Source organism: Brevundimonas sp. GW822-FHT03E11, assembly GCF_058801445.1.
In genome coordinates, this window is sequence record NZ_JBXANG010000005.1 from 1 (window position 1) to 112366 (window position 112366).

Below are 112366 nucleotides of genomic sequence, written 5' to 3' on the forward strand. Positions count from 1 at the left end.
CATCCTGCTCATCTCCGCGCCTGCGGCGCGGAGGGGTTTTCGCACGTCCAGACACTTGAAAAAGGACATGGAAGGGCGCCGCCCTCGCGCAGGCCAGGGTAAAGCGGCTTCGCCGCCGGCCCGGCCGGTCTCCCCGACCTTCCGCGCAGGCGAAGGGCGTCATGCCAATCATCACGGTCAGGCTTGTGCAGGTCGGGCGATCCCCCTCCGGCCGGTCCGCCCTGGCCCTTGCTACCCCGGTCTCGCCGACGGGCAGGGTTTCAGGCGCGCGGTTCGCGTGCCTGCAACCCTTGCCCAAAGGAGGCAGAGACATGACTGCTCAATCCACCCAAACCGCCCCGACCGAAGCGACCGCGCCGCAGCATGGCGCGGAGGTGATCGTGCCGCTGAACCGGCTCAAGGCCTCGCCGAAGAATGCGAGGAAGACCCCGCACAGCCCGGCGACCATCGAGGCCTTCGCGGCCTCCATCAAGGCCAAGGGAGTGTTGCAGCCGCCTGTGGTCGAGGTCGAGCGGGACGGGGAGGGCGTTCCGACCGGGAACTACCTCGTGACCATCGGCGAGGGCCGCCGTCAGGGGCTGCGGCTGTTGGCCAAGCGCAAGGCGATCAAGCGGACCCATCCGGTGCGCTGCATCGTGGACGCCGAGAACGACGCCCACGAGATCAGTCTCGACGAGAACATGACGCGCGAGGCCATGCATCCCGCCGACCAGTTCGAGGCCTTCCAGCGGCTCGCCGAAGAGAGGGGTTACGGCGCCGAGGAGATCGGCGCCCGGTTCGGGGTGTCGGCCCATGTCGTGCGTCAGCGGCTGCGGCTGGGCGCGGCGGCGCCTGAATTGATGGCGGCCTATCGGGCCGGGGCGCTGGCCTTGGACCAGCTGATGGCCTTCTGCGTCAGCGAGGATCAGAACCGGCAGCGGCAGGTGTTCGAGCAGTTGGGCGAGTATCGTCCCGTCCACGCCATTCGCCGGGCCATGACCGAGGCCAAGGTGGCGGTGGGCGACCGGCGCGTCCGCTTCGTCGGCGTCGAGGCCTATGAGGCGGCGGGCGGGGGAATCCTCCGGGATTTGTTCACTGAGGATGGTGGGGGCTGGCTGGAGGACGTGGTCCTGCTCGACCGGCTCGTCGGCGAGAAGCTGACCGGTTTGGCTGACGAAGCGCGCGGGCGGGAGGGCTGGAAGTGGGCCGAAGCGGCTCTGGAGTATCCCGACCTGTCCGCGTTCGGTCGCGTCTATCCGGTCGCGGTCGAACGGTCGGAGGCTGACGCCGCCGAGATCGCGGCCCTGTCCGAGGAGTACGACGGCATCGTTTCGGAGGCCGGTGACGACGGCCTGTCCCCCGAGGCCGACGCGCGGCTGGAGGAGATCGACAAGGCCTTGCAGGCCTTCGGTCCCGACTTCGCCTACGCCCCCGAGGCCAGGGCGCGCGCCGGGGTCATGGTGATGCTCGGCCACGACGGCCTCGCCCGCTTCGAACGCGGTCTGGTCCGGGCCGAGGACGTGCCCGCCGATCCGCCGTCGCCGTGGTCGGAGGAAGAGGCGGCGGACGACGGTGCGGACGGTGGGGCGCAGGCAGGCGCGGACGCGCCCGACGAGGGCGGAGCGGCGTTGTCGGACCGGCTGCTGATCGACCTGACGGCCCACAGGACCATGGGGCTGCGTGACGCGGTGCAGGCCGATGTCAACGCGGCGCTCGCGACCGTGGTCCACGCCCTCGTCCTGCAGGTCTTCTATCCGGGCTACGGCGTCTGGACGCCCCTGCAGCTTCGGCTGACGACCACGGGGCTGGAGCGGCTGGCGCCGGGGGTGGACGACGGTCCCGCCGGTCGGCGGGTCCGCGACCGGTGCGAGGCGTGGGGCGCGCGTCTGCCCGAGCGCCCCCAAGACCTCTGGGGTGTCGTGGCCGCGCTGGCCCCGTCGGACCAGTTGGACCTGATGGCCTGTTGCGCCGGGGTCGGTCTCTACGCCGTGCGCGATCCGCACGACCGCAGGCCCGGCGCCTTGGCGCAGGCCGAGACGCTGGCCACGGCGGTCGGACTGGACATGACCGGCACATGGTCGGCGACGGCGGCCAGCTACTTCACCCGTGTCGCCAAACCCAAGGTGCTGGAGGCGGTGACGGAGGCGGCAGGCGCCCAAGAGGCCGGGCGGATCGCCGGGTTCAAGAAGGCGGACATGGCCGAGGCCGCCGAGCGGCTGGTCGAGGGCAAGGGGTGGTTGCCCGCGCCGCTGCGGACGGTGTCGGACGCGGCGGAGCCGGAAGAGCCGGGCGCCGAAGCGCCAAGTGATGACGACGCCTATTCGTTCGCCGCAGAATAGAACCGTCCGGGACGAAAACTCGCCGCGCGCCCTTTGGGGGCGCGCGGCTTTTTCGTTTCGCGAACACGGAAACAGATTTCAGAGGCTCACCCCGGGTCAATCTGACCGGGGGTCCGGGAGTCATGGGCGTCGTTCGACCCGGATGCTGGGCCACGGGTCATGTTTCGGGGGACATTCGTGGGGTGGCCGGAGGGACGAAAATGTCCCGGCCCCCTAGACCTGAATGACCTGGCATCTTACCCGTCGATTGCTGGAATTCCTCGGTCATCGACCGCATCTTCCTGCCACGGGCGCGGTGTCCGAGCGGAATACACAATGAGTGACGAAGAGGAAGAGGCCAAGGTGATCCGGCTGTCGGATCGTCGGGGCAAGCCCGAAACCGACAAGGTGCTGCGGCAGAAGTGGAAGTCTAGTCTCGACGGCGGCTTCACCGTCGTGCCGTCGGTCCTGTTGCAGACCCTTCCGGCCCTGGGCATCCGCGCATCTGAGCTCGCCGCGCTCGTCTGCTTGATCGACGCTTGGTGGAAGCCGAATGACATGCCTTGGCCCTCTAAGGCCAGGCTGGCCAGCCTGCTCGGGGTTTCCGACAAGACCATCCAGCGCGCGATCCGGCGGCTTGAGGCGCGGGGCCTGATCGTATCAGAGGCGCGCCATCGGTCGCACGGCGGCCAGACGTCAAACCGATACGATATGACGCCGCTCGTGGCCCGTCTGGAAGCGATCACCAAGGATTTGAAGGACGCCGAGGCCGAGGCGGAGAAGGCTCGCGGCATCGCCGTGCACAAGAGCGCCCCCCGGCGCCTCAAGCGCCCGAGCGGGAAGGCAAGCTAAAATGACGACCACCCCCACGCGCCGGAAAGCTGCCCGCGAAGAGATCGGGCGGGCCATGCAATCCCGGACGCATGCGTATGTGCTTCACTACGCCTGTGAAGGCTTCGAAACGCCGCAACGCCGGATTACCGCCATCGCGGCGCGTAATCTCGGCACCGGCGTGACGCAGAGCTTCGAACTGGACACCGCCCTGCGTCGGGCGGGCTGTGACCCGGCGCAGGCCACGGCGGCGGATCTCGACAGGGCTGAAAAAGCCGTCCTCGACGGCTTCTACGACTTCGTGGCGCACAATTTGAATGGCACCTACTGGCTGCACTGGAACATGCGCAACGCTACCTTCGGCTTCCTCGCGCTCGAGAACCGTCATCGCCTTCTCGGGGGCCGACCTCTAACCATCCCCGACGCGCAGCGAGTCGACCTCGCTGCACGTATGGTCGACCTTTATGGCGACGGCTACGCCGCAATCGACAACCGGCTCCGGTCCGTGGCGTCGCGGAACGGCCTGGCGATGAACCATCTGATCGACGGCGCGGACCAGGCCGCGGCGCTCGAAAGCCGTGACTTCGCGGCCGTGGATCGGTCCCTGCTGAACCGGGTCGATCTCATGTATGCGATCGCCACCAAGGCCAATGAGGGCACCCTGAAAACCCACGCGGGCACCTTCGACGGCTTGGGCGGCCTTTCCGGCGCGATCGCATGGATGAAGGAGCACCCGGTCGTCGCGGCATGCGCCGCCGCTGCGCCCGTGTTCGGCGCCGTGCTCGGGGCCGTAAAGCTGTGGGGCTTGTTCGGCGGGCACGCGTGACGGCGGCCGCGTTCGAGTTCCGCAAGGAATGGCAACGGCCGAGTCGAGCAGGTGCCCATAGTGGCGGCTACATGAACAGCCGGAACGGATAGGACCGAGGTTCAAGGGTCGGCATTCGGACCACGACCTTCGCCAACGTCTGGGCGAAGTTGAGGGTCACCGGGAGTCGGTCATACGGACCGTCGTTGTTCCAATCCATTTTCGTGAGCCCTAAGGTCTGGCGGCATAGGTCGTCCATCGATCCGTTGCCCGCGTACCGCACCAGCATCAGGGGCTCCGGGATTCCTTTGCCTTCCTTGAAGTAGTCTCGATCATTGGCGACCACTGGCAGGTTGCCCTGGGTCCAGAGCAGCGTCTCATAGGCACCCAGTTGCAGCGCCGTACCACGATGGACCGGATAACCGTGCGGCTTTCGCGGCTCGGGAATATGCATGCCGCGCCAGCCGCTGCTCTGCTGAACATGCACAAGGTCGATCGCGTCCGTGCGCGGGAGCGCATCGAAACAGCCCTCAACCTCTTCGGATTTAAACTCGGTGTTCTTGTGGACGACGATTCGACTCGGGGATTGGCCCGCGTGCTTGCGTTGATAAATCAGAAGGCTTCGGGAAATGACCTTCAGCATCTGATCGCGGCGCAGGAACGGGTTCTTGCCGAACATCCGCACGTCATTGGCTTCATAGGCGACGAACTCCATACCGGACCCCTCCGCGTCGAAAACCTGGCTGCAGCAGATTGCGTAGCGTGATGCTGGCCCCGCATCCGACCGCATGGCGTAGTCGATGCCGATAAAGGCGGTTCCCGGCTCGACATCGGCCAGAACCCAAGGCGTGCCGCCGGCCTTGGTGTACAGGGCCACGCCGAGGCGCCAAGCGACACTGCACCGGCAATAGTAGCCCAAAGCGCCTTCGTCCCGCACGATCTGGATGCAGATGCCTTCCGATGCAGCGATCGCCTTGAGGTGGTGCCGGAGGTCGAAGTCTTCGCCGTCGGTGCTCCGGAATCCGTCCGACCAGCGTCGATCGACATGGATCAAGACGATATCGAACTCTGTCCGGACGTTGCGCAGCGCAAAAAGGGCCCGGGTGATCGCGTCGGCCAGCACTTGGTGCGGACGCGGCGAGGCTGCCATCTGCCTTTGCAAGTCCTCCGGAAGTTCGATGGCGGTTGGCCCAACCGCCTTGGCGAGGCTGACGCCGAATAGCTTCGAGAAGCCAGGATAGTCCGGGAGATAGGCCTTCCGTTCTTTCGGCCGATGCGGTTGCTCCAACTCCTGCATCAACCGGTTCAAACGATCTACGCCCCCTGCCGGTGCGATCATCGCGATCCGGATGGGGTTAGCCACGCCCGACAGCCTGTCACGGCTGTATGGGCCAAACCGGGAAAGACCCAGCAGCGGATGCAGGTCTGTATTTCGATCGGACGCTCCGCCAAACCGTAGAGCGGGTTCAGGAAACTGAGTGTGACCCGGAAGCTTGTAGGCGACGGTCATTGCGGAGCCCTCCCGCTGAAACCGGTTGTCCGGGCTATCTCGAAGTCAGCGTCCGCACCGTCGGAAATCCCGAACGCGCGGAGGCGAAGTGAGTCCGAAGTGCCTGCGATCAGTTCAATCCAGCCGTCCAGCATGCTGTTTGCGTGCTTATTGCGTCGCTGCGCCCGGCGCTCTCGCACCCAATCTTTCGCTTTCGCAACCATGGCTTCGGCCGTGCCGTCCTCAAGCTCCAGGATGACGCGCGGCTCCAGAAGGAGCCAAAGGCTGTCGAGCTTCCAGTCCAGCCTGATTTCGCAGGCCTCGCTCCATGGAACGGTCGTCCCTGGAACGACACCGGTCAGGGTTTCAACGCAGGCGACCGTCCTGTTGAACGGTGCCGTACCGACTCCGGCTGCGGGTCGCAGCAGGATGCGGCGGCCCCGGCGGTCGATCGCAAGAGTCTCGCGATGGCCAAGCGACCGAACAAGGGCGTCTCGAATAAGCGTCCGCTCGCCACTCTCATATCGGAGGCGCGCGGGAGAAATGGCATAGGTCTCGAGGCTGGTGACATCGCGATCAGCGAGGGCCGCACGAAGGTCAACATCCCTGCCGAAGGCCAGTACACCAGCGCGGACACGATTGACGTCGAGATCGACGCCGGCCTCCTTGACGGCCGCAACGACCTCCGACACGCCGCCGATGGTGCAGACCACCAGTCGGCAAGACGTGGGCCATGAGACGATAGGGAGCGCGTTGGTCCGGACCACTGGAAACTTCGTGCCGACGACGCGCAACGGCGCTTTGCCAAGCCGTGGCCGGTCGGCTTCGCCGATGGCGTCGACCTTGCCGGTGGTCGTCGGGAGGAACCGCACCAGGTCCGACATCAACTCGTCGAACGTTTCGACCTCGACGAAGAAAGCTTCGATCCCGGCGTCCGTAGCCGCCTTCATTAGCATGGTGACGCCCTCAAACGGCGTTTCAGTGGATCGCTTGAACCAGAACAGGCCGCCCGGGAACCCCGCGCCTCCATTTATGGCGTCAGTCAGAGCCGCGATGATCGAGGCGTCGCGGCCGCTGTAGCCGACCAGGGCCAGGCCGTTGCTTTGGCAAGCCGCAACGAAGGCCTGCCGCATGGCGGCGTCTTGGTCTCGAAGTTCTTCGGTGGTGTTTTTGAGGCGATCAGAATGGAAGTCGCCGTGAAGCTTGCCGAGTACCGGCCAGCGGTTTTCCTGCATGGCGCGCTGCAGTTTTGAGGGCTCGCCCAGATCGGCCACCGTCAGCCTGCCGGTGCTTCCGTAGATTTTGGCGGCGCTGTCCTCGACCAGCTTGTCGAAGTTGGTTGTCCAGACCGTGCGAGTAAGGTTCTCGCGCATCAGCAGGGCGAGCGCCCGATGACCAAACGAAGGCTTCGCCTCTTCGATGATTCCGTCCAGATACTGTCGGCGGTCGCGCGCAGATGGATAGGCGGCCTCGAAATAGGCGGAGTACTCGTCCTCAGCGCCCGCTGACGGGAATGATCCCAGGCTGTCGAAGTGTTCCTGTATCTTCCTCTGGACCACCACATCGCTGAGATCGGTGATCGCGGAGAGCGCGAGCTTCTTCTGCGAGCAATAGAGCTTGTGCTTGAGATCCCAGATGACGTCCCAAGCCGTTTTGACGCCAGCCGTACGAGAGGCGCCCGCGCCAAGCAGCCACATGACCTGGGTGGCCCGCATCTGAAAAAGCCGCATGAACCGTGCGACGTCCATCGTCGGCACGGCTGAGATGGAAGCGGACGCTTGGCCATCCGGCCGACTCGCTTCACTAACTGTCGATAACGCCACGACGCTCCCTTCCTAGGTCCGTCGCGCGACAAGCTTGCCCCCAACAGCCCTGCGCGGCTTCGTACGCTACTCGACACCAGATGTTGGGGCAAGTGGGTGTTAACCAATCCACATCTTGGGTGTTTTATACCGCCGGTTGAGAGGTCGGTGGGCGGACACTTGCCGTCTGGCGTGCGTTCGGAGAGACTCGACCCATGAAGAGAAGCCTCGATCATTTGCCGGCGCGGAAGCAGGCGGAGCTGCGCCGCGTGGTCGAGGTGATTCAGGAATCGTTCGCGGAGGCCGTCGCGACGCGGCGCGCCGAACGGCTGAAGAACGGCAGGATCCTCAAGATCATCCTGTACGGATCATACGCGCGCGGCGACTGGGTCCACGATCCGGTCGGGCGGTACTTTTCCGACTTCGACCTGCTGGTCGTCGTCGATCATGAAGACCTGACGGATGGCGAATTCTGGCATGACGCCGAGAACCGCACGATGCCGGGGGAGGGCGAAATCCGAACGCCGGTGAGCATCATCGTTCACAGCCTCGACGACGTGAACGAACAACTCGATCGCGGTCGCTACTTCTTCGCCGACATCGTTCGGGATGGCGTGGTCCTCTACGACACCCCGGGCGCCAAGCTGCACAAGCCGGCGGATCTCAAGGCTCAGGTCGCGTTGGCCGAGGCGGAAGATTTCTTCGCCGAGTGGATGGCGAGCTCAAAGGAGTTTCAAGCCGGTGCTCGATTTTACGCTGATCGCGAGAACAGCAAGCTCGCGGCGTTCAGTCTCCATCAAGCTAGCGAGCACCTCTATCACTGCATCCTGCTGGTGGTGACGCTCTACAGCGGCAAGGCCCACAATTTGGCCTTCCTGCGAAAGAAGGCCGAAGCGATCGATGTGCGCCTATCCGAGGCTTGGCCGCGCGAGACCAAGTTCGAGCGCCGCTGTTTCGAACTGCTGCGCGAGGCCTATGTGAAGGCTCGCTATTCCAAGCACTACAAGATCAGCAGCGAAGAATTGGCCTGGCTGACGGAACGCGTCGAGGTGCTGCGAGGCCTGGTCAGGACCGTGTGCGAAGAACGGCTCGTTCAGTTGCGGCAAGAGGCCGGAACGGACGAAGCGTGATCCGACGGTTTACGCCGTGATCGACAACCGGCCGGCCTATCTCCTTGAGGATCCCAACTACGCGGTCATTCCGGCGCTGCCCATCGGTCTGGAACTCGGCACAGTACCGGACTGGGTCAAGCTCAGCATGCTTCACCTTGGCGGCGTCCAGCCGATCACGGGCGAGATGATGGAAGCCGCCGGCTTCGTCCTCGAGGACCGACCCTCGGACGGAGAAATCGAACTTTATCGCCGAAAGGGCACACGGTTTCAGATGGTCTCGGTGGTGACCAGCATCGCCGCCTTCCGCGAAATCGACGGCGTCATGATGGGGGTGCCGTATGCGATCTCACTGGTCCCGGCGAACAAGCGCGGGACGGTCCTGTCGAATGTCGATGTAGAGTACGTCCGACAGATCGATCTGAATGCAGTGCTCCAGCAGCAGGAGCCTTGCTACGTCGATTTCAATCCGTTCACGGGTCACTGGGGCGGTTGGGGCAACATCACCGTGTTTCTGGGTGATCAGCCGCGGAACGCGTTCCCGGACGGGCTCGGTCTGGTGACGGACATGTACTACCTTCAACTCAGCTTCGATCCCGAGACCGTGGGTGTGGTCAACATGGGCATGGGGGAGGGCAAACCCTTCCGCAAATATCACCGGCACCGGACCAGGCTGATGTTCTCGCCGTTCGAGACGTTCCGAGCACGTCGCGTCTGGGGCGCTGAATCCCCGATCGAACTCTTCCTCCTGCAGGGGCTGCTGCGGGAGAACCTGACGCCGATCCTGCAGATGCTGCTTTTCGACGACGGCTCGGCCTATCCGTCCCTCTACGATCTTTGGGCCCAGGATCTGAGTGATCTCCCAGGGCTGATCACCGAAGCCGATATGTTCTTTCCCGAGCAGCGATTGGCGGTCTTCTGCGACTCGACCCGCCATCACCGTGGCGGCAAGGCCGCCCGGAAAGATGAGGCGATCAGCCAGCGCTTGGAGGCGGCTGGCATGCGGTCGGTCCGCGTGCCCGGGGCTCTCATCGTTCGCGACCTGAAGGCGGCTGTCGAATTGGTGCTGCAGGCCCTTCAGTGACCTGGTCAGAGCGGCGGCGGACGCTGGTGCAAAGGTGTTGGTCTGGAGGTCGCTCGCCGTTAGGCATGTTGTCATGACCCCCGGGCCCGAGAGTGTTTGATGATCCCCAGTCCAGCGCCGATCACGACCACACGACGAAAGCAGGTTGTCGCGACGACCACTCTGCTGAACCGGCTTCGGGGTTCCGAAAGCCTTGATGAGTTCGTCTATAATTTCGGTGAGGATACGCGGGAGTTCAAACAGGTCGAGGCGGCTATCAAGCCCTTGCGCCTCGAGCTTCACGCACTGCTAAATCAACAGGACGTGCACGTCGGTATCGAGATCATCGATCCTCTGATTTTCAGGCTGATCCGCGGCGGATCTGTCGATCCGGTCGGCGATGCCGTGGCTGAACTGAACCAGCAGTCATTCCATGAACCCGGGTTCGTTCTTTACCCGCTCCACGGCTATGGCGTGATGCGGCGGTTTCGACTCGGGGCACCCGAGATCGAAGATGTCGCCTTCGCGGCGTTGGGCATCGCCGTAGTGCCGCAAACCCAGTCGATCCAAAAGACCGTCGAGTTCGTTGAGCGAGCGGCCTCGGCTCTTGGGATCTCATCGCCCATTCCGACCCACGCGCTTCTTCAGGAACACGCCAATCCGCGGCTCAAGTGGTTATCCGAGAATCCACTCATGATGATCCGCGTGCGGTCGTATGCGGTTGGGGCCTACGAGAACCAATCCGAATATATGCGCAAGCTCGGGCTCGGCGCCGCGCTCGTCATGCTGCTTTCGGTTCTGATCGATCCGCAGTCCAGCGGGCGATACAGCAGCTCGCGCTCCAGCGGGGAGACGCTGGATATCAGGCACTACCTCGTCTTCGAGAATGCCGGCGGGGGGCGTGATCTGTCGTACCGTCGCGTTCCGATGAACCTCTCTGCGACCGGGTTAGCGCAACTCTCTGACCTGAACGTGGATCTGCAGCTCGAGGCAATGGCCGCCTCCCAAGCTGTGAAGGACAGGGTAGAGGCTGCCGTGACGGCTTTGGGAGATTTCCATCGAGCCAATGTTGGGCCCGCGCGGCCCAAGACAGCTCGGACCCGTTTTGCTGCCAAGGTCAGCGATTCCGTCTATTGGTTCCGACGATCCTTTACCGGCAGTGGAACGGATCACGAGGCGATCGTCAGTTTGGCTGTCTCGTTCGAGTCACTGCTGATCGACAGCTACGCCGGAGGCGTGACGGCCCGTATTGTGGATCGGGCAGCTCACATCCTGACTGCAGAGGGGCAGCCGGACCCTGTGGTCGAGATTGTGCGGAAATTGTTCAGCGCCCGGGGGGACGTGGTTCATTCCGGCTCCACGTCATCAAAGCTTGATCTGCCCTTGGCGCGCAAAGCCTATGCGGTCTGCCTTGTGCACCTGCTTGAGCGGCTCGGGCAGGTACAGGAGAATACGACGACGGCGGTCGGAGACCTTCTCGGTGAAGTCAGACCGGTCAGACCAAAGCTGTGGGAACGGCTTGCCAAGGCTTGGCGCGCATTCAGCTATGGCTGATGAGCACGGAGCGGACCCGTCCACAGATTATGGAACATAACGAGAACTTCTAGCTTGTCTCAATCGGCTGCCGCTCATAGAGCGGACCCGGGTCGGTTGGCTGGTTGGAGCGGACCGTGATGATACAGGGTGGGCGGCGAAGGTCGCGAGAAGACATGGCTCCCGAGATCGGGCGACGCTTGGTGGTGCGGTGCGATAGTCCGCTCTGTGATCATGCGGTCTTGATGGATCTGCGTCCGGTCTTCGGCGCGCCGCGATACTGGCCGGCGAGTGGGCCGTCGTATCGGTTCCGATGCCGGTGCGGGCATCGGGTGGCGTGCGTCTCCTATACCGACAATGCGGATCAGGCCGAGGGACCGATTTCGCCGGCCGCGCTCAAGCTCTGGTTCTAGGATGCACAGACCGTTTGGGCCGCCGGCTCCGCCGCGTCTCGTGACGATGCAGGCCGCGCGGCGGCATGGGCTGCTGTTGCGCATCGCCTGCGAGCCTTGCGGCAGGACCGAGGCGATCGAGGGAGCCGCCTTGCCCGTGATCCCGCGCGCTGTCGCCGTGGGTGAGCTGTGGTTCGCTGGGCGCTTCCGGTGTGCGACCTGCCGGCGGCCGGCATCCAGGCTTGAACTGATCGAACGGGGGCAGGTGCAGAAGACGCTGGAGCGATGGGGCCTTGGCGAACCCTTCGTGGCTGAAAGGCTGCGTCGACATTGGGGACATGATCCCTACGACCGGCGTGACTGGCCCGCGTGGTTCAGGCGTGGGTGACCAGCCGTCTCCCGTGCAGCAGGCAAGCCTTGCGCGGCCTCTCAATGGCCTGATCTGACCGAAGCCCGTCCGGCTTCCGCAACCGGTCGTTCGGCTTTCTTCCCCGGCCTGCCGGCCTTCCTCGCGAGGCAAGAAAGCCGCTCTCCCGGTCCTCCGCCGCGCTGCGGGGTCTCGCTGTGCTCGTCCTGCGGGCCGTCCGGCCTCCGGTCCGCCGATCGCCATCGAGGCCGCGGCAGGCGTGGCCCGACATCAACAAGGAGAGACTTCCATGGCCACCATCGGCACCTTCACCCAGCAAGCGGACGGCAGCTACAGCGGTTCGATCAAGACCCTGACCCTCAACGTCAAGACGGCCCAACTGCGAGCCAACGAGAAGACCGACGACAAGGCCCCCGACTTCCGCATCTTCTCCGGCCAGACCGAGTTCGGCGCGGCCTGGAAGAAGACGAGCCAGCAGAACCGCGAGTACCTGTCGGTCAAGCTCGACGATCCCAGCTTCCCGGCGCCGATCTACGCCTCGCTGGTCGAGGTTGAGGGCGGACACAGCCTGATCTGGTCCCGCTAACCGAGCCGCGGCGGCGCTGCTTCAGCGCCGCCGCTGAGCTTTTGAACGGCCTCACGCCTGCGGCAACTATCTGTCGAGGCGTGCGAACTTCAGCTCTTCCGCAACTACAGCCAGGTCGATGTGCTCAACCTCGCAAGCCCCTAAGATATCATCCCAACCCCACCCTTCACCTATCGCGTGAACGCGAATGGCATGCTGTGGTCCAAAGTCGTTGGTGTCGATTTCATCGAGCCAACCGAGGCCATAATTATCGAGGGATTGGATAAGCCCTCGCAGCAACGCCTCATCAAGTCGGAGGGCAGCCAACGCATCCGACACCGCCAAGCGGACGTGGCCGTCTCGAACTTTGGCGGCGCTATGCCCCTTCATTTTGTGCGCTCGCTTTACGACCTCGCCGATGAAGCGCCGGATTTCGAGCGGTGCATTGCGGTATTTATGGATGTAGGCATTAAGCTCGGCGACGGGCTCTTGCAGTTCGGTCGTGTTAAGATTCCAACCCAGCGCTGCGTTCAGCCGTTCCAGATCGGTCACGAAAGTCGGTTCATCGACTTCAGTCCAATCCTTCATCTCAGCCAGCATCGCCCTAGCAGGATCAGAAAACCTGCGTTCGTGATCTGCTTTTATGTTTTTAAGTTTCGCGACGGGGAATGCGGCAACATCGTCCGTTTCGATGTGATGCGGGTAACAGAGCAGCATGAGATTGGGGAAGGCGCGTCGCTCCTCGTCGCTCATCGCCGGATTGAACCTTTCGCCGCCTGAAGCCGCGGCTTCGATGTGGCAGATTTGGCCGATGAAGCGCCCGTCAACGTCCATCATGAGCTTCGAGCACCCTGGGAAGGCGCATAGATTTCCCGACTTGAGGAACAGTTCGCGCAGTGTGTCTTTGACCGGCGATAGACGCTTGGCGGTGATCTGTGTGGTCGCTTGAGGCATGCGGACTCTATGCCGCGCCATGGGCTGCAAACCAAGCCAGAACGCCTAGGCTGGGGGCGCCCTTCAGGGCGGCGGGCGAGCGGCCGGCTTCGGTCGCCGAGGGGAGGGCGGGCAGCACCGCAGGCCTACGGGGCGAGGTGGGTGACGGTCTAGGGCAGGATAGGCTTTGCGCCGGCAATGTCTGACAGACCCGCTCTCCCATGGACCGCCTCACCCTCCGCGTTTCGCCCGATCTGATCCGCCGGTTCGACGCCGCCGCGGCCGATCAAGGCGGACGCTCGCGGCTTCTCCGGAGGCTCATGGACGGCGTCGCTCAGGCGGCCCTGCCAGCGCCGGAGGACGCGCCGCCGACGGCGGGGTCGGGCAAGCTGACCCTGCGTCTGGGCGAAGCGGACCTGCGTCTCCTGGAGCTAGAGGCGGCGGCGAGGGGCCTGTCGCGAACCCAGTGGAGCGTGGCGCTCATCCGTCGCCGCTTGCATGATCGGCCGCAGTTCAGCCGGCCCGAGGCTCTGGCCCTGATCGAGGTGCGCCGCGAGCTCAGGCGGATCGGCGTGAACATCAACCAGATCGCCCGTGCGCTGAACACCGCCGTGATGGACGGTGCGGTGCTGGATCTGGAACTGGCTCAACTCGGCGCCTTTCAGGCCGAAATCTCGGCCTGGGTCGAGGCGCTCGGCGAGGCCTTCGAAGGCAATCTCGCCTACTGGGCGCCGGCGTCGTGACCGATTTCCGGTCATCGCGCGGATTCGAGGAGGTGCTGCGTCCGCCCGTCGAAATCCGGCGCGCCCGGATCACGACCGCCGTGCTGCGTCCGTCTCGCGGGGACGGCGGCGATCCGTCCGTCCGATTCGCGCGGGTGGCGCGCCGCGTACCCGAGGTGATGGTGAAGATCACCGGACGGACCCGGGACGGCGCTCATCTGAAGGCGCACCTGGACTACATCAGCCGCAACGGCGCCCTCGCGCTGGAGGGGCCCGATGGAGAGCGGCTGGACGGCCGTGGGCAAGTGCGGGAGCTGGCGCGCGACTGGGCCGAGGAGTTCGCGCTTGAGCCGGGGCGCAGGCGTGACGCCTCGATCACCCTCTCGATCGTGCTGAGCATGCCGGCCGGGACTGACGCCGTCCGCCTGGAGGACGCGGCGAGGGCCTTTGCAGCCGGGACGTTCGGCGAGCGCTTTCCCTATGTCTTCACCTTGCATGATGAAGGCCGCCATCCGCACGTCCATCTGGCGGTGCGAAGATTGGGGCGGGACGGCGAGCGGTTGAATCCCCGCAAGGCGGACCTGCAGGTTTGGCGGGAAGACTTCGCGCGCGCCCTTCGCGACCGGTCGATCGAGGCCGAGGCCACGCCGCGCCGGACGCGCGGCGTGACCCGCAAGGCCGAGCGCATCTCGGTGCGCAAGATGCGCGAGCGGTTCGTGGCGGGGCAGGGGCCGCTGCCCGAAGTGCTCGCCGCCGCCTATCGGGCCGCACTCACGGCGGGCGGCGGCGAAGCGCCCTGGCTGGACGCTATCCGGACGCGTGAGTGGGCCATCCGGCGAGTCTTGGTGGCTGAGGCGATGCGTCTGTCGCGATCGGAGCGGGCAGAGGATCGCGCTCTCGCCGCTCTGGTGGAGCGGTTCGTTCGGGACCGGCCAGCGCCGATGACGCGCGATCAGGCGCTACGGAAGAGAGGCGAGGCGCAACGCGATCCCGGCCGAACTCGTGAACGATAGGCGCCGGCCTTGACGCCCCGTTGGTCGCGTTTGCGAAGTGTCAGAAGTTATCCTATATTTCTGACACTGAGGTCATCATGCAAGTTCTCGCCGATCAGATCATGGAGCGGGCTTCGATGCTGCCGGAAGGCGCGCCGATCGCCGCCAAGGCATTGCTGCATCTGGGCAGCCGCGCGGCGGTGGACCAGGCTTTGTCTCGGCTGGTTCGTCGGGGGCGACTTTTGCGCGCCGGGCGCGGCGTGTACATGCGTCCGCTCGAAAGCCGGTTCGGCGCCCGCACGCCCTCGATCGAAAAGGTTGTGCGCGCCGTGAGCGAACAGCGCGGCGAGGTCGTCGCCTCCAATGGCGCGGCGGCGGCCAACGCCCTGGGCCTGACCACCCAGGTGCCGATCCGCATGGTCTATCTGACCAACGGGAAGAGCCGCACCTTCAGCGTCGGCAAGCAGACGGTGGAGTTCCAGCACGCGCCCGCATGGCAGCTGCTGCTGGCCGATCGTCCCGCCGGCGAGGCGGTTCGCGCCCTGGCGTGGCTGGGGCCGGAGAAGGCCGGAAAGGCGCTCGAAACCCTGAAGCGCAAGCTTGGGCCTTCGGCGTTCGGGGAGTTGGTGTCCGTCGGGCCGCGTCTGCCGACCTGGCTGGCGCGGTCGGTGAGCCAGGCGGCGCATGTCTGACGTCTTCCTGCAGCTGTCCGCCGAGGAGCGGATCGAGGCGCTCGCGACCGCGGCGGCCGAGTCCGGCCGTCCTGCGCATCTGCTGGAGAAGGACGTCTGGGTGGTGTGGGCGCTTCGGGCCCTGTTCGAGGCGCCCCTGGGCGAGGCGCTGGTGTTCAAGGGCGGCACGTCCCTGTCCAAGGCCTATGACGTCATCCAGCGCTTCTCCGAAGACATCGACCTGACCTATGACATCCGTCGCCTCCTTCCGGACCTGGCCGACGCGCCCGAAGACCCCGTGCCGGCGACCCGCGCCGAGGAGCGGCGTTGGTCGCGCGACGTTCAGCGGCTGTTGCCGCTCTGGGTCGAGGGCGAGGTTCGGCCGATGCTCGAGGCGCGGCTGGCCGCCGACGGCGTCGCCGCCGAGGTGCGGATCGAGGGGGCTAAGGCCTTCGTGGACTACGCCCCGACCAGCACCGGGACGGGCTATGTTTCTCCCAGCGTGATGCTCGAGTTCGGGGCCCGCGCGACCGGTGAACCGAGCGCGCCCCGTCCGGTGGTCTGCGATGCGGCCGCTCATCTGCCGGGGGTGGCGTTCCCGACCGCCACGCTGCGGGTGATGGCCGCCGAACGAACCTTCTGGGAGAAGGCCACGGCGACCCATGTCTATTGCGTCCAGGGCCGTCTGCGCGGGGATCGCTTCTCGCGTCACTGGCACGATCTGGCCCGTCTGGACGCCGCCGGTTTCGCGGGGACGGCGATCACCGATCGCGCGGTCGCCGAGGCGGTCGCGCGGCACAAGGCGATGTTCTTCCGCGAGACCGCCGACGGCGCGGAGATCGACTACGGTCGGGCTGTCGCCGGCGGTCTTCAGTTGAAGCCGGAAGGCGCGTCCCTGGAGGCCTTGGGCGAGGACTATCGCCGGATGGTCGAGGATGGTCTGCTGGAGGCGGACGCCGAACCGTTCGAGGCCTTGATGGAGACCTGTGCGGATCTCGCCCGGCGCGCCAACGCCGCGGCGGCGTGACGATGACCTACGCCGCCATCGAGCAGGAGGCGATCCTGCTCAAGGCCGTCTGGGACATGATCGATGACATGGTCAATTTCGAGATCTTCCAGTATCCGGTGACGTCCCGGCCGACCAATCTGGTGTTCGAGTCCGGCTCGCACAAACGGGTCTTCGCGATCCTTCTGGCGGACTTTCTGGCCCAGCCGAAACCCTCGGCCCTGCCATTCGCCTTCGCGCCGTCGGGCCAAGCTCCGCGCGAAACCGACCGGACCTATCTCTTCTATCTCGAGGCCATCGGCCGCCAGCCGCAACTCGGTCCCGACGCCTCGGGGCTGGCGGCGGCGGCCTCGGCCTTCGCCGACTGGCTGAACGCCGAATGCTACTGTCCGGCCGTCTGGCTTTCCGAACTGGATCTGTCCCTGGACCTGCGTGTCTCACGGATCTGGCTGCTCAAGGTGGTCGGGGACGCCAACAAGCACAACTTTTCACGGCTGGGCGCGCGGGTGAAACAGATCCGCAAAATGCTCGCCCGGCACGGCCATGATGTCGATGAGGGCACGGTTTATCGCACCCTTCCGGACTTCCAGCACTGGTTCTACAGGGACGTCTTCTCCTATCACGCCAGCACCATCGCGGAGTTCCTGGACCAGATCCGGCGGGCCCTGTTCGACTATCTCTCGCCGGAATACGCCCGGGCGTGGCGGCGCGGCGATCGGTTCGACGGCGACTACAGCTTTGACGTTCCGGCGGAGATCCGCGACCCCCTGGCGCTCGGCATGTACTGGGACCTGATGAACCTGAAGCGCGGCGGCCTGGCGTTTCCCGCCTTCACGGTCTCGCCCTACTTGAAGAACCAGTTCTAGACAGGGCGCCTCTAACGCTGCCGGTCGCGTCCGCGCGCCGGTTCCCGTTCCGTCGGGCGGGAGCGGCCCGCGCGCGCCCAGGCGGCCTCGAGCAGGCGCGTCTGGATCGCGGCGTCAGGAATCAGGCGCGCCACCACGATGGCCGCCTTCGCCAAACGCTCGCCGAGCGCGTCGTGGCCCCTGGAGGCTTCGGCGTCTCGCCGGGGCGACGGACGGTCGAGGCCGGCGGCCTGACGATCCCGCTCTCGCGGTCGATGGCCTTGCACCTCCATCCCCAAAGCCTGGGCCTGGATCCAGACCTCGCGCCGAAAGGCCGGATCGCCGGAAACTCGAACCCGGTCCCAGCCGCGGTGGCGCGCGATCTTGAGCATGTCGACGACAGCGTCCGGATAGGCTTGGCTGGAGACGAGCGAGCCGCCGCGGTCGCGGAACATCGGTTCGGCCGCGCGATGATCGCGGAAGAAGCGCTCCGGCCGACCGCGCAGGTCGCGCTCGACCAGATAGCGGTCGAGCACCGCCTCGGGCACATCGCCCTTGGCGGTCGAACGCCGCGACCCCGTCGGGCCCGATGCGGGGCCGAGGCGGTTGGACGGGGCGGCGTCGGGCGTCTTCATGGCTCGTGCTCCAGCCCGGCCGTATCGACGACGCGATCCAGCCAGGCGCCGACGGCGCTCTCATCCGCGCCAGGCGGAGGGGGCGGCAGGCCCTCGGCGGCGAAGGCCCGGGCGATGACGTCGAAATCCATCGGATCCTCGTCCTGAACGGGGGGCAAAGAGGGCGTGGCGACCGAAGCGAGGGCCGGGGCGGGTCGCAGCCGGCGTTGGAAAATGCGTTCCCGGAAGTAGGCGATCTTCCGTCCCCGAACCGGCGGCAGGCCGGCTTTCAGCACGATCAGGGCCGTCTGCGGGAGCTGCATCAGCTCCTGGGGCAGCATCAGCGCCCGGCGCTGGTCCGACACCGTTGTGCTACGGCGGCCCTGGCTCAGTCCCGTCGGCCGGCTGCGGCTGCGGCCGTCCGTCGTATAGGCGCCCAGCCGATCACTGAGCTCCTGGGCGATCTTGAGCTCCTTGGGCGCGAAGACGATCTCCACCCCGCAGTTGGTCATCACCTCCTCGGCCACGTCCGGACCGTAGATGGCCCTCAGCTGGGACGGGCTCTGAAGCACGGCTAGCAGCCGCAGACCGTAGCCGGCGACCCAGGCGAAGGCGTGGGCCAGGACCGGCGCGGGCCCAAGACGGGCGAATTCGTCGAGCACGATCAGGGCGGGCCGGTCGGCGGGGCCGGGCAGGGCGCGGCTGTTCAGGTCGACCAACTGCTGGAAGAGCAGCGCATAGAGCGGCTGGATCCTCAGCATGTTATCCGGCGTGGCGCCCAGATATCTCGAGAAGGTCTGTTCGAAACTCCGGGTCCGCACCCGGATCGAGGCGGTCGCGTCAGGGGTGCGGCGCGGTCTGATCGACCCCGGATGAGGGAGGGGGCGGGCCAGGAACTTCTGTGATGAAGCCCGGCGTTTCACCGTCGATCGCCGCCGACACTCTCGCGTCCCCTGGCTCTCGATCGGCGGCTATCGATCCCGGAACCCGCCGCGCTTGATCCTATACCGCTTCCACGCACTTCGCGAGCAGCCTTGACCGGATGACCTTGAGGGGAAAAACACCCAGATGCCCAAGTACGCGCCCCTCGCCACATTCCTTCGCCGGCAAAAGCAGACGACTGTGACGCTGACGTTTCGGGACATCGAACGGATCGTCGGCGCCCTTCTCCCGAAAGCCGCAACCGCCGACGGCTGGTGGCGCGAGGGCCCGTCGGGGCCGTCGGCGCCTCAGCACATTGCCTTGGCAGAGGCAGGGTTCGTCGCTGAGCCGCAGGTACGCGGCGAAGTCGTGCGTTTCGTGGGGTCGCCTCAAAGTCGCGTCGTGCTGACGGATGTCGAGCCGAATCCGAAAGTGCTCGGTGATCGTACGGCTCCGGGTGACGCAGGAGACGACCGGCTTGCGTCAATGAGGGTCGGCGGGGCCCTGAAGCGCCGGCGCGTCTGACGGAGCTGCCGTCGGCGCCGGCTGGACCGGTTCCGCCGGAGCTTGATCGGACTTCATCTTGTCGCAACAACTCATGGCGGCATTGGCCGCCATCTCCGTGCAGCACTCGTCAGCTTGAGCGGCCAGGGCCGCTCCCGCGCTCAGAGCCAGGATCGCGCCGGCTGCGGCCAGCAGGTTGGAAACTCTCATTCGTTCCTTCCTAATCAACCATAAACCTGACCGAGCCAGTAGTCGTATGACCATTCAGACGCTCTGCGGCCCAAACCGCGGTATAGGTTCCTGAGGCGAGGCGCGGAAGCGCGGCGCTGGCTGTGGCTGCGGGCGGAACCAAACGACCGTTGACGACCACCGGGCCTGGCCTTCAGCGGTGAGGGTCACCGTCTTCAGCATCATGGGATGGACCATCGGGGCGTCGTTCACCCGGGTGACTTCCACCCGCTCGTAGTGTCCGAAGCGGATCGGCTCGAAACTGTATCTGAGCGGCACTAAACACTCGGACGTCTCGGACAGGAGGTGTCTCAGGTCGGGATGAAGCAGCTGCGGCTTTGTGTGATCTTGAAAAATCGAGGGGAAGATTTCCAAGGCGCGTAAGTGACAGTAGGGGCGTCCCTTCCAAGGAGTTTGAGTTGACCCGTTTCAAGATCGCATCACTCGCCGCGACCGTCGCGGCGCTTTCCCTGGTCGCCGGTCAGGCGGACGCGCACGCGCGTCTCGTGAGCGCCACGCCGGCCGCCGGCGCCGCGGTCGCGGCGCCGCGCACCATCAGTCTGACCTTCAGCGAGCGCGTGGCTCCGGCCTTCTCGGGGTTCGACCTCGTCAACGCCGCGGGCGCGACCATTCGTGTCCAGACGCGGGTGTCCGAGGACGGCAAGACGATCTCGGGCGCTCCGGCGAGGCCGTTGGCGGCCGGGGCCTATGTGGTCAACTGGCGGGTGGCGTCTCCGGACGGGCACCGGATGACGGGGTCCACCAACTTCTCGGTCCGCTGATCAGATGGAGACAACGGTCGTCCTGCTGAGGCTGGGGCAGTACATCGGCGCCGTCCTGCTGTTTGGCGTCCCCCTGTTCTTCGCGTTCAGGATGCCCATGTCGGACGCGGCCGCCGAAAGGTGGCCGCGAACGAAGCTGCTGGTCGCCGCCGTGGCGACCGTCCTGGCTGCTCTCGCCAACCTCGTGGTCCAAACCGCCGTGATGGCGGGATCGCTGACCGAGGCGCTGAAGCCGGAGTCGCTGTCCTACGTGGCATTCGGCACGGGCCTGGGCGTCGGCTTCCTGGTTCGCGCGGCGATGGCCCTTTTGGCCGCCGTTCTGCTGATCAGTCTGAAACCGGGACGCGGCGGCTGGATCGTGCTGACCGTCGTCGGCGCTGTGGTCAGCGCCAGCCTGGCCTGGACCGGTCACGGCGCGGCGACGGAAGGCGTGGGCCGCTGGCCGCATCTGATCGCCGATGTCGTTCACGCGCTCGCCGCCGGACTCTGGCTCGGCAGTCTGGTCGCGTTGTTCCTGATGCTGCGGACCCGCCACGGGCACGCGGCGGGCGCGCCGGTGACTCACGCCGCCCTGGAGGGGTTCGCCGGTCTGGGAACGCTCGCCGTCGTCCTGCTGACGATCACGGGTCTGGTGAACAGCGCCTATCTGATCGGGTTCAGCCGGCTCGGGAGCCTGTTGACGACGCCCTACGGCGTTCTTCTGATCCTGAAACTCGTCCTGTTCGCCGGCATGCTGGCCCTAGCGGCCTCGAACCGCTTTGTCCTGACCCCGCATCTCGGATCGGCGCTCGAAGACGATCACGCCCGTCCGCTCGCCTTGCGCCGCCTGCGGCGCAGCCTGGCGCTGGAGACCGTGCTGGCGGCCCTGCTGCTTCTGATCGTGGCGATCATGGGCACCCAGGCGCCCCCCGCCGCCATGATGTGAACCTCGCCGAGCTTTTGTGAAGGATCGGCCTGCAGCGCGGGAACGGGAGACTTGGCCGCGGGGGAGGTCGATCGCGACCCCGACTGCGGACGATTGAACCAGGCCTGGGTCGGTCGGTCGAAGGCGTAGCGGAAGACGGCGGCGCCGCCGAAAGCCGCGGCCAGGCCGACCGCCCAGGCGGTCCATTGCACTGACGGACTCCAACTCCGCCAATCGACGGCGTCGAGCACGCCGAACCACACGATCCGGATCACTTCGTTGGTCAGGAAGATCGCGAACGCCATCAAAGCGAGGTGCTCGACCAGCCTGGACGGGCTCCGAACCGGCAAGGCCCCGGTGGCGAAGATGATGACGGTCAGGAGGCCGAGGGTCGCCAGATTATGGGGTCCCAGAGCCTGCAGACCCGCCACAGCGACCACGGCGGAACCGCCCAGACCGGCGGCCAGACGGGGCGGGCAATAGACCTGCCGGGCGAACAGAGCCACGGCGACGCCGAGGGCGAACAGCGGAAAGGCCCGCAGGAAGCCGAGGCGCAACGGCATCTCGTAGATCGGCAACCCGAAGGCGGCGTGGGCGGACAGGTTGGCGGCGAGCAGCCCGCCCACCCCAAGAGCGAGGATCAGCCATGGGGACAGGCCGCGCGCCGCGCGAGCGAGGAAGGGCAGGCTGACGTAACAGCCCAGGAGCGCCGAGAGCGTCCAGGTCGGCGCGTTCCATCCCTCTCCGCCCGGCACCCCATAGGCCTGCACCAGAAAGAACTGGGCGGGAAACCGGGACCAGTCGAACCATTCCGGGTGGCTGGGTGTTTGGCCCAGGATCGCCGCCGTCAGCACCAGCCCCGCCAGGGCGAGGCTGACGGTCATGTGGGCCGGAACCACCCTGAGAAATCGCTGACGGTAGAAGACGGAAAGTGGAATTCGCCGGTTCGCGAGCCGCTCGCCGTAGACGCGGGCGAGAACGTAGCCGGAGTCGATGATGAAGAAGTCGGTCAGCAGATAGCCGCGGTCGAAGACCGGATGGAAGAGCGGCAAGGGGATCGGAGCGGCCTCGCGGAAGTGATAGAGGACGATCATCGCCCCCACGACGAAACGCAGAAGGTCGAGCCAGCCGCCGCGCGCGATCGGCGGCGGGCATCGGGGCTCATGGGATGCTGGATCTTCCGTCATCCGGCCATCATCCCTCACAGGTGCCAAGGAAGGCTTGCCCGACACGGTGAACGAGGCCTTGCACGCCGGTGCAGTCATGGCCGTCCAAGCGAGGCTCCCGCGAGCCCCGTCTGCGTACATTAGGCGTGGAACGGCGGTTAAGGGAGGGCAGGGATCGGGCAAGCCCGCATGTTCTTGCGCCCGTCCTCAGCGGGTCGGTCAGGACCGAGGCGAGCGGCGTCGGGGTTTTCCGAGGTAGGCCCAGGCGCCGACGCCTCCCAGGCCCGCCATTGCGACGCCGCAGAGCGCCGTCACCGCGCCATAGAGCCAGCCGCCAACCGAACTGGCGTGCAGGGGGTAGAAGGCGTTATAGACCCGAACGCCGGTCGGCAGGGCGTCGGCGTTCGAGGTCGCCACCACCCGGCTGTTGGCCGGATCGAAGAAACGGGTCGGCTCAGCGGTCGCCGGGGCCTAGGGCTCCGGCTGGGTGAGGGCGGCAGGATCGCGCGCGGCGCGACGCCCGTCGAAACGACGTCGGATCCAGTTTCTGCCGGGCTTCTCGACGAGCAGATGCAGCGCGGCCGCCATCAGGGCCGTGGCGATGAACAATCCGATCAGTTCGACCGGCGTGATGCGGAAGGTGCTGTCGACGCCGCGCAGTTCGGCCACGACGCCCTTCCAGGCCACGATCACCGGCATGTGCACCAGATAGAGGGCGAAGGACGCTTCTCCGGCGAAGACAAGGCCCGGGGCGGCGAGGGGGCCCTCGCAATCCGCCCGCGCGAGCAGGGACCAAGTCAGAATCACGGGGGCGGCGAGGGCGACGATGATGCGATCGTCCAGTGATAGCTGCATCGCGCCCAGCAGCAGGCCGGTCGTGGACAGGGCGGCCGCGGCGGCCACGGGCGGGCTCCAGCGCCAGCGATGGCCCAGCCCGTAAAGCGCCATGCCGACCAGGAATTCCGGGGCGATCCGGAGAATGCCGAGCGAGTCCTCGGCTCGCGGAAGAACCTTGCCGAACGCCTGGACGTAGAAGGCGTCGAGGACGACGAACGCCGCGGCCCCGATCCCCAGCAGCACCCAGGGCCGCGTCCGCAGACGCAGGGCCAGCCAGGCGTAGGCGGGGAACAATAGGTAGGCGAACCACTCGGCAGACAACGACCAGCTCGGGCCGCTCCAGTTCACCTCTCCGTTGGTAGGAAACCACGATTGGATGAGAAACAGCGTCTGGAAGAAGCCCAGCACCCCATAGCCCTCGGCGTTGAACCGAACGCCTGCGGCGGTCGCGCCCAGGACCATTATCAAGGCGCCCGTCAGAACCGCGATGTGCAGGGGATAAAGCCGCGCCAGCCTGGCGACGATGAAACGCCGGTAATTGAAACCGCCGCTCGCGAAGGCTGGACCGTAGACGTGCGCCAGAATGAAGCCCGACAGCATGAAGAAGGCGTCCACCGCCAGCCGGCTTCGCTCGATGATCGGGCTGAAGCCCAGGGCCGGATCCCATTGGAGCTGATAGTGGAACAGCACCACCCCCAAGGCGAGGAACGCGCGCAGACTGGTCAGGGCCCTGAGATCGGCGGGATAGCCGTCTCGGGTCGGCGGTACGGATGTCATTCGCGATGGCCCCCCAAGGGCGGCGGATCAGCACCGCCGCCATATTGAGATACGCATCGGGCGGGAACATCCCTCATGCGCGACGCCAGACGGTGCCGGCCGGTCATACGGGACGTCCAAGTCTGGCTCGCGGCTCGGCATGCCCTCAGCCGGTTTGCCAGCCTGGACCGCTGCGGCTCTGGGTGAGGGCCGGCCCCCGAGACGTGAAGCGTCCATGTCCCTCAGCCGAACGAGAGGATGTCCAGGCCGACCGCCGGGCCTGGCGACCGGACGCCGAGAGTCGGTCCCCGGCTAGCGGGAAGCGCGGCCCAGAAGTTCGATCAGTTCGGTCGCCTTGGCCTTGCGGTCGGCGAGATCGTCACCCGCGATCGCGCCCATGACGCAGTGATCCATGTGGTCCTTCAAGACCTCGCTCTCGACGCGCGACAGCGCCGCCCGAACGGCCTGGAGCTGGGTCAGGACGTCGATGCAGTAGCGGTCCTCCTCGACCATTCTGGAAAGGCCACGCACCTGCCCCTCTATGCGGCTCAGGCGGTTCAACACCTTCGGCTTGATATCGGTCTGCATCCTGTTCCTCGTTCCGACCGTTCGATCCTACCTCACCGTCACACCTTGCGCGATACCCCCCGTGGGGTATATTTGGCAGTGAGGTCGTCCGAGGAGCCGTCATGGCTACGTCATCCCATTCCCATCCCGCCGGTCACGGCTGCTGTTCGAACAAGACGCCTCGGGACGCCGCGCAGGCGATCGATCCGGTTTGCGGCATGACCGTCGATCCGGCGACCACGGCGCATCGGGCCACCCACGAGGGGGAGGAGTATGTCTTCTGTTCGGCGGGCTGCCGGACCAAATTCGTGGACGATCCGGATCGCTATCTCGGCGAGCGGCCCGAACCGGCTCCCGTCACGCCCGGTGCGATCTACACCTGTCCGATGCATCCCGAGGTGCGCCAGGAGGGACCTGGCTCCTGTCCGATCTGCGGCATGGCGCTGGAGCCGGAGACCGTCACCGCCGAGGCTCCGGTCAATCACGAACTGATCGACTTCACCCGTCGCCTGTGGATCGGCGCGGTTCTGACGCTGCCGGTCTTCGCGCTTGAAATGGGCGGCCATCTGACCGGGCTGGCGATGCGGATACCCGGACAGACCTCCAACTGGATCCAGTTCGCCCTGGCGACGCCGGTCGTGCTGTGGTCCGGCTGGCCGTTCTTCCAGAGGGGCTGGGCATCCATCCGCAATCGCAGCCTCAACATGTTCACCCTGATCGCCATCGGCGTTGGTGCGGCCTGGATCTACAGCGTGGTCGCGGTTCTGGCGCCGCATCTGTTCCCGGCGGCGGTCCGGCGGATGGACGGCAGCGCGCCGGTCTATTTCGAGGCGGCGGCCATCATCACCGTCCTGGTGATGGTCGGCCAGATCCTGGAGCTTCGGGCGCGCGAACAGACGTCGGGGGCCATCAGGGCCCTGCTGGACCTCGCCCCGAAGACCGCGCGGCGCGTCCGCGACGACGGCGGCGACGAGGACGTCACCCTCGATCAGGTCGCTGTGGGAGACCGGCTGCGCGTCCGTCCCGGCGAGAAGGTGGCGGTCGACGGAGAGATCCTGGACGGCCGGGTCACCCTCGACGAGTCCCTCGTCACGGGTGAATCCATGCCGGTGACCAAGGACGTCGGCGACAAGGTCGTCGCCGGGTCGCTCAACAAGACCGGCTCGTTCGTCATGCGAGCCGACAAGGTGGGCGCCGACACCCTCCTGGCGCAGATCGTCCAGATGGTGGCGCAGGCCCAACGCAGCCGCGCGCCGATCCAGCGGCTGGCCGACAAGGTGTCGGGCTGGTTCGTTCCGGCCGTGATCGGGATCGCCGTTCTCGCCGCGATCGTCTGGGGCCTGGCCGGCCCCGAACCGCGGCTGTCCTACGCCCTCGTCGCAGCGGTCTCCGTGCTGATCATCGCCTGTCCGTGCGCCCTGGGCTTGGCCACGCCGATCTCCATCATGGTCGGGGTGGGGCGCGGCGCTCACGCCGGGGTGCTCATCAAGAACGCCGAGGCGCTGGAGCGCTTCGAGAAGGTGGACACCCTGGTGCTCGACAAAACCGGCACCCTGACGGAGGGGCGCCCCTCGGTGACGGCCGTCCGGCCAGCCGATGGGTTCGACGAGGCCGAGCTTCTGAGACTTTCCGCCAGTCTTGAGCGGAGCAGCGAGCATCCGCTGGCGGACGCCGTCGTTCGGGCGGCGAGCGACCAAAATCTGGTTCTGTCCGAGGCGTCGGACTTCGACAGCCCCGTCGGGCGCGGCGTCACCGGGGTCGTCGACGGCCGCCGCGTGGCGCTCGGCAACAGCCGTTATCTGGCCGAGATCGGCGTCGACGTCGGGCCTCTGGAAGCCGGGGCCGATACGCTTCGCCAAGACGGCGCGACCGCCATCTTCGTCGCCGTGGACGGGGCTGCGGGCGGCGTGCTGGGCATCGCCGATCCAGTCAAGGCGACGACCGCCGAGGCCATCCGCGATCTGAAGGCGTCGGGGCTGCGTCTGGTGATGATGACCGGCGACAACCGCACAACGGCCGAGGCGGTGGCGCGCCAGCTCGGCATAGACGACGTTCAGGCCGAGGTTCTGCCCCAGGACAAGGCGGCGGTCGTCGAGCGGCTGAGAGCGGAGGGTCGGATCGTCGCCATGGCCGGAGACGGTGTGAACGACGCCCCGGCCCTGGCCGCCGCCGACGTGGGGGTGGCCATGGGCGCCGGCTCGGACGTCGCGATCGAGAGCGCCGGGGTCACCCTTCTCGGCGGCGATCTCCAGGGCCTCGTCCGGGCGCGCAAACTGTCCCGTGCGGTGATGAGCAACATCCGCCAGAACCTGGTCTTCGCCTTCGGTTACAACACCCTCGGCATTCCGATCGCGGCGGGACTGCTCTACCCGGTCTTCGGCCTTCTGTTGTCGCCGGCCCTGGCGGCGTTGGCGATGGCCCTGTCCTCCGTCAGTGTTATCGCCAACGCGCTGCGGCTCCGGGCCGTCCGACTCTGATGGATGTCCCCTGGCCAGAAAGCCGTCGCAGACGAGAGCCGCGGGGGGCGCCAATACGCATTCCGGCGACCGATCCCTCGCCTGATCCAACGGCGTTCGGGAATATTTAATCACGGCGGAACCGTGGCGCCGGGGCTGGATTACGCTGGACGATGTCCGGCGTGGGCAGTCGGGGCAAGGGACCAAACTCGCACCCGCCGCAGCGTTGTCGGACGCATCGTTCGTCTGGCCGTCCGGCGATCCGCCGGCGACCCCCTCAAGCGGAGACGCCCTATGCTCATCCCGACTTTCACCCGCACGTCTCTCCTGGTCGCCGGCTGTTCCGCTCTCGTTCTGGCGGCCTGCAGCCCGTCGGCGGAACCGCCGGCGAACACGGAGGCCGAAGCCTCGGCTCAGACGCAGGAGCCGATGGCCATGGCGCAGACTCCGTTCTCCGCCGCCGAGGCCAAGATGCACGAGGCCATGATGTCCGCCATGGGCGCGGATGCGGGCGAGACATGGGCCCGCAAGATGATCCCTCACCACCAGGGCGCGCTGGACATGTCCGAGATCGTGCTGAGGGACACACAGGACGCGGATATCCGTCGCATGGCCCAGAAGACCATCGAGATGCAGCCCGGCGACATCGCCGAGCTGCGGCGCTGGCTTGAAACGAACGTGGGCGCCGCCGCCGGCGCGGCGGCTCCAGGCGGAAGCGCGGAAAATCCATACGCGACGGCCGAGGCCGAGATGAAGGACGCCATGATGGCCGCGACCGGGGCCGACACGGACCAGACCTGGGCTCGCAAGATGATCGCGCATCACCAGGGCGCCCTCGACATGGCCCAGGTGGTGTTGCGCGAAAGTCAGGACGCCGACATCCGGCGCATGGCGCAGATAACGATCGAGATGCAGACCGCCGACATCGCCGAGTTGCGCGCCTGGCTGGACTCCCATCCGGCCGGCGCTGCCTGATTGGCGATCGGAATGTGATTGAAGAGCGTTGTCGCGAAAGGACCGATCCATGGAAAAGATGAAGACGATGGACTCAAAGATGAAGACGATGGACTCGATGAAGGGGAGCTACCGTTCCTTCGGCGTCGAGCTCATCGTGGATTTCATCATCATGTACCTGGTGATGTACACGATGATCGCGTCCCTCAATCACTTCTATTTCAACCTCAACAACGTCTACATGACGCTGATGATGGTGTCGCCGATGGCCATCCTCATGCTGATCTTTATGCGATCGATGTATCCGTCGAAACGGACCAACCTTCTGATCGGCGGAGCCGCCGCCCTGGTGTTCGCGGTGAGCTTTTACGGCATGCGGACCCAGGCGGCGGTGGGCGACACCGAGTTCTTGAAATCGATGATCCCGCACCATTCCGGCGCCATCCTGATGTGTCAGCAGGCCTCGCTGACGGATCCGGAAGTGCTGGGTCTGTGCGAGGAGATCGTCAGCTCCCAGGAGAGGGAGATCGCCCAGATGAAAGCCATCCTGGCGAGGCGCTGATCCAGCGCTAGGCGACGGGAGTTTCCGGCCCGGTCGGCTCTGCGGCAGCGTGTCGCGAGGGCCGACCGGGTCGCCTGCGTAAAACCATATAGATCGTCGCCTCGCCGAGGCACGGTTCTGACTTTGAGGAGTATCTTATGAAGCTGGATCGTCGACTGCTGCTGCGCGGCGCCGTCGCGGGCGGCGGTCTCGCCGCCTTGCAGGGCCTGATGCCCGCCTGGGCGCAGACGGGCTCGCCGGGGCTGCGGTCGGACCTGCCTACCCTGACTGGGCCGAATATCGATCTGACCATCGGTCAGACGCCCTTCACCGTGAACGGGCGCACCGCGACGGCCACGACCATCAACGGCGTGCTGCCGGCGCCGGTGTTGCGGCTGCGCGAAGGCCAGAACGTCCGTCTGGCGGTGACGAACACCCTGGACGAAGACACCTCGATCCACTGGCATGGGATTCTTCTACCCTTCCAGATGGACGGGGTGCCCGGGATCAGCTTCCCAGGCATCAAGCCGCGCGAGACCTTCGTCTACGAGTTTCCGATCAGGCAGTCCGGCACCTTCTGGTATCACAGCCACTCCGGCCTGCAGGAGGCGCTCGGCCACTACGGGCCGATCGTCATCGATCCGGCCGGCGCCGATCCGGTCGCCTACGACCGCGAGCATGTGCTGGTCCTGTCGGACTGGAGTTTCATGCATCCGCACGAAATCCTCGACAAGCTGAAGAAGAGCCCCGGCTACTTCAACCGGCAGCGCACGACCCTGGCGGGCCTCTTCTCCGGCGAGGACCGCATGAGCCTGGAGGAACGGCGCATGTGGGGCCAGATGCGGATGGACCCGCGCGACATCCTCGACGTGAATGGGACGACCTACACCTATCTGATCAATGGACACGGCCCGCAGGAGAACTGGACCGGCCTGTTCCGACCCGGCGAACGGGTGCGGCTGCGCATCATCAACGCCTCGGCCATGTCGATCTTCAACGTCCGCATCCCCGGCCTGTCGATGACCGTGGTCCAGGCCGACGGCGAGAACGTGCGCCCGGTCGAGACCGATGAGTTCCAGATTTCGGTGGCGGAGACCTACGACGTCATCGTCCGGCCGACGGAAGATCGTGCCTACACAATCGTGTCCGAGGCGATCGACCGCTCAGGCATGGGCCGGGCGACCCTGGCGCCGCGTCTGGGCATGACGGCCGAGGTCCCGCCGCTTCGGGAGGTTCCTAATCTGACCATGCGCGACATGGGCATGGGCGGAATGGATCACGGTTCGATGGACGGCATGTCCGGAATGGATCATGGCGCGATGACCGGCATGGATCATGGAGCCTCGACGCAAGGCGGGGCTCCGATGGGAGACATGGGCGGCATGTCCATGAGCGGAATGAACATGCGCGACCCTGAAAACGCTCCGCCAGACATGGCGGTTGGCGTCGGCGTAGACGCCATCGCCATGGATCCGGCCAATCGCCTGGGTGAACGGCCGATGGGGCTGGAAGACGTCCCGCACCGGGTGCTGGTCTATACCGACTTGGTGTCGCTAGTCCCCAACAGGGACCAGCGCCCCCCGTCGCGCACGATGGAAATCCACCTGACCGGTAATATGGAGCGGTTCATGTGGGGCTTCGACGGCCGCAAGTTCAGTGAGTTGGTCGAGCCCATCCGTTTCGAGCGCAATGAGCGAGTGCGGGTGACCCTCGTCAACGACACCATGATGGCTCACCCAATCCACCTGCATGGCCACTTCTTTGAGTTGGTCACGGGCGGACCGGCCGGGCATCAGCCGCTCAAGCATACCGTCAACGTCGCCCCCGGCGGCAAGGTGACCTTCGATCTAACCGCCGACGCACCGGGCGACTGGGCCTTCCACTGCCACATGCTGATGCACATGCACGCGGGCATGTTCAACGTCGTCACCGTCCGCCCGATGTCAGGAGCCTCGTCATGATCCGTCGGTCCGTGGGTCTCGTCCCTCTGCTCCTCGCGGCCTCGGCCGGCCCGGTGTTCGCCCAGAGCCACGCCGGGCACGGCGCGGCGGCTAACGCCGTCCAGACCGCCGTCCAGCTGCCCGCCGGTTGCGTCCGGCGCGGCGCGCCGACGGCGGATCCGTCCCGCGTCGGAACGCCCGGGGCGCCGGTCTGCCCGACCGGCGCCGTGCCCGAGCGCGCGCCGGCGTCGGCGGATCCCCACGCCGGGCACGACATGTCGACGATGGGCCAGACCGCGCCCGCGCCGGCCATGCCGGCGGGACATGACATGTCGACCATGCAGAGCGGCCAACAGCCGGCCGCCGCCGGTCAGCCGGATCCCCACGCCGGGCACGACATGTCGACGATGCGGCAGACCGCGCCCGCGCCGGCCACGCCGGCGGGCCACGACATGTCGACCATGCAGAGCGGCCAGCGGCCGGCCGCCGCCGGTCAGCCGGATCCCCACGCCGGACATGACATGTCGACGATGGGCCAGACCGCGCCGGCGCCGGCCATGCCGGCGGGACATGACATGTCGACCATGCAGAGCGGCCAACAGCCGGCCACCGCCGCTCAGCCGGATCCCCACGCCGGGCACGACATGTCGACGATGCGGCAGACCGCGCCCGCGTCGGCCATGCCGGCGGGACATGACATGTCGACCATGGGGCAGATGCCCCCGGGTCATGACATGTCGGCCATGGCGATGCCGCCCGACGTGCCGACCAGCGCGGACAACCCGGGACGCCCTCCGGAAATGCCCCTTCCGCCCGGGGCGACCAGCGGCCCCGCTCACGCCGCCGATACCCTGTTCGATCCCGCGGAGATGGCGGCGGCCCGCGAACAGCTTCGCGTCGAGAATGGCGACGTGCGGACCACCGCAGTGATCATTGACCAGCTCGAAGCGAGTTTCGGAGACGGCGAAGAAGGCTACGCGCTGGACGCGCAGGGCTGGACCGGCGGCGACATCAACCGCTTCTGGTGGAAGTCGGAAGTCGAGGGCGACTTCGACGGCGAGGTCGAGGAAGCCGAGATCCAGGCCCTTTACAGCCGGGCGTTCCGGCCCTTCTTCGACTTCCAGACGGGTCTGCGACAGACCTACCGTCCGGAGGGCGATCGAACCGATCTGGTCGTGGGCGTTCAGGGCCTCGCGCCCTACTGGTTCGAGGTCGATGCGGCGGCCTTCCTCTCCAACAAGGGTGAACTCACGGCGAGGGCGGAGGCCGAATACGATCAGCGGATCACCAACCGCTGGATCGTGCAGCCTCGCGCTGAAGTCGTGCTGTCGGCCGAGGACATCCCCGAGCTCCGGATTGGATCCGGCCTGACGTCGCTCCAGATCGGGGCTCGGCTGCGGTACGAATTCCACAAGGAGTTCGCCCCCTATGTCGGCCTGGAATGGACCAAGAGCTTCGGGAATACGGCGGACTTCCTCGAAGCCGATGGGCGAAGCTCGGAAGACACGCGCCTCGTCGTCGGCATCCGGACGTGGTTCTAGCGAAGGTCGGCGGCGGCGGGCCTCGTCTGATCCTTGGCCCCGATAGGCGGTCGCGGATCGTCGCCGAGGCGCGGCGTCCCCGGTCTCGGCGGCTGGAAAGGACGGGGAGGTCTCGGTGAGGCCGCGGCCCCTCTCGGCCGTGGTCATCGACCTCGACGACACCCTACTCTCGGCCTACCGCCGGCCGGATCTGGCCTGGCGGAGCGTCTGCTTGACGATGCAAGCCGAGTTGGGCGGCCTCGCCCCGGATGTCGCGGCGCAGGCGCTGACGCGGGCCGGGCAGGCGTTCTGGCGCGACCCGCGGTGTCATGAGTTGGGTCGCGCCGACCCACAACACGCGCGGCGCCTCATCGCGACAGTGGCCTTCGAGACCCTGCTTCGGGAAGGCCATCCCGCACCGGCTTCCGAAACGGTCTCGAGCCTCGCCGACGCCTTCAGCCGGCGGCGGGACGAAGAGATGCGGCTCGAGGCGGGGGCTGAGGCCCTGCTGCTCGACTTGCGCGACGCGGGCTATCGCCTCGCGCTTCTCACCAACGGCGCCGGACCGTTGCAGCGCGCCAAGATCGAACGGTTCGGTCTCGAACCGTATTTCGATCACATTCAGATCGAGGGCGAAGTCGGCGTGGGAAAGCCCTTTCCCGACGCGTTCAGGCGTGCGTTCGCCGCCCTGGCCGTCGAGGCCCCCGAGGTCTGCGTGATCGGCGACAGCCTCGAATGGGACATCCGTCCGGCCAAGGCTCTGGGCTGTCGGACCGTGCTGTATGATCCGGAACGGGCCCTTGAGGCCGAACCCCGTCACGGGGACGCCGACGTGGTGGTCGGGACCTTGACGGGCCTGGCGCGTTGTCTGCCTGCGCTTCACACTCAGCGTGAATGAAGGGTTCGGCGTGCGGGATACCGCCGCGTCGCTTTTAAGCCGCCCGCGATCGAGGTGCGCCAGATCGACGATCCGATCGCGCAAGAAAAGCGCCGCGCGGCGAGCCGCGCGGCGTTCCCCACCTCGGTTTCGGCCCCTCAGGAGGCGGGAGGCCGCCTCCTCAGTGAACCATGAAACGGACAACGCCGTTCATCTGATGGCCGTCGGCGCCCTTCGCGGTCCAGGCGGCGGCGTAGGAGCCGGGCGCGAGGGCCGGAAGCGGCGCGCTGACCGTGACCGCGGGGGCGGTCTCCGCTGACACGGCCACATCGACCGCCTGGTTCGACGGTCCGCCGGTCAGACGAAGGGACGTCAGGACCATGGCGTGCGGGAAAGTCGCCGAGAAGGTGGTCGGGGCGGAGGACAGCATGGCGTTGTCCGCCGGAGTGGTCGCCACGCCATTGGCCGGCGCCTGCATGGCGGCGTGGTCCTGCGCCGACATGCCGGCATGCGACTGGCTCTGGGCCTGGGCGGCCGACAGAGGAGCCAGGGCCGCGAGGGCGGCGAGAGGGGCGAGTATTGAACGGTTCATCGAAAACTCCTGGACTTCAAGCGAACTACTGTTTGGGCGGCATGGTCATGCCGTCCATCTTCGACATGTCATGGCCGGCCATCGGATCGGCAGGCGGCGGTGTCGGCTCTGGCGCGGGCGCGGGCCGGGGGGCCGGGCGGGGCGCCGATGCCTTGGGAGGCGCGGCCGGGGTTGATGCGGCAGGGGCGGGCGTGGCGGCCTGCGGCGGCGTCGACTCGGGGGTTGCGGCCGGCACGGCTTCCATCGGAGCCATCGCTGAAGCGTCCGGCGTCGGCTCGGCGTCCACCGGTTGAGGCTCGGCGGCGGGCTGGCAGGCGCCCAGGGTGACCGCCGCGGCCGCGGCGAGGATCGGCAATCTCATGTGGCAAGCTCCTGATAAGAGGGCGACGGTCAGGTATTTCCATCGACGCCTTCATACTGGTTTACGCGGGCGAGCGCCGCAGCCCTCGCCGTCCGGCCTTCATCCGCGTCATTTCGGAGCCGGCGGGACGTCGCCCGCGCCGCCCAGGACATCGAACAGCTTGCGACGGGCGCGCGCCACGCGCGTCTCCACCGTCTTGACGGTCACGCCGAGAATTTCGGCCGCTTCCGCCTGGCTGCGCCCCTCGATCGCGGTGAGCAGCAGCGGGGCCTTGAGATGCGGCGGCAAAAGGCTGATCGCCTCGTTCAGACGGGCGAGTCGGTCGCCGGCCTCCATCCGTTCATCCGCCGGCTCGTCGCCGTTCGCCACGGCCAAGGCTTCCGGCGATGCCAGATCGACGTCGCCCCGGATCAGGCGTCGGACGAACCGGCGGCGGCTCCAGTCCCGGCATTTGTTGAGCGCTATGGTCCGGATCCAGGCTTCGAAGGGCCGGGTCGGGTCATAGCGGCGGATGTTGATCCACGCCGCCGCATAGGTCTCCTGCAACAGATCCCACGCATCCTGTTCGTCGCCGACATAGCGCCGGACGAAGCGGAACAGGGCCGTCTTGGTCTGCTGCATCAGCGCGCCGAAGGCCGCCCGATCGCCGCCGGCGGCGCGCGCTGACAGGTTCGCTGGACTCTCCACCCGGAACGCTAGCCTTCGTCGGGCGCGAGAGCCGCCACGATGCGGTCGTCGAAGACCTCGGCCTGGGCAGGGGTCAGCACCGACCGCATCTCGAAGACGTGGGCTATCGTCTCCTTCTGAAGGGCGCCCATGGCGACGTGGAAATGGTCGACCGCGGCCTGAACCGGGGGACCGTCGCCGTCGCTCTGTTCGATCGCGCGCGCCAGCTCGAGGTTGGCCGCGCGGACATCGGCTTCGAGCGCGGGCCGACGCGCTGCGAACCGGGCCTCGACCGCCTCGATGCGCGTCAACTGGTCAGGCGACAGCTTGAGATCGTGGTGCACGATGTCGTGCAGGGACGGCGGCTCGCGCCGGCTCAGCACCCAGCTGGCGCTGATCCAGGTGCCCGCGCCGCTGGCGACGGCCGCCAGCACGGCCGTCAGGACGATCGCGCGCCAGCCGCGCATCACCGCCCGGTTTCCAGTCTCACCAGAGGCGACAGGCCCGCATCGACCGTGAAGATGGCCATCTCTCCCGGCGGGCTCGGCGCGGCGGCCGCGCCGACGCCGCCCGCCGTCAGACCGGTGGCGAGGGCCACGGCGACCGCGCCGAGACGGACCTGCGTGGCCAGTCTTTCGCCGCGAAGCGTCTCGACCCGGCTCCAGACCAGCGGTTCGAGCCCGTCGAGCGACCGGCCGATGGGCGTCATCGCGGACTCGGCCAGAATGTCATCCAGTTTAAGCGACATCGAACACTCTCCTTGCGCCCCTACATCCTACTACGGCCAAGACCGTGACATCCCTCGGGCGAGGGGGCGGACCTCGCGCTGCGTAGATAGCAGAAGGGACAGGAGTGGAGAGGGTTTATGACATCACGCGGATTTTTCCCGGCATTGGGACTCGCGCTCGCCTTGTCGGTGAGCGCGCCCGCGATCGCGCACGAGGATCATGACGCCCCGGCGGTTCGCGGCCAGAGCGCCGCATCGACCGCCGAGGGGCCGCAATCGGACATGACGGCCATGCCCGGCATGGCGGCCGACATGGACCACGGGGCCATGATGGCGGACGAGGGTCCGAAACCCATGCCGCAGCGCCTGTACCGCTGGCTCGGCGCCATGCACCCGGCCGCGGTGCATTTTCCGATCGCCCTGTTCCTCGTCGCCGCCCTCCTCGAGATCGCCGCCCTGACCCTCCGGCGTCCGGTCCTGACCCAGGGCACGCGCGTCATCATCGCCTTGGCGGCCATCTCCGCGGTCGGCGCAGTGGCATTGGGCTGGTTCGCCATGGGGATGCCGGGACGGGACGACGCGACCCACGCCTCTCACAGATGGCTCGGCACTTCGATCGCCGCGCTGGGCCTCCTCAGCTGGTGGGCGAAGGAGCACTGGGTCCGCCGGCCGGGGCCCGGGCGCGAGAGAGTCTACATCGGCCTGTTGACGCTCACCGCCGTCGCCGTCGTGATCAACGGCCTCTTGGGCGGCATGCTGACCCACGGCGTGAGACATCTGATGTTCTGAAGGCCGCGCCGTCGTTCAACCTTCTCGTTTTTTCACCCACGCCCGTCCGACACACCTTTCGCGGCCGGCAAACAGGAGCCTCGCCCACGATGTTTCGTTCAACCTTCGCCGGACTGGCGGTCGCCGCTCTCCTCGCCACCGCCTCGCAGGCCCAGACCGCGGACGAACAACAGGTCCGCGCCGTGGTCACCGCCTACAAGACCGCCATCGAGCGGATGGATGTGTCGCAGACGCCGGCCCTGTTCTGGTCCGACTCCGAAATCTTCGAGAACGGCGGCGTGGAGGGATCGTTCGCCTACTATCTGGAGCACCATCTGGGTCCTGAGTTCGCCGATCTCGCTGGGTTCGACTTCCGCGACCACGACATGAAGATCGAGGTCGATGGCGATACGGCCTTCGTAAGCGAGACCTACACCTACCACATCACCTTCAAGGACGGCGCGCGAGCTCCCATAGAACGCCGCGGCGCCGCGACCAGCGTCCTGCGCAAGCGAGGTGACGAGTGGAGGTTCGACATCTATCATTCCTCGGCGCGGCCTTTCCGTCCGGCGGCCTGAGCGCGACCGCGACGGTCAGCGCCGTTTGCACATCGTTTTCTTGAGGTCTCATGGGGTCCCAGTCCATTCCACTCGCACGCCGCAGTCTCATCGCCATGGGAACGGGCGCCCTGGCGGTCGCGGCCTGCGCCCCGGTCGGTCGCGCGTCGAACGAGCTCGCCGTCTACAAGACGCCGACCTGCGCCTGTTGCACGGCCTGGGTGGATCACATGCGCGCCGCGGGCTTCGAGGCGCGGATCAGCGAGCTTCCCAGTCTCCGCTCGATCCGCAGCACCCAAGGCGTGCCCGAAGCCCTCGCGTCCTGTCACACCGCCCTGATCGGGGGCTATGTTCTGGAGGGCCATGTGCCGGCCGAGGACGTGAGACGGCTTCTGGCCGAGCGTCCCAAGGCCGTGGGCCTGGCGGTTCCGGCGATGCCCCTGGGGTCGCCGGGCATGGAGACGCCGGACGGCCAGCGCGAGCCCTATGAGACCCTGCTGATCCTCGAGGGCGGCGGCACACGCGTCTTCGCGCGTCACGGCTAGTCGGGTTCGTTCCATGAAGGTTCTCAGGCTGTCGACCCAGCTTCACAAATGGGTCGCCCTCGTGGTGGGGCTGCAGGTTCTGTTCTGGGTCGGCGGCGGTCTGGTCATGACCGTCATTCCGATCGAGACGGTGCGTAGCGAACATCGCGCGGCCGAACTCAAGCCGGCTCTGCTTGAGGTTGGAGCTCTTCCGACCCTCGCCGTCGTGGCCCGTCGCGCGGGCGTGGCCCCTGTCGAGGCGGAGCTGCGCACGACGCCGCGCGGACCCGCCTGGACTTTGAAACCGGCGGACGGAGAGCCCGTCGTCGTGTCCGCCGTCACGGGCCTTCCGTTCGGGCCGATGTCCGCTGGCGAGGCCTCGGCGTTCGCCCGGACGGGCTACAAGGGCGAGGCGAAGGTGTCCGACGCCGTGCTGCTGGCCACGGCGCCTCAGGAAACCGGCCGGACAGGACCGCTCTGGAGGGTCGATTTCGCCGACCGCGAACGGACGACCTTCTATCTGTCGCCGGCCACCGGAGAGGTCGTGACGCGCCGCTCGGGCGTCTGGCGGTTCTATGACTTCTTCTGGCGGCTCCACATCATGGACTGGAAGACCGGCGAGAACTTCAACCATCCGCTGATCATCATCACGACCTTCCTCACCCTGAGCATCGTGATCACCGGGATCATCCTGCTATGGATCCGCCTAGCGCGTGATCTGAAGGCTTTCCGGGCGTCTCGGCGGACGGGCGGTTCGAGTTGATGCGGGTTGCGGCCGGGCGCGGGCGGGTGGTCAGGTCAGGCGGTGAGAGATTTCGGTCAGGCCTCGCAGGTCGGAGCCGAAGCGCGCGATCGATCCCCGGTGCCGGTCCAACTCCCCATAGGGCAGATATCGGACGTCCAGGTCCGAGATCCGGCTGAAAGCCGGCCGCTGGAGCTGGGCCCGGACATCGCCTTCCCGGCTGTCCGGCGCCACCAGAAAGAGACCGGCGGACGTGTGGAGTTCACGCGAGAGCGCCAGATCCAGCATGCGCACCACGCCGGAATAGATGGTGGTGGAGTGCTCGACTTCGAAGGCCGCCGCCACGCGATCCGCCGCGGCGTCGAGCCAGAGGACGTCGATCAGACGGATCGACTCGGCGCCCGCGCCGTTCGCCAGCGCCGTCGGAAGTTGATCAAGACAGCCCTCGCCCAGACGCGCGCCGTCATGGAGCCGGCTCCGGTCGTTGGCGGCGATCCAGACCCGATAGCCGAGCGCGCGTCCCAGATCACGAAGCCAAGCCTGGATCTCCGTGTGCGTGCGATCCGTCTCGCGCTGCTGCGCCGTCGCCTTCTCGAACTTCACCGCTTCCGCGCGGGCCTGGGCGAGCCGTTCCTCCCACTCCTGGCGCGAAAGCGCGTCACCGTCGGGGGGCGGCGCCGGATACCGCCCGGAGCCGACATCGAACAGGAATCCCGCGAGGGCGCCCAGATCGTTCGACAGAAGGTCACGATATCGGGCGTTCAGCGCCAGGAGGCCTTCCCGCATGGCCAGATAATGTTCCCAGCTGCCGAGCTTCACCTTCGAGCCGGTGATCGCGTTGTAACCGTTGACGATGGCGGTGTTGAACGGGGGCGCATGCGTGGGGTGCAGGAAATAGATCAGGTTGGCGACGGCCGGCCCGAGGCCCTTGATCTTGAGTTGATCGATCGTGCGGATGCCGGAGAGAATCTCGTCGGCTGTGGAACAGCCGCTGCAATGATGCAGCAGGCGGCCGAAGGCGCGCTGGTTCGCCGGGTTCTCGTAGATGTCGGGGATCCTCAACTTGGGCTTCCACAGAAAGGCGTGGTCGGCGCCCTTGAAGATCTGTCGCTGCTCGGCGACGGAATGGACGATGGTCTCCAGGGACGAGCCGCGATAGGCGACACCGAAGCGGCCCGTCTCGATCTCCTCGACCACCTGGCCGATGCCCCGGCGGATCGACCGGAAATTCTTCAGCCGTTCATCCCACAGGAACCAGGTTTGGTAGGTCGCCGAGGGGTCTTCACGCCATTGCGCGATGAGGTCTCGATGTCTGTCCGGCACGCCATCCCTCAGTTCCTGGATCTTTCCATCCCAGCGTAAGCGGATATGCGCTGAAGCGCCACCGGCGCGACTCTTCTGCGGTCAGTTGTGCTCCTGAGGAGCAGCTATGCCGGCCATTCTTGACGATCGCGACCGAACTGATCGGCGCGCCGTCCGGTGCGGTCGCGTCTCGACTTGAAAGCCTGGAGGCGCCCATCTCGGGCACCATGTGCTTTAAGTCCGCGTCCTTCTGTCCGCCTCACCGTGGCCGGCCTCATCGGCTTCTAGGCGCACCCAACACTAGTATACGCTGGCCCAAGCTCACTACGATCTAGATAACGAGGAATCTTGATGTGTCCGGAGGACAGCGGGAGTGAGGCGGAGCCATGTACATCCGGACGTGATCGTCGAGCGGCGTCGTCGGCGGCCGAACGAGCCGGGTAGGGCCGTGGGGACGAAGTTTGAGTTCTAAAAACGTCGGACTTCCAGTTCAGGCTTGCTCGCCCTGAAGCGTGGAAATGATCGGACACGGTCCGCTGTCGCTCGCCGCGCAGGCGCTCGCCAGTCGGCGCAACGCCGCTCTTGCCGCCTCGAGATCGGCGATGGTTCGATCCAAGGCCTCCAGCCTCTCGGCCGCCAGCATACGGGCGCGTGTGCGATCCTCACCGGCGTCGAGCGACAACAGCTCTTTGATCTGGTCGAGGGTGAAGCCGGCCGTCTGTGCGGAGCGGATGAACCTCAGCCGGCGTACATCCTCTTCGCCGTAGCGGCGAACGCCTGACCCCGCGCCGTCGCGCGACCAGCGGTCGGGCGTCGGAAGCAGACCGCGACGTTGGTAGAAGCGAACCGTCTCTACCCCGACGCCGCCGTCTCGCGCCAGTCCGGCGATCGTTCGAACACTCATGCTTGACTCCGTATCATGGTACGGAACTTAAGACGTGCGGCTCGGATTTGAAGATCAAGGAGACTGGCATGGCCAAGACCGCTGTCATCTATCGTATGGTCATGCCTGACCACACCTGTCCCTGGGGGCTGAAGGCCCGCCATCTGCTCAGGAGCCGGGGCTACAAGGTCGAAGACCATTGGCTGACCACGCGCGAGCAGACCGACGCCTTCAAGGCGGAACATGGGGTGAAGACCACGCCCCAGGTCTTCATCGACGGGCAGCGCATCGGCGGCCACGACGATCTGCGCCGCTTTCTGGGACTGAAGGTGCGCGACCCCGAGGCGACGACCTACACGCCGGTTCTGGTCGTTTTCCTGACCACCGCCGTCATGGCCGCGATGCTGAGCCTGACGGTCTATGGCACGCCCCTGACCGTCCGCTCGGGCGAGTGGTTCATCGCGCTGTCCATGATGGCGCTGGCGATGCTGAAGCTTCAGAACATCGAGAGCTTCTCGTCCATGTTCCTGAACTACGATCTTCTGGCCAAGCGGTGGGTGCCTTACGGCAAGGTCTATCCATTCGCCGAGTTCGGAGCGGGCGCCTTGATGGTCGCTGGCGTCCTGACCTGGCTGTCCGCGCCGGTCGCCCTGTTCATCGGAGGCATCGGCGCGGCCTCGGTGATCAAGGCCGTCTATATCGACAAGCGCGAGTTGAAATGCGCTTGCGTCGGGGGTGACAGCAATGTGCCGCTCGGCTTCCTGTCCCTGACCGAGAACCTGATGATGATCGCTATGGCGGTTTGGATGCTCGTCATGGGGTACGGCCGAGCCGCGTCGGCAATGGGGATGTAAGCGCTCGCCGGGGCGCTGGCTGCGCCGCCGGCGGAAAGTCGAATCATCTAGCCCGCCGGGTCCCGGCAAACCGGGGCCCGGTCAGCGCGATCCTGTCGGGGCTCGACGACAGCCCGGCGCAGGTAGGGTGGCGCGAGATCGAAGCGGCGACTTGGCAAGGCGTGCTAGGATAGGGTAGGGGGCTATCCTATGCACATAGCGAACTCCGAGGCTTTGACCAAAAGGGTCAAGCGGATCTCCGGTCAGGTCGGCGCGATCGAGCGGGCCTTGAGCGAAGGCGACGACTGCGCCTCGCTGCTCCACCTGATCGCGGCGACGCGCGGAGCCATCAACGGCCTCCTCGACGAGGTCATCGAGGAACACCTGCGGGAACACGTCGCCAGGCCGGGCCTGTCCGACGCCGAGCGCAAGCAGGCGGCGGACGATGTGATCGAAGCCATCCGCCGCTATTCCAAGTAGGACGACCATGACGACCCCAAGCGACCTCGACGCCTTCGCCCACGACCATGTCTTCTTGGGCGCCGGGCACGACGACAACGCCCGCCGGACGATGTGGGTCGTCGTCCTCACCGCCGTGACGATGCTGGGTGAAATCGCCGCCGGCTATTGGACCGGTTCGATGGCGCTTCTGGCCGACGGCTTCCACATGGCCACCCATGCCGGCGCGCTCGGCGTCGCGGCTGCGGCCTATGCCTACGCCAAGCGTCACGCCAGCAACCGTCGTTTCACTTTCGGGACCGGCAAGGTCGGAGACCTGGCCGGCTTCGCGTCCGCCCTGGTGCTGGGCCTGGTCGCGCTCGGCATCGGCGTCGAGTCCATCCGCCGGCTGTTCGAACCGTCCTCGGTCGCCTTCACCGAGGCGACGATCATCGCCGTGGTCGGCCTGGCCGTAAATGTGGTCAGCGCCCTTCTGCTGTCAGGTGGACATGGACATGGACATGGACATGGACACGGGCACGGGCACGGGCACGGGCACGGTCATGGGCACGGTCATGGGCACGGGCATCATCATGCCCATGACCACCACGATCACGATCATGAGCACGCGCACCATGACCACGAGACCGCTCTCGGGGCGATTCGCAGTCAGGACAACAATCTGCGCTCAGCCTATGTCCACGTCCTGGCCGACGCCCTGACGTCCGTGCTCGCCATTGCTGCTCTGCTGGCCGGTCGCTTCCTAGGCTGGACCTGGCTTGATCCGATGATGGGCATCGTCGGGGCGATCGTGATCGGACGCTGGTCCTGGGAGCTTATGCGAGACACCGGAGCCATCCTGCTCGACACGACCGACGATCACGTCGCGGAGGAGGTTCGGGAGCTGGTGGAAGGCCCCGGCGACGCCCGTATCGTCGATCTGCACGTTTGGCGGATCGGGCCGGAAGCGCACGCGGCCATCGTCTCGACTGTGGGGAGCGTTCCCGCGGCAACCATCCGAGCGCGCTTGAAGCCCGTCCACGAAATCCAGCACCTCACCGTCGAGACACGGTAGGTGGTCAATCGAAGCCCGTTTGAGGCGAACAGCCAAAACTCTAGCGTCCTGCTGGGTTAGAGGGGCCAGACTTCGCTAGGGTGGTCCGCCATGCTACTGAGGGCTGGCAGATGCACGCGATAGATTCGATTGCTGATCGAGATTTTCGATTGTCAATACATCTCGAAAGATGGCGCGATCACGCGTTTTTTACATTGGGTTATTTGTCTAATGTTTTCATCGGCCTTGCGATTAGTCGGGTTGCCAGTCGGTGCCGTGTGTGGCGTGATCCGAATTGCTTATTCCAAACAGATGCTTAGACAAGCGCGAGCAATCGAGTGGGAGTGAGAGGCGGCGGGCATGCGGGTGCGACCTCTGGCGAAGGTGGGGGTTGCTGACAGGGCGACATTGGCGCTCCGGCTCGGCCAATGCGATCCTGTAGGACTACGGCGCTAGATTTGCAGGACGTATGCTCAGCCTATGCTCTTGAGTTGCGCCAGTTGTTGGCGCTCGATCCGCACTTGCCCACCCGTGCCCCGGTCGAAATCGCTGCGATCGGGACATCCGCCTCAAGCACTTCCGCCGCGTCGCAACCCGCTTCGACAAGCTGGCAAGAGACATCCTCGCCGCCGTCCTGCTGACCTCGACCCGCCTCTGGCTCAGGGCTTATGAGTCCAGAACCTAGGCGAACGGAGCGTCGACGGTCGTTTTTATCGACCGTCGACGCCGGCTTTGTAACAACTGCGCGACAGCGCCCGAAAAAAGGAGGGCATCCTCCCGGTGCGGGTGATTTCAGAGATCGCGGGCTTGCTGCCTTGTGAAGGCGCGTGCCAGTCTCTGTGGCCATGGGGGTTTCAGAAGACACAGCGCGTTGGCTTGCGCGAAGCGTGATGCCGCATGAGCCTGCGCTGCGCGCATGGTTGCGCCGGGCGGCATCGCCAGCCGACGTTGATGATATCGTGCAGGAAACCTACGCGAAACTGATCGGTGTCGCGGATGTCGGATCCATCCTTAACGTGCGCGCTTATCTTTTTCGCACGGCCCGGTCTGCTGCAGTCGATCGCTTAAGACGGAAGAGCGTGGTGCCGCTCGACGCCGTCGCAGATATTGACAGACTTCAGGTGGCGGCAGATGCGGTGACGCCAGAAGACGAAGTCGCGGGCCGAAACGAACTTCGGCTTCTCGCGAAAATGATTGACCGCCTTCCCGATAAGACACGCCGCATCTTCATTCTCAGTCGGGTCCAAGGACGCTCTCAAAAAGAGATTGCGCGGGAGACGGGATTCCCGGAAAGCACCGTCGAAAAGCACATAGCCAAGGCCTTTGTCCTCTTGATGGCCGCATACGCCGATGGAGGATATGATGCTCCAGATGCGTCTAGGTTGCGAAACGTGCGGATCGGACGAAGGGCGGATGGCAGAGACGGAAACGGCTGAAGAGATCGATCGCCGCGCCGCCCTGTGGGCCGCGCGGCTTGATCGTGGGCCGTTTTCACCGGCGCATCAGCGAGAATTCGACGCCTGGGCGGGAGAGGACCCACGTCGCCTGGGCGCGTTCGCCCGCGCCCGCGCCATAGCGGTTCATACCAGACAAGCGGCGGCCTTGGCAGGCGGACCCGTCGCCGAACAACCGATGGTCGCGCGACGCTCTCTGCTGGCGGCGGGCGTCGCTGTGGCGATGTTGAGCGGAACGGGTCTGGCCGCCGCCTACTGGCGGCGGTCTCAACGTCTCGACACGCAGCGCGGCGAGATTCGCTCGGTAACGCTGGATGACGGCAGCGTCGTCACGCTCAACACCCTGTCGCAGGTCAGCGTCCGCTATACGCGATCTGTGCGGGAAGTCGTCCTCATGTACGGCGAAGCCCTGTTCGAGGTGGCCGTCGATCCCGTGCGGCCGTTCGTCATGCGGGCTGCGGGCGCGGTGCTGACCACCTATGACGGCGCATTCCTGCTGAAGCGGCTGAATCAGGCGCCGCTCGAGATCGTCGCCTTGGCGGGATCGGTCCATATGCGGGTCGGGCGGGACAGGGCGCACATCCTGACCGCCAACCAGCTGATCAGCCTGGCCGGCGGCGAAGCGACCAGCCCTCGTTTCGTCGATGCGCCCCAAACCGGGCGGCTTCTCGCCTGGCGTGACGGAAAGATCGAGTTCCACAACGACAGCCTCGAACAGGCGGCCGCCGAGTTCGCGCGTTTCAGCGACGTTCCGATCCTGCTGGCGGATCGGAACGTGGCCGAAATGAAGATCACCGGCCTGTTCGAAGCGAACGATCCTGCGGCCTTCGCCCGGGCGGCGGCGCGCAGTCTGAACCTCCGCGCGGAAATCAGCTCGACCCGGATTCAGCTTCTTCACGGTTAAATATTTTCCGGACGCTGGAGGATTTCTGTTCCATGAACCGTCTTGTCTATGTCCGGTGCGCCGGGGGAACATAGACAGACGGATCGGGGGATCTCATGGTGTCGTGGAAGAGTTGGCTGGCGGCGGGCGTCGCCGGCGGGGTGCTTGTCGTGGCCGCCCATGGGGCCGCTGCTCAGGTGAGGCAGTTCAATGTGGCGGCCCAGCCGCTCGCTCAAGCCATTCCTGACTTGGCGCGTCAGGCGGGCGTGACGATTTCAGCGCCCACCGGCCACCTCACGGGCCGCGTCGGACCCGCCGTCTCGGGGCAGATGGACGTCGAAGACGCGCTCAGCCGCCTGCTTGACGGCACCGACCTCTACGTCGCCTCGCATGAGGGATCGACCATCATCCTGCAAAAGCGAACGCCCGGCGACGGACGCGCAGCCGAGGTCGAAGAGGTCGTGGTCGTCGGTAGCCGGATCAGGGGGACACGCATAAACGAAGCCCTGCCGGTCACCGTCGTCGACCAGTCTGATCTGGATGCGATCGGCGCCGCAGACGGCGACGATCTTTACCGCTCCATCGCACAGATGGGCGACGTCGGTTTCAATGAGGCGGACAGCGACAACGGCGGGATCAACAATGCGCGGGGCGATGTGGCTTCGATCGATCTGCGTTCGATCGGCACGGGCAATACGCTGGTACTGCTGAACGGCCGGCGATTGGTGCCTCACCCCGGTACGCAGATTGAAGGCTATGTGCCAGTTCAGACGGTCAACACCAACGCCATCCCGACATTCGGCCTGCGTCGGGTCGAGGTTCTCGCGGACGGCGCTGCGGCGCTTTACGGCACCGACGCGGTGGCCGGCGTCGTCAACAACGTCCTGCGCGACAACTTCGAAGGCTTCACGGTCCAGGCCGCCATGGGGCACGACGAAGGGGGAATGGAGGAATATTCCTTCGATTTTCACGCTGGCAGGGACTTCAACAACGGCAAGACCAACGTCTCAATCATGGGCGGCTACCTGACCCGGGATCCGCTCTACATCTGGGAACGCGACTATGCGACGGTCGCGGGACGGGTGGCCGCCTTCAACGGCCGCGCCTCTGGCCTCGACTATGGGACCTACAGCACGATCACGGCCTGGGCTGAGGGCATCAAGCTGGATCCGACGACCTACAAGAACGCGGGAACCACCACGCGCGTCAACGGAACGACCCTGACATCTACCGCCGGCACCTTCCACGTTCAGCCCAGCACCAACGCCGGCTGCATCACCGGCGCCTATACGACGGGGACCTGTTTCGACAACTCAACCCTGTCGACGACGAGCGAGGACAACAATCTCCGATATGATCTGGACTCTATGCGGACCATCAGTTCGGCGGTGGACCGCGCCAATCTGTTCACCTTCATCAACCACGAGTTCGATAATGGCGTCGAGTTCTTCGGAGAGCTGAGCTACTACTGGGGCGAGACTTGGTCGCAGCGCCAGCAGGACACGCCGCTGGACACGCAGCGCGTCCTCATGTCGCCGACCGCCTACTGGAATCCTTTCGGCGCCACGGGCGTGACGGCCCGGCTGAGCGGATTGTCCGGGGTGCCGACGACCGGTTCAGCGATCCAGATTCAGGACTACCGTTTCGCCGATCTCGGCTATCGGGAGGTCGAGGTCGAGAACGTCACCACCCGATATTTGGGCGGTCTGCGCGGCGAACGCTTCGGCTTCGATTGGGAAAGCGCCTTGCTCTACAGCAAGGCCGAAACGACCGACGAAATGGACGGGGTCAGCATGACCTTGCTCCAGCACGCGATCAATAGGACGACGCCTGACGCCTATAATCCCTTTGTGGGCGGCGACCTGACCAGTCCCCAGAACGGTGCGACGGGTTTGAATAACCAGGAGACGATCGACAGTTTCATGGTCAAGGTCTACCGCTATGCCGAGACCGAGCTCATGCAGTGGGACTTCAAGGTCTCCAAGGGCGACTTCTATCCGGTCCCGGCTGGACATGTGGGCCTGGCGGCGGGGGTCGAGGCGCGTCGCGAAACCTTCGCTGAAGATCGCGACCCGCGTCTGGACGGAACCATCACCTTTACGGACCTGGCAGGCGTCGTATCCCAGAGCGACGTGATGGGCGTGTCCTACACCCCGGACAGCTCGGGCGCCCGCAACGTCTACTCGGCCTTCCTCGAACTGGCCGTACCGGTCGTCTCGCCCGAGATGAACATCCCGCTGGTGCAGTCGATCGACCTCCAGATTGCGGGTCGCGTGGAGAACTACACCCTGTTCGGGACGGTCGGGGCCCCGAAGATCGCGCTGGCCTATCGCCCGACGCCTTGGCTGATGTTCCGCAGCGCCTGGTCGGAAGGCTTCCGGGCGCCGAACCTGCTGCAACTCCACCAGCCGGATTTCGAACGCTCCAACAGCCGGCGCGATTACGCCGCCTGTGCGGTGCAACTCGCTATCGGCGCAATCCCGACGCTGACGACCAGCAACGACTACTGCACCAGCGAAGATCGGATCGAAAAACGGTCGGGGAACACGGACCTCAAGGCGGAGACCTCCGAGAACCTCAGCCTGGGCCTGGTGTTCGAACCCGAACTCTGGTCCGACCGGTTCGGCGACCTGACGCTGACCGTCGATTACTGGAAGATCCGGCAGGAGGATCTGGTCGGAATTTTCGGCGGTACGAACCAACTGATCAGGGACTACTACCTGCGTCAGATGGGTAGTTCGAACCCCAATGTGGTTCGCGATACGCCCAACGCCCAGCAGATCGCCGATGCGGCCGCAGCGGGCCTCGCGCCCGTCGGCGACCTCTTGTACATCACCGACGAGTACATGAACCTGCAGCCGCGCGAGTCTGAAGGCCTCGATTTCCGCCTCTTCTACACGCTGCGCGACACCCCGGTCGGCGACTGGCGGCTCAGCCTCAACGCCAGCCAGAAGCTGAAACTGTATCAGGAGGCCAGCGAACAGCATCAGATCCTGCTGGACGCCCTGGCCGACGGCACGATCGCGGGCGTGACGGTCGGCGGCGTGGAAGACCTGATCGGACAGAACGGCCGGCCGGAATGGAAGTTCACCGCGTCCCTGACGTGGGACCTGGGACAGTGGACCTCAGGCTGGTACACCAGCTACGTCTCCGACTTCGTCGACACCAGCGCCACCTATGTGGATACCGACGACTATTGGGTGGTGGACGAGTGGCTGACCCACAACCTCTATGTCCAATACGAATTCGACAAGGGCGGCCCGCTGGACGGCGCCCGGGTCCGGATCGGCGCGCGCAATCTGTTCGACGAGGACCCGCCGCTGGCCGACGACCGGTTCGGCTACAACGGCAGCGTCCATTCCAACCGCGGCCGCTGGTGGTACGCCAGCATCCGCAAGTCCTTCTAATGGCGACGCCCGGGCGAGGCTGAGGCCTCGTCCGGGCCTCTCTGGAAATCGACATGTCCTCCCTTGCGCCTTCGGCGGGCTTGGCCCGACCGGTGCGGATCGTCACGCGCCTATGGTTCGCCACGCCGCTGTGGCGACGGATCCTGCTGGGTCTGGGGCTGGGCGTGCTCGCGGGCCTGGTGCTCGGAGAACGCGCCGAGGATCTGAAATGGATCGGCGACCTCTTCGTTCGGCTGATCCGCATGTTGGTGACCCCGCTGGTGTTCGTGACCGTCGCCGCCGGCGTGTCGGCCATGTCCGACCCGGCGCGTCTCGGAGCGGTCGGTCTCAAGACCATGGTTCTCTACTTCGGCTTGATGCTGGTGGGCGCCGCCGTCGGTCTGGGCCTGGGCGCGCTGATCCAGCCGGGCGCCGACGTCGATCTAGCGGGCGTCGCGCCCGCGCCTCTGGCCGACGCACAGGATCTCGCCGCCGTCCTCGCCGACATTGTGCCTTTGAACCCTATCGCGGCCATGGCCGAGGGCGACATTCTCGCCGTCATCTTCTTCGCCTTGTTGATCGGCGCCGCCCTGTTGGTGACGGGCGAGGACGGACGCCCCTTGCAGAAAGTTCTGGAGTCCGGATCGGCCGTGCTTCTGCGCGTCGTCCAGTTCGTAATGGAGCTGGCGCCGTTCGGCGTCTTCGCCCTCATCGCCTGGGTGATGGGAACCAGCGGGCCGTCGGCCTTCGTCAGCGTCCTGCGGCTGTCTTGCTGTGTTGTTGTCGGCGCGGCGTTTCAGACCTTCATCGTTCACGGCGCCGTACTGCGTCTTCTGGCGCGAACGCCGGTTCTGCCCTTCTATCGCGACATCGTAGACGCGGTGGCGGTGGCCTTTTCGACCTCGTCCAGCGCCGCGACCCTGCCTGTGGCGCTGCGGGTGGCCCAGAGAAATCTCGGCGTCAGCCCGGCGATCGCCTCGACGGTCTTGCCGCTCGGAGTGACCCTGAGCATGGACGGCGCCGCCCTCTACGTCGGCCTCTTGGCCGCCTTTTCCGCCCAGGTTTTCGGCGTGGCCCTGGGGCCAGCCGACTATCTCGCCATAATGGCGGTCACCGCCATGGTGGCCCTGGGCGCCGCGCCCGTGCCTTCGGCCTCCCTGTTTCTGCTGGCGGCAGTGCTTTCAGTCATCGGTCTGGGGCCGGAGCAGACGGCCTTGATCGTCGGCTTCATCCTGCCCTTCGATCGGCCCCTGGACATGATCCGCACCGTGCCGAACTGCACCAGCGACCTGGCCGTCGCCGTCGCCGTCGCGCGGATGGAGGGCGAACTGAATTTCACAGCCTACAAGGAGAGACCGCTCGAATGACCCGTCCTCAACGCCATCTCTCGGCGCTCCTCGCCGCCCTTCTGGCCGCGGCGCCGGCCGTCCAGGCGCAGGAGCAGCCGCAAGCCCCGCTGAACTCTGATGCAGTTCACCACACGGCGATATCGAACGCCGTCGTCCGGCAGGGCTCGGCCACGGCTGAACAGCGGCTCGGCGAGCGGGTCGTGTTTCGCAGCATGGACGAGCCGCGAACCGAACTGGTCGGCTATCTGTTCCGGCCCGAGGGACCAACGCCCGAATCCGGCGCGCCGGCGGTCGTCCTGCTGCACGGCAGGGGCGGGGTCTATTCGTCCCTGGCCGACGGGGTCTATGAGGCGCGGAACCTGACGCTGCGACTCAAATTCTGGGCCGCGTACTGGACCGACCGGGGGTACTACGCCCTTGTCGTCGACAGTTTCGGGCCGCGAGGCTATCCGACCGGTTTCGCGGCCGGGACCTACAGTTCGCGACCGCCAGAGATCAACGAAGTGACGATCCGCCCCCTGGACGCCTATGGCGCGCTGCGGTTCCTGCGCAGCCTGGAGGGGGTGGCGGATGACCGGATCGGCCTGATGGGCTTCTCCAACGGCGCCAGCACTGTCCTTTCGGCCTTGGCTGACGACAAGCCCGGCGACATGCGGCGGATAGGCTTCCGGGCGGGGCTTGCCCTCTATCCGGGCTGCGGCCTCCAGGGACGGTTCCGGCGGGAGTACAAGGCCTATGCGCCGGTCGAGGTCTTCATGGGAACGGCCGACCAGGAGGTGTCGCCCGAAAGCTGCCGGACCCTGGTTGATCGCGCCCAAGCGGCGGGCGCTTCAGTGAACCTGACCCTCTATCCGGATGCGGCCCACGGATTCGACGATCCCAGCCGCAGCCGCCAGGCGGTCGCCGCCAACGCAGCCGCGACTGAGGATCTTCGCGGCCGCGTCGATCGCTTCTTCGAAGTTCAGCTGGCGCCCCGCTGACTCCAGATCCAGGCGGGCAGGGGCGTCGGCGTCCGGCCGACGCCCCTTTCAGAGTCAGGAGCCCGCCGCTGTCGCCGGGCCGTAGAACAGGGCGTTGAACAACAGCCGCACCGAGGCCCGGGCCTGCGCGCGATTGATTACGTCCGGCCCCAGGATGATCAGCCGACCCTGCCCCATAGGCGCATCGACCACGGCGGCGGCGCCGGCCAGTTTCTCGGGCCCTATGGCCCAGCCGCTCGACACCACAGGGGTCGCTGGGTAACGGGCGGCGATCCGGGCGCCGTCGCGCACGGTGAAGGCCGCGTTCTCGTCGAAGAAGACATCCAGTCGCGCCGGCAGGCCGTAGGCCAGGGGCTCGGCCGGATCGACGTCCATCGCCAGCAAGGCGCCGGGGATGAAGAAGTCGGTGGAGGGCAGGGGCCTGTCCGCGTTCGAGAGCACGTCCTCGATCGGCGCCCCCAGGGCCAGGGCCAGTTTATGGGCCGATCCTGCGGTCACGATCGTGCCCCCGGCCTCGGCGAAGCGGGTCAGTTGCGGCAGGGTCTTCTCTCGCGTCACGGCGCCCAGCCAGGAACGATAGGCCTCGGGAATCGTCTCGGGATCCGGCTGTCCGCGCCCGCTCCCGTTGGGGAAGTCGCCGGGCAGCAGATCAGGCGCGAACACCAGGACGTCGAAATCCCTGTTCAGGTCACCTGCGTCGAGACGCTGGGGGTAAACGACCTCGAAGGGGAACTCGAACTGCTCCAGCAGCCAACGGGTCCAGCCTGCGGACATGGAGCCGCCGTAGCGATCCACCAGACCGATCCGCACCGGCTTCAGCGCCATGGCGTCGCCCGCCGGCGCGCGCGACACCGCCTCGGCGTTCAGGCCCAGCTCGGCGACCGCCTGTTCGACCAGGACGCGCGACGTCTCGCTTTCCGGAATCCACAGGGCCCCGGGCGCCAGGGTGCGCGCGCCGAGACGAACCTCGGTCTTCTGCCAGAACACCGGCTGCCCCGCCTTCAGCAGACGGTTGCTCAGGATGAAGCTGTCGATCGCTGCATGATCGACGACGAAGCCCGCGTCGCCCCGTCCGCGAATCTTACCGGCGGGCACGGCGATCAGGTCCGGCACGCGCTCCAGCGGCGCCTCGAACGGATCGAGAATCCGGTCGAACCTCACCCCCATCTGCAGCGCCAGCGTATAGCCGGTCGCGTCATAGGGCAGGACCGGGGGACCGCCGGGATATCGCAGGTCGTGCGGATGATCCTGCGGTTCGAACATGTCCAGCACATGCGGCCGATAGGCCTGGTTCGTCCGCACGACGAACGACCCCGCCGGATAGGAGGTTCCGGCGATGGAGAAGGCGCGGGTCGCGCGATCCACGTCCACCCCGGTCTTGATCAGGCTGTTGAGGAAGGCGATCGCCGTCGGCAGATCGGCCTGGTCCGCCGGGATGACATAGGCGCGCGGATCGCGCAGCGCCGGATCACGCAGCACCTTGTCGTAAAGGGCGGGATCGGCGGTGCGGCCGGTCTGGCCCGCAGCCGCCTTCAGGGCGTCGATCCGCGACGGCGTGACGCGCCAGGTGTCGGTCTCGCCCCGCGCGATGGCGTTCGCCCCCATACGCCAGATGTTGAACAACAGCCGGTCGCGATTGCGCGAGGCATAGTCCAGCACCGCCCGATTGATCGACAGCGAATAGTCGATCGACTGCCGGAACCGCCAAGTCTGCGGCGCGATCGGGGCCGGCAGATCGTTCCGCGGCAACTGGTTGTCCGGAACCAGGGCGATGCGGCTCGGCGTCGGGTGCCCGGTGATCTCCGTCAACAGGCCGATGGCGTTATGAAAATAGGTGATCGACCGCTCCATCCCGTTGTTCCAGGTCGAATAGGGGGCGCCGCTGCGCATGGTCGCGCCGGGCTTTCCCTCGGCGACCAGCCGGTTGTGCATGGCGGCGGCGACTTCCGACAGGGTGGTCATCGCCAAGGGGTCGTAGTTGTAGTTGAAGGGATCCCGGAACGGCGGCATGAACACGACCGTCCCGGCCGGCGCCGGCTGATGGTGGTTGTAGACGATCTGAGGGAACCACTCCCGGAACAGCATCCGGTTGACGTTGGTCGTCTCCGTCATCGCCGACAGATAATAGTCGCGATTGTTGTCGTGGCCGACGTAGGCCTGATAGAGGCGCGGCAGGCTGGCAAACTCCCGCTTCTCCGGGTCCTCCTCCCGCATGTACCAGTCCGCCACCAGATCCCAGCCGTCCGGATTCAGTGGCGCGAACAGGATGATGACGTCGTCCAGCACCCGCAGGGCCTCGGGATCCTGAGCTGTCACCCATTCATGGACGGCGGCGATCAGGGCCTGGGGCGGCACGGTCTCGGTCGCATGCAGGCCGCCGTCGATCCAGACCACGGCCTTGCCCTCGGCCGCCAGGGCGCGCGCCTCGGCTTCGTCCACGCCTTCGGCCTTGGCCAGACGGCGGGCGATGTCGCGATAATGATCCAGGCGGGCGATGTTCGCCGGAGACGAGACGGCGGCCACATACTGCGTCCGCCCCTCGGTCGTCTTGCCGACCTCCATCAGCTTCATGCGGTCGGACTGGGCGGCGAGCGTGTGGAGATAGGCTTCGAACTGCCGATAGTTGATCAACTGATAATCGTCGCCGACGTCATGTCCAAACGCCGCATTCGGGGAGGTGATATGGTCCGTGTGAGCGGCTGCTGGTCCCCCAAGCAGCGCGCTCGCGATTACAATCGCCGCCAAAATTCGGTTTAACATCTTCTATCTCCGTTCCCGTCCATTGATTTGGACGCACGGCGACCCGGGTTTCCTCCAACCTGGCAACGCAGGCGCTCTAGGAAACGCATCGCACAAACGGGACCATGTCGCGGAGCTTGTCTCCTGGCAGGGCCGTCGGGTTTTCTAGATCCACGGTCGGCAATCGCACTCCTTTGGTTGGGACCCGCAGACGCTAGCTCGCTTGGGTGATCGACGCCATCGGTGGTGTTCACGACGCCGCCATAAGAGTGGCCCACCAGAATAACGTCGCCCTATTCCGGTCCTGCGCGAGGTCGATGGAACCTCCTTGGTCGCTACGCCCGACCACGAGCCGGCCGCCATGATCGCCTATGTGGAGGGACTTGGGCGCCGACCGGCCGTCAAGCCGACGGCGCCCGACTGAGCCTTTGATCTGTGTCAGGCCGGCTGTCGGATCCGCGCCCTCGCTTTCCCATATGATCGGCCAGATCGCGACATCAGATGGGATGTCGACGCTGTTCAGGATGTGCGAGGTGGTGATGCGCCCATGGTTTCGGAAGCCAGCGTGTCGCCCGTTTCGCGAGGCGCAGCCCGTCGCGCCAGAATGATCATTCCTATCGACGTCAGGACGGGGCCGGCGGCCATGAACCCGCGCAAACCCTCCGGGGTCACGCCCGGATGAATTGCGGCGGCGACGATCAGCACGCCCAGCGCCAGGGTGATTTTCGCCAGGGCGCTGAAGATGGCGAAGGCGAGGCCCTGACGGTGGGCCGGAAGGCGGGACGCCCAGTCGCTGAAGCTGGCCCATTTCGCCATGCCCAGCCCGCCGTTGCCCAGGCCGAACAGCCAAGCGCCGGCGATGAAGGCGATCGGCGCGTCGAACGGCGCCAGGAGGAAGACCACGGCCCCGGCGGCCTGGAGCAGAGCCGAAACCGTGAAAAGGGCGATGCGGCGGGACGGAGGAAAGATCATGAGCCAGAGCGGTTGGCCGCAGCAGACGCCTGCGGCGGCGGCGATGATGAGGGCGCCGCCCGTCGTCGATGACGCGAAGGCGCGGGTCGCGAAGTAAGGCTCCAACTTCTGAAACAGAGAAGGGCCCAACATCATCAGGACCATCATGGCGAACAGGGGCCATAGGGCCGCCAAGCCGAGGCCCGATCTCTTCAACGGAGACTGCACGTGAAGGTCGGCTGTATCCGTTGGGCCCCTGAGGCGCCGGTTCAACAAGATCGCCGTCGTGATGGCGATCAGGGCCGCGATCAGCGCCAGGGCGATGAGAATGACGCCGCCGCCGCCGCGCCGCTCAGCAGCGATCAAGGGACCGACCACCACGGCCACGCTCAGATTGCCCAGGCCGCTGGCGAAGATGCGCGTGACCGCGACACGCGACCGCGCCTCAACCTCTGCGGTCGCATTGGCCATCAGGGAGGTTTGAGAGACGTCATAGACGGCGAAGGCGAGGCGAAACAGGACGCCCGTCGTCAGGGCCCAGCCGACGCGCATCGGAAAGGGAAGCAGGGCGGTTGCGACCACCCCCACCAAGGCGACGCCGCTAAAGATCGCGCCGAGGGATTGCAGGCCAGCTGCGCGCCTCATGCCCGCCGACCGGCGAAACAGGATGCGCCCAGCCTGAAGATCGAAGATCGCACTGATAAGAAAACCGATCGCCAAGACGCCGGCCATATGGGCGGGCGTCAGACCTGCAACCTCGGTCAGAAAGAAGGCGAACAGAACCTCTCCGCCGTACCAGAACAGACTCTTTCCGTAGTGAGCTGCACCATAGACGGCGGTTGTGGACCACCGGTCACGCCTGCCCAGCACCGAAACGCCCCCTGTCTCCCGGAAGCTTTTCTGACGCGTCCTAGAGGCTTTCACCTTAGCAGCCGCTTGTGACGGTCTCGCAACTGGGGCGCTGGGCGTCGCCGCAGCCAATCTGGGCGGTTTGGGCAGGCAATACCTTAGTCCTGGTCAATGGACGAGGCATCGCCGGCGCGGCCGGGATCAAAGACGGTTTCGCAAACCTGAGCGGTATTCCGCTGAGCGCCGCGGAGCGCGCGGATATCACCCAGGCGGGTTCCTCGGCCGTTTACGGATCAGACGCCCGTCGCTCACCTCACCACCAGATCGAATAGACCAGGATCAGGAAGGCGATGACGCCGACCCCGGCCAGGTTGAAGCCGAGCGAGGTCTTGTAGCTGATCTTGTCCAGCTTGATCTTCATGGCGTCGGGCTTGGCCGGCGCCAGCAGCGATACGACCACCGCCGCGATCAGCGAGACGATGAAGACGACGCCGACGCGGTTCATGAAGGGGAAGATGAACTGACCCGTCTCCTGCAGCCACCAGAAGACGGCCGACAGAACCACCGAGCCGATGGCGGCGGTCAGGGCGCCGGCTTCGGACGCGCGCTTCCAGAACAGGCCCAGCATGAAGATGACGACGATGCCCGGCGTGAAGAAGCCCGTGAACTCCTGGATGAACTGGAAGGCCTGGTCGAAGCCGCCCAGCAGGGGACGGGCGGTCAGGATGCCGATGATCACGGCGGCGACGGCGGCGATGCGGCCGACCGTGACCAGTTGATGCTCGGGCACGTCCTTCTTGATCTTGGCGTAGAGGTCCAGGGTGAAGATGGTCGAGATCGAATTCACCTTGGACGCCAGCGAGGCGATGATGGCGGCGATCAGGGCGGCGAAGACCAGACCCTTAAGACCGACCGGCAGCAGGTTCATCATCGACGGATAGGCCTGGTCCGGCGCCGGCAGGTTCGGGGCCAGCACCAGGGCGGCCATGCCGGGCAGGACCACGATCACCGGCATGAGCAGCTTCAGATAGGCGGCGAAGGCGATGCCCTTCTGGGCTTCAGGCAGGGACTTGGCGGCCAGGGCGCGCTGGATGATGTACTGGTTGAAGCCCCAGTAGCTGATGTTCATGATCCACAGCCCGCCCAGCAGGACGGCGATCCCCGGCAACTCCTGATAGTGAGGATTATCCGGCGACAGGATCATGTCGAACTTGTCGGGGAACTCGGTCAGCAGGGTGTTGAAGCCGGCCAGCGCGCCGCCCGCGCCGCCGATGGTCGACAGGGCGATGAAGCCGATGATCAGGCCGCCGCAGACCAGCAGGGCCACCTGGACGATGTCGGTCAGGGCCACGGCCTTCAGACCGCCCCACAGCTGATAGGCCAGGGCGAAGACGCCGATGGCGACGATGGCGTAGTCCTGGTTGAAGCCCGTGACCGTGTGAACGGCGATGGCGCCCAGCCACAGGATCGAGGTCACGTTCACGAAGACGTAGAGCAGCAGCCAGAAGACAGCCATCACGTTTCGGATCGTCGGCCCGTACCGCTGCTGCAGGAACTGCGGCATGGTGACGATCTCGTTGCGCAGGAAGATCGGCAGGAAGAATTTCCCGACGATCAGCAGGGTGAGCGCCGCCATCCATTCATAGGAGGCGATGCCCAGGCCGATCACATAGCCGGACCCGCTCATGCCGATGATCTGTTCGGCCGAGATGTTGGCCGCAATCAGCGAGGCGCCGATAGCCCACCACGGCAGGCTCTTGGAGGCCATGAAATAGTCGGTGGAGGTCTTCTGCTCGCCGCCCTTGCTGCGAGAAACCCACTGGGCCAGGCCGAAGATGAAGACCGCGTAGATCGCCAGGATCGCCAGATCGACGCTTGCGAGCGACATAGTGTATCCCCCCGTTCGGCCCATTCATTCGAGCTCGAACCGGAGCCTAGGTTAGGCCCCTGAACGTCGCAACGATTTTGATAGATGCGGCTGGACGTGCTGGAGCCGCTGTCCTTGGGGGGAGGCGGCGATGACCCGCTCGCAGATGTCGGCCGCCCGCGTCCTGCACGCGGCCTCTGGCCTGATGTTCTACGCTCCCTTGGAAGAGATTCCCGAGGACGAGCGTGATGCGACGCAGCGGTGGTCCGGCTCCGCTCAGGCGGTCGCCAAGTCGATAAGGCGTGGGCGGCGCCATCCAGGATTGCCCGTTCGGTAAGGATCGGCGACGCAGAGATGAAATGTTGATGACGCCTGTCAGCTTGGTCTGATCGCTCCGTCTCTCTGTCGTCTGCGCCTTCGGCAGACCTCGGGGGATCACACCAATGAACATCAAATCGCGCTATCTGGCGGCGGCGGGAAGCCTGGCCCTGGTCGCGGCCTTCCCGCAATGGGCGGCCGCCCAATCGCAGTCGCAGTCGCAGTCACGGTCCGCCACGACCGAGGCGGAAGAGGTCGCACAGCCCAATCCCGCCGTCCTGGATGACGTCGTCGTCACCGGCTATCTGCAAGGTCTGCGTCGGTCGATCGACGAGAAACGCAAGAACGACATGATCTCGGACAGCGTCAGCGCCGACGACATGGGCAAGCTGCCGTCGTCGAACCTGACCGAAGCCGCATCGCGCATTCCCGGCGTCTCGGCCGTTCGCAACCACTTCACCGGCGAAGGCGACCGGGTCGTGATCCGGGGCATGGCGACCGAGTACAACGCCTATGCCGTCAACGGCGTCCGCATGGGCGGCACGGGGTCGCCGAACGACAACTTCTTCCGCGGGGTCCGGCTCAGCTTCCTGCCGACCTCGGGCGTGGACGCCATCACCGTCTATAAGAGTCTGCTCCCCTATATGGACGGCGACGCCATCGGCGGGACGATCGACATCAAGACGCCGACGGCCTTCGATTACGCCCCGACCTATGCGGCCGGTTCGATCGAGGGAACCCTGCTGCAACAGCGCGATGACCGAACCTCATGGGCGGCGGACGTCGCCTTGGGCAAGCAGTTTTCGGACCGGTTGGGTCTCTACGTCACCGGCAACTATTCCGAGCGCGGGTCTCAGTTCGAGCAGATCGGCAACTCCGGGGACAACATGCCCCGCACCTGGTACAGCACGACCCACAGTCTTGATTTCGATCCCAAAACCTTCGTCGCGCGGGGTCTGGAGATGTCCACCGGCGACACGGATGTGACCCGCTGGGGTTTCAACGGCTCGTTGGACTACCGCGGCGACAACCACAGCTTCCACCTGCGTGGTCAGTACAATGAATATGAGGAAACGCAGTTCAGGAACCGTCTGAACTTCCGCAACGAAGGCGGAGGCAAGGTCTCGGCCCGTCTGGAGCAGAAGGACCAGACGCGAGGCGACCTGGTTCAGCCCGCTGACGCCGTCGTCGGCTACGACCCCAAGCTGGGGGCGATCTACAACTACACCCCCGCCCAGATCGTGGACCGCGACAATGACGGGAAGATCACCGACGCCGACAAGGGCGCCGCCGGCTTCTACAGCCTGAACGGCGCCTCGGGCGTCTGGGACCCCAAGGGCTTCCGTCTGCGCCGCTATTGGGAAGGCGGCACGACCGAGGGCGTGCTGCAACTGATCAACCTGGGTGGCGAAAGCCGGTTCGGCGCCTTCACCCTGGACTATGACGCTTCCCACTCGGAGTCCGAGGACAACATCATCGACAGCTACGACATGTATTTCGGCCGCAACGCCTATCTGTGGAAAGGCAATGAGGGGGTCGAGATCGTCAGTCAGGATGATCCGCAGTATTTGAAGTGGGTGCTGAACCCCGCCGGCATGGCCGCCGTTCAGGATCTGAAGGAATACACCGCCTCCGGCCTGAGCGGCGAATACGGCGGCGCCAAGGAGACCTTGAATCAGGCCCAGTTCAACCTGCGCTACGAACCCGCCGGGTCCTGGCTGCAAGAGGTGCGGGTCGGCACCAAATACTACAAGTCCGAGCGTGAACGCCGTCAGGGCACGCTGATCGATCTGGCGCCCACGGGAACCATGGCTGACTATTCGGCCCTGTTCGGCGAACCGGTCACGGACATGTTCGACGGCCGCTACACCGGCCTCTACCAACTCGGCGCCGTGATCGACACGGACAAGATGATGGCCGAGATCGATCGCGCCAAGGCAGGGAACTCCACCCTGCTGGCCCTGAAAGAGACGGAGTCGCTCGATTACGCCTCCACCTGGTTCTACGACGAACAGGTGGTGTCGGCCTATGTGATGGGCACGGCTCGCTTCGGCGCCGCCGAGATCATCGCCGGGGTTCGAATGGAGGACACCGACAACGAAATCCGCGCCTGGACGGAAGATCCGGTGCGGGGCGAAGACTACGCCCTGGACAACACCGGCTTCACCAACTGGCTGCCGTCGGTGCATCTGAACTATGATCTGACGCCCAGCGCCAAGCTGCGGGCGGCGATCTGGACCAGCGTGTCGCGCCCGGACATCAACCGGATGACCTCGGTCAAGGAATACAGCTACGACCAAGATCCCGACGGCGACGGCAAGACCAATCCGACCACGGAGTGGGTCCTGACCGGCATCGTGCAGGGCAATCCCGAACTGAAGCCGATGACCTCGATCAACTATGATCTGTCAGCGGAGTATTACAACGGGCGGACCGGCGCCTATTCGGTGGCCCTGTTCTACAAGGACCTGGACAAGTTCCTGTACCGGTCATCGTCCTCCGTCATCCAAGACGGCACCTTGGGCGAGTTCGACGATCCGTCGGGCGTCTCCGTCTCCATGCCGATGAACGGCCGCAAGGCCGAAATCCACGGCGTGGAGATCAACGCCCGTCAGCAGCTGCATTGGCTGCCCGCGCCGTTCGACGGCCTGGGCGTGGCCCTGAACGCCACCATCCAGCGTTCGTCGGCCGAGACCGGCCTGTCCTGGCATCCGCAGGGTTACACCCTGCCGTTCATGGAGACCCCAGACCACATCGTGAACCTGGAGCTGTTCTGGGAACGCAACGGCTGGGAGGCCTATGTCGCCTATAACTATCAGGACAAGTCGCTCGAAGACATCGAGGACTTCGGCAACGACCCCTATGAGCAGGACTACCACTTTGTGGACCTGATGATGCGGCGTCAGATCACGCCGAACCTGACGGCGACCTTCAAGGTGCAGAACCTGATGGACAGCTATACCTACTACTACACCTTCGGCTCCGGGAAGGGCGGCGTTCGCGACTATATCGAGAACGGCCGCTATCTGAGCCTGAACCTGAACTGGCGTCTCTGACGACGCCCGGCCGCTCGCGGAAGACACCGCGAGCGGCCTTTTCTTCTCCAACCGAGGTATTCCCATGCGCCTGTCCCTGCGCCTCGCCGCGGCCCTGTCTTGCAGCCTCCTGGCCTTCGCCGCTGTCCCGCCCGCCCAGGCTGAGAGCCTGCCCGAACGGGTCATTGTCAACCTGACCGAAACGCCGGCCACCAGCCTGGCCTTCAACTGGCGCGCCGAAGCCGGGGGCGGGGAGGGGTTTATCGAATATGCGCCCCTGACGCCCGGACCGGCCTATCCTCAGACTGCGGTGCGGATCGCGGCGAAACGCACCGCCGCCGCCTTCACGACCCGCGATCAGGAGCAGGTTTCCGCCGACTACTACAGCGTCCAGCTGACCGGCCTGACGCCGGACACCCAATATGTCTATCGCGTCGGCCGCGAGGGCGCTTGGTCGGCGTGGCGTCAGGTCAGAACCGCCGCCGCCGAGGCCCGCCCCTTCACCTTCCTCTATGTGGGCGACGTCCAGAACGACATCCGCTCGATGGGCGGCCTGGCCGTGCGTCGCGCCCTGCGTCAGACGCCGGACGCGGCCTTCATGCTGTTCGCCGGCGACCTGATCAATCGGGCTGACAATGACGGGGAATGGGGCCAGTGGTTCGACATGGACCCGCATCGGCTGGCGGAGACCCCGTCGCTGATGACGCCTGGCAATCATGAATATATGAAGCCCGAAGGCGCGGAGGCGCAGCAGCTGGCGCCCCAGTGGCGGCTTCAGTTCAACCTGCCGGACAACGGCCCCTCCGAATGGCTCAGCGAAACCGTCTATCGCGTCGATTATCAGGGGGTGCGCGTCATCTCGCTGGACGCCGACATGATGGATGAAGACCCTCAGTCGGCACGTGATCAACTGGCCTGGCTCGAGGGTCAGTTGACGGACAATCCGGCGCGCTGGACCGTCATCCTGATGCACTATCCGCTCTATTCGACGGCTAGGGGCCGAGACGGCGCCGAGTTGCGGGCGGTGCTTCAACCCGTGCTGGATCGCCATCACGTCGATCTGGTCCTGGCCGGTCACGACCACACCTATGGACGCGGGCGGCCGCACGATCAGGGCCCGGTCTATATGGTCTCCAACATCGGGCCCAAACAGTATCCGCTGGGCGACATCGACTGGCCAGTCCGCAAGGGCAGCGGGATTCAGGTGTTCCAGCAGATCGAGGCGACGCCGGATCGGCTGACGGTGCGGGCCTTCACTATGGACGGTCTGCTGTACGACGCCTTCCAGCTCGACAAGACCGGCCAGGGCGCGGCGCGCCTGACCGACCTTAAGCCTGCGACCCCGGAGCTGATCCTGCGACGGGAGGACCGGTGATGCGCCGGCGCGTCGGTCTGGTCGGGCTGATCGCGATCGCGGGGCTGGCGGCGGCGCCGGCCCTGGCCGATCCGGTCTGTGGAGAGACTGCGGCCATGTCGCGTCTTCAGACCGACCTGGCCCAGCCGCGCGGCGTCTTGCTGATCGCGGCTCACCGGGCGGGGCATCTGGATGCGCCGGAGAACTCTTTGGCCGCCGTCGATGAAGCGGTGCGCGAGGGCGCCGACATCGTCGAACTGGACGTCAAGGTCTCGGCCGACGGCGTGCCCTTTCTCATGCATGATCGGACGGTGACGCGGACCACCGGCGGCGTCGGCGAGGCGGAAAGCCTCACCCATGGCCAACTGCGGGATCTGCGATTGGCGAACAGCGCCGAACCGCCGCCGACCCTGGTTGAGGCTCTCCGCAGGACGTGCGGTCGGGTGCTGGTCGATCTGGATATGAAGACGGATCGCGTCGCGGCCGTGGTGGCGGTGGTGGAAGGACTGGGGATGACCGACCAGGTCGTCTTCTTTGACTCGGACGGAGAGGTGCTACGGGCGGTGCGACGGCTCCTACCGCGCGCGCACGTCATGCCGCGCGTCGATCGTCCAGACGGTCTAGGGGCCGCGCTCGCGGGACTTGCGGATGTGGCGATCGTGCATGGCGATCCCGACTCGCTGACCCCGGACCTTCGGCGCGGCGTGCGCGGCCTGCCGGCGCGGATCTGGGTCAACAGCCTGGGCGAGGTGGATCACGCCGTGGCGAGCGGCGCGCCGGATGTCTGCGCTCGTCTGGAGGGGCTGCTGGCGATGGATGCCAACGTCATCCAGACCGACCGACCGCGCGCATTGCGGCGCGCCGCGGCCGACTGCGGGCTTTCGGCGCGTCCGTGATGGAGGTCCCGCCGTCATGGGGGGACTGGAGGCGCGACGCCCCGGATTCGTCCCGCGTGCGGTCAGGCGGCTTTGGCCGGTCCAGCACAGGTCCGACCCCCGATCCGGTCGGCGGCCGGTTCAAGGCGGCGTCGGCGTCGGTGCGCGTGAGGACGCCCCGCCGGGGGCGGGGACTGATACTCGAGATCGTGCTGGGCGAGGACGCCTGGTTCTGTGTCAGCGACGAGGCGGGCCTTTATCCCACGCGCCGCCACAGGGTCAGCGCCGGCGCGCCCTTGCGCCTTCGCCTTCCGGTTCGGGCGGACGGCGGCTACGACCTGACCGTCTCGCGCCTGGGCGGCGACTTCAGGCGGCGATTTTCGGGGCGGCTGGCGTCGAAAGACCAGGTCAGAAGCTGCGGCTGATCGCCAAGGTCACCGTGGGCCCAGTACGGATGTATTCGCGCAGATCCTCCGATCCCGAACCGAAGGTGTACCAATAGGTATGACTGTTCAGCAGATTGCGGACCTGGATCGAAGCGAAGCCGTCTGCGCCCCACCGCCGCCGAAGACTGACGTCCACAAAGCTGTAGGGCTGTTCATACGGGTCGTTGGCGAAACTATCCATGCCTTCCAGGAAGCCCGACTGGCGGTTCCAGCCGGCCGCCGCCTCCCATCCGCCGCCTTGCCAGAACAGTTCGACGCTCGCCAGGGTCTCGGGCGTCTCGGTGAAGGGGAGACGATCGCCGCGGCGCCAGCTGATGTTGGCGTCGGCGCGGCTGAGCTGCCAGGTCAGATTGGCCGAGACGCCCAGGCCGTCCAGCGGCGCGGGCGCCCAGTCCAGGTTGTGACGGATCGCCAGTTCCATTCCGCTTATCCGCGCCTTGCGCCCGTTGGCGTAGGCCCGCACGGGCGCGCCATGCTCCTCCCCCCGCTCTATCAGCCCGCCGTCGCGGATCGAGCTGGTGGAGGCCCGATAGAGGAAGTTGCGGATATCCTTGTGAAACAGGGCGGCTGACCAGGCCGTTGATCGACCATAGCGTTCCAGCGACAGATCATAGCCGACCGCCTCCATGGGTTTCAGATCCGGATTGCCCTGGCGGATTTCCTGAAGGGTCCACTCGGTCTTGGGATTGGTCTTGCCGTCGCGGTCGGGGTCCTGGTCATAGACATACTGCCGCGCCGTCGTCATTCGGGCGATGTCGGGCCGGGCGAAACTGGTCCAGACCGCAGCCCGCAACACCCTGTCGCCGTGAAAGGAGCGGCGTAGGTGCAGCGACGGCAGCACATTGGTGAAACTGTTGCGGCGATGGTCTCGGCCGTCGCCGCGAAGCGCGTCCAGGATGGGATAGCTGACGTCGGATCGGGTGTGTTCGATCCGGACACCGCCCGTGATCTGGGTCTCATCCCATCGGGCGGCGGCCATGACATAGGCGGCGGCGTCCTGTTCCTTCAACCGAAAGCGTTCTGTGTCGGTCTGAGCCTTGAATTTGGGATCGATGGTGAAATAGGCGCTGTCCCCGCGATAGGCCCGGTCGATCTCGGCCGCCATCCGCCGATTGTCCAGGACGACGCCCAGGCGGTGGTCGCCGACATAGCGGCCGTCGAACAGGTCGGTGACCGGCGTACCGAACAAGCCGGCCAGGTCGGCCAGGGTTTCCGGACCGATCAGGTCGGGCCGGGCGGCGCCCGAGTTGCGGCGGCTGGAGCGCATGTAACGGCCCCCGACTTGTATCGACTCCAGCCAGCCGCTGGGCGGCGTATAGGTCAGATCGAACTGCGCCTGGCCCAGGGTTTCGGACGTGCGCTCCCACTCCTCGCCCAGATGTCTGAAATCAAAGGCGGCGGGGTCCTGAACCGCAGCCATGCCTGCGGGGTTGAGCCCCCACAGGCGAAAGCGCGGGTCGCCCGGCTCGATCACCTGCATCCCGCGATTGCCCAGCCATTCGACCGCGTCCGTCCGGAACTCCAGAAGCGCGCCGTCGTCCAAATCATCCCTGGACCGCGACAGCGACAGGTCGTAGGCGATCCGCCAGGGACCGCCCCATCGCCGTCCGCCCAGGGTCAGGGAGGACAGGAGGCCGGATTCGCGGGTCGATTCCCAGAACCGTCTCAATCGGAACCCCATCGGATCCCACACGCCCGAAGCGCCGGCCAGGCTGTAAACGGAGCGGACCTTGCGGTCGGCGTCGGTGATCCGTCCGTCTCCGTCCACATCCTTCACGTCTGCGGTCGAATAGCCGTAGATGCGCCCCAGGCTGGGATCAGACCCAACCGCCATGGCGTCCGGCTGAGCCAGACCGGTTCTCCGGCTGTCCACCTGGACCAGCCGCTCGGTCCCCGCCAGGCCGTCGTTTCGGAAGTTCAAACGGTTTCGATACTCCTCGCCCTCATAGCGGTTGTACTGAAGCCGCAGGTGAAGATCCTGCTGTGCGCCGCGCCAGTCCAGGCTTCCGTTCAGACCCAGGCGACGCACCTGGGTCTCGCCGACCGCCAACTCCATGCCCCTCATGACGAACTGGTCGAAATCCCAGCCGGTCGAATAGACGGTGTCGAACCAGACCGGCGGCAGGTCGTCGCTGTCGCCGCCGACCATCTCAAACTGCGAGCGGGCGTCGCTCCAGTTGGCGGCGACGAACAGACCCAGCCGATCGCCGAACCGATGCGAAATCGCCAGGGCCGCCTTGCCCGATTTCGGTCGGTCGAACCGGGTCAGCCAGCCTTGCTCGACCGACAGCCGCACATGGTCGTGGTCGGTGTCGAAGGCTGTGGGGGTCTGGATGTCGATCAGCCCGCCCAGGGCGTCGCCGTCCAGATCGGGCGTCAAGGTCTTGCGCACGATCAGGTTCTGGATTCCCTCGGGCGGCAGATAGCTGAGACGGACGCCGCGATAGAATTTGTCCGCCCGCGACCCGGCGCCGCCCAAACGTACGCCGTTGATCCGATAGGCGTTCCATTCGGTGGACATGCCCCGAACCGTCAACCGGTCGCCTTCGCCGGTCTGATGGTTGCGGACGGCGTTGACGCCGGGCAGACGGGAAAGACTTTCCGCCAGATTGTTGGTCGGCAGCAGGCCTTGATCGTCGGCGCTGACCACGTCGCTGACGCCGTCATAGGCGCGTTTGATCGCCAGGGCCTCGTCGATCGCGCCTTTGCGTCCCAGGACCACCACCTCTTCCAGCTCGGCCGCGGGCTGGGGCTGGGGCTGGGGCTGGGGCTGAGCGCGCTCGACGATCAGGGTCTGGCCCACGATCCGGCCCCTCAGATCGGGGTGGGCGGCCAGCAGCCGGTTCAGGGCGGTCCAGGCGGTGGTTCGGGCCTGTATGCCCGGCGTGCGGCGGCCACCCACCAGATCGGCGTCAGCCAGCACAGCCAGACCCGATTGGCGCGACAGCGCCCGAAGAGCCTCGGCCATAGGGCCGCTGGAAATCTGAAATCTATGGGCTGTTCGGTCAGGTGTGGACTGAAGGTCCCGAGCTTCAGCCTGTGCCGGCGAAAGCCCCGCCGCAAGCCACAGGCTCGTCACCGCTACGGCGCTCCACAGCCTTGCGCGGCCCGCACCCATGCCTGCCTTACCGCTCGATCAGCAGACGGCCGGAGGCTTCCCTGCGAAGGGTCAGGCCCTGCATGTCCGCGATGGTGGTCAGGACGTCCTGAGGCTCAGAGGCGGCGAACCGCCCGCTGATCCGGCGGCGGCTCAAGGCGGGATCGGCCAACTCGGCCTTCAGCCCCGGCGATCGGCGCTTCAACTCGATCAGCAGGTCGGCCAGGCTCATATTGTCCGCGTCGATCCATCCCTCGGTCCAGTCCGGCGTGGTCACATCGGCGTCGAGCCGCTGGATCGGCCCGGCGGCGCCGTCGCTCAGCAATCGGCGGCCGGCGTTCAGAACCTGGCGGCGCTCGGGATGGTTCAGTGGAACCACCTCGACCCGACCTTCCAGAACCGTGACCTCCACCGCCCCGCCGCTGCGTTCATCGACGTTGAAGCGCGTGCCCAGGGCCGTGATGCGGTGGGTCGCCGTTAGGACGGAAAACGGACGTTTGGCGTCCTTGGCCACTGAGAAGAAGCCTTCGCCGCTGAGCCAGACGTCGCGCCGCTCCGGTCCGAAGGCCGTGCGGACGCGGCTGTCGCCGTTGAGCTGGATCAGGGAGCCGTCCTCCAGCGCCGCCTGAAGACTTTGCCCCGCCACGCCCTCCAGCCTTTGTTCGACGACGACGGGCGCAGACGGCCACATCAGCACGGCCAGCGCCGCGCAGGCCGCCGCCGCTAAGCCGCCAACCCAAAGCCGTGAAGACCAGCGGTGGAACAGCCGAGGCGCAGGATGGAGGCCGACGCGCCGAGAACGTCCGGCTTCGGCCGCCAACCGCGCAGTGACCGCGGCAAGGGCGGGATCGGTCAGCAGGCGCTCCTGGGCGTCCAACAGGCGCGCGCGGTCCGGGGCCTCCGCAAGCCAGGCGCGCAGCGCCTGGTCAGCCGCTGCGTCCATCTCGCCGCAGCGGCGCCGGTCCGCCCACAGGGCGGCTTGTTCTTCCGGGGTGGGCGCAGACGGCCTCATCGGGTGCGCTCCATGTCCACCGCGCGGCGGACCTCGACGGCCGCGCGGCTGAAGTGTTTCTGGGCCGCCTCGACTGAAATGTTCAGCCGTGTGGCGATCTCAGCGTAGCTGAGATCAGCTGACTGTCTCAGCACGAAGACTTCGCGCCTCAGCCGCGGCATGCGCTGAAGCGCACGGGTGAAAAGGTCCGCTCTCTGCTTCATGTCGAGAACCTCGAATGGAGAGGGGGCGTCCGACGCCGCCGCCTCGTCGATCGCCTCTCCGGCCGAGGGAGAGGCGAGGCGCCTGCGATCGCTCAGCAGGTTCAGGGCCACCCGGAAGGCGTAGGCCACCGGATCCTTCAGCGGCGCAGTCTGAGATCGCGCCAGGACGCGGGCGTAGGCCTCCTGACTAATGTCGTCGGCGTCCTCATCATTGTGGACGCGGCTGCGGACGAAGGCGCGCAGACGCACGGCGTTCTTGGCCAGCAGTCGTCCCGTACCCAGATCCTGAACCGACATCCCACCTCCGCGGGCCCACCCGTTGGGCCGCGCTTTTACGGCTCAACGATGACGTTCCGAAAACAGTCCGGCGAATAATCGCGGCGACGCCCTTCGCCGGCCAAGACGGTCAGGTGGTCATTGACCAGAAGGGCCGACGACGGGGGTGACGTCTCTGGACGCATCGCCCGAATTGCCGTGATCGCCGCTCTTGCCGAGTCGCGTCGCTTGCTGCCAACCTGCCGGAAAAACGAGGAAATGCCAGCGTGCGCCAGTTGAAGAAGATCCTGATCGTCGGGGGCGGTTCGGCCGGCTGGATGGCGGCGGCCTTGTTCTCTCGACTGTTTCGGGGGCTTTACGACATCACCCTGATCGAATCGGAAGCGATCGGCACGGTCGGCGTGGGCGAAGCGACCATTCCGGCGATCAAGACCTTCAACGCGCTGATCAATCTGGACGAGGCCGACTTCATGCGGCGGACCCAGGCCAGTTTCAAACTGGGCATCCAATTCAACGACTGGGACCGGATCGGAGCCAGCTACATCCACGGCTTCGGCGTCATCGGGCGCGATCTGGAGTGGCTGCGCTGCCACCAGTACTGGTTGAAGATGCGCGCTGCGGGTCGCGCGTCGGACTTCGCCGCCTATTCGATCAATACGGCGGCGGCCTTGCAGAACCGTTTCATGCGGGCCGATCCCCAGAGAAATGGTTCGCCGCTGGGCCATATCGCCCATGCCTTCCATTTTGACGCCGGTCTTTACGCCAAATATCTGCGCGGCCTGTCGGAGGCGGCGGGGGTGCGACGGCGCGAGGGCAAGATCGCCTCGGTTCAGTTGCGGCCCGACGACGGCTTCGTCCAGTCAGTGACGATGGAGGACGGGGCGGTGGAGGCGGCCGATCTCTTCATCGACTGCTCGGGCTTTCGCGGCCTGATCATCGAAGAGGCGATGAAGACCGGCTATGAGGACTGGACCCATTGGCTGCCCTGCGACAGGGCCTTGGCCGTGCCCTGCGCCCGCACCGAACCCTTCACCCCCTACACGCGCGCCACCGCCCGGCCGGCCGGATGGCAGTGGCGCATTCCGTTGCAGCACCGCACCGGCAACGGCCACGTCTATTCCAGCCGCTATATGGACGAGGCGGAGGCCGAACGGATTCTGCTGTCCAATCTGGATGGGGAACAGCTGGCCGAACCCAATCGCATCCGTTTCGTCGCGGGCAAGCGACGCCAGGTCTGGAACAAGAACTGCGTCGCGGCCGGTCTGGCCTCCGGCTTTCTGGAGCCTTTGGAATCCACCAGCCTGCACCTGATCCAGTCGGTCCTGACCCGTCTGGTGCGACTGATGCCGGACGGCGGTTTCGACCCGACCACCATCGCCGAGTTCAATCGTCAGATGGATTTCGAATATGAGCGGATCCGCGACTTCGTCATCCTGCATTACAAGGCGACCTATCGGGACGACACGCCCTTCTGGCGGGATTGCCGCGACATGGCCGTTCCCGACACCCTCCAGCGCAAGATGGACCTGTTCCGCGCCAACGGCCGGGTCTTCCGGGAGGACGACGAGCTGTTCACCGAGGAAAGCTGGATCCAGGTCTTCCTGGGCCAGGGTGTGATCCCCGCCGGCTATGATCCGCTGGTCGACGTCACGCCCGAAGCGGAGATCGAGCGGTTCCTGAACGATGTGGAGACGGTGATCGGCAAATGCGTGGCGGTCATGCCGTCCCACGCCGACTATGTGGCCCGGGTCTGTTCCGCGGTCGCCGCCTGACTCGTCCGGCGGATTGCAGGCCTTAGAACCGTCCAGGCCAGGAGGGCGGCGATGGCGGCCAGGGCGCCGTTCATGGCCCAGGCGGCGGAGTCTTCGTAATGGGCGCCGTGGCGAACCAGGTGTGTCAGCACGACCAGCCCCAGGGCGACGGCGGAGACGAGCCGCAGGATGCGCGACAAGCGCGCCGGTTCGACCCAGACTGACAGTCCCAGGGTCGTCCCCGTGACCAGACCCCAGACCAGCAGGGGCGTCGAGGCGGCGGTGGAGGACAAGCCCAGGACAATAAGGGCCGAGGCGGCGAAGGCGAGGGGTTGGCTCCAGACGGCGCCGATCCAGATCCGTTCCCATCGCGGGGCGGGGCGGCCCTTGTCGCGTCGCCGCGCCAGCCAGATGGCGACGCCGCTGGCCGTCACCGCCGTCAAGGCCAGACCCAGCAGTCCATAGGCGATCTTGACGACGATGCCGCCGAACCAGCCGAAATGCAGCGGCCCCAGGGAGGCCAGGATCTTTTGCCCCAGGTTCGGCTCAGCCGTGCGGCTGATGTCGAGCAGGCGACCCCGTCCGTCGAAATAGAGGTTGGAGCCCGCCATCACCCGATTGGGTTTGGCGACATTGACCACGACCGTCTGTCCCTGTTCGGCAGGATGTTCGATGCTGATGAAGGTCGGCCGCGCATCGGGCGCCAGCCGCTGGGCCGCCTCGACGGCGGCGGCCAGATCGGGCGGGGCGACGGCCGGGCGCGGATCGTCGGGAATGACCGGAACGAACAGGGCGTAGGCCTTGGAGGTGTCGCCCTGGAACATGGCCAGGGCCAGAATTCCGACGATGAGGGTGCTGAGGCCCAACAGGGCGCCCGTCAGCGAGACGATGACGTGAAAGGGCAGGGCCCACACACCCGCCCGATTGTGCAGATCGGCTTCCTGCAGCCGCTTGGCGCCGCCCCAGCGTAGATGAAAGGCGTCCTTGAACACGCGCGGATGGGCCAGGACGCCAGAGATCAGCGAGGACAGAAGGGCGACCCCCGTCAGGCCTACGACGAAGCCGCCCCAGGCGCGGGGCAGATGCAGGGCGGTGTGCAGCAGGACCATGAACTCAGTCCAGACGGCCTCGCCTTCATCCCCCAGTCGCCCGGCCGCATCCGCGGCGTAGGTATGCTCCACGCCGTCGGCGTCCGTGCTCACCGTCAAGCGAGGCAGGTCCGGGGTGGGGGGCAGGATGCGGACATGCTCCACCGTCGTCGAGGAACGAGCGATGGCCTGTTCCATGGCGGTCTGCAGGGCGGCCGGCGTCACTGCGGCGATGGGCGTCGCATTCGGCTGTTCCCAACGCTGGAACTCCCGCGCGAAGACGGCGACCGATCCTGAGAAACAGACCAGATAGATCAAGGCTGCGAAGGCCAGGCCGAGGGCGGAGTGGCCTGCCAGGACGGACCGGACGAATCCAGCCGGGACCTTGGGCCAGATGGGCTTGCCGGCCTTCTTGGGATCGAGGCGGTTGTCCTTCATCGTCAGAACCCCTTGAGCATGGCGGCGGCGAAGGTCGCCAGGCTGACACCGACCAGGACGGCGGTGGCGCGCAGGATCTTGTCGTCGGCCAGGGTCCAGGCCATGGCGGCGCCCCACAGCAGGGGCGCCAGCAGCCCGCCCAGCACCAGCCGGGTCTCGGCCGCGCCGGGACAGAAGGCGACGAAGGCGATGGCGGTGCCCATGGCGGCGATCATGCCGATCGGTCCGGCCAGAAGAGCCCGAAGCCAGCCGCGCCAGGCCTTGGCGCCTCGGTTGGACGGTTCGGGCGCCAGGCTGCGTTCGGCCCGTCCGCGCGCGGTGCGCCGCTCCATGCCCCAGGCCACCACCAGAAGGACGCAGACCGAGATCAGCGTCACGGCGATGAAGGGACCGCGCGCCGGCCCCAGCCAGAAGGCGTATGCGAAGGTAAGTGTCGCCAGCAGCGCCCAGCCGCCGACGATCCACAACGGGCGGCGCGCCGAGCGATCCCCCCAGGCGCGGCGCAGCAGCCGCGCCCCGCCGACCCCGCCGGCGATCAGGGGGATCGACGCGAGGAGGGTGGTCGCCTCGGGGCTCACCAGCGCGCCTGAAGCATCAGGCCGACGACCCGCGGATCGCCCAGAACGGCCTGGTTCGTCTGGGCGCGGTCGTAGCTCATATAGTGTTCGTCGAAGAGGTTTTTGGCGTAGACATAGGCGCCCCAGGGGCCGGTCTCATAGCCGATCTTTCCATTGACCAGGGTGCGGCCGCTGACGCGGCTGTCGCCCTGGCTGAATCCGGTGCTGGTGAACACCTCGGATCGATAGTTGGCGTTCAGATTGGCGACGAAGCCGTCGCCCCAGCGGTAGTTGCCGCCCAGGGCCAGGGTCCAACGGGGGGCGAACGAAAACTCCGAGCCGGTCAGATCGCTGGTCTGGCCGTTCACCGTGGTCGTGAACTCGTCGAACTGGGTGCGGGTGTAACCGGCGGAGGCGTACCAGTCGAAGGTGGACGAAAGCCGGTGCGCCGTCTCGATCTCGAAGCCGTACAGATGCGACCGACCGGCGTTGACCGTGTGGCTGTCGTACAGGTTGATGCCGAAGTTCACATTGACCTGCTGGTCGGTCCAATCGACATAGTAGGCGTTGGCGTTGACGGTCAGGGCGCCGTCCAGCCAGGCGGAGCGCAGGGAAGCCTCATAGTTCCAGGTGTATTCGGGATCATAGGCGAACAGCTGGGATCGGGCCGTATTGCTGCTGGATCCGCCGGAACGATAGCCGCGCTGGACGACGAAACCTGCGGTCACGTCCGGCGTCAGGTCGTAGAGTACGCCCAGCTTGGGCAGAAAGGCCTCGAATTCTCGCGTGGCGGGGGGCGTGGCCGATCCCGCCTGGGCCACCATGGCGGCCACCCCGGCATTGATTCCGGTCACAGCCAGATACAGGGGCGAACCCGCCGCGCCGAAGGCCGCCGGATCGGGATAGACGCCGGCGAACCGGGCCGATTGCGTGACCTGGGTGGTGTTTTCCTCATGATCCCAGCGGAAGCCGCCCACGATCGACAGGCGGTCGGTCAGGTTCCACTCGCCGTCGCCGAACAGGGCGTAGGTCGTGACCTGGGCGGGAAAATCGCCCGTATAGTCCACGGGAATGACGGGCAGGACGGCGGCGTATTGGGCGGCGATGGCGGCTGCGGCGGAGGTCGGGAAGCCGCCGGCGCTCAGGAGGCCCGCAATGGTGTTGACCGGCGTCGGCACGTCGGTGCGGCTGGCCGAAATGCGCCTCTGATCGCGATCATAATAGAAGGCGCCGATCAGGCCGTGCAGACGGTCGCCTTGATAGTTGAGGCGCAACTCCTGGGTCAGGGTCTCGAAGTCGTCGCCGTTCTTGCCGTAGCTGACGGCCTGGGCCGTCCCGTCGCCGTCGTACTGAACACGCTGGGCCACATCGCTCCAGGAGGTCACGGCCGAGATCGACAGCCGGTCGGACAGCCTTTGGGTTAGCTCAAGGGTCGCCAGATCGGCCTCGACATGGCTCAGGTTGGCCGTGTCCGAGAAAGCCCGCCGGTTCTCGTAGAAGTCCGGCGCATTGGTGTTGGTGTAGACGAACAGGTAGCCGCCGTCGCTTTCGAACCGGGTGTAGCCCAGGCGCGCCTCGAATCCCGGCAGAGCCTTGGGCGTCCACAGCAGCCGCCCCCGCACCGTCAGACTGTCGACCGGGTCTTCAGGCTGGTCCAGGGTCACATTGTGCGTGAAGCCGTCGCCGTCCCGCTTTTCAGCCGATAGGCGGAATGCCAGCTCGTCCGCGATAAGAGGCCCGCTTCCGGCGACCGCCAATGTGGTTTCGTCAGGCGAGGCGATGGTGGCGCGGGTGCGAAAGTCCCAGTCGAAGGTCGGGTCCACGGTCCGCATCACCACGGCGCCGGCCAGGGCGTTCAGACCTTGCAGCGTCGATTGCGGTCCGCGGAAGACCTCCACCTGACGCATGTCCCAGACGTCGGTCGGACCGTTGAACGTGATGGCGGCGGGCAGGGGCGCGCCATCGACATAGATGGTCGCCAGGGAAGAGTCGCCGCCGCCCGACACGCCGTTGTTGTTGATGCCCCGAATAGTGAAGCCGTTGTGGCCGTAGGTCTCGGACATGTTGGCGGTGCGCTGGAAGATTTCGGCCAGCGACTGGATGGCTTCTTGGTTGATCCGGCGCGCGGTGACGACGCCGACGCTGGTCGGGGTGTCCTGCAACGAGCGATCCGTCTTTTCGCCGGTGACGACGATCTCATCCAGCGTCGTCGTCTGATCGACCGTTTGCGCCCTGGCCCCAAGCGGGCTCAGAGCCAGAACGGCGATGGCCGTAGAGGCCAGAAGGTGAAGTCGCGACATGGCATCCCCCGCTCGCTGAGTTCGTGCGGAGCGCCGTAAAAGGGCCAGTAATGCGAGTCAATCGCATTCTCAAAATAATCTGATCCGTTCCGATGTTTCGGCGGATCGGGTCTCAGTCGGCGGTGAGGATGGCCTTAACCCGCCGGGCCAGTTCGTCCATGGCGAAGGGCTTGGTCAGTATGTGCATTCCCGGGTCGAGGTGGCCGTGGCTGAGGACGGCGTTCTCGGCATAGCCGGTGACGAACAACACCTTCAGATCGGGTCGGACCGCGCGCGCGGCGTCGGCCACCTGGCGGCCGTTCATCCCACCGGGCAGACCGACGTCGGTGATCAGAAGGTCGATGGGCCGGTCGGTATTCAGGGTCGCGAGCCCGGCCTTCCCGTCCTCGGCTTCCAGGGTGGCGTAACCCAGTTGGCCCAGGACTTCAGAGGCCAGCATCCGCACCGTCGGTTCGTCGTCCACGATCAGGATCGTCTGGCCCGCCGTCGCCTGGGGCGTGTCGGCGGCGCTCGGCGTCGGCTCGGGCGCTTCGGCCGCGCCCAGGTGGCGGGGCAGGTACAGGCAGACCATCGTCCCTTGGCCCGGTTCCGAATAGATTCGGACCTGTCCGCCTGACTGGCGGGCGAATCCATAGATCATCGACAGGCCCAGCCCCGTGCCCTGGCCGATCGGCTTGGTGGTGAAGAAGGGTTCGAAGGCCTTGGCCACGACGTCCGGCGTCATGCCTTCGCCCGTGTCGGACACGCACAGCGACACATATTGGCCCGGCGGCAGTTCGCATTCCGCCGCCACCCGCTCATCCAGCCAGCGATTGCCGCTTTCGATGGTCAGTTTGCCGCCCTCGGGCATGGCGTCTCGGGCGTTGATGCACAGGTTCAGCAAGGCGTTTTCCAACTGACCCGGATCCACCAGCACGGGCCACAGACCGCCCCCGTGCACGGCTTCGACGGTGATGCCCGGCCCCATGGTGCGCTGGATCAGCTCCTCCATCCCCCTCGCCAGCCGGGCCAGATCGGTGGGGCGAGGGGCCAGGGTCTGGCGACGCGAGAAGGCCAGCAGGCGGTGAGTCAGGGACGAGGCGCGGCGCGCGGCGCCCTGGGCGGCGGTGATGAAGCGATCCGCCTCATTGATCCGCCCTTCGGCCAGCCGCTTGGCCAACAGATCCAGGCTTCCGGTTATGCCCGTCAGCAGATTGTTGAAGTCATGGGCGATGCCGCCGGTGAGCTGTCCGACCGCCTCCATCTTCTGGGATTGGCGCAGAGCCTCCTCGCTCTTCATCAAGGCGGCGGTCCGCTCTTCGACTTGACGTTCCAGAGAAGCCGCCAGGTCCGCGAGGTTGCGCTCGACCCGTCGGCGTTCCGTCGCGGCGCGAGTCCGCTCGGCCACGTCGCGGATGAAGGCCATTTCGTCTTCAGGCCATGCACGGGTCGTGGCGTGGTTCAGATAGAGCAGGGCCACCAGACCGCCCTGTTCGGTCAAGGGCATGTTGACGAAGGCGCGCGCACTGATGGCCTCCAGCGCCTGGGCCGTCTGGGACGTGCGGGGGTCCAGCCGCGCGTCGGCGATCACGGCGGTCTCGCCGCGCTTCAGCTCCTCGATGTAGGAGCCGTAGTCGCGGAAGTGCAGCACGCCGGCCAGCGTCTTTATTCCAGGCGCGTTCCAGTCGCGGTCGATGGTGATCGTCTCGGCCTGTCGATCGACCAGGCCGTAACCGGCGCGGCTGACCTCCAGGGTGCGGCCCAGAACCTGGGCCGCTGCGTAGGAGATGTCGGCGGGGTCGTCCAGATCGCGCAGGGCGTCCGACAGCTCCACCAGGGCGGTCCGCATCTTCTGGGACCGCACTTCGCGGGTGATGTCCTGGGTCACGCCCGCGATACGAAGCGGCGCGCCGTCCGCATCGCTGATCAGCACGCCGCGCGCCTTCATCCAGCGGGTTTCGCCCTGGGGCGTCACGATGCGGTGGGTGATGTCGTAGTCCGCGCCGTCGTTAATCGTGGCGTCGCTCTGGGCGCGAACGGCGTCGCGATCCTCAGGGTGGATCAGCGACTGACGATCCTCATAGGTCATCGGCCGATCGCTCGGCCATCCCAGCAGGGCCTTGTAGGCCTCCGAGGCCGCCAAGGATCGGCTGGCCACATCCACGCTCCAGGCGCCCAGCCCCCCGGCGGCCATCGCCAGCTCAAGTTCGCGCTCGCGTTCCTGCGCAAGGGTCAGGCGGTTCGTCAGCTCCGCCGACAGGGCGGCGTTGCGGGATTTCAGCCCCTCGACCTTTTCCCGGTCGCGTGTGACGTCCAACTGACTGGCGAAGAAATAGGCCAGGTCGCCGTAGCCGTCATAGACCGGCGCCAGCAACAGGCGGTTCCAGAAGGCGGACCCGTCCTTGCGATAGTTGCGGATGTCGATCTCGATCGGCGCGGCGTCTTTCACAGCCCTATGGATGCGCTTGACCGTCTCCGGCTCGGTCTCCGGCCCTTGCAGGAACCGGCAGTTTCGACCGAGAATTTCGGACCGCTCATAGCCGGTCAATCGGCAGAAGGCGTCATTGGCGAAGACGACCGGATTATCCGGCAGACGAGGGTTTGTCACAATCATCGGCATGCGGGTCGCCCGCACGGCGGCGACGAAGGGATCGGTCCCGCGGTCGATTCCAGCGACCTCATCGGCGATTCGCTCGGCGTCCAGGGCCTCCACCTGACCGTCGTTGGCGTTCCGCCTGTCCTTGTCCAAATCTCGCATCCTCAAGTGATCCGCCGAAGGGCGACGCTTAGAACACCCCCGAGGGCAGTTCGGTTCTAAACAGATTCACAGGTTTAGGTTTGATCCTTTCCCCTCGCGTCGCGCGGAAAGGATCGAAAGCGGCCGGCCGCCGTGGGCGCGCCTCAATGCTGGACGAACGGGGCTGGGGTTTCTATGATCGCGCCCGACCGTCGGGGTTTCGCCCGCGGCGTCTTTTCGCGTGGGTTTGACGACGTGCTGAACAAAATTTTCGCCTGGTGGAATGGGGCCACGATCGGCACCCTGTTTACGATCGCCAAGCGCGGCCGCTTCGTCGGGACCGATGAGTTCGGCAACAAATATTACGAGGCCAAGGACCACTCCAGCTATGACGGCCGCAAGCGTCGCTGGGTCGTCTATGAAGGCTATGCAGACGCCACGAAGGTGTCGCCGGACTGGCACGGCTGGCTGCGTTACACCTTTGACCTGCCGCCGACGGAGGCGCCCCTGTTGCGCCGCCCGTGGGAAAAGGATCATCTGCCCAATCTGACGGGCACGCCCATGGCTTGGCGTCCGCAGGGCTCGTTGGCCGCAGAGGCCAAGCGCCCGGCCGCCACGGGCGACTATCAGGCCTGGACGCCCGAGTGAGACCGAATCGGCTGCTGACGGCTGGGGCGACCCTCGTGCTGGCGCTCAGCGCCGGGGCGGTCACCGCCAGCGTCCTTCAGGATGCGCCCCGCGACGCGCGTCCGGTTCAACAGGATCCGATCGGCGAAATCCTGCGAAACACGCCGGCGACACCGGCCGTCCCGACCGAGACGGCCCCCTCTGGCACGCCCGCGCCTCGCGCGCCGATCGCCGTCTCTCCTCCACCGTCGGTTCAGATCGCCGAGGACGCGGCCGTGGCCGAAAAAGCCGAGGAAGAGGTCGAGGCTGAAGCCCCGGTGGCCGAAAAGCCGATCGAACAGCCCGAGACTCCGGCTCGCCGTCAGCGGCGCAAGTTCGCCGTCATCCAGGCCCTGGACAAGACCACGGCCGAGACGATGAAGTTCGAGGTCGAGGTCGGCGGTCGGCCGGTCCGGTTCAACAAGAATCTGATCTTCACCGCCCGCGCCTGCGAAGTCTCCACGCCCGACGAACTGACCGAAGACGCCATCGCCTATCTTCAGGTCGCGGTTCAGAGCCGAGGCGCCGCCTCGGCCGAGCCGCGCCAAGTCTTCCGCGGTTGGATGTTCGCCTCGTCTCCGGCCGTCAGCGGGCTTCAGCACCCGAACTACGACGCCTGGGTCGTAGGCTGTAAGAACTGAGCGGGGCGGGCGGCGACATGGCGCCTCGGCCGCTGAAGAAGACGGAGACCATCGAAATCCGTCTGCCGCACGACACCAAGACGGCCTTCATGGCGCGTTGCCGCGCCGAGGGCCGCACCGCCAGCGACGTGCTTCGCCGTTTCATCGACGCCGAACTGGCCGCGCGTCCACGCCGGTTCGACGGCCGCCTGCTCCTGGCGGCGGTTCTGGCCGCCCTGGCCCTGGGGGGCGTCGCCGCGCCGTCCCTGGCTGAGAGCGTGACGCCGACCCGAACCGCCTTTGATCGCCTGGACCGCGACCATGACGGCCGTCTTAGCTTCGAAGAGTTCCGCGCCCGCTAGAGCATGATCGTTTCGGACGGAACCGCTTCGCGGTTCCTCCTCAACGGATCAGGCTCTCGCTTTAATCTGGAGCCTGATTCACCGTTTCAGCGGAACCGCGAAGCGGTTCCTTCTCAACGGATCAGGCTCTAGCGGATCGGGACGAAGAACCGGCCCCCGCGCAACTGGGTCCAGGTCCAGGGCTTGACCAGGGCCGCGCCCGGCTTCCAGGACCAGGCGATGAACTCCGCTCTCCCTATGATGTTCTGGGCGGGCAACAGACCGACCCCGACCGAGGCGGGCCAGCGCCCGTCCAGCGAGTTGTCGCGATTGTCGCCCATCATCAGATAACGGCCGGCCGGCACCCGATAGATTTCGGTGTCGTCGCCGGGCAGGTCGGGACCGCCGTCATAGGTGACATAGTGTTTGCCGTTGGGCAGGGTCTCGGCCACCAACCGCACCGTGCGGGCCGGATCGTCATGGTCTTGGGTGATGCCCAGCCGGGTCTGGGGGATAGGCCGGTCATTGACGAAGACGGTTCCGCCCCGCACCTGAACCGCGTCGCCCGGCAGGCCGATCACCCGTTTGATCCAGACCTGTTTCGGATCGCGCGGCAGGCGGAAGACGACGACGTCGCCCCGCCGGGGCTGACGCTGACCCAGCCGACCCTCGCCCTCTGGACGGCCTGCGGGCAGGGAGGCCCTGCTCCAGCCATAGGCGAATTTGGAGACGACGATGTAGTCGCCGACCACCAGTCCCGGCTCCATCGAGGAGCTGGGAATGGTGAAGGGCTGGTAGGCGATGGTGCGAAAGGCCGTGGCCAACACGAGGGCGACGATCACTGTCACAGCAATCTCAAACGCGTCGCGCCAGAGGGCGCGTGCGGGGAGGGGCGGGGTGTTTGAAGCGGCTTGGGTCATGCGCCTGAAGAGGCCGCATCCCTTACGCCGTCGCCAGCGCGAACCTGTCCGGACGCCGGAATAGCGTGTCCGGACAGCCGGAAATCAGCCGCCCGCCGTCGCCAGCGCGACGGCCTCGGCGCCGCTCATCGGCCCCCACAGGGCGGTCTCGTCGACGACAGTCCCGAGCGCCGGCTTCAGGCGACGCAGATAGGCCGCCTGGGGCGTCTCGACCGCCCCGAACTGGCTGAGGTGTTCGGTCAGGAACTGGGCGTCCAGCAGGCTCCAGCCACCCTTTCTCAACCGTGCGACCAGATGGACCAGGGCGACTTTTGAGGCGTCCCGCTCGCGGCTGAACATGCTTTCGCCGAAGAAGGCGCCGCCCAGGGATACGCCGTACAGGCCCCCCACCAGCCGTTCGTCCTTCCAGCATTCGATCGAATGGACATGGCCCTGGGCGAACAGGGCGGCGTACAGGCGGCGGATCGGGGCGTTGATCCAGGTGTCCTGGCGCTCGGGGCCCTGCGCCGCGGCACAGCCCTCCAGCACAGCCTCGAAGGCCGTATCGACCCGTACCTCGAAGGGTTCGCTTCGGACGGTGCGGCGCAGGCGGGTCGGGATGTGGAAGCCGTCCAGCGGGATCACGCCGCGCTGCTCGGGCTCGATGATGAAGACGCGCGGATCGTCGCGCGACTCGGCCATGGGAAACACGCCCCGGGCGTAACAGGCCAGCAGGTCCTCGGGGCCGAAGCCGCCGGAGGACTTGCCGGCGCTGTCATCAGGGTCGGTCAGGCGTCGCCCTTCTGACGGGCAGCCCACTTCTCCAGCCAGTGGATGTCATAGTCGCCGGACAGGATGTCGGGCTCGGCCAACAGGCGCTGGAACAAGGGAATGGTGGTGTCCACGCCGCCGACCACGACCTCATTCAGCGACCGCTTCAGGCGGGCGATGGCCTCCTCGCGGTCGCGGCCGTGGACGATCAGCTTGCCGATCAGGCTGTCGTAATAGGGCGGGATCGAATAGCCGGCGTAGATGGCGCTATCCAGCCGCACGCCCAGGCCGCCGGGGGCGTGGAAGTCGGTGACCTTGCCCGGCGAGGGCGTGAAGGTCTCCGGGTTTTCGGCGTTGATCCGCACCTCGATGGCGTGGCCCTGGAACTTGATGTCCTCCTGGGTGAAGGAGAGCGGCAGCCCGGCGGCGATGCGGACCTGTTCGCGGACCAGATCGACACCGGTGATCATTTCCGTCACCGGATGCTCGACTTGCAGGCGGGTGTTCATCTCGATGAAGAAGAACTCGCCGTCCTCCCACAGAAATTCGATCGTGCCGACGCCCAGATAGCCGATGGCGGCGATGGCCTTGTTGACCGTCTCGCCGATCTTCTTTCTGCCTTCAGCAGAGAGTGCGGGCGAGGGGGCCTCTTCCAGCACCTTTTGGTGACGGCGCTGCAGCGAGCAGTCGCGTTCGCCCAGGTGGACGACATTGCCGTGGCTGTCGGCGATGACCTGAATCTCGATGTGGCGTGGCTTCTGGAGGTAGCGCTCCATATAGACGGCGCCGTTGCCGAAGGCCGCCTTGGCCTCGGATTGGGCGGTCTGAACCGCCTCGACCAGATCGTCAGGCGTCAGGGCCACCTTCATGCCGCGTCCGCCGCCGCCGGCCGCCGCCTTGACGATCAGGGGGAAGCCGATCGATTTGGACGCCTCGATGGCGGCTTCGACCGTTTCCACCTCGCCGTCCGAACCGGGGACGACGGGAATGCCCGCATCCTTGACGGTCTGCTTGGCGGTGATCTTGTCGCCCATGACCCGGATATGTTCGGGCTTGGGGCCGATGAAGGTCAGGCCGTGGGCGCCGACGATCTCGGCGAACCGCGCGTTCTCCGACAGAAAGCCGTAGCCGGGGTGGATCGCCTGGGCCCCGGTGATCTCGGCCGCCGCGATGATCGACGGGATGTTCAGATAGGATTTGGCCGCCGAGGCGGGACCGATGCAGACGCTCTCATCGGCCAGCCGCACCCACATGGCGCCGCGGTCGGCTTCGGAGTGCACGGCGACGGTGGAGATGCCCATCTCCTTGCACGCCCGATGAATGCGAAGCGCGATCTCGCCGCGGTTGGCGATCAGGACCTTGGTGAACATCAGGGCGCCTTAGGCTTCCAGCAGGACGAGGGGCTCGCCGAACTCGACCGGCTGGGCGTCGCCGACCAGAATCTCGGCCACCACGCCGTCGCGCGGCGCCTGGATCGGGTTCATGGTCTTCATGGCCTCGACGATCAGCAGAGTCTGGCCCTTCTTGACCTTGTCGCCCGGCTGGACGAAGGGCGCGGCTTCCGGCGAAGGCTGCAGATAGGCGGTGCCGACCATCGGCGACTTCACCTCTTCGCCGGCGCGGGCGACGATGGTGGCCGGATCGGACGGCATGGCGGCCGGCGCGGCGACGGCGGCCGCAGGCGCAGCGGCCGGAGCCGGGGCCGCGGCGTACTGGACCGGGGCGGCGTTGACGGTGACCTCGCGCGCCACGCGGATGCGCAGCTCGCCGCGCTCGACCTCGACCTCGGTCAGGTCGGTTTCGTTCAAGATCTCGGCCAGCTGGCGAACCAGGGACGCGTCGATCTCGGCGTGTTTCTTGTCATCGGCCATTGGATTGCGCCTTTGTCTTTCGTCTTGGATTGCGAACGGGTCGGCCCTCAGGCGCGTTCCCGGATCTGGGTCAGGGCCGCCTGCACGGCCAGTTCATAGCCTGCCGCGCCGAAGCCGGCGATGACGCCGGTCGCCGCGGACGACACATAGGAGTGATGGCGGAACGCCTCGCGCGCCGCCGGATTGGACAGATGAAGCTCAATGACCGGTATGGTCAGGGTCTTCAGCGCGTCGTGCAGAGCGACCGAGGTGTGGCCATAGGCCGCCGGATTGAGGATCAGGGCCTGCGCCTTCTCACGCGCCTCCTGGATCCAGTCCACCAGCACGCCTTCATGGTTGGTCTGGCGGAACACGATCTGCGCCCCATCCCCCGCCGCCGTCACGCAGCGCCGCTCGATGTCCGCGAGGGTGTCGCGGCCATAGATCTCCGGCTCCCGCACCCCCAGGAGGTTCAGGTTAGGGCCGTTCAGCACATGGATGACGGACGTGTCGGACATCGGTTCTCGAAACGAGGCTCCGGAATCGGGCGACCTCTGACGGTTCAGGGCCGGCCTTGTAGCTCAGGCGCGGCGCGGGTCAAAGCGCAGCGTCGAAACGGCTTGACCTAACGTCATCCGCGCGGGCGTCAACGGATTTCCCGTCGCAGGGGCGTGAAGGGCGGGGAAAAGGGGGAGAACGGATGGGTTTGGTGGGCGCTAGCCTTCCGTCTGCCCATCACCCACCGCCGTCGTCCTCGGGTCAAGCCCGAGGACGACGAATAGGGGTAGGCGACGAATAGGGGTAGGCCATGTGAATGCGGCGGCGCCTCATGCCCTCCGCGCCGAAACGCGCTATGACACGCCGACACACGGGCATCGAGGCAGACGGTTTGCGTATTCAAGTCAACGGCGATCCACGCGAGGTCTATGCGACGACGGTGACGGAGCTGGTCGAGGAACTGGCGCTGGACCCCCGCAAGGTGGCGGTCGAGCGTAATCTGGAGATCGTGCCTCGGTCGCTGCACGCCGTCACCGCCCTGGCCGAGGGGGACCGGATCGAACTGGTCCAGTTCGTCGGCGGCGGTTGATCAGACCTTGAGGATGGGGCCGGGGTAGAAGGCGACCTGCCGGTCGGCCGTCAGCAGTCGCATTCCCTCGGCCATGGCCTGGGCGATAAGCAGCCGGTCGAACGGGTCGCGGTGGATCAGCGGTAATCCTGCCAGTTCCAGCGCGTGCAGGCTGGTCACCGGAATTTCCTCATAACCCGCGTCCAGCAACTGGCGGCGGAACACCAGGGCGTCCACGTCGAAGTCAGGTCGCTTCAGGCCGTGCTTGACGACGACCTCCCAGATATTGACCGCGCTGAACACCAGTTGATTGTCGGGATCGGCCATCAAGGCTTGCGCCTTGGCGGGAAGCCGTGCGCGATCCTCCGACGCCCAGAGCAGCAGGTGAGTGTCGATCAACAGCCTCATTGGCCCTCGTCGCCCTCGTGAAGGCCTTCACCATAGATCATCGCCTCGATTTCGGCCTGACCCATGGTGTCGAAGTCGTCAGGAATTTTAATCTGACCCCGCATGAAGCCGAACCGACGCGAGGTGTCGATCGGCGTCTCCTCGATGGGAACCAGTTTGGCGATCGGCTTGCCTGCCTTGGCGATGGTGATGGTTTCACCCTTGGCGGCCCGGTCCAGCAGGCGCGACAGGTGGGTCTTGGCCTCGTGGACGTTGACCGTTTCCATGCGTCGCTCCCGGTGAACTTAGTCCACTTAGTCTAGTTCATCTGGCCCGGTCTCGCAACGCGGCGTGATCGATCCGCCCTTTCGCATCGGGCGCGACAGGACTAGGTCACCACCCATGACCGATACAGCCCCCGAAACCTGGTCCGTCGCCGGCCGCACCTTTACCTCACGCCTGATCGTGGGCACCGGCAAATACGCCGATTACGCCCAGAACGCCGCCGCCGCCGAGGCGGCGGGGGCCGAGATCGTGACCGTGGCCGTGCGCCGGGTGAATCTGACCGATCCGAACCAGCCGATGCTGGTCGACTATGTGAAGCCCGACCGTTTCACCTTCCTGCCCAACACCGCCGGCTGTTTCACCGGCGAGGACGCGGTGCGCACCCTGCGCCTGGCGCGCGAGGCGGGGGGGTGGAGTCTGGTCAAGCTGGAGGTCCTGTCCAACACCGCCCACCTGTATCCCGACATGGTCGAGACCCTGCGGGCCCTGGACATGCTGATCAAGGACGGGTTCGACGTCATGGTCTATTGCACCGACGACGTGGTCATGGCCAAGCGGCTGGAAGACGCCGGCGCCGCCGCCATCATGCCGGCCGCCGCCCCGATCGGCTCTGGGCTCGGCATCCAGAACGAGGTCAATGTCCGGCTGATCGTCGAACAGGCCAAGGTGCCGGTTCTGGTGGACGCCGGAGTGGGCACGGCCTCGGACGCCACCCGGGCGATGGAGCTGGGCTGCGACGCCGTCTTGATGAACACCGCCATTGCCGGGGCCAAGGATCCGATCCGCATGGCGCGCGCGATGAAGCACGCCGTGATCGCCGGTCGCGACGCCTATCTGGCGGGGCGGATGCCCAAGCGGATGTACGCCGACCCGTCGTCGCCCCTGGCCGGCCTGATCTGAGGCGCGCCATGACCCACTACACCGACAACCTCAGCCAGCTGGGCGCCCAGACCGCCGCCCCGACCAGTCCCGAGACGGCCGTGCTGGAACGGGTGCCGAACCCGCATGCGGATACGCTGTATCTGGCCCGGTTCACAGCGCCCGAGTTCACCAGCCTGTGCCCGGTGACGGGCCAGCCGGACTTCGCCCATATCGTCATCGACTATGCGCCGGGCGACTGGCTGGTCGAGTCCAAGAGCCTGAAACTGTACCTGACCAGTTTCCGCAACCACGGCGCCTTCCACGAGGACTGCACCGTCGCCATCGGCCGGCGGCTGGCGGATCTGCTGGAGCCGAAATGGCTGAGGATCGGGGGGTATTGGTATCCGCGCGGGGGGATACCGATCGACGTCTTCTGGCAGACGGGCCCGGCGCCCGAGGGCCTGTGGCTGCCGGACCAGGGCGTGCCGACCTATCGCGGGCGGGGGTGAGATCGCACCCCGCCCGCGACGTCTGGATCAACCGCCGAAACGGATACGGACCCCGGCGTTGGCGACGAACCCCTCCAACGGGGCCCAGGCGTCGGTTGTCCAGCGGCCGTCCGCCGTGCGGGTCGGCCTGAGCAAGGAATCGCTCCGGGTCTGGCGTTCGTCCAGAAGGTTTTCCAGGTTCAGGAACAGGCGGTAGCGACCCAGAACCACCTCGCCCAACAGCCCCAGCTCCCAGTAGGCCTCGCCGCGATCGCGGTAGGGATCGTCGTCCAGCGGCTGGGCGCCTGTGTAATAGGCCTCGAAGCCGAGGCGGCCGCGATCGTGTTCCTCCCACATGGCCACGAAGCCGGCCGAATGACGCGGCGTCATCGGCGTGTCGCGCCGCGCAGATCCTGCTTCCTCCGGCTCGTCGGCGTCCAGATACATGTAGTTGGCGGTGAGCACGAAAGGCGCCCGGCGCCAGCGGCCCAGCAGCTCGACCCCACGGGTGCGGGTGACGCCGTCCACGTTGATCAGCCGCGCTCGGTCGGCGGAGACAGGCTGAAGCCGCACTGCGTCGTCTATGTCCGACCCGAACAGCGTCAGGCTGGTCTCCCAAGATCCTCTGGCCCAGCCCAGGTCCAGCGAGGCGGTCGAGGCCGTTTCCACCTCCAGATTGGCGATGGGCTCCAGCCGCGACAGGCCCGCAGCCTCGGTCTCCTCCACGAAGGGCGTAGGGGCGAAAAAGCCGCGTCCCCACGAACCCCGCACGGTCCACGGACCCGGTCGCCAAAGCAGGGACAATCGCGGGCTGAACTGACCGCCGTAGCGGCTGTGGTCGTCATAGCGGGCGCTGGCCGAAACCGTCAGATCCTCGGTCCAGTCGCGTTCGACCTGGGCGAAAACGGCCGGGGCCGTGTAGCGATAGTCGAAGGCCGGGAAGGCGTCCGAGGCGTAGTCATCCGCCTGCCATACCAGGCCGCCCATCCAGTCGGCGCCCATAGCCTCGGCCGAGACGGAGGACTCCACCAGGAAGGTCTGGTGGCGGTCTTCTTCGATCAGATCGCCGTACCGGTGGCGGTGGCTCTGTTCGACGGCGGACGCGCGGGCCTGGAGCCAGGCGCTGTCGCCCAGAGGCCGTTCATAGACGGCGCCGGCGTCCAGGCGGTCAGTCTCCTGATCCAGTCGGAAGGGCTGACCGTCGGGGGCCAGGGCGCCGTCGCGCGTGCCGCCCCGCCGCCGCTCGGTCATGCCGCCTGCCGTCAGGAACAGGGTCGCGCCGTCGTCGCCGTTCCAAAACAGCCGCGGCCGGGCCGACCAGCGCGTGTAGCCGGCCATGTCGATCCAGCCGTCGTCGTCCAGGTCCTGGATCGCCTGATGATTGTAGGTCGCCAGGACGGAGCCGCTCCAGTCTGAAGACAGGGGAGCAGCGGCGTAGGCCGAGACGTCCTGACCGTCGCGCGAAGTGGCGTTCAGGATCAACTCGCCTTCGCGGGTTTCGCCCGGTCGGCGGGAGATCAGATTGACCACGCCGCCCAAAGCCTGTCCGCCGTATAGAGCCGAGGCGGCGCCCTTGATCACCTCGACCTGCCCCAGATCGCTGGGCGGGATCTGCAGCAGGCCCAGGGACGAGGATTGGCCGCCGTAAAGGGGCAGGCCATCGGCCAGCAACTGAGTGTAGCGACCCCTCATGCCTTGAACGCGGACGTTGGCGGATCCCAGTCCGGGGGAGGTGACCTGGACGCGCACCCCGCCGGTTTCGGCCAGGATCATCGAGATGTTGCCTGGACGCATGATGAGCTTTTCGGCGATCTCCTCTTCGTTCAGCACCTCGATCCGGACGGGCTCGTCCTGAACGCGGCGGCGGGAGCGGGTCGAGACGACGAAGATCTCCTCCAGCTCCGCGACTTCTTCGGCGGGCGGTGTTTGGGGCGGGTATGGCGAGGTCTGGCTCTGGTCTTGGGCGAGGGCGGCGGCGGCGGGCAGCAGAGTCGCGAAGGCGACTCCGGCCAGGAGATGATAGGCGATGGTCATGATCTGATCCTCGGCCGGCGCACGGGCCGGCCCTGACGACGATAGGCGCGCTCCACCCAGCAGCGGAACGACGCGGACGAGGCGAAGTGGGCCTGTGCGGCCCTGGCGGGATCAGACGCGCGGGGGGCGGTCGGGGCCGGCGGTATCGACCGGCGTAGGTTCCGGCGACTGACGCCAGGCGTGACGCGCGGCTGTGTGAGCCAGCGTCTGGATCAGGATCGGGTCTGATCTATATGCGGGGTGAGGCGCGTGGCAGCAGCCGTTGGCGCAGGCAGGCCCGCAATCGATGCAGCCCTGGTCCTGATCCGAAACGGCTTCGCCGACGACAGCGACTGCCGCGCAGTTCGCTTCGGCGCAGGCGTGGGCCGACGCCGCCGGCGCAAAGGCGACAAGCGCCAGCACCAGCTGCAAAACCAGCTTCAGACCGGCTGACAGGGAGGGCTCAGGGCGTCGCATCGCGGGCCGAGGCTTAAGTTGATCGACAGCGGATGGCAAGTCCGCCGGCTTGGGCTAAGCCTTGGGCATGTCGCGAAGTTCCTCCTTGCCTCTGGAAGCCTGGGGGCGCCGTCTCCTCACGCGCGCCCAGACCTGGGCCGACCGGTCTCGTCCGCGTCGCTACGCCTACGAGTTCCTTTGGTTCGGGCTGAAACAGGGGTGGGCGTGTCTGTTCGGGGGGCTGATGCTGGGGCTGATCGTCGGCACCTTCCTGTGGTGGCCGGATCAGTCGCCGATCTCGCGGTATGATTTTCTGGCGGTCGGGGCGGTGATGATCCAGGCGGCTATGCTGGCCTTCCGGCTGGAGAGCTGGGAGGAGGCGCGGGTGATCTTCCTGTTCCATGTGGCGGGGACGATCATGGAGCTGTTCAAGACGGCGCACGGGTCGTGGGTCTATCCGGAGGACAGTCTGCTGCGCATCGGCGCCGTGCCCCTGTTCTCGGGCTTCATGTATGCGGCGGTGGGCAGCTATATCGCGCGGGTGCAGCGGATATTCCATATCCGGGTGCGCGGCTATCCGCCGCTGTGGACGACCTGGGTGTTGGCGGCAGCCGTCTATGTGAATTTCTTCGCCCATCACTGGCTGCCGGACGTGCGGATCGTTCTGTTTCTGGCGACAGTCCTGCTGTTCGGGCGGGGCTGGTTCTATTTCACGGCGGACCGGCGTCGGCGGTCGATGCCGCTGCTGCTGGGCTATGGGCTGGTGGCCCTGTTCATCTGGGTCGCCGAGAACCTGGGCACCTTCGCGCGGGCCTGGACCTATCCGGGGCAGGACGGGGGCTGGGAGCCGGTGTCCCTGCACAAGCTCGGGGCCTGGTTCCTGCTGATGATCATCTCGGTGGTGCTGGTGTCTCTGGTGCACCGGCCGGAGAAAGAACCGTCAGGCGGTGCGGGCCAGTGACGCGGCGCGGGGCCAGGCGACCAGCCCCAGGGCCTCAAGCGCCGGTCTTGCCAACAGATAGCCCTGCATCAGATCGACGCCCAAGTCGCGCAGGACGTCCTGTTCGGCCGGGGTCTCTATACCTTCGCAGACCGGTTCGACGCCCAGATCGCGCAGCATGTTCAGGGTGTTGCGCACGATGGTGCGCTTAACCGGATCGGTGTCGATGTCGCGGATCAGGGCCATGTCCAGCTTGACGATGTCCGGCTGGAACAGGGTCAGCAGACCCAGGCCCGCGTAACCGGCGCCGAAGTCGTCGATGGCCGTCTTGAACCCCATGGCGCGATAGGAGCGCAGGATGTTCAGGATGTGGTCGGCGTCCATCGCCTCGCTCTCGGTGAACTCAAAGATGATCTTGTTCACGGGGAAGCCTGTTCGCATCGCCGCCGCCAGGGTGGCGCGGATGCAGGCGCGCGGCTCATAGACCGCATTGGGCAGAAAATTGATCGACAGGTTGGCGCCCGTCGCCGCCATGTCGAGCCCGGCCGCCAGTTCGATCGCGGTGGTGCGACAGACCTGATCGAAGGCGTAGCGGTTGTGGTCGGCTATCTGAGCCAGCACCTGACCGGCGCCGGCGCCGTCCTTGCCCCGCACAAGCGCCTCGTAGGCGAAGACTGTCTGTGTTGAGACGTTGACGATGGGCTGGAAAGCCATGGTGATGGGCAGGTCGAACCCCGCCCCATCTTTGCAACCCACACAGGACATCGGACCACTCGCTACAGCTAAGGGTCTGACGCTTAGAGGGAAAAGATTAACGACAAGGCCTGTCCAGATCTAGGGCAGGCGGGTGACCTTGGCCGCCATGTCGGGGCGGGGGCGTTCCAGGGCCGGTTCGTTCAGGGTTCCGATATGGATGAAGCCGGCGACCGCCTCGCCGTCGGTCAGGCCGAACAGGGCTGTGGCCTGGGCGTCATAGCTGTACCAGTCCGTGATCCAGCTGGAAGCATAGCCGAAGGCGCCGGCCGCATGCTCCAGATTCATACAGACCGCGCCGGCCGACATCTGCTGCTCCCAGAGCGGCTTGGCGTCGGGCACGGGCGCCGAGATGACCAGGACGGTGACGGGGGCGGCGGTCAGCTTGGCCAGGACCGCCTGCTCCTTGGCGGGACGGCCCTGGGTCTGCGCAAGGCCGGACAGTTTTTCGGCGATTTCCCCGCGGCTCTGCGGCCCCAGGACCACGAACCGCCAGGGAAACAGCTTGCCGTGATCGGGCGTGCGGGCGCCCAGGGTCAGGATCTGATCCAGTTCGGCCTCGGTCGGGCCGGGGCTGGTCAGGGCCTGGGCCGGGGCGGAGCGGCGTGAGGCCAGCCGATCGCGCAACTCCTGCGACGGGACCGGGGCGGGCAGGGGGGCGTTCAACGGAAAGAGAGGCGAAGGGGTCATGCGGTCTAGCTAGGCTTTCCCCCCGCCGTCCGCCATAGCTGAGGTATGAGCGATTTCGACGAACCGAAATGGGCCGCCGGCCTGGCCAAGCCGCCGGCCTGGCGCAGCAAGACCGAGGAGACGGTGTTCGAAAATCCGTGGATGCGGTTGACGCGGCACCGGGTGATCGCCCCGACGGGCCAGCTGGCGGACTATGCGGTGATGCGGCCCAAGAATGTCGCGACCGGGGTGCTGCCGGTGCATGACGACGGCACGGTGGTTCTGGTCGGGCAGCAGAGGTTCGCCTTCGCCAACTATTCCTGGGAGATGCCCGAGGGCGGGGCGTCCCTCGACGAGGATCCGTTCGACGGCGTCCGGCGGGAGCTGGCCGAGGAGGCGGGGCTGGAGGCCGCCCACTGGACGCCGGCCCTGACGATGGAGCTGTCGAACTCTGTCACGACCGAGATGGCGCATACCTGGATCGCCTGGGGCCTGAGGCCTGTGCCGGTGGCGCCGGACCCGACCGAGGTGATCGCCGTCGTGCGCGTGCCGTTCCTGGATCTGCTCGACGAAGTCGGGCGCGGGACGGTGCGGGACAGCCTGACGGTGGCGACGGCGTATAAGGCCTATCATATGGGCTTGAATGGAGCCCTGCCTCCGGCGCTGGCTAAGGCCATGCTGGGGCGGGTATGATGTCGCCGAAGGAGTCCGGCATGCCCAAGCTTGAAGTCGTCGCGGAAACTGACAGCGTGTGGCGCCAGCTGCGCGCCTCCGCCGAGGCCGCCTCGCGCGAGGAGCCCCAGCTGGGTTCGCAGATGAACGCCGTCATCCTGTCGCACGATGATCTGGCCGGCGCCCTCAGCTTCCAGATCGCGCGTAAACTGGCCGATCCGGAAATGAGCGCCATGTCGGTGCGCGAGGTCTGCTTGTCGGCCTTCGCCGCTGATCCGGCCATGGTCGCGGCGGCCGAGGCCGATCTGCGCGCCGTGGCCGAACGCGATCCGGCCATCCGCAATCTGTTGCAGCCCTTCCTCTATTTCAAAGGTTTTCAGGCCTTGCAGGGCTGGCGCGTGGCCCATTGGCTGTGGGGCCAGGGCCGTGAGACCCTGGCCTTCCACTTCCAGAGCCGGATTTCCGAACTGTTCCAGCTGGACATCCATCCGGCCGCGCGGCTGGGCCAGGGGCTGTTCCTCGACCACGGCACCGGCATCGTCATCGGCGAGACGGCGGTGGTCGGCGACGACGTCTCCATGCTGCACAGCGTGACCCTGGGCGGCACCGGCGCCGAGCGCGGCGATCGCCACCCCAAGATCGGCAAGGGAGTCCTGCTGGGCGCCGGGGCCAAGGTGCTGGGCAACATCCATATCGGCGACTACGCCAAGGTGGCCTCGGGCTCGGTGGTGCTGAAGCCTGTGCCGTCCGGCTGCACCGTGGCCGGGGTGCCGGCGCGCCTGGTCAACTGCCCCACCGGCGCCGAACCGGCCCGGACCATGGACCATACGCTGGCAGAGGTGGTGTACGACTTCGTGATCTGAGGAGGAGCCGAGCGGACCTTCCGCGCTCCTGATCCCTGCCGTCAGCGGCGAACCATTCGGACATCGCCGATGCGGCCGCCGACCGGCAAGAGGCGCACCCGCATCGCTGCCGAGCCTCTGAAGCCGTCACGCGCTCGGTCCGTCAGCGTATAGATCAGCCTTACGCCGCCGCCGGAATAAACGACGATCAGGTCCCCGTTTCGAATCCGACACTCTGCGGATTCGCCGTCCAGCACGCAGGCGAGACGGCCTCTGGGCTGGGCTGTGATCCTGAGTGGAAAGTTCAGCCGTTCGTTTCCATCCTTGCCCTTGAATGTGATCCTGTTTTCGCTGTCGGGAGCGGGCGTGACCAACAGCGACCATTCGCCGACCACGTCTGCGGCGCCTATGGGGCCGGACGCCTGAGCAATAGCCGCGTCGCCCAGGGCGAGGCTTGCGAGGACGGACGTTAGAACCAGCCGTCGGTTCATACTGGTATTCCTGGAATTCAGCCTCTGATCAATATTGGCGGAAACTCGGGATGGTCACGTGAATCTTTGGACATCTCGTCGAAAGGGCCGGCGCTCGCGCACGTGCGGAGCGAAAGGCGAGGGGCCGGATGTGATGGACCTGCGGCGGATTGGGGAAAATGCGCGTCGCCGGTTCCCCTGAAGCCCCGATGTCTCTAGGGTCCGCGGCCAACCCAAGACCATGAGGCCCCCGTGAAAGACACTGACCTGAAGCGCATCGAGGCCCACCTCAAGCGCACCTTCAACACCGGCGGCATCATCGTGAAGGCCCGTCCCAAGCAGAATGACTCGGCCGAAGTCTATGTCGGAGACGAGTTCATCGGCGTCGTCTTCGAGGACGAGGATGAGGAAGGCTCCTTCATGTTCGAAATGGCCATCCTGGCCGAAGACCTGCCGGCCTAAGTCGCGCGCGCCGACCGCCCTGCGACATCGCGCGCAGGGCGGTTGTGAGAACGTTCTCAAAAATGGCTTGACGGGTTGCGCCGGCCCGGCCCTAATCGCGCCGAAGGGCGGCGGTTCGATCGCTCGGGAGCAGACGCGCTGAGGGGCAAGGGTCGGGACGTCGCCGTTCCGTCGCGCCCGTCCGCCTGTTTTCCGATCCGTCAGACGCACGTCCTCCTGGTTCATCCCGAGAGGAAATCCGATGCGCGCGACTGTGTCCCTGATGGTGCTGGCCCTGGCCGTGAGCGGGGGCGCGCCGGCCCTGGCCCAGACGGCGACGGTTCCCGAAGCGTCGCGTGCTCACCCGGCCCTGTGGCCGCAGGCCGCGACCCCGGCCGCCATATCCGACGCCCGCACCGAGGCCTTCGTCTCCGAACTGATGGCCAGGATGACGCTGGAGGAGAAGGTCGGTCAGCTGATCCAGGCCGATATTTCGGCCATCACCCCCGACGATCTGAAGACCTATCCGCTGGGTTCGATCCTGGCGGGCGGCAGCTCCGGCCCCTGGGGCGACGACAAGGCGCCGCCGCAGAAATGGCTGGACCTGGCCCGCGCCTTCCGCGCCGCCAACGAGAGCCGGGGCGGGACGGTGATCCCGCTGATCTACGGCATCGACGCGGTTCACGGGCACAACAATGTCCCCGGCGCCACCATCTTCCCGCACAACATCGGCCTGGGCGCCGCGCGCGATCCGGACCTGATCCGACGCATCGGCGAGGCCACGGCGCTGGAGGTGGCGGTGACGGGGGCCGAATGGACCTTCGGCCCCACCCTGGCCGTGCCGCGCGACGACCGCTGGGGTCGGTCCTATGAGGGCTATGCCGAAGACCCGGAGGTGCAGCGGTCCTACGCCGGGCCGATGACCCTGGGCCTTCAGGGCGAGCTGCAGCCGGGGCGGCCGCTGGCGCCCGGCCATATCGCCGGATCGGCCAAACATTTCCTGGCCGACGGGGGCACCTTCGAGGGCGAGGATCAGGGCGATTTCCGGGGCACGGAGCAGGAGCTGATCGACGTCCACCTGGGCGGATACGTCCAGGCCATCGACGCGGGCGTGCTGTCGATCATGGCCAGTTTCTCGGGCTGGAACGGTTACAAGCACTCAGGCAATCCGACCCTGCTGACCGATGTCCTGCGCGGGCCGCTGGGGTTCAAGGGATTCGTCGTCTCCGACTGGAACGCGCACGGCCAACTGCCGGGCTGCACCAATGAGAGCTGCGCCCTGGCGGTCAACGCGGGCATCGACATGCTGATGGCGCCCGACAGCTGGAAGCCGCTGTACGCCTCGACCCTGGCCCAGGCCCGGTCGGGCGAGATCCCTATGGCGCGGGTGGACGAGGCGGTGCGTCGCATTCTGGTGGCCAAGGTCAAGACCGGCCTGTTCGAACCGGCGCGGCCGATGGAAGGCCGGTTCGAGGAGCTGGCTTCACCCGCGCACCGCGCCCTGGCGCGCGAGGCGGTGCGCAAGTCGCTGGTGCTGTTGAAGAATGACGGCGTCCTGCCGGTTCGGGCCAATGCGCGGGTGCTTGTGGCGGGGACGGCGGCTGACGACATCGGCCAGGCCTCGGGCGGCTGGACCCTGAGCTGGCAGGGGACGGGCAATACGAATGCCGACTTCCCCCAGGGCCAGTCGATCTGGAGCGGGATCGAAGAGGCGGTGAAGGCCGGCGGCGGGACCGCAACCTTGAGCGCGGACGGGTCCTTCACCCAAAAACCGGATGTGGCGATCGTCGTCTTCGGCGAGACCCCCTATGCCGAGTTCCAAGGCGACGTGGACAATCTGGACTATGTCCCGACCGCGCCGCTGGAGATGCTGAAGCGGCTGAAGGCGGCGGGGATTCCGACCGTGTCGGTCTTCCTGTCCGGGCGGCCGATGTGGACCAATCCGGAGATCAACGCCTCGGACGCCTTTGTGGCCGCCTGGCTGCCGGGGACCGAAGGCGGGGGGATCGCCGACGTCCTGGTGGGCCGAGCCGACGGCAAACCGCGCCACGACTTCCACGGCAAACTGTCCTTCAGCTGGCCCAAGGATGCGACGGGAACGCCGCTGAACCACGGCCAGCCCGGCTATGATCCGCAGTTCGCCTATGGCTACGGCCTGACCTACGCCGCGCCGGCGCGAGTCGGAATGCTGTCGGAGGAGAGCGGGGTCTCGGCCCAGGCGACCAATCTGGATCGCTATTTCGTCGACGGCCGGTTCGTCTCGCCCTGGAGCTTGTTGCTGAACGACGCAGGAGGTCAGACCCGACCCGGCACGGCGAAGACGGCGACCAGCCCGCGCGCCGGCGTCGCCTCACGCCCGGTAGACGACCTGGCCCAGGAAAGCGGCCAGCAGTTCGCCTTTGCGGGAACCGGGCCGGCCAGCGTTGAGATCTGGGGCACGGCCGTCGATCTGACGCGCCAAGCCAACGGCGCCGTCGCCCTGGGCTTCCGCTATCGTGTTGACGTCGCGCCGTCCGCTCCGGTGGCGTTCAAACTGGGCGGCGGAGCGGTGGACCTGACCGGCCTGTTGCGCTCTGCCCCCGTCGGGCAGTGGCGCGAAGCCCGCATTCCCCTGACCTGTTTCCGCACTGACGGCGGGGACCTGTCGCGCGTCGAGGTTCCGTTCCACATGGCGACCAGCGGTGCGATGACCGTCTCGGTGTCCGAGATCAAGCTGGACGCCAGCCAGACCGAAACGCGCTGCCCGGCCTAAAGGGCGCGACATGGACGGTCCCCTCCGCCTTCACCCCGCGTCGGCGGTGAAGGTCAGGGTGTGGGTGTAGCTGCGGTAGGGGGTGGGGCTGCCTGCCGGGGCGGCGGTGCGGTAGCGGACCTGTGTCATATAGGCGCCGGGCGCCGAGACCCGCAGGGTCAGGACGCCGGAGGCGTCGGTGGCGGTTTCGGTCTCGATCGTCTTGCCGTCGTACTGGCCGGCTTCGCGAAAGACGGTGACAGGCGCGTCGGCCAGGGGCTGGCCGTCGAACAGCAGGCGGAAGGTCGCGTCCTCGCCGGCGACGATCTGGTTCGGCTGGATCAGAGGCTGAAGCTCCAGCCCTTGGCCGGTGGGCTTCAGCGCCGCCTCGTCGGGGACGCCCCGCATAACATAGGCCTCGGCGACGGTGATGCTCTGGACATCGACCAGTTCGGCGCCGGGCGGGGGCGGCGCATCCTCTTCGCCGACCATCTTCCAGCCGGAGGGGGTGTGGTACATCTTGGCCGTGCGGCCGGCGCGTGGGCCGGATGACAGACGATAGAGGCCGTCCACCGGCGTCGGCGCCTCGAACACCGCCAGATCGCGCAGATAGGTGACGGCGCTGATCGGCGTGTCGCCGTTTGGCCCGACCACATGGAAGCCGTCGGACCGCATGGCGACCTCGGCGTTGAACACCTCCTCGGTAAAGGCCGCCTCGACGGTCACATGATCGCGCCGCCCCGCGTCGAACAGGTTCGGCCGAAGATAGGGGGAGTGGGCCTGGGCCACGCCCGCGCCCCAGACGGACAGAAGGGAGGCCAAAAGGCCGGCGTGGAGGGGATGTCGGGTCATGGTCGTCCTCATAGGCCGAGGCAGAGTATGCAAGTGAGAACGAATTGCAACAAAGGGTTCGGGATAGGGGCGTCTGGGACCGGACGCCGACGACGGGATGGGCTAGAGTCGCGCCGAATCTGATCTGGAGTTCGATCATGAGTTTTTCCGCCACCGACGCCGCATTCGAGGGGTTTCGCGTGACGCGCCAGAACCCGGCGGCGGTTCTCCTCTGGTCGATGGTCTGGCTGATCGGGCTCATATTGAGCAGTCTGCTCGCGGCGCCCGCAATCATGCCCCATATGGCCGAGTTGCAGGCCGCCAACGGCGATATCAACGCCTTGTCGCCAGAAGCGCTACAAGCCTTCGGCTTGGCCATGGCTGGATTCATGCCGCCGTTGCTGTTGGCCCAGGCCCTCGTCGCGCCGGCCGTCTACCGCGCAGTGCTTGAGCCTGAGAAACGACGGTTCGGCTTCCTGCGACTGGGCAAGACCGAGGCTCGGATGTTGGGGGTTCTGATTATTCTGGTCGTCGTTCAGCTCGTATTGAACGTTGGAGCGGACCTCGCCACTCGGGGCGCCGGCGCGGCGATCGGTCTGGCGGGAGGCGTCATCGTGAATCTCATCGCCTTTGCATTGGGTCTCTGGGTAGCGGCTCGACTCAGCTTGGTCGCGCCTCTCACGGTGCTGCGGAGCGGCCTTCCTCTCGTGGAAGGATGGAAGCGCAGCGGCCCCATCGTCTGGCCTCTGATCGGCGTGAATGTTCTCGCCGTCGCCATGGCCTTGTTGGTGGGTCTGCTGCTGGCCCTCGTCGCCTGGCCTATGACGGCGGCCATGTCCGGCTCCGGCGCAGGCGCGGGTTTGGCGGCCCTGCTGCTGATGACGCTGATGGCGCTCGGTTTCGCACTGATCACCGTCCTGCTTTGGAGCCCGTTCGCGGCGATCTTGAAGCAGCTGGAGGGCTGACGGAGACGTTTCAGCGTCTGGAGTAAAACCTCAGGCCGAGGCCTTGACCCGCTTCCGCTTCGCCGGCGGGGGCGTCGCCGCCTGACCCAGGGCCGCGACCCGCGCCTTGCGCCGGGTCTCGTGACGATCCAGCACCTCCTTGAGGTATTTTCCGGTCCAGCTGGCCTTGTTCTCCGCCACCTGTTCCGGTGTGCCGACCGCGACGATCTCGCCGCCGCCGTCGCCGCCTTCCGGCCCGAAGTCGAGCAGATAGTCCGCCACCTTGATGACGTCGAGATTGTGCTCGATCACCACGATGGTGTTGCCAGCCTCGACCAGTTCCTGAAGCACTTCCAGAAGTTTGCGCGTATCTTCGAAATGCAGGCCGGTGGTCGGCTCGTCGAGGATGTAGAGGGTCCGGCCGGTCGCGCGTTTCGACAGTTCCTTGGACAGCTTGACCCGCTGGGCCTCGCCGCCGGACAGGGTGGTCGCGGGCTGGCCGACCTTGACGTAGCCGAGGCCCACCCGCTCCAGCGTCAGCATCTTGTCGCGGATCGGCGGCACCGCCTTGAAGAACTGGGCGGCCTCCTCGACCGTCATGTCCAGGACGTCCGAGATCGACTTGCCCTTGAAGACGATCTCCAGCGTTTCGCGGTTGTAGCGCTTGCCCTTGCAGACGTCGCAGGTGACGTAGACGTCGGGCAGGAAGTGCATCTCGATCTTGATGACGCCGTCGCCCTGGCAGGCCTCGCAGCGGCCGCCCTTGACGTTGAAGCTGAACCGGCCGGGGCCGTAGCCGCGCGCCTTGGATTCCGGCAGGCCGGCGTACCAGTCGCGGATGGGGCCGAAGGCGCCGGTGTAGGTGGCGGGGTTGGAGCGCGGGGTGCGGCCGATCGGCGACTGGTCGATGTCGATGACCTTGTCGAAATGCTCCAGCCCCTCGATGCGGTCGAAGGGGGCGGGGGCGTCCGACGCATTGTTCAGGCGACGCGCGGCGGCCTTATACAGGGTCTCGATGGTGAAGGTGGACTTGCCGCCGCCGGACACGCCGGTGATGCAGGTGAAGACGCCGACGGGGATTTCGCCGGTGACGCTCTTCAGATTGTTGCCGCTGGCGCCGCTGATCTTCAGCATCCGCTTGCGGTCGATGGGGCGGCGGCCGTCGGCGGGGATTTCGATCTCCCGCTCGCCGGTCAGATATTTGCCGGTCAGGGAGTTCGGGTTGGCCATGACCTGTTGCGGCGTACCCTCGGCGCAGACCGTGCCGCCATGCACCCCCGCAGCGGGCCCCATGTCTATGACATAGTCGGCGGTCAGGATGGCTTCCTCGTCGTGCTCGACCACAAGGACCGAATTGCCCAGGTCGCGCAGCCCTTTCAGGCTTTCCAGCAGGCGGGTGTTGTCGCGCTGGTGCAGGCCGATGGAGGGCTCGTCCAGCACATAGAGGACGCCGGTCAGGCCCGAACCGATCTGCGAGGCCAGACGAATGCGCTGGCTCTCTCCGCCCGACAAGGTGCCGGACGAGCGGGACAGGTTCAGATAGTCCAGACCGACGTTGTTCAGGAACCGCAGCCGGTCGCAGATCTCCTTCAGGATGCGCCGGGCGATCTCCATCTGCTTCTCTGTCAGGCTCTCTTCCAGGGTCGAGAACCAGAGGTAGGCCTTGGAGATCGACAGCATGGAGATATCGGCGATGTCCTCGCCGCCGACCTTGACGGCCAGGGCCTCGGGCTTCAGCCGCTTGCCGCCGCAGGCCTCGCACGGCGTCTCGGACTGGTAGCGGGCCAGTTCCTCGCGTACCCAGGCGCTGTCGGTCTCGCGCCAGCGCCGCTCCAGGTTCGGCAGGACGCCCTCGAACGGCTTGGAGACCTCGTATTTGCGGGCGTTGTCGTCATAGACGAACTTGATCTTCTCGGCGCCGGTGCCGTGCAGGATCGCCTTGTGCGCCTGGGCCGGCAGTTCGCGCCACGCCACATCCATCGAGAAGCCGTAGTGGCGGCTCAGCGACTGCAGCGTCTGGGTATAGAGAGGGGAGGGGCCGCGCGCCCACGGCGCTACCGCCCCCTTGTGCAGGCTCTTGTCGCGATCGGGGATCACCAGGTCGGCGTCGAAGGCGAGCTTGACCCCTAGGCCGTCGCACACCGGACAGGCGCCGAAGGGATTGTTGAACGAGAACAGCCGCGGCTCGATCTCCGAGATGGTGAAGCCGGACACCGGGCAGGCGAATCGTTCGGAGAAGACGAGGGTGCGCGGCGCTGTCTCGCCCTCGGCGACGCTGGCCCATTCCGCCGTGGCGATACCGTCGGCGAGGCTCAGCGCCGTCTGCAGGCTGTCGGCGTAGCGACCTTCCTGATCCGGCTTGGTCACGATCCGGTCCACGACGATGTCGATGTCGTGCTTGAACTTCTTGTCCAGGGTCGGGGCTTCGTCGATCGGATAGAATTGCCCGTCGATCTTCAGCCTCTGGAAGCCCTGACGCTGCCATTCGGCGATTTCCTTCCTGTACTCGCCCTTGCGGCCGCGAACGACCGGGGCCAGCAGCAGGATGCGTTCGCCGTCGGGCAGGGCCGTCAGCTTATCGACCATCTGGCTGATGGTCTGGCTCTCGATCGGCAGGCCGGTGGCCGGCGAATAGGGCACGCCGACCCGCGCCCACAGCAGGCGCATATAGTCGTGGATCTCAGTCACCGTGCCGACGGTCGAGCGAGGGTTTTTGGACGTCGTCTTCTGTTCGATCGAAATGGCCGGCGACAGACCCTCGATCAGGTCCACGTCCGGCTTGCCCATCAGTTCCAGAAACTGGCGCGCATAGGCCGACAGGCTCTCGACATAGCGCCGCTGGCCCTCGGCGTAGATGGTGTCGAACGCAAGGGACGACTTGCCCGAACCCGACAGGCCGGTCATCACCACCAGCTGTTCGCGCGGAATATCCAGGTCCACGCCCTTGAGATTATGCTCGCGGGCGCCGCGAACGCGGATGAAGTTGTGCTTTTCGGTCATGCGGTCCGGGAAACGCGGAGAGGAGCCGGAGGGCTCCGGCGCGACATCGCTATATGGGGATGATTTGCCCGGTTTAAGCAAGAACAATGTGGGAACATTGCGCACTGGGCGCGTCCAGCCCGGTTGACCTACTCCGGCGTCCAGGCCTGTGTCGGGCGCAAGAAACGCTCCCCCTTGGCCAGCATCACTCCGTTTGCGGTCGCGACGCCGAGCTCCAGGCTCTCGGCGATGCGGCGGGCGCGTTCGATGAAATGGGCCGCGGCGACGGGCGGGCACAGGTCGCGGGCGGTCTCGGCGAACAACTCAAGCCAGCGGTCGAAGTGGCGCGCGTCGATCGGCAGGGGCAGATGTTTCGGCATAGGCCGACCCTGGTAGACGCCAGACGAAAGGGCGACCGACGACCAGAACAGCTTCATCTGCGCCAGATGCGGGCCCCAGTCGGCGATCCGATCCGCGAAGATCGGCCCGATCAGCCGGTCGTCGCGGACGCGGGCGTAGAAGCCCTCGACCAGGGCGTCGATCATCGCCTCGTCGATGCCGGTTTCGTCGCGCAGCCGCTGAACAGCCGCGTCGCGGCGCGCGGCGGCTCCGGCAGGGTCTTCTATGCGGAAGCGGCTCTCCATTCCGACGTCCTAGCGGCTTGGTGGGCGGGGCGCCATCGGACCATCGGTCCACCCCGGAGCCACCCCCTCTTCACGCGGGCGTGTTCATATCAGGGGCTCCCCGGACTTGCGGATTGCATAAATACGACCCATCCTCCTGTCTCTGAGGAGTTTTGAGCAGGAGGCTCGAAGATCATGATCATCGCACTGGCAACCGGTTCCGCCCTGTCCGCCATGCTGCTCGTGATCCTCCATGCCAACCAGCCCAAGCCCAAGCGCGTTCCCGTGCGCGCTCGCGACCCTCGACAAGGTCGCCGCTAGAACGCCTGACGGCGTTACGCTTTTCGACAATCTGAGCCTGACGTTCGGGCCTGAGCGCACCGGCGTCGTCGGTCGCAACGGCGCGGGCAAGAGCACGCTGCTGCGTCTGATCGCCGGCGACCTGTCCCCCAATGAGGGAACGGTCACGTGCCTCGGCTCTGTCGGCGTTCTGGATCAACGGTCCGATCCGTCTCCCGTCGAGACAGCGGCGCAAACCCTGGGCGTCGCGCCGGCCCTGGCGGCGATCGACCGGCTGCTGGCTGGCGCGGGCGACGCCGAGGACCTGGCCGACGCCGATTGGACCCTGGAACCCCGGATCGATTCAGCCCTCGCCGAAGTCGGGTTGGCGGGCCTGCCGATGGACCGGCCGACACGCAGCCTCAGCGGCGGGGAACAGACCCGGCTACGGCTTGCGGGATTGATCCTGGCGGCGCCCGACCTGATCCTGCTGGACGAACCGACCAATCATCTGGATGTCCAGGCGCGGGGGCGTGTGGCCGACGTCCTGGGCCGCTGGAAGGGCGGGGCGGTGGTGGTCAGCCATGACCGGGATCTGCTGCGTCGCATGGATCGCATCGTCGAGGTGTCCGGCCTGGGGGTCGCCGCCCACGGCGGGAACTACGACCTCTACGCCGCGCGCAAGGCGATTGAGCGCGAAACGGCCGAACGCGATCTGGTCGAGGCTGAACGGACGCTGGCACGCGTGGCGGCGGTCGCCCAGCGTCGCACGGAGATGAAGGCGCGGCGGGACGCGGCCGGACGCCGCAGGGCGGCCAAGGGCGACATGCCCAGGATTCTGATCGACGCCCGGGCCGAGCGGGCCGAAAACAGCGGCGGCGGCGACCGGCTCCTCGCTGTGCGCCAGGCGGCGGAGGCGGAAACCGCCTTGGCCGCCGCGCGCCAAGGGGTGGAGCGGGTGCGAACCCTAACCATCCCCATGCGCGCCACAGGCCTTGCGGCGGGACGGACGGTGGCCAGCTTGAGCGGGGCGGTCTGGACGACACAGGACGGGCGGCGGATCGTCGGTCCTGTGGATCTGACCTTGACCGGCCCGGAGCGGGTCGCCGTCACCGGCTCGAACGGCGCGGGCAAGACGACCCTGCTGCGGCTCATCACCGGCGATCTTGCACCGACTTCGGGTCAAGTGCAGCGACCCGTTCCCGCAGCCTTGCTGGATCAGGAGGCCGCCCTGCTGCGCCCCCAGGAAACCTTGGTCGAGGCTTGGATGCGGCTGAATCCGGACGGTTCGGTCCAAGAAGCCCAGGCGGCCCTGGCTCGCTTCCTGTTTCGCAACACGGCCGCGCATCGGCGGGTCGGCGACCTGTCCGGCGGTGAACGGCTGCGGGCCGCCCTGGCCTGCGTCATGACGGGAACGCGCCCGCCGCAGCTTCTGGTGCTGGATGAGCCGACCAACCACCTGGACCTCGATTCGGTGGCGGCGGTGGAGGCGGCGTTGAGCGCCTATGACGGCGCCCTCGTTGTCGTCAGCCACGATGCGGACTTCCTGGCGGCGGTCGGGATAGATCGGACGGTCAGCCTAGCCCGCCCGTCTGCCTGAGGCCCTCCCAAAGGGCGATGCCCGCCGTGACCGACAGATTCAGCGACCGGGCCTCGGGTCTGAGCGGAATCACCACGCGCGCGTCTGCGGCGGCGTGCACATAGTCCGGGGCGCCGGCGGTCTCCTTGCCGAACAGAAGCGTGTCGGTGGGTTCGAAGACGAAGTCGGGCAGGGGCGTCGCCCCCTTGGTGGTGAAGAGCACCAGCCGTCCGGCGGGTCGCTCGCGCTGGAACGCGTCCCAATCCGCATGGCGGGTCATGTGCGATAGGGGGCCGTAATCCAGGGCCGCCCGCTTCATGGCGCGGTCGTCAAAACGGAAGCCTGTGGGCTCAATGACGTGCAGGGCGACGCCGAAACAGGCCGACAGCCGGATACAGGCGCCGACGTTCTGAGGAATGTCCGGTTGAAAAAGGGCGAGACGCATTCTAAGCCCTAGGTATACGCGACCTGGGGGTTTGTCGCGGTCTGTTTGCGAGCGTTTCGCAAGAAACGTCAGCAGCTTGCGGCGAACGCCGCAAATACAGGCCGAGGGGACCACAGGGCAGCGCTTTTAGGGTTCGTGCCGTAGCAGAGGAGCGCCAACACAGGCGGTCCCGGCGGTCTTCGAGAGGTGAAACGTGGCCGAAACGGGTGTGATTCCGGAAGGCGAGGGCGATCCGAATCGCCGCGACTTCATCCATATCGCGGCGGGCGCCGCTGCGGTGGGCGCCGGGGCGATGATCGCCTGGCCTCTGATCAATCAGATGAACCCTGCGGCCGACACCCTGGCCCTGGCCTCGATCGAGTTCGACCTGACCAAGGTTCAGGAGGGCCAGCAGGTCGTGATCAAATGGCAGGGCAAGCCGGTCTTCGTGCGCTATCGCACCCCGGCCGAGCTGCAGAAGGTCATTACCGAGGGCGCCGTCGGCAGCCCGCCCCAGACGGATGCGGAACGCACCAAGTCCGGGCATGAGAAATATCTGGTCGTGGTCGGCTCCTGCACCCACCTGGGCTGCGTCCCGACCTTCGGCGCCGGCGATTACGGCGGCTGGTTCTGCCCGTGCCACGGCTCGCACTACGATGCGTCCGGTCGGATCAGAAAGGGTCCGGCGCCCCTGAACCTGGTCGTGCCCGACTACGAATACACGTCCGACACCCGCGTTAAGATCGGTTGAGGGCGAAGGGGGAGGAAATGAGCGAACACGAATCCACCTACGTCCCGAAGACGGGCGTCGAAAAATGGCTGGACACCCGGCTGCCCATCATCCGCTTCGGCGCCGACTATATGTCGCTGCCGACGCCCAGGAACCTGAACTACTGGTGGACCTTCGGCGGCATCCTGGCCCTGTGCCTGATGACGCAGATCGTCACCGGCATCGTTCTGGCCATGCACTATACGCCGAACGTCGACCTGGCCTTCGCCTCGGTCGAGCGGATCATGCGTGACGTCAACGGCGGCTGGCTGATCCGCTATGTCCACGCCAACGGCGCCTCGATGTTCTTCATCGCCGTCTATCTGCACATGCTGCGGGGGCTGTACTACGGCTCCTACAAGGCGCCGCGCGAGATGATCTGGATCATCGGCTGCGTGATCTTCTTCCTGATGATCGCCACCGCCTTCCTGGGCTATGTCCTGCCCTGGGGTCAGATGTCCTTCTGGGGCGCAGAGGTCATCACCAATCTGATCGGCGCCGTGCCCCTGGTCGGGGAACCGATCCTGATCTGGCTGCGCGGCGGCCCGGCGATCGACAATGCGACGCTGAACCGCTTCTTCTCCCTGCACTATCTGCTGCCCTTCGCCATCCTGGGCTGCGTGGTCCTGCACCTTTGGGCCCTGCATTCGGCCGGTCAGAACAATCCGGTGGGCATCCTCATTCCGAAGGATCGTGCCAAGAAGGACACTCTGCCCTTCCACCCCTATTTCACGGTCAAGGACGGCTTTGCGATCATCCTGTTCCTGATCCTGTTCGCCGTCTTCGTCTTCTATCAGCCGAACGCCTTGGGCCACGCCGACAACTACATCCCGGCCAACCCGCTGCAGACGCCCGCCCACATCGTGCCCGAATGGTACATGCTGCCCTTCTACGCCATCCTGCGCGCGGTGCCGGACAAGTTCGGCGGGGTGGTCGCCATGTTCAGCGCCATCGGCGTCCTGTTCGTCCTGCCCTGGCTGGACACGTCCAAGGTGCGGTCGATGCGCTATCGCCCGACCATGCGGACCTTCTTCTTCATCTTCCTGGTGGTCGGCGTCGGCCTGGGCTGGTGCGGCGGTCAGCTGCCGGACGCCCCGGTCATTCCGGGCATGGCCAGCTTCGTCCTGTTCGACGGAGAGGTGAACTCCTACCTGTGGCTGACGCGGCTGTTCACCCTCTACTATTTCGTCTTCTTCCTGGTGATCCTGCCCTTCGTGGGGCTGAAGGAGACGCCGCTGCCGATCCCCGCGACGATCTCGGAACCGGTCCTGACGGGGGGCGACGCCGTCCCGGCCGCCGCGCCCGCCTCGCCCGAGAAGAAGGGCTGAGCGTCATGAGCTTTGGAAAAATGAGCGTGTCGATGTCCAGACTGGTCGCTTCGGCGGTCGCCGCCCTCGGCCTGATGACGGCGGCGCCCGCCCTGGCGGAGGGCGGGGCGGCCCACCCCCGTTCCGGCGGCTTCAGCTTCGACGGCCCCTTCGGCGTCTATGACCAGGGCCAGCTGCAGCGCGGCTACAAGGTCTATCACGAGGTCTGCGCCGCCTGTCACAGCATGAACCTGATGCACTACCGGAACCTGGGCGATCGCCACGGGCCGTTCTGGAATCCGAAATATCCGAATCCGAACGACAATCCGGTGGTGAAGGCCCTGGCCAAGGAGATCCAGGTTCCCGACATCGATAGCGAGACGGGCGAGCCGATCCAGCGCGACGCCACCCCAGCCGACAAGTTCCGCGCCCCCTATCCCAACGCCACCGCTGCTGCGGCCGGCAACGGGGGGGCGGCGCCGCCGGACCTGTCGGTCATGGCCAAGGCGCGTCACGGCGGCGCCGACTACATCTACTCCCTGCTGTCGGGCTATCGCACCCCGCCCGCGGGCCTGCAGATCCGTCCCGGTCAGCACTATAACCCCTATATGCAGGGCGATCTGACCCCCTTCTGGACCGGCGACCCGGACCATGTGCCCGAGGGCGGCTTCATCGCCATGCCGCCGCCGCTCCAGAACGGCCAAGTCACCTATGACGACGGCTCGCCCCAGACGGTGGATCAGTACGCCAAGGACGTCGCGGCCTTCATCGCCTGGACGTCCGAGCCGAAGATGGTCGAGCGCAAACAGGCCGGTTTCGGCGTGATCATCTTCCTGCTGATCTTTGCGGGCCTGACCTACGCCAGCTATCGCCGCATCTGGAAGGGCGTGGCCCACTAGGCGCGCCCGAACGAAAGCCGAAACTCAGCCCGCCGAAGCCCGCTTCGGCGGGCATTGTTTTGCGACATCCTGGCCGCTGACACGGAATCGACATGATGGCTTTCCCCGCCTAGGGTTCGGCCTTCTTCTGCGGCTGTGGGGCCCTCTGTTCATGCGTATCCCTTCTTCCTTCGTCGCCGTGCTGATGGCCGGCGCCGCGCTCTCCGCCTGCGCTGCGCCGGCGGCTCTCGAGGGCTCAGGGCCGGTCGCGGCCTTCGACGCCGCACGTATCGCCGAGGACATCCGTGTCCTGTCCGATGACAGTTTCGAGGGGCGCGGCATCGCCACCCCGGCCGAGCAGAAGGTGATCGACTATCTGAGTCGCCAATACGCCGCCGCCGGCTTCCAGCCGGGCGGTCCGAACGGTCAATGGACCCAGGACGTGATCCTGAACCGCTTCACCCAGTCCAACGTCCAGGCGGCGCTGAAGCTGGGCGACTGGACCCTGCCGATGACCCAGGGGCGCGAGGTCGCTCTCTCCACCCGCCGCCCAGCCGAGCACGTCAGCCTGAAGGACGCCCCCCTGGTTTTCGTCGGCTATGGGATCACCGCGCCCGAGCGGAACTGGGACGACTTCAAGGGCCAGGATCTTCGGGGGAAGGTGCTGGTCGTCCTGGTCAATGACGCCGATTTCGAAGAACCGGCCCTGAACACCTTCGGCGGCAAGGCCATGACCTACTACGGCCGCTGGACCTATAAATACGAGGAGGCGGCGCGTCAGGGCGCGGCCGGGGTGCTGATCGTCCATGAGACGGCGCCGGCGTCCTATGGCTGGCAGACGGTCGCCAACTCCTGGGGCGTGCCCCAGTTCGACATCCTGCGCCAGAATGCGGCGGCCGAGCGGGTTCCGGTCGAGGGCTGGATTCAGCGCGACGTCGCCGTCGATCTGTTCCGCCGCGCCGGTCTGGATTTCGAGACGCTGAAGGCCCAGGCTCGCCGCCGCGACTTCCAGCCCGTGCCCCTGACCGGCGCCGGCTTCTCGACCGAGTTCGATGTGGCGACCAGTCAGGTCACCACCCATAACGTCATCGCCCGCCTGCCGGGAACCACCCATCCGGACGAGACGGTCCTCTACACCGCCCACTGGGACCACATCGGCATGGGCGAGCCGGACGAGACGGGCGACCGCATCTTCAACGGCGCCGTGGACAACGCCTCGGGCACGGCGGGCCTGTTGGAGCTGGCGCGGATGTACGGCCGCGCCCCCCGCACCGAACGGTCGATCGTGATGATCAGCTTCACCGCCGAGGAGAGCGGCCTTCTGGGCGCTGAATACTACGCTTCCAATCCCGTCTATCCCCTGGCCAGGACGGTGGGCGGCTTCAACATGGATTCGATGAACGTCTATGGCCGTGTCACCGGCCTGGGCGTGACCGGCTACGGCCAGTCCGACTTCGACGAGCGCTTGGCCGCCGCGATCCAGCCCCAGGGCCGCACCCTGATGCCGGATTACGAGAACGCCGCCGGCACCTACTACCGGTCCGACCACTTCCCCCTGGCCAAGCGCGGCGTGCCGATGGCCTATGCCGGCAGCCGGGGCGACTTCCGCGACGAGCCGGTCGCCGAACGCCAGGCGGCGCGCAGCGAATACGGCGCCAAACGCTATCACCAGGCCGCCGATGAATGGTCGCCGGACTGGGACTACAGCGGCATGATCGAAGATCTGACGGTCTTCTATGACGTCGGCCGCGCCCTGGCGAACAGTCGCGACTGGCCCGAGTGGAAGTCGGGCTCCGAATTCGGTCCCGTCCGCGCCGTCACCGCCGCCGAACGCCGCTGATCTCCCGCGCACGCCTCCCGCTTATTCTTATTTGAGACCCTTCATGATCCTGCGCCGTTCCTCCCTTATGGCCGCCGCGGCCCTCGTTCTGGCCGCCTGCGCCACCACTCCCGTCGCGACGCCCTCCGTCGCGACCGACGCCTTCGCCGTGGCCTCGGCCGCCACGCCCCAATTCAGCGCCCAGCGCTTGTCCGACCACATCAAATATCTGGCCGACGATCGGCTGGAGGGACGGTTCCCCGGCCTGGTCGGCGAGCGGCTGACGCTGGAGTATCTGCAGGCCCAGTATGAGGCCATGGGTCTGGAGCCGGGCGGGCGCGACGGCTCCTGGCTCCAGCCGGTCGATCTGGTGCGGTTCACGCCCGAACGCCCCCCCGTCGCGACCTGGACCGGAGCCGACGGCGTCAGCCATGATCTGACGTCGGGCGCGGACATCACCCTGCGGGCCGGCCCGGCCGATCCGGTGGTCAAGGTCTCCGACGCCCCCCTGGTCTTCGCCGGCTACGGCATTGTGGCGCCCGAGCGGGGCTGGGACGACTATGGCTCGACAGACCTCACCGGGAAGGTCGTGGTCATTCTGCGCGGTCAACCAGAGTCCATGGGCGCCGACCCCAACTTCTACGGCTCGGGCGAACACAAGACCCAGGAGGCGCTGAAGCGCGGGGCCGTCGGCGTCATCAGCCTACAGGACGTCGAGGGCCGTTGGCGCCGCGCCGTCGGCGGCGCGAACCGGCCGGTGATGACGGTCAAGGGCGCGCGCGACGCCCGTTTCACCGGTTCGATCAATATGGCGACCGGAGCGGCCATCGGCGGCGACGTCCTGGCCCAGGCCTTGGCGCGTGCCAAGACGGCTGGCCTGGGCGGCGGCGTCGATCTGGGCGCCCGGCTCAGCGTGGACATCGCCGAAAAGACCGAGGTCATCCACTCCAACAATCTGCTGGCCAAGATCACCGGCACGACCCGGCCCGATGAATATGTCTTCTACTCCGCCCACTGGGACCACGTCGGCAAGGCGCGGGAGAAGAACGAGGCGGGGGACGACGTCTTCAACGGCGCCTGGGACAACGCCTCCGGCACGGCCGGCCTGATCGAAATGGCCCGCGCCTTCAAGAACGGCCCGGCGCCGGAGCGGACCGTGGTCTTCCTGCACGTCACGGCCGAGGAACAGGGGCTGCTGGGCTCTGAAGCCTATGCCGCCGACCCGGTCTATCCGCTGGCCAAGACGGCGGCCGACATCAATATCGACATGCTGCCCTTCACCCCGGCGACGCGCGACGTGGCGGTCTTCGGCGTCGGCAAGTCGGAGCTGGAGGATATTCTGGGACGGTTCGCCGCCGTCCAGGGGCGCACCGTCACTGGCGACGGTTATCCGGAAGAGGGCTTCTACTACCGTTCCGACCACTTCAACTTCGCCGCAGGCGGGGTGCCGGCTCTGATGCCGTGGAGCGGCCGTGATTTCGTGGAGGGCGGAATCGAAGCGGGCAAACCCTATTACGAGGCCCAGATGGCTCGCTACTATCACAAGCTGACGGACGAATGGCGGGCGGACTACGACTTCACCGCCGCACTTCAGAACCTGGATCTATTGTACCGGCTGGGTCTGACGGTGGCCGACAGCACCACCTGGCCGGCCTGGAAGCCGACAGCCGAGTTCAACGCCATCCGCGACGCCTCGGCCGCCGAACGGCGCTGAGGCCGTCGGCGGCGGGCGATCCGGACCTCAACGGGCGGCGGCGGGCTGGCTTGATGTGGCCTGGGCAATCAACGCGCGAGCCCGGGCGACGGCCTCGGCCTCAGCGACTTCGCCGTCGGCCAGCGACTGGGCCAGATCCATCAGCGGCGCTCCAGTGACCGCGCCGGTCTCGGCCTCCTGCTGCAGATGGACTCCGTTTCCGGCGACGATGGCTGCATCCCAGGCGTCGCGCACGGCGGCCCAGAAGCCTTGGGTCTTGGCCCAATAGTCGTCCCCCGGCTTGGGGGAATAGCTGTCGTTCCGGTCGTAGGTGTTGATCACATCTTCCTGGACCACGGCGATCGGCGCACCGTCCGGCTGGCCGGCCATCTTCATGTTGTCTTGAATATGCACCCAGCCGGCGGGTGTCAGGATGTGCCGATTGGTCCCCAGATAGCGGTCGTAGATCGGATGCCGCACCGCGTCCCGCCGCGCCAGCGGTCGCCAGGTCGGGTCGGACGTCCAGGCCGTCAGCCCATTGTCATAGGTCCAGCGGCCGACTCCGCCGTAACGAGGTGAATCGTCAGTCTGCCACACGGTCTGAGACCAAGCGCCCTGGCGCTGGGCTTCCGGGACGGGGGCCAGCACCCACCGGTTCGGGCCGGCGTAGGTCAGGACCGTCTGCGGCTGATAGGTCCAGTCCTGGCGCCAGTGTTTGATCACCATGGTCTGGCCGTCGTGCTCCATCACCAGGATGTGCTGCAGGCTGATCCGGTCGCCCTTGTCGTAGACGACACGCACGATCTCGCTGCCGCCGGACAGCTTCTCCTCCAGCGGATCATAGTCGGCGCGGAAGCTGACGTTCTCGCGCATGTCGAAATGGACGCGGTATTGGCCCGCCTGGGCCAGAATGGCTTGGCGGTCCCGCTCGAAGGCGTCGGTCGCCGCGGCGACGGGCGGCTGAGCGGCGGTCGCCAGCGCCTGGGAGGCGGGGGCGACGGCTAACAGGGCGGCGGCGATCAGAATGGCGCGCATGGGGCGTGTCCTTGAAGTACGTGCGGTCATGGCGGTTACAGGCGCAAGGTTAGGGAAAGGCCGAAGTTGCGGCCAGGCTGGGTGTAGGCGTCCTTGACGGTCGATGCGGCGGACAGGCCCCGCACGTCGCTCCACCAGCCGTAGGTCTCGTCAAAGACGTTGAAGGCGCCCGCGCGCAGGGTGGCGCGTTCGGTCACGTTCCAATAGGCGGTCAGGTCTAGCAGGGTGAAGCTGTCGCCCAGATAGCAGGCCGCGCCGCAGGACAGGCCATAGGCGGCCTGATCCTTCTTGCCCGACCAGGTGACGGTCGCCGATCCGCCCCAGACGCCGGACGGCGCGGCGTACTGGAGCCCCGCCACCACCTTGACCGGATCGACGCTGCCCAGTTCGGCCCGCCGGCCGCCGTTCGTCTGTTCGCCCTCGGCATAGGCGGCCGAGCCGATCAGGCTGAAGCCGTTGTCCCAATAGAGATCGGCGCGGGCCTCCAGGCCGCGGATATCGACCTCGGTCAGGTTCACATATTGATAGACCAGCGGATCCACGCCCGGCACGCCCGTTCCGCTGACGGGGATCTGGTCGATGAAGTCGTCATAGTGGGTGGCGAAGGCGGTGGTGTTCAGACGCATCACGCCCCCGGCCACGCCGATGTCGCGCAGTCGGAAGCCGGCCTCGAAGCTTTCGCTGGTTTCCGGCGACAGGTTCGGATTGGGTATCGAACGATAGCCGAAGACCGGGTTCTCGAAATAGTTGTTCACCTGCATCGGCGACGGCGCACGGAAGCCCAGGCCGTAGCTGGCGAAGACGCCCAGATGCGCGCCGGTCCAATAGACGACGCCCAGCTTGGGCGAGATATGGTCGTCGCTCTGTCCTGAGGCCGCGGCGGGGAACTCGGCGTCCACCTTGGGCGACAGCTCGTACCAGTCGTAGCGGACGGCGGGGATGATGCTGAGGGCGCCGCCCAGGGTCTCGATCTCGTCCTGGACGAACAGGCCGGCCAGCTGGAAATCGGTCGTCGGGAAGGCGCGGACAGGGAAGGTCTCGCCGACCGGCGGCGTGATCCCGTCGCGCAGACCCTCCTGGGTCGTCTTGGACCAGTCGCCGCCGAAGGTGACGCGGTGCCCGACCGCGCTCGTCTCGCCGAAGACCCGCGCCCCTTGGGCGGCCAGGCCATAGACCCTGTTGTCGAAGGTGACGTCCCGCGCCCGGTCCACGGCCGGCGTGCGATCCTCAAAGGTGTACTGCCGCGTCTCGGCGTCCTGCCAGTACAGGCTGATCGAGCCGTCGCTCAGGCCGGCGAAATCATTGAAGCGCCAATCACCGCTTATGCGGTCGCGCCGGGTCTCGTCATGGGCGGTGACGGACAGGACGGTCGCGGACCGGCTGCTCAGGGCGTCGCCGGTCATGTCGGAATCCAGATGGTCGTAGGTCAAACGCAGCACATGGTTCGGCGCGGCCTGCCACACCAGCTTGCCCAGATAGGCGTTGGAGGCGAAGTCCTGGGGGTTGGGCTCGGTGCGGGCGGCGCCGACCCCGCCCATCCGGCCCTTGTTCTCCGTCTCCTGATGGTCGCGGCGGGTGTAGGCGATCAGCCCTGACAAGGCGCCCGATCGGCCGGCGAAGGCCAGTCCCTCGGTCCAGCCCTCGTCGGCCGAGCCGTAGCCGACTCGCGCCCGCGCGCCGAAGGCCTGACCCGCGTTCAGGAAATCGACCGGGTCCTTGGTCTTGAACGCCACCGCACCCGCCACGCCGTCCGAGCCGTAAAGGGCCGACGCCGGGCCGCGCAGGATCTCCACCGACTTGGTCAGGTCCAGGTCATTATAGCCGCCGCGCCCCACCGCCTGGGCCCCGAAGCTGAAACCCGCAGGCAGACGCACACCGTCATTGATGATCAGCACCCGGTCGCCGCCCATGCCCCGGATGGTGAAGCCCGAATCGCCGTCGCGGCCCGCGCCGGACAGGGCCAGGCTGAAGCGGGCGGGGGAGGTGGGCACGCTGACCCCTGGCTCATACCGGATCAGATCCTTGATGTCGGTCGCCAGCATGGCTTCGATCTCGGCGTCAGTGATGACGCTGATCGTGCCGGGCGTCCGCGACGCCTGCCGCTCCGACCGCGTGCCGATCACGACGATCGGATCAACCTGGGTCGCTGCGACCACGGGCGTTTCGGCCCGCGCGGAGGCGGTGGAAAGGGCGGTGGCGGCCGCGGTGACGGCGACGGTGCAGAGGAGAAGGTGATTGCGCATAATAGCCCCGGCTGATGAAGGCGGCTTCATTAATGCGAACGATTATCAGAATCAACCGCATTTGTCGCGCGGGTTTGAACCGGCGTTGGGTCTCGACGTTGCGGTGTCATGAGACTCGCCTTGTTTCCGCTGCTCGCCCTGGGTTCCCTGCTGGGCGCTTGCGGCGAGAATGACGTCAATCCTCCCGACCAGCCCGCCGCGCCGCTCAGGACCGCCGAAGCCATGCAGGCGGTTGAACCGCCCGGCCCCTCGTCCCTGGCGTCGCGGGGGCCGCGCAGCTTCGTCGGGGTCTGGGCCGGCGACCTCGCCTGGTGCGCCCGCCCGCAGGGCGACCGACGGCCCCTGACCATCACCCCTCAGCGGTTCGAGGGGTATGAGAACC

Annotated in this window: 104 protein-coding genes and 2 pseudogenes (1 of these 106 cut by a window edge); 61 read left to right on the plus strand and 45 right to left on the minus strand. The window is 66.5% G+C overall.

The genetic code is table 11. The features are described 5' to 3' along the window. Positions 1–311: 311 nt before the first annotated feature. The 3 genes from AC1RKE_RS09785 (at position 312) to AC1RKE_RS09795 (ending at position 3954) form a co-directional block, all read left to right on the plus strand. Positions 312–2318, plus strand: coding sequence for a ParB/RepB/Spo0J family partition protein (locus AC1RKE_RS09785; protein WP_444590679.1), 2007 nt, complete (start codon positions 312–314; stop codon positions 2316–2318). Positions 2319–2660: 342 nt separating this feature from the next. Next, a complete protein-coding gene (locus AC1RKE_RS09790) occupies positions 2661–3149 on the plus strand; it encodes a helix-turn-helix domain-containing protein (protein WP_348683354.1) in 489 nt (162 codons plus the stop codon). A gap of 1 nt (position 3150) precedes the next feature. After that, on the plus strand, positions 3151–3954 hold the full coding sequence (locus tag AC1RKE_RS09795) for a hypothetical protein (RefSeq protein WP_348683353.1): 804 nt from the start codon (positions 3151–3153) through the stop codon (positions 3952–3954). A 67-nt stretch (positions 3955–4021) separates the two neighbouring features. On the opposite strand, the gene AC1RKE_RS09800 is transcribed toward AC1RKE_RS09795, so the two are convergent. Both AC1RKE_RS09800 and AC1RKE_RS09805 read right to left on the minus strand, forming a co-directional pair. Next, positions 4022–5443: an argonaute/piwi family protein gene (locus tag AC1RKE_RS09800; protein WP_348683352.1), complete on the minus strand. Its 1422-nt coding sequence runs from the start codon at positions 5441–5443 to the stop codon at positions 4022–4024. Further along, a complete protein-coding gene (locus AC1RKE_RS09805; RefSeq protein ID WP_348683351.1) occupies positions 5440–7152 on the minus strand; it encodes an SIR2 family protein in 1713 nt (570 codons plus the stop codon). The genes AC1RKE_RS09800 and AC1RKE_RS09805 overlap by 4 nt, the downstream gene beginning before the upstream one ends. A 287-nt stretch (positions 7153–7439) precedes the next feature. Between AC1RKE_RS09805 and AC1RKE_RS09810 the strand changes: the two genes are divergently transcribed. The 4 genes from AC1RKE_RS09810 (at position 7440) to AC1RKE_RS09825 (ending at position 12274) form a co-directional block, all read left to right on the plus strand. Next, entirely contained in the window at positions 7440–8354 is a 915-nt protein-coding gene (locus tag AC1RKE_RS09810; RefSeq protein WP_348683350.1) for a HEPN domain-containing protein, read from the plus strand. A gap of 16 nt (positions 8355–8370) precedes the next feature. Next, entirely contained in the window at positions 8371–9417 is a 1047-nt protein-coding gene (locus AC1RKE_RS09815) for a putative endonuclease domain-containing protein (protein WP_348683349.1), read from the plus strand. A 99-nt stretch (positions 9418–9516) separates the two neighbouring features. Beyond that, positions 9517–10950 carry a hypothetical protein gene (locus AC1RKE_RS09820; RefSeq protein ID WP_348683348.1) on the plus strand — a complete coding sequence of 478 codons (1434 nt, stop codon included), beginning with the start codon at positions 9517–9519 and terminating at the stop codon, positions 10948–10950. A 1027-nt stretch (positions 10951–11977) separates the two neighbouring features. Continuing rightward, the gene (locus tag AC1RKE_RS09825; protein ID WP_348683347.1) at positions 11978–12274 is read left to right on the plus strand and encodes a DUF736 domain-containing protein; all 297 of its coding nucleotides are present in this window, start codon (positions 11978–11980) and stop codon (positions 12272–12274) included. 66 nt (positions 12275–12340) lie between these two features. Here the strand turns inward: AC1RKE_RS09825 and AC1RKE_RS09830 are convergent, their stop codons facing one another. Next, complete coding sequence (locus tag AC1RKE_RS09830) at positions 12341–13207, minus strand: hypothetical protein (RefSeq protein WP_348683345.1); 867 nt, start codon at positions 13205–13207, stop codon at positions 12341–12343. Between the two features lie 299 nt (positions 13208–13506). On the opposite strand from AC1RKE_RS09830, the gene mobC reads away from it, so the two are divergent. The 5 genes from mobC (at position 13507) to AC1RKE_RS09855 (ending at position 17443) form a co-directional block, all read left to right on the plus strand. Continuing rightward, entirely contained in the window at positions 13507–13929 is a 423-nt protein-coding gene (gene mobC, locus AC1RKE_RS09835; protein ID WP_348683343.1) for a plasmid mobilization relaxosome protein MobC, read from the plus strand. A 32-nt stretch (positions 13930–13961) separates the two neighbouring features. Next, positions 13962–14921 (plus strand): relaxase/mobilization nuclease domain-containing protein, encoded by a 960-nt coding sequence (locus tag AC1RKE_RS09840; RefSeq protein ID WP_348683342.1) that lies wholly within the window; start codon positions 13962–13964, stop codon positions 14919–14921. Positions 14922–14998: 77 nt separating this feature from the next. Next, positions 14999–15592: a DUF6088 family protein gene (locus AC1RKE_RS09845; protein WP_292022088.1), complete on the plus strand. Its 594-nt coding sequence runs from the start codon at positions 14999–15001 to the stop codon at positions 15590–15592. Further along, on the plus strand, positions 15585–16598 hold the full coding sequence (locus AC1RKE_RS09850) for a nucleotidyl transferase AbiEii/AbiGii toxin family protein (RefSeq protein ID WP_348683340.1): 1014 nt from the start codon (positions 15585–15587) through the stop codon (positions 16596–16598). The genes AC1RKE_RS09845 and AC1RKE_RS09850 overlap by 8 nt, the downstream gene beginning before the upstream one ends. Positions 16599–16600: 2 nt before the next feature. Beyond that, on the plus strand, positions 16601–17443 hold the full coding sequence (locus AC1RKE_RS09855; RefSeq protein WP_348683338.1) for a hypothetical protein: 843 nt from the start codon (positions 16601–16603) through the stop codon (positions 17441–17443). An 11-nt stretch (positions 17444–17454) separates the two neighbouring features. On the opposite strand, the gene AC1RKE_RS09860 is transcribed toward AC1RKE_RS09855, so the two are convergent. Then, complete coding sequence (locus tag AC1RKE_RS09860; protein WP_395942289.1) at positions 17455–18057, minus strand: LPD7 domain-containing protein; 603 nt, start codon at positions 18055–18057, stop codon at positions 17455–17457. Further along, positions 18054–18797, minus strand: coding sequence for a type IV secretory system conjugative DNA transfer family protein (locus AC1RKE_RS09865; RefSeq protein ID WP_395942290.1), 744 nt, complete (start codon positions 18795–18797; stop codon positions 18054–18056). The genes AC1RKE_RS09860 and AC1RKE_RS09865 overlap by 4 nt, the downstream gene beginning before the upstream one ends. A gap of 307 nt (positions 18798–19104) precedes the next feature. Between AC1RKE_RS09865 and AC1RKE_RS09870 the strand changes: the two genes are divergently transcribed. Further along, the gene (locus AC1RKE_RS09870; RefSeq protein WP_348684541.1) at positions 19105–19482 is read left to right on the plus strand and encodes a DUF7662 domain-containing protein; all 378 of its coding nucleotides are present in this window, start codon (positions 19105–19107) and stop codon (positions 19480–19482) included. Here AC1RKE_RS09870 and AC1RKE_RS09875 read toward each other — a convergent pair. Both AC1RKE_RS09875 and AC1RKE_RS09880 read right to left on the minus strand, forming a co-directional pair. Further along, the gene (locus tag AC1RKE_RS09875; protein WP_054765319.1) at positions 19441–19671 is read right to left on the minus strand and encodes a hypothetical protein; all 231 of its coding nucleotides are present in this window, start codon (positions 19669–19671) and stop codon (positions 19441–19443) included. The genes AC1RKE_RS09870 and AC1RKE_RS09875 overlap by 42 nt on opposite strands. Before the next feature lie 10 nt (positions 19672–19681). Beyond that, positions 19682–19831, minus strand: a complete 150-nt coding sequence (locus AC1RKE_RS09880; protein WP_348684542.1) for a copper resistance protein CopC — start codon at positions 19829–19831, stop codon at positions 19682–19684. A gap of 277 nt (positions 19832–20108) precedes the next feature. Here AC1RKE_RS09880 and copC point away from each other — a divergent pair, with 277 nt between their 5' ends. Continuing rightward, positions 20109–20471, plus strand: coding sequence for a copper homeostasis periplasmic binding protein CopC (gene copC, locus AC1RKE_RS09885; RefSeq protein ID WP_066551017.1), 363 nt, complete (start codon positions 20109–20111; stop codon positions 20469–20471). A 4-nt stretch (positions 20472–20475) separates the two neighbouring features. Further along, positions 20476–21396 (plus strand): copper homeostasis membrane protein CopD, encoded by a 921-nt coding sequence (copD, locus tag AC1RKE_RS09890; RefSeq protein ID WP_348684543.1) that lies wholly within the window; start codon positions 20476–20478, stop codon positions 21394–21396. A 143-nt stretch (positions 21397–21539) separates the two neighbouring features. Here copD and AC1RKE_RS09895 read toward each other — a convergent pair. From AC1RKE_RS09895 to AC1RKE_RS09910, 4 genes and pseudogenes are all read right to left on the minus strand, one after another. Next, positions 21540–22682 (minus strand): annotated as a pseudogene (locus AC1RKE_RS09895) (acyltransferase family protein); the annotation flags it as partial. Positions 22683–22760: 78 nt separating this feature from the next. Next, complete coding sequence (locus tag AC1RKE_RS09900) at positions 22761–22958, minus strand: hypothetical protein (protein WP_348684544.1); 198 nt, start codon at positions 22956–22958, stop codon at positions 22761–22763. A gap of 54 nt (positions 22959–23012) precedes the next feature. Further along, positions 23013–24155: an acyltransferase family protein gene (locus AC1RKE_RS09905; protein ID WP_492896946.1), complete on the minus strand. Its 1143-nt coding sequence runs from the start codon at positions 24153–24155 to the stop codon at positions 23013–23015. Between the two features lie 291 nt (positions 24156–24446). Beyond that, entirely contained in the window at positions 24447–24722 is a 276-nt protein-coding gene (locus AC1RKE_RS09910) for a metal-sensitive transcriptional regulator (RefSeq protein ID WP_348685386.1), read from the minus strand. A 101-nt stretch (positions 24723–24823) separates the two neighbouring features. Between AC1RKE_RS09910 and AC1RKE_RS09915 the strand changes: the two genes are divergently transcribed. The 6 genes from AC1RKE_RS09915 (at position 24824) to AC1RKE_RS09940 (ending at position 33010) form a co-directional block, all read left to right on the plus strand. Next, complete coding sequence (locus AC1RKE_RS09915; protein ID WP_395942338.1) at positions 24824–27178, plus strand: heavy metal translocating P-type ATPase; 2355 nt, start codon at positions 24824–24826, stop codon at positions 27176–27178. Between the two features lie 273 nt (positions 27179–27451). Then, complete coding sequence (locus AC1RKE_RS09920) at positions 27452–28132, plus strand: DUF305 domain-containing protein (RefSeq protein WP_395942339.1); 681 nt, start codon at positions 27452–27454, stop codon at positions 28130–28132. Between the two features lie 49 nt (positions 28133–28181). Beyond that, positions 28182–28673 carry a DUF305 domain-containing protein gene (locus AC1RKE_RS09925; RefSeq protein ID WP_224761373.1) on the plus strand — a complete coding sequence of 164 codons (492 nt, stop codon included), beginning with the start codon at positions 28182–28184 and terminating at the stop codon, positions 28671–28673. A gap of 137 nt (positions 28674–28810) precedes the next feature. Further along, on the plus strand, positions 28811–30613 hold the full coding sequence (locus AC1RKE_RS09930; RefSeq protein WP_348684802.1) for a copper resistance system multicopper oxidase: 1803 nt from the start codon (positions 28811–28813) through the stop codon (positions 30611–30613). Next, positions 30610–32133, plus strand: a complete 1524-nt coding sequence (locus tag AC1RKE_RS09935) for a copper resistance protein B (RefSeq protein WP_224761375.1) — start codon at positions 30610–30612, stop codon at positions 32131–32133. Before AC1RKE_RS09930 ends, AC1RKE_RS09935 begins: the two co-directional genes overlap by 4 nt. A gap of 139 nt (positions 32134–32272) precedes the next feature. Further along, positions 32273–33010 (plus strand): HAD family hydrolase, encoded by a 738-nt coding sequence (locus tag AC1RKE_RS09940; RefSeq protein WP_174086266.1) that lies wholly within the window; start codon positions 32273–32275, stop codon positions 33008–33010. A 160-nt stretch (positions 33011–33170) separates the two neighbouring features. On the opposite strand, the gene AC1RKE_RS09945 is transcribed toward AC1RKE_RS09940, so the two are convergent. The 5 genes from AC1RKE_RS09945 to AC1RKE_RS09965 all read right to left on the minus strand — a co-directional run bounded on the left by AC1RKE_RS09945 (position 33171) and on the right by AC1RKE_RS09965 (position 35356). After that, positions 33171–33581: a copper resistance CopC family protein gene (locus AC1RKE_RS09945; protein ID WP_054765331.1), complete on the minus strand. Its 411-nt coding sequence runs from the start codon at positions 33579–33581 to the stop codon at positions 33171–33173. 25 nt (positions 33582–33606) lie between these two features. Continuing rightward, positions 33607–33942 (minus strand): hypothetical protein, encoded by a 336-nt coding sequence (locus tag AC1RKE_RS09950; RefSeq protein WP_054765332.1) that lies wholly within the window; start codon positions 33940–33942, stop codon positions 33607–33609. A gap of 108 nt (positions 33943–34050) precedes the next feature. Then, on the minus strand, positions 34051–34629 hold the full coding sequence (locus AC1RKE_RS09955) for an RNA polymerase sigma factor (protein WP_054765333.1): 579 nt from the start codon (positions 34627–34629) through the stop codon (positions 34051–34053). Between the two features lie 8 nt (positions 34630–34637). Then, positions 34638–35075, minus strand: a complete 438-nt coding sequence (locus tag AC1RKE_RS09960) for a Spy/CpxP family protein refolding chaperone (protein ID WP_054765334.1) — start codon at positions 35073–35075, stop codon at positions 34638–34640. After that, the gene (locus AC1RKE_RS09965; protein ID WP_066551049.1) at positions 35075–35356 is read right to left on the minus strand and encodes a hypothetical protein; all 282 of its coding nucleotides are present in this window, start codon (positions 35354–35356) and stop codon (positions 35075–35077) included. The genes AC1RKE_RS09960 and AC1RKE_RS09965 overlap by 1 nt, the downstream gene beginning before the upstream one ends. A 168-nt stretch (positions 35357–35524) precedes the next feature. Here AC1RKE_RS09965 and AC1RKE_RS09970 point away from each other — a divergent pair, with 168 nt between their 5' ends. From AC1RKE_RS09970 to AC1RKE_RS09985, 4 genes are all read left to right on the plus strand, one after another. Next, positions 35525–36124: a DUF2231 domain-containing protein gene (locus AC1RKE_RS09970; protein ID WP_191555438.1), complete on the plus strand. Its 600-nt coding sequence runs from the start codon at positions 35525–35527 to the stop codon at positions 36122–36124. An 89-nt stretch (positions 36125–36213) separates the two neighbouring features. Beyond that, positions 36214–36681, plus strand: a complete 468-nt coding sequence (locus AC1RKE_RS09975) for a YybH family protein (protein ID WP_054765336.1) — start codon at positions 36214–36216, stop codon at positions 36679–36681. Positions 36682–36731: 50 nt separating this feature from the next. After that, complete coding sequence (locus AC1RKE_RS09980) at positions 36732–37205, plus strand: DUF411 domain-containing protein (protein WP_348683435.1); 474 nt, start codon at positions 36732–36734, stop codon at positions 37203–37205. A gap of 13 nt (positions 37206–37218) precedes the next feature. Continuing rightward, positions 37219–37947: a PepSY domain-containing protein gene (locus AC1RKE_RS09985; protein ID WP_066551051.1), complete on the plus strand. Its 729-nt coding sequence runs from the start codon at positions 37219–37221 to the stop codon at positions 37945–37947. A 30-nt stretch (positions 37948–37977) separates the two neighbouring features. On the opposite strand, the gene AC1RKE_RS09990 is transcribed toward AC1RKE_RS09985, so the two are convergent. Beyond that, complete coding sequence (locus tag AC1RKE_RS09990) at positions 37978–38988, minus strand: type II restriction enzyme NmeDI-related protein (protein WP_348683438.1); 1011 nt, start codon at positions 38986–38988, stop codon at positions 37978–37980. A gap of 21 nt (positions 38989–39009) precedes the next feature. On the opposite strand from AC1RKE_RS09990, the gene AC1RKE_RS09995 reads away from it, so the two are divergent. Beyond that, positions 39010–39288 (plus strand): hypothetical protein, encoded by a 279-nt coding sequence (locus AC1RKE_RS09995; RefSeq protein ID WP_254607400.1) that lies wholly within the window; start codon positions 39010–39012, stop codon positions 39286–39288. 430 nt (positions 39289–39718) lie between these two features. On the opposite strand, the gene AC1RKE_RS10000 is transcribed toward AC1RKE_RS09995, so the two are convergent. Further along, the gene (locus AC1RKE_RS10000) at positions 39719–40132 is read right to left on the minus strand and encodes a MerR family transcriptional regulator (RefSeq protein WP_174086262.1); all 414 of its coding nucleotides are present in this window, start codon (positions 40130–40132) and stop codon (positions 39719–39721) included. A 68-nt stretch (positions 40133–40200) separates the two neighbouring features. Between AC1RKE_RS10000 and AC1RKE_RS10005 the strand changes: the two genes are divergently transcribed. The 9 genes and pseudogenes from AC1RKE_RS10005 (at position 40201) to AC1RKE_RS10045 (ending at position 50488) form a co-directional block, all read left to right on the plus strand. Beyond that, on the plus strand, positions 40201–40965 hold the full coding sequence (locus AC1RKE_RS10005) for a MauE/DoxX family redox-associated membrane protein (RefSeq protein ID WP_174086261.1): 765 nt from the start codon (positions 40201–40203) through the stop codon (positions 40963–40965). Between the two features lie 189 nt (positions 40966–41154). After that, the gene (locus AC1RKE_RS10010) at positions 41155–41424 is read left to right on the plus strand and encodes a metal/formaldehyde-sensitive transcriptional repressor (protein WP_174086260.1); all 270 of its coding nucleotides are present in this window, start codon (positions 41155–41157) and stop codon (positions 41422–41424) included. Positions 41425–41431: 7 nt separating this feature from the next. Then, positions 41432–42457, plus strand: a complete 1026-nt coding sequence (gene dmeF, locus AC1RKE_RS10015; protein WP_348683441.1) for a CDF family Co(II)/Ni(II) efflux transporter DmeF — start codon at positions 41432–41434, stop codon at positions 42455–42457. A 544-nt stretch (positions 42458–43001) separates the two neighbouring features. Then, a pseudogene (locus AC1RKE_RS10020) lies at positions 43002–43121 on the plus strand (IS5/IS1182 family transposase); the annotation flags it as partial. A gap of 205 nt (positions 43122–43326) precedes the next feature. Then, positions 43327–43872, plus strand: a complete 546-nt coding sequence (locus AC1RKE_RS10025; RefSeq protein ID WP_182713699.1) for an RNA polymerase sigma factor — start codon at positions 43327–43329, stop codon at positions 43870–43872. Then, positions 43850–44794: a FecR family protein gene (locus AC1RKE_RS10030; protein WP_191555439.1), complete on the plus strand. Its 945-nt coding sequence runs from the start codon at positions 43850–43852 to the stop codon at positions 44792–44794. The genes AC1RKE_RS10025 and AC1RKE_RS10030 overlap by 23 nt, the downstream gene beginning before the upstream one ends. A 95-nt stretch (positions 44795–44889) precedes the next feature. Then, a complete protein-coding gene (locus AC1RKE_RS10035) occupies positions 44890–48180 on the plus strand; it encodes a TonB-dependent receptor (protein ID WP_395942263.1) in 3291 nt (1096 codons plus the stop codon). Positions 48181–48233: 53 nt separating this feature from the next. Next, positions 48234–49526 (plus strand): dicarboxylate/amino acid:cation symporter, encoded by a 1293-nt coding sequence (locus AC1RKE_RS10040; RefSeq protein WP_348683443.1) that lies wholly within the window; start codon positions 48234–48236, stop codon positions 49524–49526. Next, on the plus strand, positions 49523–50488 hold the full coding sequence (locus AC1RKE_RS10045; RefSeq protein WP_348683445.1) for a dienelactone hydrolase family protein: 966 nt from the start codon (positions 49523–49525) through the stop codon (positions 50486–50488). Before AC1RKE_RS10040 ends, AC1RKE_RS10045 begins: the two co-directional genes overlap by 4 nt. Before the next feature lie 54 nt (positions 50489–50542). Here AC1RKE_RS10045 and AC1RKE_RS10050 read toward each other — a convergent pair whose 3' ends face one another. Together AC1RKE_RS10050 and AC1RKE_RS10055 are read right to left on the minus strand one after the other, a co-directional pair. Further along, the gene (locus AC1RKE_RS10050; protein WP_395941996.1) at positions 50543–53119 is read right to left on the minus strand and encodes a M14 family metallopeptidase; all 2577 of its coding nucleotides are present in this window, start codon (positions 53117–53119) and stop codon (positions 50543–50545) included. 627 nt (positions 53120–53746) lie between these two features. Beyond that, a complete protein-coding gene (locus AC1RKE_RS10055; RefSeq protein ID WP_348684693.1) occupies positions 53747–55048 on the minus strand; it encodes an MFS transporter in 1302 nt (433 codons plus the stop codon). 68 nt (positions 55049–55116) lie between these two features. Here AC1RKE_RS10055 and AC1RKE_RS10060 point away from each other — a divergent pair, with 68 nt between their 5' ends. Further along, the gene (locus AC1RKE_RS10060; RefSeq protein WP_152949854.1) at positions 55117–55359 is read left to right on the plus strand and encodes a TonB-dependent receptor plug domain-containing protein; all 243 of its coding nucleotides are present in this window, start codon (positions 55117–55119) and stop codon (positions 55357–55359) included. Here AC1RKE_RS10060 and AC1RKE_RS10065 read toward each other — a convergent pair. Next, complete coding sequence (locus tag AC1RKE_RS10065) at positions 55341–56915, minus strand: sodium/sugar symporter (protein ID WP_183215991.1); 1575 nt, start codon at positions 56913–56915, stop codon at positions 55341–55343. The two genes, AC1RKE_RS10060 and AC1RKE_RS10065, sit on opposite strands and share 19 nt — an antisense overlap. Before the next feature lie 422 nt (positions 56916–57337). Between AC1RKE_RS10065 and AC1RKE_RS10070 the strand changes: the two genes are divergently transcribed. From AC1RKE_RS10070 to AC1RKE_RS10085, 4 genes are all read left to right on the plus strand, one after another. Beyond that, on the plus strand, positions 57338–60268 hold the full coding sequence (locus AC1RKE_RS10070) for a TonB-dependent receptor (RefSeq protein WP_395941995.1): 2931 nt from the start codon (positions 57338–57340) through the stop codon (positions 60266–60268). Between the two features lie 64 nt (positions 60269–60332). Beyond that, complete coding sequence (locus tag AC1RKE_RS10075) at positions 60333–61622, plus strand: purple acid phosphatase family protein (RefSeq protein ID WP_395941994.1); 1290 nt, start codon at positions 60333–60335, stop codon at positions 61620–61622. Next, positions 61622–62497 carry a glycerophosphodiester phosphodiesterase family protein gene (locus AC1RKE_RS10080; protein ID WP_348684594.1) on the plus strand — a complete coding sequence of 292 codons (876 nt, stop codon included), beginning with the start codon at positions 61622–61624 and terminating at the stop codon, positions 62495–62497. The genes AC1RKE_RS10075 and AC1RKE_RS10080 overlap by 1 nt, the downstream gene beginning before the upstream one ends. Before the next feature lie 146 nt (positions 62498–62643). Next, positions 62644–62901: a phospholipase domain-containing protein gene (locus AC1RKE_RS10085; protein WP_183215984.1), complete on the plus strand. Its 258-nt coding sequence runs from the start codon at positions 62644–62646 to the stop codon at positions 62899–62901. On the opposite strand, the gene AC1RKE_RS10090 is transcribed toward AC1RKE_RS10085, so the two are convergent. From AC1RKE_RS10090 to AC1RKE_RS10100, 3 genes are all read right to left on the minus strand, one after another. Further along, positions 62885–65890, minus strand: coding sequence for a TonB-dependent receptor (locus AC1RKE_RS10090; protein WP_348684595.1), 3006 nt, complete (start codon positions 65888–65890; stop codon positions 62885–62887). The genes AC1RKE_RS10085 and AC1RKE_RS10090 overlap by 17 nt on opposite strands. Before the next feature lie 157 nt (positions 65891–66047). Then, entirely contained in the window at positions 66048–67031 is a 984-nt protein-coding gene (locus AC1RKE_RS10095; RefSeq protein ID WP_395941991.1) for a FecR family protein, read from the minus strand. Then, the gene (locus AC1RKE_RS10100; RefSeq protein ID WP_348684398.1) at positions 67028–67531 is read right to left on the minus strand and encodes a sigma-70 family RNA polymerase sigma factor; all 504 of its coding nucleotides are present in this window, start codon (positions 67529–67531) and stop codon (positions 67028–67030) included. The genes AC1RKE_RS10095 and AC1RKE_RS10100 overlap by 4 nt, the downstream gene beginning before the upstream one ends. A 245-nt stretch (positions 67532–67776) precedes the next feature. On the opposite strand from AC1RKE_RS10100, the gene AC1RKE_RS10105 reads away from it, so the two are divergent. Then, the gene (locus AC1RKE_RS10105; protein WP_348684397.1) at positions 67777–69282 is read left to right on the plus strand and encodes a tryptophan halogenase family protein; all 1506 of its coding nucleotides are present in this window, start codon (positions 67777–67779) and stop codon (positions 69280–69282) included. Here AC1RKE_RS10105 and AC1RKE_RS10110 read toward each other — a convergent pair. The 4 genes from AC1RKE_RS10110 to AC1RKE_RS10125 form a co-directional block, all read right to left on the minus strand. Next, a complete protein-coding gene (locus AC1RKE_RS10110; protein WP_348684396.1) occupies positions 69246–70787 on the minus strand; it encodes a PepSY-associated TM helix domain-containing protein in 1542 nt (513 codons plus the stop codon). The two genes, AC1RKE_RS10105 and AC1RKE_RS10110, sit on opposite strands and share 37 nt — an antisense overlap. Positions 70788–70789: 2 nt before the next feature. Beyond that, positions 70790–71365, minus strand: a complete 576-nt coding sequence (locus AC1RKE_RS10115) for a hypothetical protein (RefSeq protein WP_182713685.1) — start codon at positions 71363–71365, stop codon at positions 70790–70792. Beyond that, positions 71362–73644: a TonB-dependent receptor gene (locus AC1RKE_RS10120; RefSeq protein ID WP_348684395.1), complete on the minus strand. Its 2283-nt coding sequence runs from the start codon at positions 73642–73644 to the stop codon at positions 71362–71364. The genes AC1RKE_RS10115 and AC1RKE_RS10120 overlap by 4 nt, the downstream gene beginning before the upstream one ends. Positions 73645–73756: 112 nt before the next feature. Then, positions 73757–76372, minus strand: coding sequence for a PAS domain-containing protein (locus AC1RKE_RS10125; protein WP_395941989.1), 2616 nt, complete (start codon positions 76370–76372; stop codon positions 73757–73759). 243 nt (positions 76373–76615) lie between these two features. Here AC1RKE_RS10125 and AC1RKE_RS10130 point away from each other — a divergent pair, with 243 nt between their 5' ends. The 3 genes from AC1RKE_RS10130 to AC1RKE_RS10140 are packed head-to-tail and all read left to right on the plus strand — an operon-like array spanning position 76616 to position 78008. Next, complete coding sequence (locus AC1RKE_RS10130; RefSeq protein WP_054766897.1) at positions 76616–77008, plus strand: NADH:ubiquinone oxidoreductase subunit NDUFA12; 393 nt, start codon at positions 76616–76618, stop codon at positions 77006–77008. Next, positions 77005–77667, plus strand: a complete 663-nt coding sequence (locus AC1RKE_RS10135; protein WP_348684049.1) for a DUF2155 domain-containing protein — start codon at positions 77005–77007, stop codon at positions 77665–77667. Before AC1RKE_RS10130 ends, AC1RKE_RS10135 begins: the two co-directional genes overlap by 4 nt. 17 nt (positions 77668–77684) lie before the next feature. After that, entirely contained in the window at positions 77685–78008 is a 324-nt protein-coding gene (locus AC1RKE_RS10140; RefSeq protein WP_054765362.1) for an EF-hand domain-containing protein, read from the plus strand. Positions 78009–78136: 128 nt separating this feature from the next. Here the strand turns inward: AC1RKE_RS10140 and lepB are convergent, their stop codons facing one another. From lepB to aroQ, 5 genes are all read right to left on the minus strand, one after another. Further along, positions 78137–78907 (minus strand): signal peptidase I, encoded by a 771-nt coding sequence (lepB, locus tag AC1RKE_RS10145; protein WP_182713681.1) that lies wholly within the window; start codon positions 78905–78907, stop codon positions 78137–78139. An 84-nt stretch (positions 78908–78991) separates the two neighbouring features. Further along, complete coding sequence (aat, locus tag AC1RKE_RS10150) at positions 78992–79678, minus strand: leucyl/phenylalanyl-tRNA--protein transferase (RefSeq protein WP_395941998.1); 687 nt, start codon at positions 79676–79678, stop codon at positions 78992–78994. Beyond that, entirely contained in the window at positions 79675–81027 is a 1353-nt protein-coding gene (gene accC, locus AC1RKE_RS10155; protein ID WP_054765364.1) for an acetyl-CoA carboxylase biotin carboxylase subunit, read from the minus strand. The genes aat and accC overlap by 4 nt, the downstream gene beginning before the upstream one ends. A gap of 9 nt (positions 81028–81036) precedes the next feature. Further along, positions 81037–81528 carry an acetyl-CoA carboxylase biotin carboxyl carrier protein gene (gene accB, locus AC1RKE_RS10160; RefSeq protein ID WP_333896080.1) on the minus strand — a complete coding sequence of 164 codons (492 nt, stop codon included), beginning with the start codon at positions 81526–81528 and terminating at the stop codon, positions 81037–81039. A 47-nt stretch (positions 81529–81575) separates the two neighbouring features. After that, positions 81576–82025, minus strand: coding sequence for a type II 3-dehydroquinate dehydratase (aroQ, locus tag AC1RKE_RS10165; protein ID WP_348685282.1), 450 nt, complete (start codon positions 82023–82025; stop codon positions 81576–81578). A 371-nt stretch (positions 82026–82396) separates the two neighbouring features. On the opposite strand from aroQ, the gene thiS reads away from it, so the two are divergent. Next, positions 82397–82594: a sulfur carrier protein ThiS gene (thiS, locus tag AC1RKE_RS10170; RefSeq protein WP_054766899.1), complete on the plus strand. Its 198-nt coding sequence runs from the start codon at positions 82397–82399 to the stop codon at positions 82592–82594. Here the strand turns inward: thiS and AC1RKE_RS10175 are convergent, their stop codons facing one another. Both AC1RKE_RS10175 and AC1RKE_RS10180 read right to left on the minus strand, forming a co-directional pair. Next, positions 82595–82972: a type II toxin-antitoxin system VapC family toxin gene (locus tag AC1RKE_RS10175; RefSeq protein WP_231681248.1), complete on the minus strand. Its 378-nt coding sequence runs from the start codon at positions 82970–82972 to the stop codon at positions 82595–82597. It lies immediately after the preceding gene. 5 nt (positions 82973–82977) lie between these two features. Beyond that, positions 82978–83247, minus strand: a complete 270-nt coding sequence (locus tag AC1RKE_RS10180; protein ID WP_348685284.1) for a type II toxin-antitoxin system Phd/YefM family antitoxin — start codon at positions 83245–83247, stop codon at positions 82978–82980. A gap of 115 nt (positions 83248–83362) precedes the next feature. Here AC1RKE_RS10180 and AC1RKE_RS10185 point away from each other — a divergent pair, with 115 nt between their 5' ends. Continuing rightward, complete coding sequence (locus tag AC1RKE_RS10185) at positions 83363–84145, plus strand: HisA/HisF-related TIM barrel protein (RefSeq protein ID WP_054765369.1); 783 nt, start codon at positions 83363–83365, stop codon at positions 84143–84145. Positions 84146–84153: 8 nt separating this feature from the next. After that, a complete protein-coding gene (queF, locus tag AC1RKE_RS10190; RefSeq protein WP_054765370.1) occupies positions 84154–84615 on the plus strand; it encodes a preQ(1) synthase in 462 nt (153 codons plus the stop codon). A gap of 27 nt (positions 84616–84642) precedes the next feature. Here queF and AC1RKE_RS10195 read toward each other — a convergent pair whose 3' ends face one another. After that, positions 84643–86628, minus strand: coding sequence for a TonB-dependent receptor plug domain-containing protein (locus AC1RKE_RS10195; protein WP_054765371.1), 1986 nt, complete (start codon positions 86626–86628; stop codon positions 84643–84645). A 249-nt stretch (positions 86629–86877) separates the two neighbouring features. Here AC1RKE_RS10195 and AC1RKE_RS10200 point away from each other — a divergent pair, with 249 nt between their 5' ends. Together AC1RKE_RS10200 and AC1RKE_RS10205 are read left to right on the plus strand one after the other, a co-directional pair. Continuing rightward, positions 86878–87060: a hypothetical protein gene (locus AC1RKE_RS10200; protein WP_152949872.1), complete on the plus strand. Its 183-nt coding sequence runs from the start codon at positions 86878–86880 to the stop codon at positions 87058–87060. A 91-nt stretch (positions 87061–87151) separates the two neighbouring features. Further along, a complete protein-coding gene (locus AC1RKE_RS10205) occupies positions 87152–88024 on the plus strand; it encodes a DUF817 domain-containing protein (RefSeq protein ID WP_152949873.1) in 873 nt (290 codons plus the stop codon). Here the strand turns inward: AC1RKE_RS10205 and AC1RKE_RS10210 are convergent. Continuing rightward, positions 88004–88768: an EAL domain-containing protein gene (locus tag AC1RKE_RS10210; RefSeq protein WP_152949874.1), complete on the minus strand. Its 765-nt coding sequence runs from the start codon at positions 88766–88768 to the stop codon at positions 88004–88006. The two genes, AC1RKE_RS10205 and AC1RKE_RS10210, sit on opposite strands and share 21 nt — an antisense overlap. A gap of 69 nt (positions 88769–88837) precedes the next feature. Then, positions 88838–89446, minus strand: a complete 609-nt coding sequence (locus AC1RKE_RS10215) for a nitroreductase family protein (RefSeq protein WP_054765374.1) — start codon at positions 89444–89446, stop codon at positions 88838–88840. A 45-nt stretch (positions 89447–89491) separates the two neighbouring features. On the opposite strand from AC1RKE_RS10215, the gene AC1RKE_RS10220 reads away from it, so the two are divergent. Together AC1RKE_RS10220 and cysE are read left to right on the plus strand one after the other, a co-directional pair. Beyond that, positions 89492–90118 (plus strand): NUDIX domain-containing protein, encoded by a 627-nt coding sequence (locus AC1RKE_RS10220; protein WP_152949875.1) that lies wholly within the window; start codon positions 89492–89494, stop codon positions 90116–90118. Between the two features lie 20 nt (positions 90119–90138). Beyond that, entirely contained in the window at positions 90139–90960 is an 822-nt protein-coding gene (cysE, locus tag AC1RKE_RS10225) for a serine O-acetyltransferase (protein ID WP_054766901.1), read from the plus strand. A gap of 41 nt (positions 90961–91001) precedes the next feature. On the opposite strand, the gene AC1RKE_RS10230 is transcribed toward cysE, so the two are convergent. Beyond that, positions 91002–91430, minus strand: coding sequence for a hypothetical protein (locus AC1RKE_RS10230; RefSeq protein WP_152949876.1), 429 nt, complete (start codon positions 91428–91430; stop codon positions 91002–91004). Positions 91431–91661: 231 nt separating this feature from the next. Between AC1RKE_RS10230 and AC1RKE_RS10235 the strand changes: the two genes are divergently transcribed. Then, a complete protein-coding gene (locus tag AC1RKE_RS10235) occupies positions 91662–91871 on the plus strand; it encodes a DUF3126 family protein (protein WP_182713675.1) in 210 nt (69 codons plus the stop codon). A gap of 241 nt (positions 91872–92112) precedes the next feature. After that, positions 92113–94602, plus strand: coding sequence for a glycoside hydrolase family 3 protein (locus AC1RKE_RS10240; protein ID WP_348684893.1), 2490 nt, complete (start codon positions 92113–92115; stop codon positions 94600–94602). A gap of 30 nt (positions 94603–94632) precedes the next feature. Here the strand turns inward: AC1RKE_RS10240 and AC1RKE_RS10245 are convergent, their stop codons facing one another. Next, positions 94633–95433 carry a DUF4198 domain-containing protein gene (locus tag AC1RKE_RS10245; protein ID WP_333896068.1) on the minus strand — a complete coding sequence of 267 codons (801 nt, stop codon included), beginning with the start codon at positions 95431–95433 and terminating at the stop codon, positions 94633–94635. A 179-nt stretch (positions 95434–95612) separates the two neighbouring features. On the opposite strand from AC1RKE_RS10245, the gene AC1RKE_RS10250 reads away from it, so the two are divergent. Beyond that, positions 95613–96377 (plus strand): hypothetical protein, encoded by a 765-nt coding sequence (locus tag AC1RKE_RS10250; protein WP_444581204.1) that lies wholly within the window; start codon positions 95613–95615, stop codon positions 96375–96377. A 30-nt stretch (positions 96378–96407) separates the two neighbouring features. Here AC1RKE_RS10250 and uvrA read toward each other — a convergent pair whose 3' ends face one another. Further along, the gene (uvrA, locus tag AC1RKE_RS10255; protein WP_348684474.1) at positions 96408–99356 is read right to left on the minus strand and encodes an excinuclease ABC subunit UvrA; all 2949 of its coding nucleotides are present in this window, start codon (positions 99354–99356) and stop codon (positions 96408–96410) included. 128 nt (positions 99357–99484) lie between these two features. Continuing rightward, positions 99485–99979, minus strand: coding sequence for a group III truncated hemoglobin (locus AC1RKE_RS10260; protein ID WP_054765380.1), 495 nt, complete (start codon positions 99977–99979; stop codon positions 99485–99487). A 232-nt stretch (positions 99980–100211) separates the two neighbouring features. Here AC1RKE_RS10260 and AC1RKE_RS10265 point away from each other — a divergent pair, with 232 nt between their 5' ends. After that, the gene (locus AC1RKE_RS10265; protein WP_483458092.1) at positions 100212–101837 is read left to right on the plus strand and encodes an ABC-F family ATP-binding cassette domain-containing protein; all 1626 of its coding nucleotides are present in this window, start codon (positions 100212–100214) and stop codon (positions 101835–101837) included. On the opposite strand, the gene AC1RKE_RS10270 is transcribed toward AC1RKE_RS10265, so the two are convergent. Next, on the minus strand, positions 101812–102261 hold the full coding sequence (locus tag AC1RKE_RS10270; protein ID WP_054765382.1) for a tRNA (cytidine(34)-2'-O)-methyltransferase: 450 nt from the start codon (positions 102259–102261) through the stop codon (positions 101812–101814). The two genes, AC1RKE_RS10265 and AC1RKE_RS10270, sit on opposite strands and share 26 nt — an antisense overlap. A gap of 193 nt (positions 102262–102454) precedes the next feature. Between AC1RKE_RS10270 and petA the strand changes: the two genes are divergently transcribed. The 5 genes from petA to AC1RKE_RS10295 all read left to right on the plus strand — a co-directional run bounded on the left by petA (position 102455) and on the right by AC1RKE_RS10295 (position 108727). Continuing rightward, on the plus strand, positions 102455–102991 hold the full coding sequence (gene petA, locus AC1RKE_RS10275; protein ID WP_054765383.1) for a ubiquinol-cytochrome c reductase iron-sulfur subunit: 537 nt from the start codon (positions 102455–102457) through the stop codon (positions 102989–102991). A gap of 17 nt (positions 102992–103008) precedes the next feature. Next, positions 103009–104337, plus strand: a complete 1329-nt coding sequence (locus AC1RKE_RS10280) for a cytochrome b (RefSeq protein ID WP_054765384.1) — start codon at positions 103009–103011, stop codon at positions 104335–104337. A 32-nt stretch (positions 104338–104369) separates the two neighbouring features. After that, a complete protein-coding gene (locus tag AC1RKE_RS10285) occupies positions 104370–105215 on the plus strand; it encodes a cytochrome c1 (RefSeq protein WP_054766902.1) in 846 nt (281 codons plus the stop codon). Between the two features lie 151 nt (positions 105216–105366). Continuing rightward, positions 105367–107034, plus strand: coding sequence for a M28 family metallopeptidase (locus AC1RKE_RS10290; protein WP_348684042.1), 1668 nt, complete (start codon positions 105367–105369; stop codon positions 107032–107034). Between the two features lie 43 nt (positions 107035–107077). Continuing rightward, complete coding sequence (locus tag AC1RKE_RS10295; protein WP_348684040.1) at positions 107078–108727, plus strand: M28 family peptidase; 1650 nt, start codon at positions 107078–107080, stop codon at positions 108725–108727. A gap of 27 nt (positions 108728–108754) precedes the next feature. Here AC1RKE_RS10295 and AC1RKE_RS10300 read toward each other — a convergent pair whose 3' ends face one another. Further along, positions 108755–109741, minus strand: a complete 987-nt coding sequence (locus tag AC1RKE_RS10300; protein ID WP_348684039.1) for a DUF6607 family protein — start codon at positions 109739–109741, stop codon at positions 108755–108757. A gap of 35 nt (positions 109742–109776) precedes the next feature. Further along, the gene (locus AC1RKE_RS10305) at positions 109777–111984 is read right to left on the minus strand and encodes a TonB-dependent hemoglobin/transferrin/lactoferrin family receptor (RefSeq protein WP_492896978.1); all 2208 of its coding nucleotides are present in this window, start codon (positions 111982–111984) and stop codon (positions 109777–109779) included. Between the two features lie 108 nt (positions 111985–112092). Between AC1RKE_RS10305 and AC1RKE_RS10310 the strand changes: the two genes are divergently transcribed. After that, positions 112093–112366 carry the 5' portion of a hypothetical protein gene (locus AC1RKE_RS10310; RefSeq protein ID WP_183215936.1) on the plus strand. Its footprint extends 269 nt past the window's final position, so the window shows 274 of its 543 coding nt (coding positions 1–274); its start codon is at positions 112093–112095; its stop codon lies beyond the right edge, outside the window.

Bases quoted from the DNA above. Each gene is read 5' to 3' on its own strand.
- AC1RKE_RS09785 (WP_444590679.1), top strand. From the start codon at position 312: ATGACTGCTCAATCCACCCAAACCGCCCCGACCGAAGCGACCGCGCCG.
- AC1RKE_RS09795 (WP_348683353.1), top strand. From the start codon at position 3,151: ATGACGACCACCCCCACGCGCCGGAAAGCTGCCCGCGAAGAGATCGGG.
- AC1RKE_RS09800 (WP_348683352.1), bottom strand. From the start codon at position 5,443: ATGACCGTCGCCTACAAGCTTCCGGGTCACACTCAGTTTCCTGAACCC.
- AC1RKE_RS09805 (WP_348683351.1), bottom strand. From the start codon at position 7,152: ATGCGGCTTTTTCAGATGCGGGCCACCCAGGTCATGTGGCTGCTTGGC.
- AC1RKE_RS09810 (WP_348683350.1), top strand. From the start codon at position 7,440: ATGAAGAGAAGCCTCGATCATTTGCCGGCGCGGAAGCAGGCGGAGCTG.
- AC1RKE_RS09820 (WP_348683348.1), top strand. From the start codon at position 9,517: ATGATCCCCAGTCCAGCGCCGATCACGACCACACGACGAAAGCAGGTT.
- AC1RKE_RS09825 (WP_348683347.1), top strand. From the start codon at position 11,978: ATGGCCACCATCGGCACCTTCACCCAGCAAGCGGACGGCAGCTACAGC.
- AC1RKE_RS09830 (WP_348683345.1), bottom strand. From the start codon at position 13,207: ATGCCTCAAGCGACCACACAGATCACCGCCAAGCGTCTATCGCCGGTC.
- mobC (WP_348683343.1), top strand. From the start codon at position 13,507: ATGGACGGCGTCGCTCAGGCGGCCCTGCCAGCGCCGGAGGACGCGCCG.
- AC1RKE_RS09845 (WP_292022088.1), top strand. From the start codon at position 14,999: ATGCAAGTTCTCGCCGATCAGATCATGGAGCGGGCTTCGATGCTGCCG.
- AC1RKE_RS09850 (WP_348683340.1), top strand. From the start codon at position 15,585: ATGTCTGACGTCTTCCTGCAGCTGTCCGCCGAGGAGCGGATCGAGGCG.
- AC1RKE_RS09855 (WP_348683338.1), top strand. From the start codon at position 16,601: ATGACCTACGCCGCCATCGAGCAGGAGGCGATCCTGCTCAAGGCCGTC.
- AC1RKE_RS09860 (WP_395942289.1), bottom strand. From the start codon at position 18,057: ATGAAGACGCCCGACGCCGCCCCGTCCAACCGCCTCGGCCCCGCATCG.
- AC1RKE_RS09865 (WP_395942290.1), bottom strand. From the start codon at position 18,797: ATGCTGAGGATCCAGCCGCTCTATGCGCTGCTCTTCCAGCAGTTGGTC.
- AC1RKE_RS09870 (WP_348684541.1), top strand. From the start codon at position 19,105: ATGCCCAAGTACGCGCCCCTCGCCACATTCCTTCGCCGGCAAAAGCAG.
- AC1RKE_RS09875 (WP_054765319.1), bottom strand. From the start codon at position 19,671: ATGAGAGTTTCCAACCTGCTGGCCGCAGCCGGCGCGATCCTGGCTCTG.
- copD (WP_348684543.1), top strand. From the start codon at position 20,476: ATGGAGACAACGGTCGTCCTGCTGAGGCTGGGGCAGTACATCGGCGCC.
- AC1RKE_RS09905 (WP_492896946.1), bottom strand. From the start codon at position 24,155: ATGACATCCGTACCGCCGACCCGAGACGGCTATCCCGCCGATCTCAGG.
- AC1RKE_RS09910 (WP_348685386.1), bottom strand. From the start codon at position 24,722: ATGCAGACCGATATCAAGCCGAAGGTGTTGAACCGCCTGAGCCGCATA.
- AC1RKE_RS09915 (WP_395942338.1), top strand. From the start codon at position 24,824: ATGGCTACGTCATCCCATTCCCATCCCGCCGGTCACGGCTGCTGTTCG.
- AC1RKE_RS09920 (WP_395942339.1), top strand. From the start codon at position 27,452: ATGCTCATCCCGACTTTCACCCGCACGTCTCTCCTGGTCGCCGGCTGT.
- AC1RKE_RS09925 (WP_224761373.1), top strand. From the start codon at position 28,182: ATGGAAAAGATGAAGACGATGGACTCAAAGATGAAGACGATGGACTCG.
- AC1RKE_RS09930 (WP_348684802.1), top strand. From the start codon at position 28,811: ATGAAGCTGGATCGTCGACTGCTGCTGCGCGGCGCCGTCGCGGGCGGC.
- AC1RKE_RS09935 (WP_224761375.1), top strand. From the start codon at position 30,610: ATGATCCGTCGGTCCGTGGGTCTCGTCCCTCTGCTCCTCGCGGCCTCG.
- AC1RKE_RS09945 (WP_054765331.1), bottom strand. From the start codon at position 33,581: ATGAACCGTTCAATACTCGCCCCTCTCGCCGCCCTCGCGGCCCTGGCT.
- AC1RKE_RS09950 (WP_054765332.1), bottom strand. From the start codon at position 33,942: ATGAGATTGCCGATCCTCGCCGCGGCCGCGGCGGTCACCCTGGGCGCC.
- AC1RKE_RS09960 (WP_054765334.1), bottom strand. From the start codon at position 35,075: ATGCGCGGCTGGCGCGCGATCGTCCTGACGGCCGTGCTGGCGGCCGTC.
- AC1RKE_RS09965 (WP_066551049.1), bottom strand. From the start codon at position 35,356: ATGTCGCTTAAACTGGATGACATTCTGGCCGAGTCCGCGATGACGCCC.
- AC1RKE_RS09975 (WP_054765336.1), top strand. From the start codon at position 36,214: ATGTTTCGTTCAACCTTCGCCGGACTGGCGGTCGCCGCTCTCCTCGCC.
- AC1RKE_RS09980 (WP_348683435.1), top strand. From the start codon at position 36,732: ATGGGGTCCCAGTCCATTCCACTCGCACGCCGCAGTCTCATCGCCATG.
- AC1RKE_RS09985 (WP_066551051.1), top strand. From the start codon at position 37,219: ATGAAGGTTCTCAGGCTGTCGACCCAGCTTCACAAATGGGTCGCCCTC.
- AC1RKE_RS10000 (WP_174086262.1), bottom strand. From the start codon at position 40,132: ATGAGTGTTCGAACGATCGCCGGACTGGCGCGAGACGGCGGCGTCGGG.
- AC1RKE_RS10005 (WP_174086261.1), top strand. From the start codon at position 40,201: ATGGCCAAGACCGCTGTCATCTATCGTATGGTCATGCCTGACCACACC.
- AC1RKE_RS10010 (WP_174086260.1), top strand. From the start codon at position 41,155: ATGCACATAGCGAACTCCGAGGCTTTGACCAAAAGGGTCAAGCGGATC.
- dmeF (WP_348683441.1), top strand. From the start codon at position 41,432: ATGACGACCCCAAGCGACCTCGACGCCTTCGCCCACGACCATGTCTTC.
- AC1RKE_RS10025 (WP_182713699.1), top strand. From the start codon at position 43,327: ATGCCGCATGAGCCTGCGCTGCGCGCATGGTTGCGCCGGGCGGCATCG.
- AC1RKE_RS10030 (WP_191555439.1), top strand. From the start codon at position 43,850: ATGGCAGAGACGGAAACGGCTGAAGAGATCGATCGCCGCGCCGCCCTG.
- AC1RKE_RS10035 (WP_395942263.1), top strand. From the start codon at position 44,890: ATGGTGTCGTGGAAGAGTTGGCTGGCGGCGGGCGTCGCCGGCGGGGTG.
- AC1RKE_RS10040 (WP_348683443.1), top strand. From the start codon at position 48,234: ATGTCCTCCCTTGCGCCTTCGGCGGGCTTGGCCCGACCGGTGCGGATC.
- AC1RKE_RS10045 (WP_348683445.1), top strand. From the start codon at position 49,523: ATGACCCGTCCTCAACGCCATCTCTCGGCGCTCCTCGCCGCCCTTCTG.
- AC1RKE_RS10065 (WP_183215991.1), bottom strand. From the start codon at position 56,915: ATGTCGCTCGCAAGCGTCGATCTGGCGATCCTGGCGATCTACGCGGTC.
- AC1RKE_RS10070 (WP_395941995.1), top strand. From the start codon at position 57,338: ATGAACATCAAATCGCGCTATCTGGCGGCGGCGGGAAGCCTGGCCCTG.
- AC1RKE_RS10075 (WP_395941994.1), top strand. From the start codon at position 60,333: ATGCGCCTGTCCCTGCGCCTCGCCGCGGCCCTGTCTTGCAGCCTCCTG.
- AC1RKE_RS10080 (WP_348684594.1), top strand. From the start codon at position 61,622: ATGCGCCGGCGCGTCGGTCTGGTCGGGCTGATCGCGATCGCGGGGCTG.
- AC1RKE_RS10090 (WP_348684595.1), bottom strand. From the start codon at position 65,890: ATGGCCGAGGCTCTTCGGGCGCTGTCGCGCCAATCGGGTCTGGCTGTG.
- AC1RKE_RS10095 (WP_395941991.1), bottom strand. From the start codon at position 67,031: ATGAGGCCGTCTGCGCCCACCCCGGAAGAACAAGCCGCCCTGTGGGCG.
- AC1RKE_RS10100 (WP_348684398.1), bottom strand. From the start codon at position 67,531: ATGTCGGTTCAGGATCTGGGTACGGGACGACTGCTGGCCAAGAACGCC.
- AC1RKE_RS10110 (WP_348684396.1), bottom strand. From the start codon at position 70,787: ATGAAGGACAACCGCCTCGATCCCAAGAAGGCCGGCAAGCCCATCTGG.
- AC1RKE_RS10120 (WP_348684395.1), bottom strand. From the start codon at position 73,644: ATGTCGCGACTTCACCTTCTGGCCTCTACGGCCATCGCCGTTCTGGCT.
- AC1RKE_RS10140 (WP_054765362.1), top strand. From the start codon at position 77,685: ATGGCGCCTCGGCCGCTGAAGAAGACGGAGACCATCGAAATCCGTCTG.
- lepB (WP_182713681.1), bottom strand. From the start codon at position 78,907: ATGACCCAAGCCGCTTCAAACACCCCGCCCCTCCCCGCACGCGCCCTC.
- accC (WP_054765364.1), bottom strand. From the start codon at position 81,027: ATGTTCACCAAGGTCCTGATCGCCAACCGCGGCGAGATCGCGCTTCGC.
- accB (WP_333896080.1), bottom strand. From the start codon at position 81,528: ATGGCCGATGACAAGAAACACGCCGAGATCGACGCGTCCCTGGTTCGC.
- aroQ (WP_348685282.1), bottom strand. From the start codon at position 82,025: ATGTCCGACACGTCCGTCATCCATGTGCTGAACGGCCCTAACCTGAAC.
- AC1RKE_RS10180 (WP_348685284.1), bottom strand. From the start codon at position 83,247: ATGGAAACGGTCAACGTCCACGAGGCCAAGACCCACCTGTCGCGCCTG.
- AC1RKE_RS10185 (WP_054765369.1), top strand. From the start codon at position 83,363: ATGACCGATACAGCCCCCGAAACCTGGTCCGTCGCCGGCCGCACCTTT.
- queF (WP_054765370.1), top strand. From the start codon at position 84,154: ATGACCCACTACACCGACAACCTCAGCCAGCTGGGCGCCCAGACCGCC.
- AC1RKE_RS10195 (WP_054765371.1), bottom strand. From the start codon at position 86,628: ATGACCATCGCCTATCATCTCCTGGCCGGAGTCGCCTTCGCGACTCTG.
- AC1RKE_RS10205 (WP_152949873.1), top strand. From the start codon at position 87,152: ATGTCGCGAAGTTCCTCCTTGCCTCTGGAAGCCTGGGGGCGCCGTCTC.
- AC1RKE_RS10210 (WP_152949874.1), bottom strand. From the start codon at position 88,768: ATGTCCTGTGTGGGTTGCAAAGATGGGGCGGGGTTCGACCTGCCCATC.
- AC1RKE_RS10215 (WP_054765374.1), bottom strand. From the start codon at position 89,446: ATGACCCCTTCGCCTCTCTTTCCGTTGAACGCCCCCCTGCCCGCCCCG.
- AC1RKE_RS10220 (WP_152949875.1), top strand. From the start codon at position 89,492: ATGAGCGATTTCGACGAACCGAAATGGGCCGCCGGCCTGGCCAAGCCG.
- cysE (WP_054766901.1), top strand. From the start codon at position 90,139: ATGCCCAAGCTTGAAGTCGTCGCGGAAACTGACAGCGTGTGGCGCCAG.
- AC1RKE_RS10230 (WP_152949876.1), bottom strand. From the start codon at position 91,430: ATGAACCGACGGCTGGTTCTAACGTCCGTCCTCGCAAGCCTCGCCCTG.
- AC1RKE_RS10240 (WP_348684893.1), top strand. From the start codon at position 92,113: ATGCGCGCGACTGTGTCCCTGATGGTGCTGGCCCTGGCCGTGAGCGGG.
- AC1RKE_RS10245 (WP_333896068.1), bottom strand. From the start codon at position 95,433: ATGACCCGACATCCCCTCCACGCCGGCCTTTTGGCCTCCCTTCTGTCC.
- uvrA (WP_348684474.1), bottom strand. From the start codon at position 99,356: ATGACCGAAAAGCACAACTTCATCCGCGTTCGCGGCGCCCGCGAGCAT.
- AC1RKE_RS10260 (WP_054765380.1), bottom strand. From the start codon at position 99,979: ATGGAGAGCCGCTTCCGCATAGAAGACCCTGCCGGAGCCGCCGCGCGC.
- AC1RKE_RS10265 (WP_483458092.1), top strand. From the start codon at position 100,212: ATGCCAACCAGCCCAAGCCCAAGCGCGTTCCCGTGCGCGCTCGCGACC.
- AC1RKE_RS10270 (WP_054765382.1), bottom strand. From the start codon at position 102,261: ATGCGTCTCGCCCTTTTTCAACCGGACATTCCTCAGAACGTCGGCGCC.
- AC1RKE_RS10280 (WP_054765384.1), top strand. From the start codon at position 103,009: ATGAGCGAACACGAATCCACCTACGTCCCGAAGACGGGCGTCGAAAAA.
- AC1RKE_RS10285 (WP_054766902.1), top strand. From the start codon at position 104,370: ATGTCCAGACTGGTCGCTTCGGCGGTCGCCGCCCTCGGCCTGATGACG.
- AC1RKE_RS10290 (WP_348684042.1), top strand. From the start codon at position 105,367: ATGCGTATCCCTTCTTCCTTCGTCGCCGTGCTGATGGCCGGCGCCGCG.
- AC1RKE_RS10295 (WP_348684040.1), top strand. From the start codon at position 107,078: ATGATCCTGCGCCGTTCCTCCCTTATGGCCGCCGCGGCCCTCGTTCTG.
- AC1RKE_RS10300 (WP_348684039.1), bottom strand. From the start codon at position 109,741: ATGCGCGCCATTCTGATCGCCGCCGCCCTGTTAGCCGTCGCCCCCGCC.
- AC1RKE_RS10305 (WP_492896978.1), bottom strand. From the start codon at position 111,984: ATGCGCAATCACCTTCTCCTCTGCACCGTCGCCGTCACCGCGGCCGCC.